A 115343-nucleotide genomic window follows, 5' to 3' on the forward strand; every position below is an offset into this window, starting at 1 on the left:
CCTGACGGATACGCTGACTGCACTTTTGGCTGTTGCCACTGCAGATGGGCTGATGCGGCCGGAAGAGGAGGCCATGATCCGAGAGGCAGCCCGAATATTCGGGCTTAGCGGTGTTTACGAAACGATCAGGGCAGAATTTTATGGCCGCAGTCCGGCTGAAGGGTCATCCGAAGATCTTGAATCGTGCTATCGTCTGCTGGGCTGCAAAGCATCGGATTCAGATGAAGAGATCAAAAGGCTTTACCGGGCGCTTATTAAGGAAAATCACCCGGACCGTTTAGTGAGTCACGGGGCTTCAGAAGATACGATCAGACAGGCAAATAAAAAAGTGGCGGAGATCAAGCACGCTTATGACCGGATTATGGCTGCTCGCGGCTGACTGGGGATATAAGAGATGAAGGATGATGAGAGAAATGGACTTAACTGAGGTTTGTGAGGGAATACTTAAGAAATGTCTCGGGCTGAAATCGGGGGAAACTTTTCTTGTTATAACGGATGACGTGGAAAAAAGTCTAGCTGAGCCGCTCTATCTGGCCGGACGGGCACTTGGCGCTGAATCCATGCTGATGCTGATGAAAGAACGGAAACGGTCAGGTGAGGAGCCACCGCGGGCGATTGCGGCAGCCCTTGCGGCAGCTGACGCGGCAATCTGCATCACCCAATTTTCACTGACGCACACTAAAGCGCGCAAAGAGGCAGTAGCTGGTGGTACACGGCTGGCAACGATGCCGGGCATCACGGAGGACATGTTTCTAAATGGCGCAATCACGGCCAACTATAATGAGGTCAAAACACTGACCGGGAGAGTAACCGACCTGCTTGATCACGGACGGCAAGTGTCGATTGAAAAAGAAGGGCACCGTTTGACTTTTTCAGTTGATGGAAGAAGTGGGATTCCAAGCACCGGAGTCTATACTCAGTCGGGAGAATCGGGCAATCTTCCTTCCGGTGAAGCTTTTATCGCGCCGATTGAAGGCACGGCCTCCGGTGAGATCCTTGTGGACGGATCGGTTGTCGGCGTCGGTCGTTTGGATGCGACACTTCTGCTGACTGTTGATCACGGGCGGCTTGTCGGTGCAAAAGGAGAAGGCGCAGACCGGTTGCTTCAGATACTGGGTGACGGGAAGGGCCGGTCTGTGGCAGAATTCGGAATCGGCACGAACCGCTGGGCGCGGATCACTGGCAATGTCCTGGAAGATGAAAAAGTGTATGGAACTGTTCACATCGCGTTCGGCAGCAACCTGACATTTGGTGGCACAGTCGAGGCCGGAGTTCATATAGACTGCGTGTTCAGGAACCCCGACGTTAGCATCGACGGGCGGACGGTCATGAAAAAGGGCGAAATCATTCTTGACGAGTGAGTATGGATACTGATGGCAGTATTGTTTGTCAAAATTAGAGCCGAGATCGTGAAGCGGGGCCAAGTTTTTTGATTAGAAAAAATTTTAATTAACAGCGGAGCCTGTACAGAGACGCCGTTTTTTCACAGCATCTTTTTGAGGGGTGTGAGGGAATCATGGAATTGAGCCATCTGCCGTTGCCGATTGAATTTTATCATCGGCCAACTTTGGATCTGGCAAAGTTATTGCTTGGCTGTCTGCTCGTAAACGAAACGGCGGAAGGAGTGGCCGCCGGATATATCGTTGAAACTGAGGCATATATGGGTGCCGGCGATCGTGCGGCCCACAGCTTTGGAAACCGCCGGACGAGACGGACGGAAGTGATGTTTGCAGAGCCGGGGCGCGTCTACACTTTTACCATGCATCGACATACTTTGATTAATGTGGTCAGCGGAGCTGCCGATGTGCCGGAGGCGATTCTGATCCGGGCGCTGGATCCCGTGGAAGGGCTGGACCTGATCGACGAACGCCGGGCCGGCAGGAAGCGCAGCGAATGGATGAATGGTCCCGGAAAATTAACTGAGGCACTCGGCATCACCATGAAGGATTATGGAAGAAAGTTTACGGAACGTCCACTTTACATTGCATCAGGTTATATGCCTGAGAAGATTTCCTGTGGACCGAGAATCGGGATCGAAAACACTGGAGAGGCACGTTTTCGCCCGTGGCGTTTCTGGGTCACCGGCAATACCAATGTGTCAAAAGGAAAAAAGCTTCTTCACATAGAAGAAAACAGGTTTAGTTAGATCAAGATGTAAGAATTTCTGACAATAAGAATATGCTTTGCGGCCAAAAAATCCCCGCTCTAAGGCAAAAATCATATAAGATGCATTTTACAGAAAATTTTAAAGAAAAATGAAAATAGCTATTTACAACTGAAACAAACTCTGTTAATATCAATGTCAACCACAAAAAACAAATTTTCTAGGAAGTGAGAATAATGGAACAGGCTGTAAACAGCATACGAGTCAAAGGCTTGATTCGAATTATTTTGCGTTTGCGCACATGAAGGACTAAACATAACCATTTAAGCGAATGGCATTGTTTGAGTCCGGCTTATCATCTTTAAGGAATAGGCGCTCAGGCAACCGCAAAATAGCGCCTATCCGAAAACGAACGGATAGGTTTTTTTATGGCCTGTTTCAACTGAATTTTGCATTATTTGTACTGGCAGGAAAAGAGGGGCAGTATAGATAAACTGTCAAGAACAATAATTTAGGCTGAATATTTTAAAAATATAAAATTATTAAGGGGAGAAACAAGATGAAGGATGCAAATAAACAGAAGGCGGAAATGCAAGAAACAAAAAAAGCAGAAAATCAGGGCAGGAAAACCAAGCAGAGTTTTAAAGACTATTTCATGGATCGAATGTATGCTGTTTCCGGCGGTATTGCCTATGCTATTCTGGTAACCCTGGGCGTTGGGCTACTCTTTGAAACACTTGCCAAGTTTACCGGATTCATGCCTTTTGAAACAATCGGCGGCGCGGCAAAAGTGCTGCTTGCTCCCGCTCTCGGAGCCGGTGTTGCCTACGCACTGAAGAGCAACACACTGACGATGTTCGCAGCTATGGCCTGTTCCTCTGTCGGTGCCAATGCGATCAAGCTGACCATGGTTGGTCAGGTTCAGGACTTTCACATCACGACCGGCCAGCCGGTCAGCGGTGTGCTTGCAGCTGTAATCGCTGTATACGTTGGCAAGAAAATTACCGGAAGAACGAAATTTGATATCATGGCCATCCCTTTCTTTTCAGTACTTATCGGCGGCATCTGCGGTTATGGTCTTGCACTTGTCGTTACGCCATCGCTTAACTGGATCAGCGGGCAGATCACAAATTCTGTTCAGGGGTCCCCGCTGATCGCCTCAATGGTTATTGCACTTGTCTGGAGCGTTTTCCTGATGTCGCCTGCGTCTTCAGCAGCGCTTGCCATTGCTCTTCATCTTGATCCGACATCGGCCGCTGCCGCGCTGATCGGCTGTACCGTTCAGTTTGTTGGGTTCACAGTGATGTCATACAAAGAAAATGACTTCGGCGGCTTTTTCGCTCAAGCTCTTGTGACTCCGAAAGTGCAGTTCCCGAATCTAGTCAAAAATCCGAAGCTGATCATTCCGCCGTTTGTCGCAGCAGTTGTCAGCGCGCCGATTGCTACCATGCTGCTCGGCCTTAAAGTGCCTTATGAACTCGGCGGACTTGGCCTTAGCTCGCTGATCGCACCGCTGAACATACTGGCTCTTCAGGGCGTCAGAGGTTTGCTCATCTTTGCTGTATCCGGTGTTATCATTCCTGCAGTTATTACACTTGTAATTTATCACATGATCAGAGTAGCCGGATGGGTGAAAGAAAACGACCTGCGCCTGGAAGTGCAGTAATTTTCAGGTGATGAAGTACCCGCAATATACGATCAATAGAGAAAAACAGCAGTCCGTCACAATATAAAGAGAAAGAAACAGAAACAGGATGGATGAAATGTGAACGGTTTTTTACCGGGCGGCTGTTTAATATATAGAGACATATAATAGAAGAAAATGATTTTAACGGGATGTCGCTTTAAAATGGACATCTTTTTTTGTTTTCCCTCCGTTCAAAATTTCACTATCGCTGTGCTATGATACAGATAGATGAATGGATTGAGAGGGAGAGAAAATGAAAGTCAGTATCCTTGGTGGAGGCAGTGAAATAGGCGCTTCCTGCCTGCACATACATATGGGAAGAACGAATCTGATAGTTGATGCAGGAATGCGTGTGCACGGTGATGATTTACTGCCGTCACTTGGGATGATGGATCATTTGGAACAACCTCAGGCAATTTTGGTCACTCATGCGCATGCTGACCATATCGGGGCGCTGCCGATCATGCACCATCTGTTTCCGGATGTCCCGATCTTTGCGACACCGCCGACAGCAGATCTGATGCAAATTATGATGCATGATTCCTTTAAAATCATCGAACAGCGTTGTAGAGAAACGCGCACTCTGCTTCCTTATACGAAGGAGCAGATGCAGGAGACGCTGAAATCAGTCAGACTGTTTCCTGCAAGTGGAAGTATGGTTATTGATGAAGTGAAAGTGATGTTGCATCGGGCGGGACATATTCTGGGCGCAGTCATGTTTGCTATCGAAGGCGGGGATGAAAAACTGCTGGTCAGCGGTGATCTAAGCTTTAAGGCCGGAAGAACAATTCCCGGGGCAGAAGTTCCAGTGGATATCCGTCCGGATGCTCTGATCCTGGAATCTACATATGGAAATCGTGAGCACTCGGATCGCAATACAGAAGAAAAAAGGCTTGCCGATAATGTCGCAGAAGTTATTGCTTCCGGGGGCTTTGCACTGATCCCTGCCTTTGCGCTCGGACGCGCGCAGGAGATTTTGTTGATTCTGCAGGATTACATGGATCGCGGCTTAATCCCGGAATTTCCAATTTTTGTTGATGGCCTGGTCACGCCAATCAGCAAAATTTATCGCCGTTATCCGCAATATCTCAAAGGGCCGGTTGCCCACCGTATCCGCGTCAGTGGCGATGCTTTTTTAACCGAAGGTCGTTGTACTGCAGTTCAACCTAAAGACCGTGACGCCGTTCTGAATGGAAAACCAGCATGCATTGTCGCTTCATCGGGTATGTTGATTGGCGGAGCAAGTGTCTGGTACGCCGAACGACTGGTCAAGGATGAGAAAAATGCGATTTTTATTACCGGGTATCAGGATGAGGAGAGCCCAGGACGCAAGCTGCTTAATCTGGCTAATGGAGAGAGCCGGGAACTTGAATTGAACGGTGCGGTACACTCGGTTAGATGCCGAGTTGATAAATACGGGCTTTCCGCCCACGCAGATGCCGGTGAACTGACACGCTTCATTGGTGGTATGGTGAAACCGGTGCACACACTGCTCGTCCATGGCGATGACGATGCACGTGCTGCACTGAGTGAACGGATTGAGCACCGGTATCAGCCGATGCTTTCAGAGAATGGTGAGACATACACTTTTTTGCCACGGTCGGCAGGCACGGGAAAAACTTCAGGTGATGCAAGCCGCCGCGATCAGGCACTTAATAGCAAAATTGGACACTTAATATTATATAAAACAGATGAAACAGGGGACTTTCACCTGGCACTGTGCACTGGCGTATATGGACGTACCCATTCGCTGGTCTGCCAGACAACCAAGGGAAAACAGGTTAAATTATCATTGGAACAGATTGCCGAAACGGTAGGGCCGTGGAACCGTTCTTTTGATGAACTGCAAAGCGAATCTGATGAGGTGTTTGACTTTTCTTTGCCGTTTCTTAAAAAAGTTGATTGGTCGACACTGCAAGAGGGGCAATGGACTTTTACAGAAATTGCTGCCAGCTGTCTGCCAGAGGATGAATTGAAACAGAGGCTTGCTGCTGCGCTGGCGCTGCAAAGCCTGCCTGATCCATTTAGGGTGTTAAAGGATGGAATCACGCGCTATCGGATCGGTGATGAAAGCCTTCGGATGCTCACGCATTTGGAATTGCCTGTCCAGGGATTAAAAATGAACGTGACAAAAGCGATGGATCAGATCAGAGAAATTTTAAAGGACAATCCTCATTTTATACGTTGCGGAGCGGATGATCTTGGAAAGGTCTCTGAACATATCACGCTCTATCTCGACTTTCCGGATATCGTCGGCACTGATGAACGTCATCGACTGACTGAATCCGTCTATAAATCGACCGGCTGGATGATTACTTTTTCTGATTCTGTCAGAACGGATTTGCTTCAGGCTAAAATAAATGACATGCTGGGGACAACGGGACCTTCATCGATCTATCTGGAAGACCGGAGTGTAGGTCTGGCTATTCCGCGCCCTGCAGATGGAGACCAACTTATTGAAAGTATAAAAAATGATACAGGTTTTACGTTGCGCTTTAAAAATGAAAGTTCTATCGGGTTACAAGTGTTAAACAAGCAGAGTACATCACCGGATTTTTTTCGGGCTGAAACACCGTCTCCACGCCTGGAAAATAATGAAGCGATGAAAGAAGCGAAAATCTGGGCTGAAGAGCGCGGCATTACACTTTATAAGGTCAGCATGAATCCTCCCGGTGACATGCCATATCTGGTTGTCCACTTTATTACTCCGGAGGTCGCCTGGCGGCATACCATCGACATGGAGGAGCTCTCTTATCGGACGGGAATGCCGGTCACTTATACGAAAAACCCGAAGCAAAATGAAGTGATACGGATTGCTTCTGAACTAATTCCAAATGGCTGGGGGATGAGTAAAAATCCCTCATTGCATATAAATGAAGCGATGATTTCAGTCAGGCTACCTATGCAGCCGCCTGAAAAAGAATTGTTACAGGTTAAGAATGAAATAGAGAGAATGACCGGATATAGATTATCCGGTCAGATTCGTTGAACTTACTGAAAGTGGATGTGAAACGAGATGGCAAAATCAAAAATTAAAACGAATGCCATGCGCATTCTGGATACGGAAAAAGTTCAATATAAGATGCAGACTTATGAGATCAGCGATGGGTTGATTGACGGTATATCCGTCGCTAAAAAGGTGGGTGAAGACCCGCAATATGTCTATAAAACACTCGTGACCCAGGGGCACAGCGGTGAATTTTACGTATATGTCGTTCCGGTGGCTGAGGAACTTGACCTGAAGAAAGCAGCGGCCAGTGTCGGTGAAAAAAAGGTTGAAATGATCCATGTCAAAGATATTCAAAAACACACAGGCTATGTGCGCGGCGGGTGTTCTCCAGTCGGCATGAAAAAAGCCTATCCGACTGTGATCGATACTTCAGCAGAAAACCTCGATCATATCGTTGTCAGCGGTGGAAAAAAAGGTGTGCAGATCATTCTCTCAGTGATTGATCTGGCAAAAGCTGCACACGCCGAATTGCATGACATCATCAAATAAAGCGGACAGACTTTTTTTACTGTCGTGTGATCCTCCCGGTTGCTATAAGTGAAAGGGCGGTCAACTATGACGGAAAAAGTGTGGATTGGCAATACCGGATTATTTGTTAATCCGATCGGACTTGGAATAAATGCGGTTAGCGGACACACTCTTTCAGCTGATCTTATTGAAAAAACAGCGTCGGCAAGTAATCACGGGCAGAAATTGCTTTTTTTCGGACGGATCGAAGCGGTGTGTTCAGCGGAGATTTTGATCCATTATTAATGATAAAACCAGTTAGTAGGGATCAGATAAGTATATGGTGCAGTGACAATAGCAAATATCAATGCGATTCGCCTGGCCTGGCTAAGCGGAATTCTTTTTTTCAATACAACTAAGTCCATCCAGTAAATAATTAATGCGGCGACCAGGATGGCAATCGAAATCAGTATGACGGTCAACGGCGAAGAGTAAATGCTGTAATAGTCAATCAGGCTATTCATAAGGGGATTATGGATGGTCAAAGGAAAAACTAGAAACAGCGATCCTGTCATGTCTGCAACCAGACCAAGTGCCCAAAGGCCGAGAAGAACGCCAACCCGGTTCTTCATTTTCATGTTCAGAAAGCGCAGGGCAGCAAAAAACACAATCGCGTCGATAACCAGATTTGCGGCCGCGATAATACCCAGCAGCGGTGGAAAGAAGTACATCATAAAGACAGGAAAAATGAGATCGGCCAAAACGAAACCGGCACTTGTGATCATCGGAGCCCACCTCTTTGCGCTAGCAAAAAATTTACTCTAATCATAGCACAAATTTTGTTCTATAAACCGCATATGTAAAAGCATTTATGATAAAAGGTGCTGTGGCTGCGCCTATTCGTTCAACTGATGCCAGAGGAAAAAGAGGTTACGCGACACGGCCGAATATCAAATTGTCGCAGGGGCTTTTCATGATGGTGTTGTAAAAATTTGGAGATGCAACGGAGCGCGAAGCTGATGAAGAAATAGTAATCTGAATAAAATTAGGAAGAGCGTCAATGCACTGAAAAGACGATTAAAAATAAAGCCGGAAATCTAAGAACTTTTGTCTGCATTTTTTTTAATGAAATAGGAACGAAGGTGACAGGCTATGGAGCATAAATGTGATGTTCATGGGATTGACGTGGATTCCGAGACACGCTGCATGCATTATCATTCATCACAAGATATTATTGCAATCAAATTCAGGTGTTGCGGCGAATACTACTGCTGTTACGAGTGCCACGAAACGCTGGCAAATCATCCGGCACAATGCTGGCGGCACAGTGAATTTAACGAAAAAGCAGTTCTGTGCGGGGTATGCGGCCATGAACTGACAATTAATGAATATCTTTCTTCAAATTCTCGCTGTCCCAATTGTGGCGCACCATTTAACCCCGGCTGCGCCAGCCATTATCACTTGTATTTTGATACAGAAAATAACTGTAATATGCAAGTGACACATCCCCGCTTACGCCGAAGCTAAGAAAGAAAAAGTGGGAAAAATCCCACGAACAACCAGTCAAGAAAAAAGATTTGTAGTGGTCGATTCTTTTGAGTAGGCAGGACCTGTTGTCCCAACGGTTTTCATTCCTTCATGTGCCGGTCCCGTGTGAATCCAAAACCTCGGAGGGGAACTGTCTAAGCTGACCAGCGATGGTGCACGGGAATGGAACTGCAGATTTACCACCTTGGGAGTGAGCTGAAGTCCAAACGAAGCGTGCTAAACGGGTAAACGGCTTCGCCTTATGAATCAATTACTGTTCGAAAGAGAGGCCTTATTTGAAAAAAAAAGAAAAGGCCGCCTGCGCTGGCAGGTCGCCTTTAATAAAACACATCACTTATGGCAGAAAGTTTCAGCCGATCCCAAACGGAATACTGAACATGTCCGCTTAAACGAGTTTTTTCATATTAAAAATCCCTTTGATCTCTTCCGGCGTTTTGCCACGGACGAGCAGGCAGAAGTTCTCATAGCCGATCTCCTTATGGGCGTTCATCAACTTTTCGAGTGCCTCCAGACCATTGGGATGCTTGTGAATCTTTTCAATTTCACTTTTATACAGGTCGATGATCGACCGTTGGACAAAATGAGGAGCGAAATGGCTGGCGTACTGATCATCATCGAGCATCAGGCCACATAAATACTCATATTTAAACTGCAGCTGACGAGTAAAATTCACGAGATGAAGCAGACGGTAATACGTATTGGGATAATCAGCCTTGAATTTTTCAACATCTGCCTGAGTTTTTCTGAGATCCTGAATACTGCTGATCGTCTTCATTTTGGCACGCCCCTTTCTGTCGGTCGGACACTTGTCCTTGAGAAACATCTGTAGTTCTATTATATGCGTAAATTAAATGGTCCGCATCAAAGACCGTCATTTTTTGATAAATTGTGAAAATATTCCAGATAAAAATGCATCATGAGGCTTTGCGATGCGATTTTTATGCCTTGCTTAATCAGGATGAGAAACCGCTTGCTTTTGATTTCAGCAACTTACAGCCAAATGAATGAGCAAAAAACAATGTATTTGACTTCTCATTATCAAGAAAGTGTATAGGATAAGATTAGCCTGTCTGAAGCGATCTGTAAAATGAATCTTTATTATAACAACGATACCTGCAGAACATAACTGGGAACACACCGGTGCGGAAATACCAACAGGAAATATGGGCTGCAGAGTCTGTCCGGTTCCGGGCACCTGAATATTGAAGTTTCGATTCAATCGTGATATAGTTAAAACTCAATAGAGACAGAATAATTATATATAAAACAACAATTAAACATATCATAAAAAATGATATTTGTCAATGGAAAATTAAAAGTCAGATCATATAGTCAGTGAAAACATTCTGAAGCGAACAAGAGGTGCAGGCAAGTATGGGGCAGGATGAACGCAAAAATGAACAGAACAGGGTCAATGAAATTCTGGACGTTATCGGCGGGAAGATATCGGGACTCACCGGTGGCAAAGAGGCTGTCACTAAGGGAATTGTCGACTTGCGGAAAAATTTCTGGGAAGACGTAACCGTCAACCTTGACGAAACAGATGACGTTTATGAAACACAGGCGAGCATCAAGCAGCAGGCCGAACTTTTGTCCGAACGTGAGCGACGTCACGGGCAAATGACCCGACAACTGAAAACTTTGTACCGCCTGTTAGACGCACCCTATTTCGGTCGGATTGATTTTCATGAAGAGGGCGAAAAGAAGACCGAACCGCTTTATATTGGCATTGGTTCGCTGATGGATGCCCGCAATGAAGATTTTCTCGTCTATGACTGGCGTGCACCGATTTCCAGTATGTACTATGATTATGCGCCGGGTCCAGCAAGGTATGATTCAATTGACGGTGAAATTAAGGGGATCATCGAACTGAAACGGCAGTTCATCATTCATAATGGTAAAATAGACGGCATGTTCGACACAGGGTTGACGATCGGCGATTCTCTGCTGCAGGCGATGCTTGGCGGCCGGGCTTCGTCGCATATGAAGAGTATTGTGGCAACCATTCAGAAGGAACAAAATCAGATTATCCGCAACGAGACGGATCGGTATCTGATCGTTCAGGGGGCAGCCGGAAGCGGAAAAACATCGGCAGCTCTACAGCGTGTGGCTTTTTTTCTTTATCGTTTCAGAAAAACTCTCAGATCAGACAACATGCTCTTATTCTCACCCAATCCGCTTTTCTCAAGTTTCATTTCGACAGTTCTGCCTGAACTTGGAGAAGAAAATGTGATTCAGACTACATTCAAGGATTTTATCGAAGAGCGGATCGGCCGCGATCTGCAGATGGAAAATCCTTTTGATCAGACGGAAGACTGTCTGACGATGGAGGACCGTGAAGCCTATCGGATCCGGACGGAAGGCATACGTTTCAAGGCATCCCTGGCATTTAAAGGTCTGATTGATCTCTGGCTGGAACAATTGAAGGACAGTGGTATGATGTTCCGAAGTCTGACGTTCCGTGATCAGACGATCGTTTCCGGAAATGAGATTAGGCGGTATTTCTACGCGCTGCCGCATGACACCGCGATCCTCGTCCGGCTTGAAGAAGTGCGCGACTGGCTGCTTCGCCGAATTAATGCTTTTGTAAAGAAAGAGCGCAGAAAGGACTGGGTGCTCGAAGAAGCCGAGTTGCTCGACCGTTCGGAATATGCGGCTATTTTTGAAAAACTGCAGCAAAAAAAACAGTTCAGTGAAGATACATTTGATGATTATGATCGCGAAGAACTGATGCTCCGTAAAATGATTATGAATCGCCGGATCAAGCCGATCCGCCGCAGCGTTAAACAGCTGGAATTTGTCAACAGCCAGAAAATGTATGGTGAACTATTTTACAAAGATCACGGAGATGTAGCGGTTCCGGATACTTGGCAGGAAATTTGCAAGGCGACACGGATGCGCTTTGAGGAAGGTGACTGCCCCTGGGAGGATGCCGTCCCGTATCTTTATCTGAAGGAAAAAGTTCAGGGGAGAAAAGGGAATCAGGAAATCCGCCATCTGATTATTGATGAAGCACAGGATTACTCACCTGTGCAACTCGCATACTTGCAGGCAGCGTTTCCCCGCTGCCGGATGACGATACTTGGAGACATGAACCAGGCCATTTATGCGCAGAGCTTTGCTAGCGAAACAATGCTATCGGAAAAGCTCTACAATCCGGATGAAGTAAGGAAGCTGACCTTGATGCGCAGCTACCGCTCAACCAAAGAGATTATGGATTTTGCCCGCCATCTTGTCCCGGGCGGCGATCAGATTGAACCGTTTGACCGGAGCGGGCGGCTGCCCGAATGGATTGATGTAACAGAAGAACAGAAAGCGGAAGCAGTACTTGAGAAAATCGAAGCCTTCCGGGCATCCGGATTTGAAACATTCGCCGTGATTGGCAAAACAATGAAGGAGTGCCGGGATGCCTATAATCGTTTGAGCGATAAGACGGAAGTCAAGTTGATCACGCAGGCAACTTACCAGTTCGGCAAGGGCTTCATCGTTATTCCAGCTTATCTGGCTAAAGGCATCGAATTCGACGCAGCGATCATTTACGATGCATCAGCGGAGAATTATCATCGTGAAAATGAGCGAACCATTTTCTATACGTCCTGCACGCGTGCCATGCATGAATTGGTGCTGCTGAATACCGGTGATGCCACGCCTTTCTTGGAAGACGTTCCAGATGAAAAGTACGTGCGTGTCTCAATGGAAAAGCAATAATTCGCTGGAGTTTGGGCGATACATAATGCTTTAAAAAAATTGGGCATCGGAACTGACGATAGAAAAAAACTGTAATTGGGACAAAAACAGTCCCTGTTCTTATGGAAACAGATGGGATGAGAGGGTTTGGGGAGCATGCAGAAATATAAAGTGCTGAGTTTTCTTGTCTTTGCCAACCTCTTTTGGGCGGGAAATTACGTTTTCGGCAAATATGTTGTTGCCGAAATGACACCGGTCCAGATGACGTTTATTCGCTGGCTGATCGCCATTATTTTTTTATTTCCGCTGGCGCAATGGATTGAAAAGCCGGACTGGAAATCGGTTTGGAAAGAGTGGAAGGTGCTGCTGGCACTTTCCTTGCTTGGAATCCTCGGGTATAACATTTTACTTTATGAGGCACTGAGATTCACAAGCTCGCTGAATGCTGCACTTGTTAATTCAATCAATCCGGCAATGATCGCAGTTTTTGCGGTCTGGCTGCTGAAAGAAAAACTCACGCGGATAAACGTGCTTGGTCTTGTTGTATCACTGGTCGGAGTTCTGCTTGTGTTGACACATGGACACCTGCTCCAGGTTTTTACGGTCCAATATAACCAGGGCGATTTGCTGATGCTGCTTGCGATCGCCGTCTGGACTTTCTACACGCTGATCGGAAAGAAGATGAAGCAGATTCCGCCAATCGCCGCCACTGCTGTATCGGCGGCACTCGGATTGATTGTGCTGTTTCCATTTTTCCTGGCATCAGGATTTACCTTTCGTCTCAGTCCCTCGGCAACAGCTGGAATACTTTATATCGCGTTGTTTCCGTCGGTCTGCTCATTCATTTTCTGGAATAGTGCCGTCCGTGATGTAGGCGCAAGCCGCGCCGGAATTTTTCTCAATCTGTTGACCGTTTTTACGGCAGTAATCAGTCTGCTGCTCGGTAAAACGATCACATTGCCGCAAATCATCGGCGGCCTGTTCGTCATCCTTGGCGTTTACTTGACCAATCGAAAAGCTGCAGCTGTCAAAAACCTTCCCGCTGAATGAACGGCGGGAAGGTTTTTGTGGCTACAAACAGCTGAGTTCTGATATATTCCTCTGAGTTCTGATAAAATTCAAAAGTCCGCGATTTTCTTACTCAGCTTCAGCGGGTATCCGCATCGAGAACGTGGTTCCTTTGCCTTCCACACTTTCAATCCGCAATTTTGTTCCGTAAAAATGTTTCAGCCGGCTGTTGATGTTCTTCAGGCCGACACTGCGCCCTTTTTTCCCTATCAAGAGCTCGCTGACCTGATCTGCAGACATTCCGATCCCATTGTCCGATACGCTGATCAGATAAAAATTTTGCTTCCGATGCGCGGCGAGCGTAAGCCTGCCGCCGGATTTTCGTTTGCCAATGCCATGCAGTACGGCGTTTTCCACGAGGGGCTGGATCATCAGTGGTGGCAGTGGAAAATCGAGACCTTCTTCAATATCATAAACAACCTGAATCCGCTCCTGAAAACGCATTTTCTCAATCGCCAGATAGGACCTGACTAGCGACAGCTCCTTTCCAAACGAGCTGATCGTCGAAGTGTTCTGGAAATCAAAGCTGCCGCGAAGATAGGCGGCAAATTGAGCAGTCATCTCACGCGACTGCTCGATGTCGTCATAGCTTAGCGCGATAATTGAATTCAGCACATTATACAGGAAGTGCGGACGGATCTGGGACTGGAGGAAAGCCACTTCCATATTGGCCGCCTGGCTTGCCGCATTCTTCATCAGGATCAGTCCTCTAATGCGCGCCGACAATTCCGAGAAATTGTAGGGCTTCTGTAAAATGTCATTCGCGCCTGCGCGGAAAGCATAATGTTTATCATCATTGATGATCGCTGCCGTCAACATAAGCACGGGAAGATCGGTCAGGCTATATTGCTCACGAATTTTGCCGCAGACATCATAACCCGACATGCCGGGCATCATCAGATCGAGAATGATCAGATCCAGCTGGGAGTGGGAAATTTCGTCGAGAGCCTCCTGACCGTTTTTCACAGCAATTACATTATATGGGATTCCTTCAAGCATATCGATCAGAATTTTAAGGTTTTCCAGATTATCGTCAACCACCAGAATCGTCGGCGCATGAAGCAAACGTGAATAATATGGAGTTGTAAGGGTTAGCTCGGACTGGTCTGCCTCGTGGCCCGGTTTGACAGTTGTACTTGGAATACGGACTGATGAACCAGTAGAGATCCCCATCTTTTCATCGAAGAGAGGAATGGTAAAGTGGAAAACCGAGCCTAATCCGATCTCGGACTCCAGCCAGATCCTTCCTTTCTGAAGCGTAACAAGCTGTTTGACAATGCTCAGTCCCAGTCCGGCGCCTTCACTTTGATTCAATTCGTTCCTGTGCTCAAATGCCTGAAAGACTGTCTCATGCTCTGAGGCGGGAATCCCTGACCCCGTATCGGCTACCGTGATCTCAATATCGCAATCCAATTTCTTCGCACTTAGCGTAATCTGTCCCTGTTGTGTATATTTGACCGCGTTGTCTACCAGATTATTAATGATTTGCCGGATCCGGTTTTCATCGGCGAAGACAAGCGGAAGATTGGCTGGAATATGATCAACAATGCATAGTCCTTTTTTATCCGCCAGTAGTTTATAGTATGCCAGCTCAGTTTTTACTGTTGTAAAAATATCCAGCGGGACAAGCTTGATCTGAAGCCGCCCCTGCTTCATTTTTTCCATGTCAAGAATGTCATTCACCAGATCAGAAAGCCGATAACCAATCCTCGTGATCAGATAAAGCTTGTCCTTCTCATCGGCGATTGTCCGGCTTTTATTCCCGGCCAGCAGCGTCTGCGCAACATTAATAATTCCATTCAGAGGTGTCCGGAATTCATGCGAGGTTTTGGCGATGAATTCATCCTTCTGCTTGTCATTGCGGACAAGCTCTTCTGCCAGCATTTCGCTGCGCCGGAACGCATTTGAAAAGCGCTGGGACATCATTAATGAGATCATAAGCAGAAAAAGAATAGATGAAATGGAGTAAAACGGAGACAACATTTTGGCACTGAATGCGCTGATTGCCGTGATGATGACAAATATACTGATTGACAGCGTTCCGATCGTCAGATAGATGCTGCCTTCGACTTTCTTAATAATCGCAAGAACAAAGATGTAAGAAGTATAGGCAAGCGCCGAAACTGCCAGAAACAAGTGTAGAATCAGATCAATAGACGTCAGTAAAACTAAAGGTATAAAATCTGTGATCAAAGTAACAAGTGAAAAGGCGATTCCGACATAAACGAACTTTTTTGAAACAAGTTCCGGATATGCGAAGAACAGGTAAAGGAGCACGGCGGCGCATGCCGCAAGCGAGGTCACCGATTCCAGAACGGTCATTGCGCTAAAAGAGAATCCCGGAAGTAAAAGGTAAATGACTCTGGCCGTGCCAACCCAGGAAATAATCGTGGAAAAAAGCAGGCAGATAATTGAAAAGAACAGAAGATGAAGATCCTTCCGGCGCTGGATGAAATAGCCAAAGAAATATAGCCCCATAATAAAGAAAGAAACAATCATAAACAAATCGTTAAATAAGGCCAAATCGTGGCTCCGTGAAATCTGCTGCTGCGTGCCGAAGGTAATGGGCTTGGAAATACCCCATCCTGAATTTCCAATTGAATGCGATACTTGGATGATCAATTCATTAGTTCCGCGATGAAGTGGAGAGTAACTGACAGAAGGTTTGAGAGACGCCTGTTGATCGCCACCCATTGAAGGGTTGCCGCTGCTTCCAACCAGTTCTCCGTTCATAAAAATCCGGTTCGCACTGTAAATGACCGATGTTTGCAGACCGAAGATCTCCCCGTCACGGTCGGAACGGATCATAAGCTTGTATGTACCGCTATTCAAATCGTACATTTTCCTATTATCCATACTTTGCCCATTATCAGGCACTGTCATAAACTGTTCGCTTTTTCCTGCACCCGCTTTGATAGCGTCTGGAGAAAGAAGCTGATTCGGATAAAATCCCCACTGGCCATTCAACTCCACACTTCCGCTCCGCTCAAAATTCCAGTGGGTGAGATCAAGTACTCCTTGCCTGGCGACAGGGCCATTGTGTCCTGAAAAGTGCGCCCATGACAGAAAAATTAGAAACAAACCGATATAACATAAAATAACAGTAATCATTGCTGGCAGGCGGTGCTGATGCATGATGGTTCACTCCTGGAAACTTTAAACGCAGGCATTTGGAAAAACTCAAGTATATCATCTATTTCTCACAGATGCTTCTGCCCATCATTTTACCAGCTAGCGTGCATAAAATGAATACCCGCGGGCAGAGAATCGAGCTTTATGACTATATTACCGGTCTGTTTCCCGTGTTATAATAATTTGTAATGATAGTGTAATAGAAAAAAGAGATTGGGGATCCTTGCCTTGCAGCTGAAGGAGGATATCTAATGAAAGCGATTGTTGTTGATGATGAGAAATTAGCCTGCAAACAACTCAGCAAAATGCTGCAGGAAACGGGCGTATTTGAGATGATCAGAACCTATACGGATCCGGAAGAGGCATGCACTGAAGTTACGGATACAAAACCTGATGCCGCATTTCTTGATATTGAAATGCCGGAAATGAGTGGTATGGATCTGGCTGAATTGCTTCAAATGGCTAATAAAAATATTCAGATTATTTTCACAACAGCATATGATGATTTTGCGATCAAAGCGTTTGAATTAAACGCGATCGACTATTTGCTTAAGCCGATCATGAAAGATCGCCTCAGGAGAACGATCGGACGCTTGGTCAAAAATATAGAAAGCAACTCTTCTGAACTCGCATTACCTAAAGAGTCATTCGGCATCGAATGTTTCGGCGGTTTGAAATTTTATCGCATCAATGGCCATTCAAAAAAATACATATCGGTTAAATGGCGGACGTCCAAAGCGCGTGAATTATACGCTTATTTACTGAGTGAGCATGATCGCTTCATCAGCAAAGACACACTGATCGACCTGCTCTGGCCGGAGGCGGATCCGGTAAAGGGATCGACTCAGCTCTATACGACGATTTACCAGATCCGAAAGCTGATGGAAAAACTACCTTTTCATCATCGCATTGTCAAAAATGATATCGGCTATTCACTGAGCCTTGCTGGCACGCCGGTTGACGCTGAGGAATGGGAAAAGGCGCTGGCGCAATTGTCGATGATTGATGCGTCTAATTATAAGGAACATATCCGGATGTTCAAGATTTACAGAAACCATTACTTTGAAGAATACGGCTATCTCTGGGCTGAATCCAAACGCGCGCGGCTCTGTCAACTTTGGCTTGAACACGCCTACCGCCTGATTGACTTTTTAATCAGGGACAAGAATTATGCGGAAGCCCTGGACGTTTGCCAACAAGTTGACCAGATCGAACCGGATGATGAACGCAACATGAAATATGAGATGACTCTGTATAATCGAACTGGAAATGTCGAGGGCGCCATACGTGTTTATGAAAAGTATAAAGGAAGCAAAAACGTTATGAACTGAAAAGTAATAATAGAAGAGAAAATCAAAAGACTGCCACACCTAATACAATGGGTGCGGCAGCCTTTTTGTCTGTGATGAATAACACATAATGCGACGACATTCTTCACTTGTAAAAAAATGTTCAGAAATTGTATAGATCGGATATCTATAATTAGATTTGCCAAAAGTAAAAGTGCCTTTTCTGCACTTTCCCACCTGAATCGACAAATGGCATCCAGTAAAGCAATTTCCTGTCTGAATTCGTCATTTGCCGCAAGTCTATCAAGTTATCATTTGATATCGTCCGGTAGGATACCGGATTCAAATAAATAGGATCGGAGCGCATGGCTCTTAATAACCGAGTGCTTCATCCACAACTTCAAAACCAAAGCAGGAAGAATGAAGGAGGAAAAGTCCAGTGAGATCGAAAAGACTTCCATTGGGGCTCAAAAATACCAAGCATAACAAACGCGTCAAACAGTTGCTGATTATTGGCCTGTCACTGTTCGTCATCTTCAGCCAGCTGTCAATGTCACCGCTGAGCAGTGCATTAGCTGACAGCAGTTCGACGGCGCCGAATACGGACAATCAGTTCTTGGATTCCGTAAAACTGACAACTGGGGATCCAAGCAATTCGACGGATGTCAGCACGGATAATCCGCTTAAAAAGGGCGAACCAGTCAATCTGGAATATGCATGGACGCAAAAAAATGGCCAGACACTCAGTGCTGATAAAGATGTGACCGTACAGATTCCGACTAATTTCAATTTTGACAAGGACGCAACGGGCAATGTAACACTATCCGACAACAAGACCGTGATCGGTACATACACAGTCAAAGCGAGCAGCAGCACGACAAATGCGAATCAGCTCACTGTACACTTTAATGATCAGGCAGCTGGTCTGACTAACGCCGGCGGAAAAATTGTCATTCCGGCTACGTTCAATACGGATCCGAACTCCGGGCCAAACCCGGTATCAATCGTCTTTGACTTGGGCAATAGTAAGACACAAATTATTTCTGTTCCCGTTGATCAGAGTGCACCAGGCACGAACTCATCTGTGACACCAAGTGTAAGCAGCAGTTCAGCTTCGAGTTCAGGTCCGACGCCGAGTGCGGGCACTGCTTCACCAAGCGTAAGCAGTGGAGTAAGTTCCGGCATATCAGTGAAAACAAAATCATTTGTTAAAAGCTTAGCGGTGGCAGCGCCACAGGAAATCACTCAAAATATATTGACAGGTGTCACACTGACGGATGCAAATGGCAATCCCTATGACGCTTCCAATAAAGCGACAACCAGCTCGCCGGCAAATATCTCTTTCACATACACCATTCCGAATGGCCTTAAAGTGAACGATGGGGATTTCTACACATTTAAATTGCCGAATGACTTTGCCATCTATAATACAATCAATGGAAATCTGGATGACGGATCCGGGAATCAGATAGGGACGTTCACTGTCACGACTGATGGAATGGTGACAATGACGTTCATAAATAACGCAAGCAACGGCAATTATTTTGATAACCACTCAAATGTGGACGGCTCACTTGAGGTGCACACACAATTTAATTCTCAGACGATTACCGGGACTACGCAGCAGCAGATTACTTTTCCAATCAACTCACCGGTAACGCTGACGATTCCGTTTAAGCCATCGAAAACGATGGATTCGATCGATAAACAAGGAACACCGGATAAATCAATTAATCCTGGCAACATCAATTGGACGGTCAATATCAATGAAGCGGAAAATACATTGACAAATGCGAAAGTCACGGATCCGACACTAACGGGGCTCTCACTTAATACCAGTTCCATTCAGGTCTATCCGCTGACTGTCAATGTGGACGGATCGACGACGTTAGGCACGACTCCGGTTCCCGCCAGTGACTACACAGTGCAAGACTCTGACGGTAATCTCGAAATTGATTTTAATAACCCGATAAGCAGTGCCTATCAAATTCAGTATTCAACGGCGATTACAGATGCGGGAAAGAATATATCCAGTTTTGATAATAAGGCGACATTAACAAGCGACGGGGTTTCGTCGGTTACTGCCGACGCAACGGTAACCAATAAACGTGGTGATCATCTTACGAAGACAGCTACTGGTTACAATGCGTCGACACAGACGATTACCTGGACGATTAACTATAACGGTGATGATAAAAGCATACCGGATGGGACTGTATTGCACGACCTGTTTGACAACACCCAAGATCTAGTGAACAATTCAGTCAAAGTTTACCAAGCTACGGTCAATAATGATGGAAGTTTTTCACAAGGTACAGCGGTAAGCAGTGGCTACAGTGTGACACCGACATTCCAAACGGGGAAAAACGGTTTTGATCTTACATTTAACGGGAACGGCAACAGTGGCGCTTATCAGATTGTCTATCAGACAATAGCTAACGGATTAGTCACTGCCAATGGGACCGTTAATAATTCAGTTACCGAAAATTCGGGAACACCGGTTAATGTGTCGCAAGGCATTGCTCAGCAAGGTATCCAAAAATATAGTACGGGTTCCAATTTTGCAAATAAGACGGATACATGGCATATTACAGTTAATGGCAACCATTATCAGCTAAATAACGCTAAAATTATTGATACTTTTGATAATGCCGGACTTAGCTTACAGAATGCTACTTTTAAGATCCATGATGATACAACAAATAATGATCTAACTGAGGGAACAGATTATACATTAAACACCGATTCAAACGGTTTTACCGTTGTCTTTCAAGGTGCCTATACCTCGACAAGCGACGCGTTCACAATCGATTACACAACAGACTTTAATTTTGCAAATCTGACTCCCGGGAAAACAAACTTTTCAAATACGTCGGTACTGTCCTGGACGGATGCAGGTGGAAAGAGTCAGTCGAGCACGTCAACGGCGACATTTACTCCGGACAGCAATACACAGTCTAATGGATTTAAAAACGGATCCTACGACGCAACAACCAAGCAAATCACATGGAATGTCGGCGTGAACTATAATCTGGCAACAATCACTGATCCGGTGATCAGCGATCCGATTACGGGTGATCAGCAGTATGTCGACGGATCTTTTGAACTTCACTATATGACTTTAACCGGTGGCGCGAATGGTGTTACGGTTGGAGCTGAGGTACCAACAAGTGATTATACAGTTGATTATCCGTCCAGCAGCAATAGCAACACGCTGACCGTTCATTTCCTGAGCCCGATCACAACACCTTATTACATCACCTATAAAACATCTCTAGGTGGACAGATTGTAAACGCGTCTTACACGAACACCGCAACCGTCAAAGACGGCAGCAGTACGGTAACCACATTGAATGCCTCTGTCAATCCTGCGCATGGTGGTTCTTTCGCTTCAAAAAATGGTACGCAGGATGGTAATTATGTGGACTGGACAGTGAATATCAATTCGAGCCAGTCGACGGTATCCAATGCGGAGCTGGACGATACACCGACGAACAATCAGATTATTGATCCAAATTCATTTCACTTGTACCCGCAAACGGTCGATACAAGCGGCAATCTGACCACGGATACGGGTAATGAGCTGCAGCAGGGCAAGGATTATACGTTGACCATCAACACAGATAACAACACAGGCGCGCAGACATTTACCATTAAATTCGTCAATCCAATTGACAGTGCCTATCAGCTGACGTACAGCACGTTAATTAATGCAAATAACGGTGATACACTAGGCAACACGGCAAACTTTTCCGGAAACAATATTCAGACCGTTACGCAGCAGACAAGCCAGAATGTCACGGTTCACATCTCATCAGGATCAGGTACCGGCAGTGGTGTGAATGGAAGCTTAACTATATTTAAGGACGACGCAGTCAGTCATGCAGCCTTGCCGGGGGCGACATTTACGCTTTACGATAGTACCGGGACAACTCCGCTGCGAACATTAACAACGGGCACTAATGGTGAAGTCGCTTTTAACAACTTTAAATATGGCACCTACATCCTGAAAGAAATACAGGCCCCGGTCGGTTATACGATTAGTAATGCTCTGGTAAATGGGACTCCTGTAACCATTGATGCCACTTCGTCAGCGGCCGGAGCGCTGACAACCATCGACGATAACCAAAACAAAGTAATCCTCACAAAGCAGGATGTGAATGGAAATGGTTTAACGGGAGCGACGTTCAGTTTGTTAAAAGACGGACAGCCCTATCCTATCGGGCATGCGATCCAAAGCGTTGCTGGACAGGTTGAAATTGACGGCTTAGTCCCGGGAAGCTATGAATTAACGGAAACAGTCGCACCAACCGGTTATTTGATCAATTCTACGCCAATCAATTTTACTGTCACAGAAAACGCAAATAATCAGATCCCGGATGTAAATCTGGGAACACTGACTGATTATCAGGGCTCTGCCACACTAACAAAAGATGATAACGCAAATCATCCTCTGGCTGGAGCCGTCTATGAGCTGCAAATGCAAAGTGGCGATGGATCATGGAACACCATAGAAACAAATTTGGTAACCGGAAGCGATGGTACGGTCAGTGCTTCCGGGCTTGCTCCGGGTACTTATCAGTTTGTTGAAACGCAGGCCCCTGCCGGATATACAGTAAATGGTTCTCCAGTCGGATTCACGATTGCATCAACTTCTTCGGGTGATCCTGGTACTCAGCAGCTGTCACAATCCGATTCTCAGGACAGTGTGGTTCTGACAAAAGTCGATGCCAATGACAGTAATGCCAAACTTTCAGGTGCGGAATTCCAGCTTGAAGACAGCAGTGGCAATGTGGTTGCAAAAGATGCTTATGGCAATTCATTGAAATCGGTCTGGACGACGGATAGCAGCGGCCAGTTCACGATAAATGGACTGGCACCGGGCAGCTACCAGTTCGTTGAAACAGCAGCTCCGAGCGGCTATCAGCTGGATAGCACACCGGTACCATTTACGGTTTCAAATAAAGACACAAAAGCCGTTTCGATTACGGCATCAGATAAACCTAGTGCTGTCACACTGACGAAAACGGATGCCAGTGACAGTAATGCTGAACTTTCAGGCGCAGAATTCCAGCTTGAAGACAGCAACGGTCAAGCAGTAACAGCGGACGCGACCGGGAAAACCTTGCCTGCTACATGGACGACGGACAGCAGCGGCCAGTTCACGGTCAACGGACTGGCTCCAGGCAGCTATCAGTTTATCGAAACGAAAGCGCCCAACGGTTATCAGCTTGATCAGACACCGATACCGTTCAAGATTACAAATACAGATGTACAGGCTGTTCCGATCACAGCGACAGATAAGCTGAATAGTGTGACACTGACGAAAGTTGACGCAAATGACAGTAACGCCAAACTTCCGGGAGCAGAATTTGAACTTCAGGACAGCAAAGGAAACGTGGTAACGACAGATGTAACCGGAAAGGCCTTGCCGACAATCTGGACCACGGATAGCAATGGCCAGTTTACAGTGAATGGACTGAGCGCCGGTAATTATCAATTCGTGGAAACGAAGGCGCCTAACGGCTATCAGCTTGATCAGACGCCAACACCGTTTACAGTGACAAACACAGATGTACAGGCTGTTCCGATCACGGCAACAAATAAACTGAATGCAGTAACATTGACAAAAGTAGATGTTAATGACAAGAACGCCGTTCTTCAGGGGGCAGAGTTCAAACTCTATGACAACAACAACAATGTTGTCCAAAAAGATGTGAACGGCAAAGCACTTCCTTCTATTTGGACGACCAATAGCAAGGGTCAGTTCACGGTTAATGGATTGGTACCGGGCAATTATCATTTCATTGAGACAAAGGCACCGCTGAATTACAATTTGGATACCACACCGATACCGTTCCAGGTAACAAATGCGGATATCAAAGCGATTCTGGTCACAGCAACAGATAAACTGACTCCTGGTGATGTTCAGTTGACCAAAGTCGATAGTAATGATAAAAATGCGGTGCTCAAGGGTGCGGTGTTCAAACTGGAAGACAGCAGCGGCAAGACCTTAGAAACCGGGCTGACGACAAATGACAGCGGTCAGTTCATCGTCAGGGGGCTTGCTCCGGGCAAGTATTTCTTCGTTGAAACAAAAGCGCCAAATGGCTATCAACTGGATGCCACGCCGATACCATTTACAATCGCGAAGGGCCAGGCAAAGGCTGTTGAAATTACAGCAACAGATAAACCGCTCGTAATTACCAAGCAATTGACTGGTAAACCTGGCGCGACCTACAATGTGGTTGATCAGAACGGTCATGTCCTTGTACGCGGAGTTATGGCCGATTCGGAAGGTCACGTGCATTTCAAGGGACTGGCATCAGGAAAATATCATCTGGTGTTGGTTAGAGGAGTAAAAGGCGAAGCACAGACAAACTCGGTTAAGAAGACAAGGAATAGCGGACTTCCTACCACTGGAGATACTAATGACATCTTTGCTATGATGACTGGAACCGTGCTTCTTCTCGGCGGTGGAGCCGTGGCATTCTTCACAAGAAGACGGAGAAAGAATTGATTTAAAAAAGCAGATGCTATTGATATTCTGACCAAGGTGGCGGGAGCCGCAGATATAATGAATCAACGAACACTTGAATGAAAATATAACATTCTGCATCTGATCATGGTAAGATTTGATCAGATGCTTTTTTGTAGGGCGTGATCGCTATGTGGAAGAAAAGTATAATGATCGTTCTGATTCTGTCAGGACTCATTCTGATTGTCTCCCCTTTCTTAAAAGAATATATTATTGGTTTTCTTAGTTACCGTTATAACTCGGAGAAGATCACGGTGAATCAGATAGACCAGAACAATCGGCGTAAGGCATCTTTTGATTTCAGTACGATTCAACCGCCTTCCTTTTATGAAACGCTGACAGCGGGTACGAGTGTTGATCCGAAAGCGATTGTTGGCCGGATCAGAGTGGACAGCGTCGGCATCCGGCTTCCTATATTAAAGGGCACAACCAGTGCCAATTTGCTGGTTGGTGCGACGACGATGAGGGCTGACCAGCAGATGGGGCAGGGTAACTATCCGCTTGCCGGACACCATATGCGGGAGCAGAACCTCCTCTTCGGACCACTTATGAAGGTAAAAATCGGAGCGGATGTTGAGATTACCAATTTAAAGTATGATTATATCTATCAGGTAGTTTCGAGAAAAATCGTACCGGAAACCGATGGCAGCGTGATTGCGCAAACGAGCGACAAACAAATTACACTTGTCACCTGCGACAAACCGACGCGTACGCCCAACCGTTTGATTGTGACTGGAAAACTGGTACGCGTCGTGAATCATCAAGGAAAATAGCAGTGTTTTTAATAGATTGAGGATATATCTCTTTTGTTTGTCGAATATCAATCGTTACGTGCCGGATATCAACCGCCCACAAAAACCCGGGCTGGCCAAAAGTATTTTTCAGGATAGGATGATTCAAGTGAGTATTCTTGATACGGAAGATTTAGTTAAAACATATGGTGACCAGATTTTGTTCGATCATATCTCTTTTTCGGTTTCGGAAGGAGAGCGGATCGGTCTGATCGGTGTGAATGGCACCGGAAAATCAACGCTGCTGAATGTCATTGCCGGGAGAGATTCTGTAGAAAGCGGCACACTGCGCCACGCCAATGCGTTCCGCTTTGCGTATCTGCCACAGACACCGGTGTTTGATCCTGGTGTTACTGCGCTGGACTATATCTACGGCGGTGCGTCACCGATCATGGCTGCGCTTCGGAGTTACGAACGGGCGCTTGAGGATCTGGAAAACGATCCGTCCAATCAGGCATTTCAGGAAAAGTTGTTGGACAGGCAGCAGAAAATGGATCAGGCGGGTGCATGGGAAGCAGAGGCTGCCGCAAAAAATATTTTAACGCGCCTTGGGATTCATGATTTTCATACACCTGTCCAGGAATTCTCAGGTGGCCAGAAAAAAAGAGTTGCGCTGGCGCGTGCTCTGATTCAGCCTGAGGATCTGCTAATTCTGGACGAGCCGACTAACCATCTGGACAACGACACCATAGACTGGCTTGAAGAAGCGCTGGGCCAGTACCCGGGTGCACTCCTGATGGTGACACATGACCGGTATTTTCTAAATCGGGTCACGAAAAAGATTTTTGAACTCGATCATGGGCATCTCTACATTTATGATGGAAATTACGAACTCTACCTGGAAAAAAAGGCGGAGCGCGAAGAACAGGCATCCGCGGATGAGGCAAAACATCAGAATCAGCTGCGCCGCGAATTAGCCTGGCTGCGCCGCGGAGCCAAAGCGCGCTCAACGAAACAGAAAGCCAGAGTCGAACGCGTTCATGAGATGCAGGAACAGAAAGGGCCGGAAGCAAAGCAGTCGGTTGACATCGCGATCGGGTCAAAGCGTCTTGGCAAAAAGGTCATCGAAGCGAAAAATATTTCCAAGTCATTTGACGGCAGAAAACTGTTCGGGGGTCTCGATCTGCTTGTCACGCCCGGAGCAAGGCTCGGCATCATCGGTGGCAATGGCAGCGGCAAAACAACGCTGCTGAATCTGCTGGCCGGGCGGCTCAAACCGGACGCCGGTACGGTCGATATTGGGGAAACAGTAAAAATCGGCTACTATACACAGGAACATGCGGAAATGAATGAAGAGCTGACTGTCATTGATTATATCAAAGAAACCGCACAGGTGATGAGGACGGATGATGGGCAGCAGGTGACGGCGGAGCAGATGCTGGAACGCTTTTTGTTTTCGCGTCCGCGCCAGCACACCTTAATCCGAAAATTATCGGGCGGCGAACGCAAACGGCTCTACTTGCTCCATATTTTGATGCAGGAACCCAATGTTCTGTTCCTTGACGAACCGACGAATGATCTTGATACCGAAACACTGACCATTCTCGAAGATTATCTGCTCCAGTTTCCGGGAACGATTCTTGCCGTCTCCCACGACCGTTATTTTCTCGACCGGGTCGCGGGAAGCTTAATTGCTTTTGAGGGGAACGGTATCATTCGCCGTTTTGAGGGAGATTACAGCGAATATGTTGCCTTGAAAAAGACTGTCGAGACAACAATTAAAAAAGGGCTGTCCGCACCTGCTCAGCCTGCACCAAAGAAGAAAAAGCTGACTTACAAAGAGCAACAGGAATGGAACGGTATCGAGGATCGTATTGCGGCACTTGAAGAACACGTTGATGAGTTGAAAAAGGCGATTGCCGGAGCGGGCAGTGATGCAGGGAAAGCGCAGGAACTGTACACACAGCAGCAGACCGCGGAAGCCGAACTGGATCGGGCGATGGACCGCTGGACTGAATTGTCGCTCAAGCTAGAGGAGATTGAGAAGGGTTAAGTGGTGAGCAATGGTCTAAATAATAAATCCGGTAATGGTTGCTTGGAAATGTAAAGGCTTTTTCAATTCCGGGAGGTCGTTATGTTAACGAACAGAGAGAAAGTTTTGCGCTCGCTATCAGAAAAAAGCCGGACTCTTGATGGTGCAAATACGCTGGGAGTCACGGCTAATGAAATTGCCAGCGCTATTGGCATACAAAGAAGCACGGTCAGCCTGTATTTAAATGAGCTGGCGAAGAGCCATGACGCAATAAAAATCAATACAAGGCCTGTTTATTTTATTGATGGACATGTGTACGCTCAGGACAAAGAAAAATATCGGCGGATTAACCAGCATCTGGCGCAAAGCTCGAGTGAAAAAAATGCGGGCGATCCTTTCGCCGGCCTGATCGGCATTGATGGGAGCTTAAGAAATGTTGTCGAACAGGTTAAATCATCGGTTATTTATCCGCCGAACGGATTACCGAGCCTTCTTGTCGGCGATTCCGGAGTCGGAAAAAGCATGGTTGCCCATTTGGCTTATTTATATGCGAAGAAAAAGGGCTTCTGCAGCGGCAATTGGGTCGTTCTGAACTGCGCCGAGTACGCGAACAATCCGGAACTGCTTTCCAGCATGCTGTTCGGACACGTAAAAGGAGCTTTTACCGGAGCGGACAACGAGAAGTCCGGTTTATTGGAGGCAGCGCGTGACGGTTATTTGTTCCTGGATGAGGTTCATCGATTAACCCCTGAAAACCAGGAAAAATTATTTCAATTTATGGACAAAGGGATTTATCGGAAAGTGGGAGAGACAGAGCTTAATCACACATCGAACGCACGACTTATTTTTGCGACAACGGAAAGAGAGAATGCCGATTTTCTCCAGACTTTTTTAAGAAGAATTCCATTAGTCATCCAGATCCCTAATTTTCAGGAACGGTCAAGGAAAGAAAAGATGGCGCTGATTTCCGTGTTATTTCTTAAAGAAGCGAAAATCATTAGAAAAAACCTGAACGTTAATTCTCAGGTCATTCAGCTATTGCTGAATAATGTCAATAAGGGAAACATCGGGAAACTCAGTAACATCGTCAAGCTAAGCTGCGCCAAAGTATTATTGAACGGTCAGTCCGGCTTTCAGAATACTATGGAAATCAAAATTGAAGACCTACCAGAAGATTTTATTAAACAGAAAGACGCCGTGATTAATTTTCCGGAAAAAGATGTTTCGATTCAGATTGATTATGAAAATGACAAAATCAACAGCAAAAACACAAGTGAAAGCGATAAGCTGTATGATTTTGCAGGCAGTATCACCCGGATCGTTATGTCTCTGGAGACCGATGATGATAAAAATGAAAGGGCTTCAGACCAATTATCCAAACTGTCCAATCAGATTATTGACTACATTTCGTTTGAATTAAACGACAGCAGGCAGACGGTGCTTACCGAATATATTGAAAGCGCTCTGAAGAGTGTATTATCCAATATGTATCTGAATTTCGGGTTGAACCAATTTAACAGCGGTACCAATTTACTGACCAAGCTGGTCACTTATATCAATAACTATGAAGATGTGCGGATGGTCGACAATCTGATTGAGGCCAACATGGTGATCAAGAAGAATTATAACAATCAGTACAAGCTTTGCCTGATGCTGGTGGAATCGCTGAAGCATCAATTCACAATTAAAAATGAAATGCTGTATTGCTTATTTTTGTTTAACTTCCTGTTTTCGCAGGAAAATCAGCTGATCAGCCGCGAAATAAATGCAGTCATCATTTCCCATGGTTATTCCACGGCATCAAGTATCGCAACAACGGTTAACCGGTTGCTTGGAAACTACGTTTATGAAGGATTCGATATGCCGCTGGAAGCAACCGTCAGTGATATTCTGAGAAAGCTTAAGGAATATTTTAAGACGATCGACAACGAAAAAAATCTGGTCATTTTAGTGGACATGGGCTCTTTGACTAAAATACAAGATGAACTTAAATTAATATACGCTGGAAACATAGGCATCATCACCAATGTCACGACACAAATTGCTTTGATCGTCGGCAATAAAATAATGAACAATGAAGCATTTGAAAAATTAGTCAGAGCAGCTGCGGAAGGTGTGGTGCCTGAGTATGCGTTTATTCACCAGGAGAAAAAGAAAAGTGTCATTCTCACGACCTGCATTGCCGGTATCGGCGCTACCAAATATCTTCAGGAGCTGGTTAAAAAAAATACAAACGGCGAGATTCCGATCATTGCCGAAGACTATTATCGGTTGAAGGAGAAGGGGATTAGCGACGATATTTTTAAAAAATATCAGGTCAAAATGATTATTGGAATGGATGACGATCCGGAAATCGAAGGAATACCTTATTTATCCGTTGAAGGATTAATTAACCGCAGCGTGGGGGACAAAATATTTTTAAAGGCGTTTCCCAGAATCTTTAACGATGAAAATCTGGAAAAAATGAATAAAAACATGATCCGGGCATTTACGGTTGACAGCATCGCCAGCAATCTGTCGATTCTAAACCCCGAACAGACCGTCGACCAGGTCGAACATTGCGTGAAAAAAATGGAGCGGAGTCTGGGCGTTAAACTGGACGTATATTTAAAAGTCAGCCTGTACATGCATCTCTGCTTTATGATGGAACGCATTATCCTTAAAGAACCTAATATGGATTATCCTGATCTGGACAACCTGCGACAGTGTTATGGACACTTCATAAAAATCGTCAAAGATGCGTTCAGCGATATACAACACTATTACAGTATAGAAATTCCGGATTCAGAAATCGGTTTTATCTACGATATTTTGAAAAACAGAATGTCGATTAATGGCTGAAAATGTCGGCAGCTCCCTGCCTTTCAAAGAAACGGGGTGCTGTTTTATTTTTTCGGAGGAAAGGAAAGATAACGTTTACACTAGTTGGCACAAAAATTGCTTGATAGAAAGGTGGAGCCAAAAAATGGAGAAAAAATTAGCAGAAAATTTAATTGTACACATTGATAATCGTTTAGTTCATGGACAAATCGCTGTGAATTGGAAACAAGGCTTTCAATTTGACACGATTGTGATTCCGGATGATGCATTAGCTCATGATCCACTGAACCAAACATTAATGAAGATGACGATTCAGGCTGCTGGTCTCAATGGGCATTTTGTAACCGTTGCCAACGCTCCGCAGTTAATTCAGACACTCGCAGCACCAAGGCCATCATTATTGTTAGGGAGGCGAATCAGTCCAGTATTATTTATCATTTGCCGAACACCAGAAACCGTTAAACAGTTAGTCAAAGGTGGGGTATCCATTGCAGAAGTTACGATTTGGAACATGTTTAAGCGGGAAGGAAAACGGAAAATAGTTGGAACAGTCTATATGGATGATGCTGATTTGGCCGATATTTCTGCGATTAAGGCGCACGGAACTAAGGTTGCTATTCAGGAGTCGGCTTTTTCAAAAAAAAGATATTTATAAAGACATGGGGTGATTGAAATGACTGTTGTATTAGCTAGAGTGGATCAGCGTTTAATTCACGGATTGATCGTGAACCAGTGGGCACAATCTTTACAAATTAAACGGTTTATGGTGATTGATGACGAAGTGAGCCAGAACGAGGATATCAAAGCCAGCATGCGGATGTCAAAGCCTGCGGGTACAGGAATGTCAATTATTAACACTGAAAAAGCAATTCAGAATTTTAAAAGTGGAAATTATGACGCGCAACGAGTCATTGTACTTGTCAAAGAACCGAGTAAGTTACTTGAATTATTAGACGCGGGCATCGCGATACCAAAAGTTAATCTGGGGATTATATTTGCTCAGGATGGCCGGACCCCGCTGACTAAATTTATTGCTTTAAATGATCAGGAAAAAGAGGCTATCAAAACGATTCAGTCAAAGGGTGTGCCGGTGACCATTCAGTATATTCCAACAGATCCGGAAGAAGACGTCAGTAAGTATCTAAATTAAAAAAGGGGCGTAAAGATTATGGGCACGATTCAAAGCATTTTGATTATACTTTTAGTCGCGTGGATGATTATCGATCAGAACGGTTTAGTCATTGTTTCATATTTTCCTGTTATCGTAGGGTTTATTACCGGACTGATCATGGGCGATGTTACGACTGCGATGATCATCGCAGGGACATTCCAATTGATGCAGTTAGGTGTGGCCAACCTGGGCGGTTCATCAATGCCCAATTACGGACTGGCTACAATTATCGGAGCTTATCTGGCCATCCGCACAGGGACTGGGATCAAGACCGGAATTGCTGTGGGACTGCCTGTCGGAATGCTCGCCATTCAATTGGATGTCCTCGTGAAGATTATCAATAACTTTATTGCTCATCGCATGGCAAAATTGAATGCCGAACACAAATGGCGGGCCATGCGGCGGCAGCCATGGTATGGAGTGGCCCTATTTGGACTTGAGGGCGCTATACCGACTGCTCTGTTAGTTTTCTTCGGGCCGTCGGCTGTTCAGGCCATTTTAACATGGCTGCCAAAATGGTTTACGAATGGTTTAACCATTGCCGGCGGTTTATTACCGGTCGTTGGTGTTGGTATGCTGCTGCATTACATGCCGACTAAAAAATTTGCAACTTTTCTCATTATTGGATTTGTATTTACCGCTTACCTGAATCTACCTATTCTCGGTATTGCTCTGATTGGCTTTGCATGTGCCTATTACTACTTCAACGCTGCTATGAAGCGCGCAGAAGAAAAGAAAACCAATGTGACCAATAGCCCACTAATGGCAAATAGTCAGGGGGACGATTACGATGAGTGATGAACTGAAACAGGATGCAGTACAAACGAATGAAGATAATAAAGTGCTTTCGAAACACGATTTGCATCGGGCAGCAGTCAGGTGGGCTTTCATGGCATGCAACGCCTTTAACTATGAAACGCAGGAAGCACCGGGCCTGACGTGGGCGCTGGCGCCGGCATTAAGAAAAATTTATCCCAATGATGACGACTATGAAAAAGCAATTGCTAATCATTTAAAATATTTTAATACGACAACAGCAATGGCTAATGTCGTTATGGGCGCAACGACGGCGATGGAGGAGAAAGAGGGGACAAAATCAATCGGGGCTGTCCAGTCGTTAAAAACTAGCTTAATGGGACCTTTAGCAGGTATTGGCGATACCTTAATCTGGGTACTGTGGCCAACGATTATGGGGTCTATTTCAGGGTATATGGCTGTTAAAGGTAACCCGCTGGGCGCAATGATCTGGTTCTTATGCAATCTTGCCTTCTTCTTTGTGAAAATTAAATTAACTGATGTGGGCTATTTTTCAGGAACAAAACTTATCACATCTTTAGGCGATCGAATTTCAATTTTTACAGAATCCGCTTCAATTATGGGCTTAACTGTGGTAGGTGCATTAATTGCAAGCGTCGTCAGAATACAGTCGCCGATTTCTTTCCGTTTTGGTGCCGTTAGCATGGCTTTGCAGTCAGGCATTTTGGATAAAATTATGCCGAGCTTGCTTTCAGTACTTCTGACCTGGCTAGTTTACAAGTTAATCGGAAGCAAGAGATGGACGATGAACCGGATCATTCTATTCTTAATTGCTATCTCAATGATAGGCGCGTTCTTTGGCATTCTGAAATAAAAAATCTAAAATGGATCGTCGGGAGAAAGTTCCCGTGATGATCCATTTTCATATAAGTAAGGAGTAAAAAAACATGAGAAAAATCATTATCGCATCGCACAATAAATTAGCTGATGGCATGAAAAAAACGCTTGAATTTATTTCCGGGCCGAAAAAAAACTGCATCGCGCTGAGTGCCTATGTCAATAACAAACCAATTGAAGATGAAATCGCTGAAATCATTAAGAAGGTACCGGCTGAGGATGAACTGATCATTTTTACCGATATGTTAGCAGGCAGTGTCAATCAGAAGTTCTTCCCTTATCAGGAGAGGCCCCATACGCACATTATTTCCGGCATGAATCTGCCGATTATTCTTGCAATCGTACTATCACCGGAGAACGACTATTTGACTGAAGACCGTGTTCGTCAGCTTATTACTGAGGCCAGAGATCAGCTTGTTTATGTGAATGACATTAAAGCGGAAGTGAGTGACGATGATGAGTGACGACAAAGAAAAAGACTGGTGGAAAAAAAGCGTAGTTTATCAGGTGTATCCTAAGAGCTTCAACGACTCAAACGGCGACGGTATCGGCGATATCCCGGGCATCACAGAAAAGCTTCCCTATTTCAAAGAACTGGGGGTCGATGTGATCTGGCTCAATCCGATCTATAAATCACCGTATGTCGATAATGGCTACGACATTTCCGATTACAAGGCGATTCATCAAGACTTTGGAACGATGGAAGATTTTAATCAGTTATTGTCAAAAGCACATAAGCTGGATCTCAAAATAATTATGGATCTGGTCGTCAATCATACGTCTAGCGAGCACCCCTGGTTTAAAAAAAGCAGGGAAAAAACGCCGAATCAGTACAGAGACTACTATATCTGGAAGAACGCGAAGGATGGCGGGGTGCCTACCAACTGGGGCTCCAGCTTCGGTGGCTCAACATGGGAATATAACGAGGACGTTGGCAAATATTATTTGCATCTGTTCGCCAAGCAGCAGCCGGATCTGAACTGGGAGAATTCTAAAGTCCGGGAAGAAGTCTATGATATTATGCGCTTCTGGCTGGATAAAGGCATTGACGGCTTTCGTATGGATGTCATTAGCTTAATTTCCAAAAAACCGGATTATCCGGATGGTCAGGTCATCAATCATAAAAAATACGGCAGTTATTACGATGGTGCCGCAAATGGGCCGAGAGTCCATGAATTTTTACATGAAATGAATCAGAAAGTGCTCTCCAAATACAATGTGATGACTGTCGGCGAAGCACCGCATACGAATGCGGATGAAGCCTTAATATATTGTAATGCTGACAGCGAAGAACTGGATATGGTGTTCCATTTTGACCACATGCATCTTGATTATGGGCCTTACGGCAAATTTACTGACAAAAAGGCGAAAATGGCTGACTTGAGAGAGGTATTGACACATTGGCAATATAAAATGGCTGACAAGGGCTGGAACAGTCTCTATTGGAGTAATCATGATCAGGCAAGACCCGTTTCCCGCTTTGGCAATGATACAAAATACCGAAAGGAATCGGCAAAAATGCTGGGAACCCTCCTTCACATGATGAAGGGCACGCCCTACATTTTTGAAGGCGAAGAGCTGGGAATGACCAATGTTCATTTCAATTCGATCAACGATTACAATGACATTGAAACGCACAATACCTATAGAGAATTTAACGGCTTGCATCTGGATCCTGAATTTATTAGACGTGCGATCCATGCCAAGTCCAGGGATAATGCTAGAACACCGATGCAGTGGGATGATTCAGTGCATGCCGGCTTTTCGGATGGATCGCCGTGGCTGAAAGTCAACCCGAATTATAAAGAAATCAATGTGCGTGAAGCACTGAACGACAAGGATTCTGTTTTTTACTATTACAAAAAACTGATTGCACTGCGGAAGGAGTACGATGTCATTGTTAACGGGGAGTATCAGCTGATTTGCGATGATGACCCTGACATTTTTTCTTATATCAGAAAAGGCGACGGAGAAATATTACTGGTGATTTGCAGCTTCTCTGACCAAAGCACCAAATTTCAATTTCCAGGCAATTTATCAGAGAAAAAAGCTCAGCTGCTCATCGGCAATTATGATGAAAGAGACAATGATGATATCCGTGAAGTATCGCTTAAACCCTATGAGGCGAGAGTTTATTTGTTGAAGTAATTGATCCGTTTCAAGGTGCCTTATCAGCACATGCGGGCATAGCTGATAAATATAGAGGACACGTGATCGATAAAGCCATGCGACCGGCTGGTAAACTCCGGAATCTGACAGCTAAATTTCATGATCTGTGCTATCTTGGCATATTTCTGGTACTTAACAAAACAGCACTAAAATCAGCCCCCCGCACCATTCAAATAATGAAAATGAGCGTCCAAGTTCGTCAACTCGCAAACTTGGACTTTCATTTTCTCCTGAATCGCCAGACGTAACTTTTAAAGTCTCCTTTTTCATCGGGGACATTGACACCGGCGTTCATCAGTTCATCGCCACCGAAAACTTCACCAGTCGCGACATTTTCGTACAGGGTGTCAGGATCCAGACCTTTGAACTTCAGAGTCCGGAGCAGGGGCGATGAATCGGCTAAGATTCTGAAGAAAAAACCGGCCGCTTCCGACTGATCCGGAGCGACAAAGCACCAGGAGGCATCTTGACCTTCAAACGGGCTGCTAATCCGATAAAAATCACCGAACTGGATCAGCGGACGAATTTCTTTGTAGAAAGAGACTTGTCTTTCGATCATTTTTTTATCCCCTTTATTAAGCCTGGTCGGGTCCAGTTCATAGCCAAAATTGCCGGACATGGCGACGTGCCCGCGTGTCGTAAGTGACGTAATCCGCCCAACCTGGTGATTCGGCACGGTCGAGACATGTGCGCCGATCGCGGCCGGTGGGTAGACGATGCTTGTGCCATATTGGATCTTAAGTCTGGAAACGGCATCGGTGTTGTCGCTTGCCCACGTCTGCGGCATGTAATAAAGCATGCCTGGATCGAACCGGCCGCCGCCGCTGGAACAGCTTTCGAATAAAATATCCGGAAACTGCGCGGTCAACTTTTCAAGAATTTCGTATAGTCCAAGCATGTAACGATGTGCGGTTTCCCGTTGGCATTCGTCAGGAAGAAGAGCGGATCCGATCTCCGTCATATGCCGATTCATATCCCACTTGACGTAGTTGATATCGGTATCGGTGAGTACTGCAGAAACTGATTGTACAAGATAATCGCGTACATCTGCCCGCGACAGGTCAAGGACGAGCTGAAAACGGCTTAGCGATGTAGGCCGGCCGGGCACATGCAAACACCAGTCGGAATGCGCCCGGTACAGGTTGCTGTCCGGTGAGACCATTTCCGGTTCGAACCACAGCCCGAATTTAAGTCCCATTTCGTGAATGCGCGTCGAGAGCCAGCCAAGCCCGTGTGGCAGTTTCTGCCGGTTGACTATCCAGTCGCCGAGTGAGCTCCGGTCGTTGTCACGGTGGCCGAACCAACCATCATCCAGAACAAAAAGTTCAATTCCGGCCTTTTGAGCTTCCTTGGCGATGGCAAGCAATTTTTTCTCATTCAGTTTAAAATAAGTAGCTTCCCAGTTGTTGATCAAAATCGGTCGAAGCCGATCGCGGTATTTCCCGCGGGCAAGCCGCGATCGGTAAAGCCTATGGTAAGTCAGTGACAGGCCGCCAAGCCCATGGTCGGAATAAACAAGCACGACCTCAGGTGCCTGGAATGATTCACCGGATTTCATCCGCCAGGAAAAATCGAACGGGTTGATACCGATCGATGCGCGCACCGTCCGATATTGGTCAACTTCGATCTGTATAGCAAAATTTCCGCTGTAAACCAGGCTGCAGCCGAATGCTTCTCCATGATCTTCATCGGTGTTTTGGCGAAGAAGGGCGAAAAAAGGGTCATGCTGCGGACTGCTGGCACCGCGCGCACTGTCGATGACCAGCATTTCCTCGGACAGGGGATGGCGGTTAATGTTCCGTTCATTATTGTGAGATCCATAAAAAGTCAGGCTGTCCAAGCCATCGTCGCGAAAATCGAGGCTGGCGCTCAAGGCGCGTTGTAAACGGAACGATGCCGCACCATCATTTTCAAATCGGACGGAACGAGTGATTGCATCAAAATCCCGAAAAACAGAATAAGTCAGCACGACGGAAAGCCCGGATATGCGATCCTGAAGAAGAATATCCAGTGACTGTGCCTCCTGATTATTCTCAACATAAGTTGCAGGGAGCCCTGCCAGCTTTTTCTTCCCGTGATAAATGTTGTGCCCTGCATAGCGCAGGTCCGTGACTGTCGATCCGTCTTTTAGCTGTACCTGATATGCAGGATGCCGGTAGTCGCCGTTTCCATAGGCCGGGTACTCAAGCGGAAGCGTACTCAGCGTAAACCCGGGTTGCGCCGGGTCGGCATAAGGCGCGAAAGATCTTGGCGCCAAAACAACGGGACTGCTTCCCCGATATGTTCCAATTTTCTTCCCCCAGTAAAGATGAAGCAGATAGCCGCGCAACACTTGCATCACATAACTGCTATCCTTGGTTTGCAGATGAAACTGCATCGACTCCGATTCAAATTGAATCAACGATTTTAGCCTCCAAGTTGAAAATAGCTTCGACTGAGATCGTCAGCTATTGTTTTTAACTCTTTTACTTGTGTAAATCTCGGGGAACGCATTCAGGATATTTATTTCTTGATTGGATTATTGGATATTACTATGTTAAATAGTAGGAAAATATTTCTTAGTCGGTTTTTTAGGAGAGGTGAATTCTCGTGTCTTTGTTCAAAAAAATGTTTGGAAATAAATCGGCCACTCAATCAGATTGTGACACGTTATCCAGGAAGGAGGTTGCGGCCGCCGGGGATAGGCGTTTTTATAAAGAAAACTTGGCAAAGCCAAGCTTCTGGCGCGCGCTGAGATTTAGTTGCGACGGCCATGGAAAGCGCTTAATACCGAATATGCCACAGGATGGACGTATTTCACAGGATGCGGTGACTTCGACGTTGTGTACAGGACGTGCACGTTCTTAGTCGAAAATACGATGTCCGTTCAGTTACTTATAATTCGCTAAAATTTTATGTTTTCTTCATAGTACAAAAAAATCCACCAGATTCTGGCGGATTTTTTACTCAATTAAAACGGTTATATACGATCGATCGTCATGAAGCAACCGGCCGTGACGCACGAATAGCGAAGATGTTGATCACAATAAAGACAAGTGAAAAAGCGATCAGAGCCAGTCCGTCCAGCCACCAGCCGGCAAAGCCGGTGCCGCGGATCATAATGTTTCGCAGCGCTTCTGTCGAATAATGAATCGGCATCAGGTTGCCGATCACCTGTACCCAGCGCGGCAGCGTGTCGATCGGGAACAGCCCGGACAGGAACACTTGCGGGACAATGACGAGCGGAATGAACTGGAACATCTGCAGCTCGTTCTTCGCGGCTGTTGAAAGCAGGATGCTGAGCGAGAGCGCGCTGAAGGAAAGAATAAAGACGATAATCAGCACATCCACCAGACTGCCGATGTCATAGATTTTAAGAACATAGACGAGATAACAGGTCAGGATGAACGATTGGACAATGACGAACAGACCAAAGCCGATCATGTAGCCCCAGATGATCTGATAGTTTTTTATCGGCGAAGCCATCAGGCGGTCGAGTGTGCCGGTTGTTCGCTCACGCAGGAAGGATACCCCGCCGATCATGAAAATAAACAAGAAGACAAAGATACCGACCATTGCCGGTCCGAATGCATCGAAGGTGTTCAGGTTGCTGTTACCGTGCAAATAGGAGACATCAAGTGACACTTTTTCCGGTGCCTGCATTTTTGTGGGTTGCCCGTGTTTAGGCACCTGCTGTTGTATGGTTGCCAATGCAGAAGGCGCATAGCGCTGTATCGCGATCATCATCTGTTTCATGGTTTTCTGCTGCGACTGAATAGCACTCTGCTGGTTCTGAATTACATTTTTTAGCTGAGTCTGGACTTTTGCTATACTGATTTGTTGTACTTTTTGCATTGATTTCTGGATTTTGTTCATTGCGAGTCCGTTGCGGGACGGATCGCTGCCCTCAAGATGCACTTTGACCGGATTTTTCAGATCGACATAAGCATCAAGTGTTTTATCGGACAGCGCCTGATGCGCTTCGAGAGGGCTCATCCGCTGATAGTCCGCCGCTTTGAACGCCGGCAGCAGGTCGGAGTTCTCATAATTAATGACTGCGAGGTGCGGTTCGGAAGTTTTGGCTCCAAAAATATACCAAACGAGTGTCAAAATCAGAAGTGGTGCCACGATCAGTAGTGCAAGCGTTCGTTTGTCCCGCAAAATCTGGCGGATGATCCGCCGGGCCATGGCAAATAAATTGCTCATCGCTTCCCACTCTCCTTCACCAGAAAAACGTCTTCTACGGTTTCTACACCGTACTGCTCAGTCAGATCTTTCGGCGCACCTTCGGCAATCAGGTGCCCGTCGCTCAGCAGCCCGACCCGGTCGCACTGGGCCACTTCATCCATCACATGGGTGGTGACAATAATGGTGGCGCCCTTGCTTCTTAGAAAATGGAAAAGTGTCCAGATGTCGCGGCGGATCAAAGGATCGAGCCCGACAGTCGGTTCGTCAAGCAGATAAAGCCGCGGTTCGTGGACGAGCGCCGTGGCCAGCGACAAACGCCGCTTCATGCCGCCGGAAAACTGAGCGACTCCTTTTTTCAGATCTTTATCCAGCCCGACGTTTTTTGCAACCTCCAGAATGCGCTGTTTCTTGGCTCTGCCGCGAAGGCCCTGGATTGATGCGAAAAACTCCAGGTTCTGATAGGCGCTCAGCTCATTGTAGAGCGCGTCGGACTGGGCCATATAGCCGAGCGAGCGGAAGGCGTTCAGCGTCGGAGTCTGTTCGAACAGTTCAACGGTTCCGCCGTCCGCTTTTTCAAGTCCAAGCAGTATTTTAACTAAAGTGGTTTTTCCGGCGCCGGACGGCCCGATTAATCCGTAGATTTCCCCTTCACCCAGTGTCAGAGACACGTCGTCAAGCACAACCTGCTTTTTAAAATGTTTGTAAAGGTGTTCCCCTTTGATTGGGTAGGTCACGGTCATCACATCCTTAAAGGATAGTTATTGGACACTGTGTTCATCAATTATGATAGAATGATCATAATAAATGTGCAATATCCAATCATGCACAAAGTGATCATTTATAGACATTTATGCTGATTCTGTCATTTATTATTTCAGCCTGATCCCTTTTTTGGATCAGGGGGAGGGTATTTATATGAATTCCAATACGATGGATCTTCGTGTGGTGAAGACCCGGGCTGCCATCCAGTCCCATTTTCTAGATTTGCTGCTCCGGAAAAATTTTAATGAAATTACGGTTAAAGATATCGCCAAAGCCGCAAATATCGGTCGCGGCACCTTTTATCTGCACTATGTAGACAAGTTCGATTTGCTGGATAAGGTTATGGAAGAAGGTCTGTCGGCGACAGTTGATCGCTTTCAACCTCAAAGTTGTTTTGAAGACGGGAAATTAGTCCCCAGCAGACTTATCGGCCTTGTCCTGACTATATTTGAACATTTCAGGAAAAATGAACGATTCTTCCGGGCGATGCTGTTTAATGAAGGAATTCCGAATTTTCGCAGACGGATGCAGCAGCGTTTTTTGAGAAGGTTCTACATAGAAATTGGTAATATGACGCCGGTAGCTGTCGGTGCCGATCCGATCACCATGGAAATTCTGCCGATCTTCATCACATCGGGTATGCTCGGTCTGGTTGGCTGGTGGTTTCAGAACAACATGCGCATCTCGGAAAAAGATATGGCACGCAAAGTTTTTCAGGTGATGGCCAAAGGTCCGATCCAAACCCTGGGGTTTAATGTAGAAAATAAAAAGTGAATGAAGTATACCCTTTTTTTGTATAACTCTGTGATTTCGGTTCGACTTTCTCGTAACTCGGTCCGATTTTAACCGGATTCGGTTCGAGAAAGATACATCAGTCTAACATTAGAAATTCGAGCGGATATTTTTTCCGTTTCGATTCAAGTCGCATCATTGGACAATTGAAGAATCACCCGCTTCGGATGATTTTTCCCGCGGTTAGGTTGAAATTTTGATTTTTGGTTGAGCTTTTTCACGGATTAGGCTGAAATAATTTGCTATTTGCTAATTCCTATCTTTAGCTCAATTTTCCCGAGCCGTGAGCGATGCAGTAAACGATCCCATGATTTCTGATCCCCACTTCAGCGTGAATGCATCGCCTTCAGATACACTTCCGACACCAGCGGGGGTTCCCGTGAATAAAATGTCGCCTTTATCCAGGCCGTAATGCGTACCGCAGAAGTCTAACAGCGCCTGCGTATCGAAAATCATCTGGTCAATGTTGCCGTTCTGGACTTGGACCCCGTTAATTTCCAGTGAAAAATTAGTTTGGTTGCAAGTTTTAATTCCCTGAAAACCGGTAAACGGTGTCAGCACAGCCGAATTCAGGAAACCCTTGGCGGCAAGCCACGGGTACCCTTTTTCCTTTAGCACACTCTGTACATCGCGCAGCGTAAAATCAACGCCGAGCGCCATCCCGTCAATCAGCTCGTCGGCACTGAGGCCACGCGCGTATCTGCGGCCAATGTGAATCACCCATTCTGTTTCGTAGTGCACAGCCCCCTGATCACCTGGAAGGACAACCGTACGTCCGTCTGCCGGAGCAACGGCATGAGTTGGTTTGAAAAAAAACATCGGCGATTCCGGGACAACGTTATTCAGTTCCTTTGCATGAAGCGCGTAATTCCTTCCGACGCAAAAAATATTCCGGATTTCTGTCAAAGCAAAGCACGTCCTCTCTGAAATTAAAGAACCCCGGGTAACTTTTTCGCTCGGGGATTAAAGAGTTTATTTCGGTTGCTTATCCATGGATCAGCTGTCTCTTATAAGCACTATGATCGGTTGGGCCGGTATACTCATTCAGTGAGAATGATTCGCGGATTCCGGCGGTCACGAAAGCCTTGGCCACTTTGACTGCTTCGAGGACCGATTTACCCTTGGCAAGGCCGGCTGTGACGGCTGCTGCATACGTACAACCGGCGCCATGGATATTTGGTGTATTAACTTTTTCACTGGCGATGATTTCAAAATTTTTCCCATCATACAGGACATCAATCGCTTTGTCGGTGTCAGGAAGGCGGCTGCCACCCTTAATGAGCGCGTGCTTCGCGCCAAGCGCCACAATTTTTACGGCTGCTTCTTTCATTTGATCAATAGTTGTGATCCTGGACGTTCCGGCAAGCTTTGCTGCTTCGTATAGATTCGGTGTGGTCACGAGCGCCTTGGGAAGCAGCAGTTCGCGGATTGCCGCCGTATTTTCCGGCTGCAATTCCGGCTGCAGTTCTTCCTCCGCCCCCTTGCAGACCATGACCGGATCAATGACCGCAGCTTTCAGGTTATTTTTCTCAATGGTTTCCGCCGCGATGCGGATAATTTCGGGAGATCCGAGCATGCCTGTTTTCATGGCATCGATGCCGATCCCGGCCACGATCGTATCCAGCTGTTTCCTCAGAAGGTCCGGATCAAGCATTGTAACCGAGTGGGACCAGTTGTGGAATGGGTCCATGGTGACGATGCAGGTCAGTGCAGTCATTCCATACACACCGAGTTCCTGAAATGTTTTCAGATCTGCCTGCATACCCGCGCCGCCACTCGCGTCGGATCCAGCAATAGTCATTGCTTTATAATGTCCGGTCATATAAATGCCTCCATAATAGAGCCTGTTCGAGAAAAAGTGACGCATGAGAAACGCCAACGGAGAGAATCACCGCTGATCATTCGGCGACTTTTCGAACGCCCTCTAAAATAAATAACTTTCTTTTCACTCATTATAGTGAGAATACTGTAAAAAAGCTATTCAGAGCATGATGCTCGCTTTTTTTAGGCACAATAGAGTAACTTGGAAATAGGGAGGGATTGACATGACACATAAGACGGAAAAAGCGACATTTGCCGGCGGCTGTTTCTGGTGTATGGTGCATCCTTTTGATGAAGAGCCGGGCATTCTCGGTGTGGTGTCCGGTTATACAGGCGGAACTACTGTAAATCCGACTTATGAGCAGGTTTGTTCCGGAAAGACCGGACATGTGGAAGCCGTGGAAATCACTTTTGATCCGGAGATCTTTTCCTATCAGAAACTGCTTGGTCTCTATTGGCAGCAGATTGATCCGACCGACTCGGGCGGGCAGTTTCATGATCGCGGTTCCTCATACCGGACAGCCATTTTCTATCACGGGGAGCAGCAAAGAAAGCAGGCGCAGGAATCCAAAGAGGCACTTGAAAGCAGCGGTCGATTTAACAAACCTGTCGTGACGGAAATTGTGCCTGCGGGAACCTTTTATCCTGCGGAAAAGGATCATCAGGATTATTATCGAAAAAATCCGCTCCATTACCGTCTGTATCGTCAAGGATCCGGGCGGGATGATTATATCCGTAAGCACTGGCAGGTGAAGAAGGATGAAAACGAACTGCGCCGGAAACTGACTCCTCTCCAATATCACGTTACTCAGGAAAAAGGCACAGAGTCCCCGTTTGAAAATGCATACTGGAATAACCGGGAAAAAGGCATCTACGTGGACATCGTTTCCGGAGAACCTCTGTTTTCGACCAATGACCAGTATGACGCAGGCTGCGGTTGGCCGAGTTTTACCCGGCCTCTAAGTGAAGGACGTCTGACAGCTGCAGCAGACGGCAGCCATGGAATGGTCCGGACAGAAGTACACAGCCAATTCGGCGACTCTCACCTGGGCCATGTTTTTGAAGACGGTCCGGATCCCGATGGTCTGCGCTACTGCATTAATTCGGCTGCACTTCGCTTCATCCCGGAAAAAAATCTCGAAACGGAGGGGTATGGTGAATACAAAGGTCTTTTTATTTGAAGATTCAAGGTGCCCCGCATGAGCGCGGTTTTTTTTATCGGTATCTGCAGGGCTGTAGTTCCCCGGGAATTTATTTGTAATTTTTATAAATTTATTATAAATGGTAAAAAAAATTGAGGAACAAACCGATAAATATAATGAACTATGGACATATAATTTTTATTATTTTTTGCTGCAGAGAGATGGTGCACAATGATGTTTCTGACTCCTGAGACACTCCCGATAATTGCGGCAGCTGCGGCAGCAATTCTTTGCATTGTATCGCTGTGGATTTTTCTTTATATCAGAGCCTGGCGCTCCAAAGAAGACAGGCAGGAGATGATCCGACAGCTGGCAGATGAATTGTCTGAAGGAGCATTTATACTAAAAAATGATAGATTTATATACGTGAATTCCAGTTTATGTACTTTGATGGGATACACGCCCAGCCTGTTCAGAAAAATGAAATGGCAGGATATTGCTTCAATTCAAAATTCTGAAAAAACAGCGGATACGCTGAGACAGATCGGGGAAGGGCAAGAGAAAGACTTTTCCGGCAAATTAATTGGTGTTAAAAGCGATGGTTCAAAAATTCTTTTAGATGTAGCGTTACACAGGCTGAAAAGCAGTCCTGTGAGCGACGGCATTTTATACGCGGGAACGGTAAGCGTCGGTGTTAAGCCGGTCAGTCATACGGCTATAACGGACAATGGGGAAGAGCAGACTGCTGATGCACTGACCCAGCTTCCTGGAAACATTGCTCTGCGCAACCAGATGCTTCATGAGATACTGGATGGAGGGGCCCTCTCTTTCGCTTTGGTATTTGTCGATGTGGACAGTCTAAACCGGGTGAATGATACGATTGGGCGCGAAGCGGGAGACCAGCTCCTGATTGCGGCTGCAAAACGGCTGCGGGCCTGCGAAGGCGACCGTGTTTATCGTTATAAAGGTGACGAATACGCCATTCTCCTGAGAGATGTGTCGCGTGAGGAGGTTGTTCAGCATATTGAGCGGATCATCCGGGAATTTGCGGAACCATTGCAGCTGTATGGCATGCCCTGGTATGAATCAGTGACAATGGGTGCCAGCTTTTACCCGGATGATGCAGATAACGGGAATCAGATCATTGAGTGTACGAAAGCGGCGATCCATTATGCCAAAAAAGTCAGCAAAGGCAAATATCAGATCTTCAACCCGAGCATTGGCCGGAGGCTCAAGAGCCAACTCGAACTTGAAATGGATTTGCGCCATGCGCTGAGCCGCGGGGAGATCACGATGTATTATCAGCCGCAAGTGGACTTGAGTACGGGTACGCTGGTTGGGACGGAAGCTCTGATGCGCTGGATACATCCACAGCGCGGTGTGATCTCGCCCGGGGTGTTTATTCCTCTGGCAGAAGAAATTGGCGTGATTAAAGAAATCGGAGAATGGGCGCTGAAAACAGCGTGCAGGCAGACCAAACAATGGAACGAGAGAGGCTGTTCATTTCGAGTATCAGTGAATCTGTCTCCCAAGCAGCTGTTTCAAGATAACTTGATTGAAATGGTTCGGTCGATTCTTCAGAAAAGCGGGCTTGCAGCAGAATACCTGCAGTTGGAAATTACCGAGACTGCGAATGCCGATCTGGTCATGATGGCAAAGAAATTAAGCGAAATTCGAAAACTCGGAATCGGCATCAGTATCGACGACTTCGGGACCGGATATAACTCAATGAACTATCTTAAGGAACTCCCGCTGACTCAGCTGAAGATTGACCAGTCTTTTATCCGTAAAGACTATGATAATCGTCACAACATGGCGCTAATCCGCACTATTGTGGCACTTGCCGATGAACTGAAGCTTCAGGTTGTTGCCGAAGGCGTGGAAACCCATGAACATATCCGTTTTCTGAAAACGGTACGCTGCGATCTGGCACAAGGTTACCTGTTCGGGCGCCCGATGTCTGCCGCGAACTTACTGGGACAGTTGCCGGCTATTAATGAACAAATTAACCAGATGGTACTCAGCGGCGTATAACTGTATAAAAAAACAAATTTTTTAAAAAGTTTGTCTGCTCAAAAACACAAAATGGTGTTAGGATAAAAGAAACAGGGAAAAACGCGAATTTAGTACATAGATGATTGGTAGATGAAATGATGAGCGCGATTCAGGAGGCGGTTTTTATGAAGAAAATAATTCCGGCAGCACTTGCCGGAGGATTCTTTCTTTCGGTGACCGGTCAGGAAGCTCTTGCGGCAACTGGCCAGGAGGTTGTTAACCAGGCCGATAAGTTCCAGGGTGCCCAATATGTTTATGGAGCCCCCGCGTTTTCAACGACTGAATTTGACTGTTCTTCTTTTACACAGATGATTTATCAGGAAGCGGCGGGAATAACACTTCCAAGGACTGCGGCGGAGCAGGCAACGAAGGGTGTTGAAGTCAGCAGAAGCGGTTTGCAGCCCGGGGATCTGTTGTTTTTTGATACGAACCTCGATGGAAGCATTAATCATGTCGGCATTTACATCGGCAACGGTCAGATGATCAGTTCTGAGCTGACTTATGGTGTGCACATTACGAATGTTTTCAGTGGCGGAGGGGCACAAAGTTACTGGGAACCGCGATTCGTTACAGCCCGGCGGGTGATTAACCAATCGTCAGCCGCCGTCCAGCCGGTCCAGGTAAGCAACCAGCCGGTTTCTCAGTCGCTGGCATCGGTTTATACGGTGAAGAGCGGTGACAGCCTGTGGGCAATTGCTCAGAGCCACGGTGTGTCAGTCGCCGCGATTAAGGCAGCCAACGGTCTCGGGTCCAACATGATTTATCCAGGGCAGAAACTGAAACTTTCTGCCGCAGCCCAGGGTACGGCGTCGGTAAGTGTGTCAGCTGCCGCTGTGCAGCCAGCAGCGACGGTCAGCAATTCGCCTTCTTCAGCGACGGGTACGGTTTATACGGTGAAGAGCGGCGACAACTTGTGGGCGATCGCCCAAAGCCACAATACATCGGTAAATGCGCTCAAAAATGTGAACAGTCTGAAGTCAGACATGATCTATCCGGGACAAAAACTGAAGTTATCCGGTTCGGCATCTGCCTCGATTCCTGTTGAAGCTAAGGCCGTTGTAAAAACAGGCGCTCCGCAATCATCGTCTGATGGCGGCAGCTATCATGTTGAAGGCGGCGACAGTCTGTGGGCGATTGCGACACTGCATGGTATTACCGTCAACAAGCTGATGCGGGCGAATCATCTTTCTTCTACATTGATTTATCCGGGTCAGAATTTGGTTATACCAGTATAAATGAATGTTTTGAATCAGCCATTAATCTATAAAAAATATGTGGAGAAGTCGTTTAAAAGCGGCTTCTTTTTCTTATTCATAAATATATTAAGCTTAGAGATTGTAATTTCGACTAATCCCCCAAATGTAAACGCTTCATATTTTAAACTGAATCCTCTATAATTAAAATGTGTTGAATATGTGAAACAAATGAGCCTTTTTTATGAATTATTGAGATTAAACATATTAATTAGGAAGTTTGTTAAATTAATCATAGCAAATACTTATAAACTAAGTTAATATATAAAGTTTATGCTATAATGTGAATGTTTATTGACAAAATTGATTCCAGCACTTGTATCTTCTTTAAAAGCCTGAAGGGGGGAGAGAGACAATGAAGAAAACCTTCAAAATGAAAAGAGCGGCACTGCTGCTGCCGTTACTTGCTTTGCTAGCCGGCTGCTCAGATAAGATTGTCGTGCTGAATCCGCAGGGACCGGTAGCCCGCGAACAATATCATCTGATTGTTTGGTCGTTGATTATGATGAGCCTGGTTTTAGCGATTGTCCTCATTATTTTTATCTATGTACTTGTAAGATTCGGCCGCAAAAGAAACGCGGGTTATGATCCGAATGACACAGGCAATCGCAAGCTCGAAGTAGTCTGGCTGATCGTGCCGGTTCTGATCTGTATTCTGCTTGCCGTGCCGACGGTCAGGACGCTGTTCGCGCTGAACCAGCCTCCGAAGGCGACGGCGGCTGCTCCGGCAGCATTGAATGGCAGTAAAACTTTGACCATTGATGTGACTTCAGTTCAGTGGAAGTGGCTGTTCCGTTACCCGGATCAGAAAATTGAAACTGTTAATTATGTCGTCATTCCGGCAGGTACGCCGGTCAAATTTCAACTACATGCTTATGACGCGATGAACGCTTTCTGGGTACCGCAACTTGGCGGTCAGCAGTATACGATGACCGATATGCCCATGAAACTCTGGCTGCAGGCTGATAAACCGGGAAATTACGAAGGCAGAAGTTCGAATTATTCGGGCCGTGATTTTGCTCAGATGACGTTTACTGTTAAGGCGCAGTCGGCAAGCGATTTTGACAGCTGGGTCAGCAGTGTGAAAAATTATAAACCTGCTCTGACGCACGTGAAATATATGCAGTTACTGGAACCAGGCACAGTGAAGCCTGAGACGTTTTCATCCTATGCAGATATTGTCGGGAGAGATCTGAATAAGGCACAGATGGATGCGCTGATGTCGGGCAAACCGGTGAATACAGATTCAATGCCCGGCATGAATATGGATAACGGCGGGAAGGGGGGCCAGAAATAATGATGAATTCGATAACAACTTTTCTCGGGCATTTCTTTGTCACGGGCGATCCGATGATTTATGGCGCGGATGCTTCGATCGCTCTGGCTTCAATTGCTATCGTGGCTGTCCTGACATATTTTAAAAAGTGGAAATGGCTGTGGAACGAATGGCTGACTACGGTCGATCACAAGAAAATTGGCATTATGTATATCCTTGCCGCCCTGTTAATGCTTTTCAGAGGCGGGGTTGATGCGCTAATGATGCGCACGCAGCTGGCACTGCCAAATATGCACTTTTTGGACGCGGAACACTATAATCAGGTTTTTACGACACACGGTACAATCATGATTATTTTTGCCGCTATGCCATTTATTTTCGGCCTGATGAATATTGCCGTGCCGCTACAGATCGGCGCGCGCGATGTCGCTTTTCCTTTTTTGAACGCGGTAAGTTTCTGGCTTTTCTTTGCCGGAGCGATGTTATTCAACCTGTCATTTGTCATCGGCGGTTCACCGGATGCCGGTTGGTCCGGCTATGCACCCTATGCGGGTATTGAACTTAATCCCGGGGTCGGACAGAATTATTACGTACTTGCCGTACAGATTTCAGGCATTGGGTCACTGGCCACAGGAATCAACTTCCTTGTGACCATCCTGAAAATGCGCGCACCAGGCATGAAGCTTTTTAAAATGCCGATGTTCAGCTGGTCGATTCTGATCACATCGGTCATTATCATCTTTGCCTTTCCGGCCTTTACAGTGGCGCTTGCCCTGATGACGATCGATCGCCTGTTCGGCGCCCACTTTTTCACGATTGCGAGCGGTGGTTCGCCGATGCTCTGGGCGAACCTGTTCTGGTTCTGGGGGCATCCGGAAGTTTATATTGTGCTGCTGCCGGTTTTCGGTATTTTCTCGGATGTTATTGCCACTTTTTCACATAAAACGCTGTTTGGGTATGCGGTGATGGTCTGGTCGATGATCGCTATCTCATTCCTGAGCTTCATCACCTGGCTGCATCACTTTTTTACAATGGGCAACACAGCGCCGGTCAATGCTTTCTTCTCAATATCGACGATGCTGATCGCGATTCCGACCGGTGTGAAAATATTCAACTGGCTGTTCACTCTGAACAAAGGGCGAATCGAGTTTACCACGCCGATGCTCTGGGCACTCGCGTTTATTCCTAATTTTACCATTGGCGGCGTTACCGGTGTCATGCTGGCGATGGCACCAGCTGATTACCAGTATCACAACAGTTATTTTCTTGTTGCGCACTTCCACAGTACATTGATTGCCGGTACAGTGTTTGGTATTTTCTGCGGGTTGCATTACTGGTGGCCGAAAATGTTCGGCTATCTGCTTGATGAAAAAAAGGGCAAATGGGCATTCTGGGTATTTATGATATCCTTTAACGTTTGCTTTATGCCAATGTACTTCCTTGGCCTGATGGGAATGACGCGTCGCATGTATACTTATCCAGCCGGGCTTGGCTGGGGGCCAATAAACTTCATTATGACGATCGGTGCATTCGGTATGGGCGCTGGCTTCCTGATCATGGCCTGGAACATCGTGTCCAGTGCAATTAAAGGGAAACGGGATACGACGGGCGATCCGTGGGACGGTCGCACACTTGAGTGGTCGATCGCTTCACCGGCACCAGAATACAATTTTGCTCATATTCCGACCGTTTCGACACGGGATGCTTTTGAAGCGAAGAAAGAAGAAAAACGGAAAGGTAAAGCGAAACCTCTGCCGCCGTTCAAACCGATCAAAATGCCGAATAACTCAGGCATTCCGGTTATCATGTCGGCCTTTATGTTTATTGCCGGATTTGGCTTTGTTTTCTGGTGGTTCTGGATGGCGATTCCTGGGCTGATTGGTGTCGCGGCCTGCCTGATCGCGCGTTCATTTGTCTACGATGATGAACACGACATACCTGTTGAAGAAATTGAGCGGACGGAACGCGCTGCGGGGAGGTTATCATAATGGCGGAATCACCGCTGAGTTTAGATGCAAAAAGCAGAAAAAATATGCCCTTGGAATATACAACCGAAGAAGGAGACCTCCGCATTGTCGGATTCTGGCTGTTCCTTGCAGCTGAGCTCGTGCTTTTCGGCACACTGTTCGGATCGTACCTTGTTTTGAAGAGCCATACTGGAGGAGGGCCGACTGCCAAAGATCTGTTTGAAGTCGGTCCTGTTATGGCGGAAACACTCGTTCTGCTGGTCAGCAGTTTTACGTGCGGACTCAGTACACTGGAACTTCGGCGTCATAACACTAAGGGGCTGATCTTCTGGCTGACTGTAACCATTATTCTCGGGCTTGTCTTTGTCGGGCTTGAAGCTAATGAATTTTATACGTATGCAGCCCACAGAGGCGCCACACTTCAGACGAGCGCGTTTCTCTCAGGATTTTTTGTCCTGTTGGGCACGCACGGTTGCCACGTATCATTGGGTATTATCTGGATCGCCGGTATATTGATTCAATTAGCCAGACGCGGCATTACGCCGGTAACGGCACGGAAAGCCTTTATCGTTGGGCTGTACTGGCATTTTCTTGATGTGGTCTGGATCTTCATCTTTACCGCAGTATATTTGACAGGGTGGGTGATGTAACATGCATGAAAATGAAAATCAAATTGGTGAACAGGAACACGCGGGTTTCCCATGGAAACAGGTCATCGGACTGCTGCTCTCCCTTGCATTGACTTTTCTGGCTCTGTGGATTGCAGTCGGCCACCTTTTGCCCGTACAGCCAACGATTGCGATCATTGTCGCTCTTGCCATTTTTCAGGCGTTCATTCAGCTGTTCATGTTTATGCACGTGACCGAAGGGACGGAGCCAATTCATCAGATTCTGGGTATCGTTTTCGGCATTTACGTCGCTTTTGCGGTTGTCGGTGGGACGCTGTGGATTCTGGCTTATCAGCTGTAATACAAGCAACCTGTTTAAAACGTTTGAAATAGATGACATGTAAAGTTCGGAGCCGCTAAATAAAAGGCGGCTCTTTTTTCTGCTCTACAAATTTTAGGCGTCACAGACTGTAATGCTTGATGCCTTTGCCCTCAGGGAGTTATATCAATGGATTTAGAAACATTATCAATGAAAAGAATTCAAATCGTTTATCAATGGAAATGAGGAGGATATCAATGAAGCTGAAACTTTTGCTCCCAATTAAAATGCGTACAGCACTTTATAAGAGCGAATTTAGATTAAAATTCGATGGAAATACAAAATAGATTGCTCAGTACTTTTATTAAGTTCGAAAACGATCGGTCATTTTTTTTAATAGACCGGTCCATTTTGCCAAACCAAAGTAGGCAGATGCTCCGGCAAGGACACAAATGACGATCACAATAACGGCGGAACTTCTGCTATGGGGAACGCGGCCCCCGGACAAGTAGAAGATGATGTTTATAATGAGCACCATGACTGCAGTATACACGATAATATGCATCAGCTGTTTTCCGAGGAGTGAAAACCGGTAACCGGTTGCTTTTTTTATTGCAATAATGTTAATGAGAATGCACAGAACGTAGCCAATATCTGTTGCCAAAATAGGGCCGATGATGCCGAAAGTCCTCATGAAAGTCGGATTAAGCAGTATTTTTACAACAATCCCGGCACCCAGGCTGATTAGAGTCACCTTTTGATGATTGATACCTTGAAGGATAGAAGCAGTAACCTGAAAGAGTGCAAATAGGACGGCGGAGGGCGCATACCAAGTGAGGATCTGTCCTCCAATTTGTAATTCCGCTGGCTTCAGAGTGAAAAAACTATGGATCATATATCCCAGAGAAGAAAGTCCGATTGAGGCAGGAATGGTTAAAAATAATACGAGCTCAAACGCCTGGGTAATTTTATGATGAACATCGTCAATGTCTCCTTTTGAATAAGAAGTAATGATTGCGGGTATAGCACTGGACGCAAGAGATATGGCTAGAACCACAGGTATCAAAACCATCTTCTGATCATTCATGGTTAAGTCTGCGTTAATTACTTTTATTATTTTTTGGCTGTATTCAAAGTAATGGTAGGCCATCAGCTGATCGGTCAGCTGATACAACTCCATCGCAAGGCCAACTGCTACAAAGGGAAAAGCATAAGTAACGAGTTCCTTGTACATCGTCCTATAAGGCATTTTGTAACGTCTGTCCACTGTATTTTGCTGTATTTTCTGCAGATAAGGGCGCCTGACAACCCAGTAATGCAGCATGACGTACAGGCCGGCAACTGAACCGACAAAAGCGGCAAAAGTGGCAATTGCCGCTGCCGTCAGAACGGTGCCGTTAAAGACTTTGATGGTCAGGAACGAGCCAATTAAAATAAAAGCAACTCTGAAAATCTGCTCTGCGACTTGTGAAACGGCCGACGGTCCCATCGACTGAAAACCCTGAAAATAACCGCGTATCAAACTCATCACTGGAACAACAAGGATAGCGATACTGACGACACGTATCATAAGCACAACCTGCGGATAAAAACTAGTGCTAAATCCATATAGAGAAGTGAGCGCCGGTGCGCCCAAAAACATTATTAGAAAGCCGATAAGCCCAGTCACAGTCATAATTACAATGCCTGATTTGAACAGGCGCTTCCCGGCCTGATAATCCCCCATCGCATTGTATTTAGATACAAATTTAGATACAGCAAGTGGAAGTCCCATCGTCGAAATGGTAAGCATGATCGCATAGGGAGTATAGGCATACTGATACAGGTTTACCCCGTCGTCACCCGTTAATGCGTGGTATGGAAACACAAATAAAATACCCAAAATTCTTGATACAAAGGCAGCAATGGTCAGGATCATTGTTCCTCTGATCATTTTTGATACAGTCATGTATGAACGCTCCTGAACAGATAGATAGTTTCACTAAAACCTTATTGTTTGCTGAGACGGTTCCGGCTCAAGGATCAAAACCGCTTTTTAAATTGTATGCTTTTTCCGACCATAAAGAAAGATAGGAAAAATAGGCGCTTGAGCTAATTCCTTTTATCATGGCCGCAAAGCGGCCCCGTGAAAAACCGATTGTGATAAGGGTGCTTTGTGGCAGATTTTGATGTATTATGATTGATAATGAAGGTTTATAACTATATAATTATAAAATTGAGAAGGTGTTTTTGCGGCAGGGACGTTAAATGGCCACAAAGACCGTATGAACCCGTATACCATGCAGACAATACGGGAAGATCGTCACTTTAATAAATGAATCCGTTCTCTTCAATTAAATATTGCAGTGAACAAATAATAAAAGGATTAGGGGTTGATCACTCATGATCTATACATGCACATTGAATCCGGCCATTGACTATTTTCTGCAGGTTGATCATTTTAAGGCCGGTGAACTGAACCACGTCAAGGCAGACAGGAAAATGCCGGGTGGAAAAGGAATCAACGTTTCAAGAGTTTTGAAACATCTCGGACTGACTTCAAAATGCTTGGGCTTTATCGGCGGTTTTACAGGTGAATTTATTACGGGCAAACTGGCTGAAGAAGGCATTGAAGCGGACTTCGTTCCGGTGGACGGCGATACACGCATCAACGTCAAGCTGAAAAGTGACACGGAAACGGAAATTAACGGTGTGGCTCCGCAAATTACCGATGCACAGCTCGATGCTCTGTTCGCGAAGCTGGCAAAGCTGACGGACAAAGACATTCTTGTCCTTTCCGGCAGTGTGCCGGCTACTCTGCCGGTCACCATTTATAAGGACATGATTGAAAAAGTAAGCGGCAGCGGAGTCAAGGTGATCGCGGATACAAGCGGTGAGGCTTTCAAAAAAGTTGTGACGGCAAAACCGTTCCTTGTGAAACCAAACCATCATGAACTGGGCGAATATTTCGGTGTGACAGTGGAATCTTTTGATGATGTGAAAAAATATGGAAAGAAACTTGTTGACGGCGGCATTGAACATGTCATCGTGTCCATGGGCGGAAAAGGCGCCATCTACATAGACAAAGATGAATACCTGTTTGCTCCGCCCGCAAAGGGTGAGTTGAAGAACTCGGTCGGTGCCGGGGATTCGCTGGTCGGCGGCTTTCTGTCAGAATATGCCGTCAACGGCAACTTCCGCCAGGCTTTCCGCAAGGGCGCAGCCTCCGGAAGCGCAACAGCTTTCTCGGTCGATCTGTGCACGAAGGAGAAAGTGGAAGAAGTGCTTCCTCAGATCACAGTAACGAATATCTGAAGATCTTTTAAAGCACCAGTCATGATCTACAGAAAAAGTCTAGCAAGACACCATAATAAAGTTTAAAAATCTTAACAGTATACAGTGTTAGTGAACCCAGGCTCCGCCGGTGTCAGCGACCCGGCTTCCGCCAGCTTTCTTTAACACCTTCTAAATGAAACAAGGGGGAGCACAAAGGCATGAAAGTCACTGACTTGTTAACAGCAGCGACTGTTAATCTGGACTTGAAGAGCACGACGAAAAGAGAGGTGCTTGATGAACTGGCGCAGACGCTGGAACGTGCGGGCAAACTAAATGACCTGGCAGCTTACCGCACGGCTATTGACAAACGTGAAAGCGAGAGCACAACAGGTATTGGAGACGGAGTCGCAATACCCCACTCGAAAACTGTCGCAGTAAAGGAAGCGGCTATCGCATTCGGGCGGTCCAAAGAAGGTGTGGATTTTCAGTCGCTGGACGGGAAACCGGCACACCTGTTTTTCATGATTGCGGCTGAGGAAGGCGCTAACGCGACTCATCTTGAGGCACTGTCGACGCTTTCCACTTTCCTGATCAAACCGGACTTCCGGGAAAAGCTGATGACTGCTACTACACCTGAAGAAATTGTTGGCCTTTTTGATGAGCAGGAAGCGGTCAGTAAAAATGTTGCTGCAGAAGAAACGCCTGCAGATAAAGAAAAAGGCTACGAGATCCTGGCTGTGACCGGCTGCCCGACAGGGATAGCCCATACGTATATGGCAGCCGACGCTCTGAAGCAAAAAGCTAAAGAAATGGGCGTCTCAATCAAGGTGCAGACGAACGGATCAACGGGGATCAAGAACAGGCTGCAGCCTGATGAAATTGAAAAAGCCAAGGGCATCATCGTTGCTGCCAGTATCAAGATCGATGTTGAGCCCTTCAGAGGGAAACCTCTGGTTCAGGCGCCTGTCACCGATGGTATTCGCAAGCCGGAGGAACTGATCCGCGAAGTGCTGGACGGCAAGGCACCGGTCTATGCCGGGGATGGCAGTGAGACGCATACCGCAGCGCAGTCCGAGGGAAAAAAGCTCGACATTTATAAAAACCTGATGAATGGTGTCACTTACATGCTGCCATTTGTTGTCGGCGGCGGGATTTTGATCGCCATCTCTTATATGATTGCTTCTTTTATGAAAATTGAACTGAAACCGGTCACTGCAGTGAGCGGCGTGCATAATTTTGCAACTTTATTGAGTTTCATCGGTCAGGGCAATGCGATGTATCTGATGATTCCGATTTTGGCCGGCTTTATCGCGATGAGCATTGCGGATCGTCCGGGGCTTGCTCCCGGGATGGTCGGCGGCCTGATGGCTCTGACAAGCAACGCCGGTTTCCTCGGCGGTCTGATTGCCGGTTTCCTTGCCGGCTATACTGTACAGCTGATCAAATGGCTGTTTAGAAAATGGCCGCAGTCTCTGGATGGATTAAAGCCAGTGCTGATTTTTCCCCTGCTCGGCATTTTTGTGACAGGCATACTGATGTTTTTAATCAATCAGCCGATCAGTCTGTTTGTTGAAGCGATGACCCACTGGCTCGGCAGCCTTGGCACCAGCAATCTTGTGCTGATCGGACTGATTCTGGGCGGCATGATGGGCATCGATCTGGGCGGCCCTTTTAATAAAATTGCCTTTACGTTCGGCATTGCGATGATCAGCGCCGGAAATTTTTACCCGCAGGCGGCCGTTATGGCCGGTGGCATGGTTCCTCCTCTTGGCATGGCTCTGGCAACGACACTGTTTGCTCATAAATTTGACCGTGCTCAGCGAGATGCCGGTAAAGTGGCTTACGTTCTCGGAGCGGCCTTTATCTCCGAGGGCGCGATTCCGTTTGGAGCCGCCGATCCGATCCGTGTCATTGTTTCGACAACGATTGGATCGGCGATTGCCGGCGGTCTGGCGCTACTGTTCCATATTGGCCTGCGTCCTCCGCATGGCGGCATTTTTGTTATTCCGCTCGTGAACGGCAATCCGCTCCTTTATGCGCTGGCCATCGTTATCGGTTCGCTGATAACCGCATTGACCTATGGAATATGGAAAAAACCTCTGGCTGAGAAACAGCCTGCTGAAGGTTGAGCCTTGTCCGGGCGTAGAATAGCCCGACAAATTGTGACAAAACCTGCAAAAAGCATTGTACTCGCTTTCAAAATGAGTGAACAGTTGCTATAATAGTTGGTGTTATGTATTCGGAGCGCATCAAAGAAGCTTGAATGACACTTTGAAAAAGCGCTTTAATAAGGTGCTGGGACTTGGAGCGCAATAAGATATCCGCATGATCTGATGAGAAAGCGATATGGAATCGTTGAAATTTTTATATTGAAGGGCTGGGTGACACAGAACAATGACGGAAAAGATTAAAGGTATTGCTGCTTCGGCAGGTATTGCTATTGCCAAAACATTTATTCTGAAGAATCCTGATCTGTCTTTTGAAAGAAAAACAGTCAGTGATAAGGAAGCAGAGAAGGCAAAACTGAATGATGCACTGGAAGTTTCAAAAAAAGAACTGACGGCGATTAAAGAGACAGCAGAGAGGGAACTTGGAAAAGACAAGGCTGAAGTCTTCGCTGCTCATCTGATGTTTCTGAGCGATCCTGAATTTGTCGGCGCGATCGGCAGCAAGATTGACGATGAAGGAATCAGTGCAGAATCCGCGCTGCAGGATGTCTCGACATTCTTTGTCCAGACATTTGAAAGCATGAAAGATAACGCCTACATGAGAGAAAGGGCTGCCGACGTCCGCGATGTTTCCAAACGCCTGCTTGCCCATCTGCTCGGCGTTTCATTTACAACACCGTCAAGTATTACTGAAGAAACAGTTGTTATTGCCGAAGACCTGACGCCTTCCGATACGGCTCAGCTGAACCGGAAATATGTCAAAGGCTTTGCAACGGACATCGGCGGCCGTACCTCCCATTCGGCGATCATGTCCCGGTCGATGGAAATTCCGGCGGTCGTGGGTACAAAAACCGTAATGGCATCGGCTAAGGAAGGCGAGATTGCCATTGTCGACGGTCTGAAGGGCGAAGTCATCCTTAATCCGACAGAAGCTGAAATTGAAGAATACAAAAGCAAGGCTGCTGCATTCAAAGAACAGCAGGAAGAATGGAAAAAGCTCGTTCATGAATCCACAAAAACTAAAGATGGCGCGCATGTTATTCTCGGCGCTAATATCGGCAATCCGGGCGACGTAACCGGTGTTGTAAACAATGGCGGCGAAGCCATTGGCCTTTACCGGACTGAATTCTTGTATATGGGGCGTGATCAACTGCCGACGGAAGACGAGCAGTTCGATGCCTATAAGGAAGTTCTTGAAAAGATGGACGGCAAGCCGGTTGTTATCCGCACGCTGGACATCGGTGGCGACAAGAAGCTGAAATATTTGCCGCTTCCTCATGAAATGAATCCCTTCCTTGGATTCCGTGCCATCCGTCTTTGTCTGGAACGCCAGGATATTTTCCGCACTCAGCTGCGCGCGCTGCTGCGGGCCAGCGTATTTGGCAAACTGCGCATCATGTTCCCGATGATTGCGACGATCAACGAACTGCGTGAAGCTAAGAAGATTCTTTTTGAAGAAAAAGATAAACTAGTTGCTGCAGGCACCGAAGTATCCGATGAGATTCAGGTCGGCATGATGATGGAAATTCCTGCTTCTGCTGTGTTGGCAGACCGTTTCGCCAAGGAAGCCGACTTCTTCAGCATCGGCACGAACGACCTGATCCAGTATACAATGGCAGCGGACCGGATGAACGAGCACGTTTCTTATCTCTATCAGCCGGTTAACCCGTCGATCCTTCGTCTCGTCAGCCGTGTCATTGATGCAGCTCACAAGGAAGGACACTGGGCCGGCATGTGCGGTGAAATGGCTGGAGATGCGACAGCCATTCCTGTACTGCTCGCACTTGGGCTCGATGAATTCAGCATGAGCGCCACTTCAATCCTGCCGGCTAGAAGCCAGCTGCTCAGACTTTCCAAAGAGGAATTGTCCAAACACAAAGAAGCTTTCCTGAATATGGATACAGCTGAAGAAGTACTTGAATATGTTAAAGAAAAAATGAACTGATTTTAAATAAAAACCGGGATGGAAATCTAACTGGATTTCCGTCCTGGTTTTTTTTGTCTAGAAAATTATTAATACCGACTTGTGGATAAAACTACCCGTTAAACGATCTATATAGCGCTTAAGGGATCGAACCATGGGCAAAAGAAACAGCGGCATTCAACAGATAGTACAAAAAAACTCCGGGAGGCCTAGCTTCCCGGAGTTTTTAACCTCAGTTCTTATTTGTGCAGTATTTGCTGAAAAACTGTTTTAACTTTCGGTGTGACGTAGTCGCTGCCGCCTAATTTCTGCGTGTTTTCGACCATCATGGTCACAAGTAATTGAGGGTTATTCGTATTGTAAGCGACGAACCAGCCGTTTTCCCGGCCGGTTGTACCTTGTGTTTGCTTGAATTCGGCTGTGCCGGTTTTCCCGGCGAGCGGAAGCCCGTTAATCCGGGCGTTGTAAGCTGTCCCGGCGGGATTGTCGACAACCTGGGCCAGATCATTGCTCAGCAGCTGAGCGGTCTCAGGAGACATCACATTCTTCTTCCACATGGTTGGGGCAGCATTTGTTTTGATTAGCCGCGGCATGATCATGCTGCCGTTATTGACAAATGCCGAATAGATCAGAGACAGATGCAGCGGATTTACAGTGACCTGTCCCTGCCCGTAACCGGAATTGGCCAGCAGCATCGCACTGTCGAGTTTTCCATTATTGGAAATGGTCGATGGCTGCATGGGATAAGGAATCGGCAGAGCCTCGCCAAACCCGAATTTTTTGCTGTCGTTGGCAAAAGTCGTACCGCCAATCTTAAGCGCAGTCTGTGCGAAATAAATATTGTCCGACCGATAGAGCGCGGATTCAAGATTGACACTGGGTGCATGATCCACTCGTGTGACATAATAATTGCCCCAGGACTTGTCCTGCTGCCATTGGGTGCCGCTGATGGCCACATTGGCATTCGGATTTATGGCCTGATGGCTCAGCGCGATGGCGGCTGTGACCGGCTTGAACGTCGATCCGGGCGCGGTTGCCTCGGTAAAGCGGTTCAGAAGCGGCTGTTTGGGATTGCTGCTCAGTTTGTTATAATCGCTGGACGACATGCCCAGCGCAAAAGCGTTCGGGTCGTACGAAGGGGCGCTGACCAGGCCGAGAATATCGCCGGTTTTCGGATCAATGGCTACGCCCGAACCGGCATCGTTTTTCAGCTGGTTGTACAAGGCATCCTGCACATTTTTGTCAATCGTCAGCTGAATGTTCTGCCCGTTTTTCGGTGCCTTTTGAGCAATCGTTTGGATTTCGTTTCCTGAAGCGTCAAGCAGATGAATCACCGCGCCGTCCTGGGCACGCAGCTGTTTTTCATAGAGCTGTTCCAGACCGGTTTTGCCAATGACAGAAGTCTCCGTGTAGCCTTGGTTTGGGTGGGCTTTAAGCAGATCTGCCGTGATCGGTCCGACGTAGCCCGTTAGATGCCCGCTGGCCTGACCGTCCGGGTAAACCCTGCTGGCGACAGTTGTTTTATAAACACCGGGCAGCTGGGTGGCCTGCTTGACCAGTCCGGGATTGGCCGCACTGATGGTTTTGATCGGGACGAGGGTGTCGGACTTAACCCAGGAAGCCTTCATGGCGGCTTCGATTTGCTGCCCGGTCACACCCAGCATTTTTGCCAGCTGGTTGATGATTTTTGTCCGGCCGGCTCCCGTGCCCAGCTGGCCGGGGACCACATCAATCTGCGCGGCAGTTCCGTCCATAGCCAGCGGGTTGCCATTGCGGTCAAGGATCTCGCCGCGTTTTGCGGGGATCGTATCGATCCGGACTTTATCTCCGGTTTTCATGCCCGGCAAAATCAGAGAAGGCTGCCAGTTAACATACCAATTTTCCTGATTCTTGGATTTCTGCTGCGTGAGCCGGATGGTCTGTGAGAAGGCGACAGGGCCGGCAGCCGTGTCCAGCGTCGCTTTGAATGGCACAGATGAAGGTTTGTTTTTATTTGGAGCGTGGACCGTTGCCGACATATTTCCAGCCTCAATCCCGCTATAAATCGTTTGATAGCGGGAAACAAAGTCGGTCTTGCTGATCGTTTTTTGCGAAGCCTGGGACAGGTAACTGTACATTTTTGAAAAGTCCTGCTTCTGCCAGGCTTTGACGTAGTCTTTGAGCCTGTCCTGCGCGGTCGGCTGCTTGCCGCCGCAGCCGGCAAGCAGGAACAGAGCAGATAAAAATAGGACAGTCAATACGGAATACTTTCGAAACTTCATTAGGACACCTCCAAAATTTCAGTGGTGAAACCTCACAATAATGCTGTGACAAGGTTGTATCACTAGATCACTTCTTTTAATTATAAGTGATTCTGGCGCATCATGTGGAAAGATGCGCTTTTTTATCGAAAAAAAGAAAAATGCCCGCAGGATATGAGTATTTTTAGAAGCAACGGTTGATTACTTGTCCACAGAATCAGCGCGAAATGATAGTATGTAATAAGGACGGAGGCAGCAATCATGGATACAATGAAACTAGTCATTCTTGAAACTAGCGATGTTCACGGAAGCATTTATCCGATCAATTACGCGGATAACAGTTATCGTGAGGTCGGTGTTGGAAAAGTCGCGACACTGATCCGCCGTGAAAGAGCTGCATGCCCGGACTGCCTTTTGGTTGATAACGGAGACATGATTCAGGGAACACCGCTGCTCTATTATTATGCACGTTTTGATCAGCGGCGGCCGAATCCGATGGCGGTGCTCGATAACCGGCTCGGCTACGATTGCGCCGTGTTCGGCAACCATGAATTTAACTTTGGGCGGGAGGCTACGGAACATGCGGTGCATGATTCCAAATTTCCGTGGCTCGCAGCCAATATACTCAACACAAAAACGGGTAAACCCTATTTCGGTAAACCCTATATCATTAAAACTTATGAACCGGGGTTTCGCGTCGCGGTGCTTGGGCTGATCACAAAATACATACCAATCTGGGAAAAGCCGGAAAATATTACAGGCATGTACTTTGCGGATCCCGTCGAAACGGCAAAAGAATGGGTTCCGTATCTGAAGGGCAAGGAGAGAGCAGACATCGTTGTGATTTCTTACCATGGCGGTTTCGAACGTGATCTTGAAACAGGTGAACCGACCGAAATGCTGACTGGAGAGAACCAGGGCTATCAGCTTTGCATGGAGGTGTCCGATCTGGATGTGCTTCTCTCCGGCCATCAGCATCGGAGAATCAGCGGAGCGGAAATCCACGGTGTGACGGTCGTCCAGCCGGGCTGCAATGGGGCCTATTTAGGAAAAGTGACGCTGGATCTGAAAAAAGACGGTGTTCACTGGACGGTGAGCGGGAAAAAATCAGAACTGCTGCCGGTCAACGGAATTGTCGAAGACAGGGAACTGCTCAAGCTGACGGATCACTATGAGAAAGATGCCCAGGACTGGCTTGATCGTCCGCTGGGCAGGATTGACGGTGATATGCTGGTGCGGGATCCGATGGAAGTGCGCATGCAGGAACATCCGCTGATCGAGTTCATCAATCGAATGCAAATGAAGGCTTCAGGGGTGGATATATCGTTAACGGCGCTGTTTAATAATGAATCACCGGGACTCCCGGTGAACGTATCAATGCGCGATATTGTGTCGAATTATATTTATCCGAACACGCTGAAAGTAATCCGCATCAGCGGTGGCGACATGCTTGAAGCGCTTGAACGGTCGGCGTCTTTCTTTAAGCGTTACACAGGTGGTCCCGTTGAAGTCAGCGACACCTTTACGACGCCGAAACCGCAGTACTACAATTATGATATGTGGGAAGGCATTAACTATATGATTGACCTATCGAAACCTGTCGGCAGCCGGATTATAAAACTCGAATACCATGGTGATCCGGTAGCGATGGACGGGCAGTATGATGTGGTAATGAACAACTACCGTTCGAGCGGCGGGGGTGATTACCTCATGTTCCGCAATAAGCCGGTGGTCAAAGATGTCCCGGTTGACGTTACCGAAATCATGGCGAATGAAATCATTGAGAAAAAAGTCATCAAGGCGGAAGTCAACAACAACTGGAAGCTGATCTGCTGATTCCGAGAAGTCCGCATCAAAAAATATGAATTTCAATAAAAATAGAGGTGCAGGAGTTTGAAGCATATTTTAACTAATGACTGGGAACCGTTGCTTGAGCCTGAATTTCATAAAGATTACTACCTGAAGTTGAGAGAATTTCTTAAGCAGGAATACACGACGAAGACCGTCTATCCGGATATGTATGATCTCTTCAATGCGCTGAAGTATACACCATACGAAAAGGTAAAAGTGGTTATTCTCGGCCAGGACCCTTATCACGAACCGGGACAGGCACATGGTCTTAGTTTCTCTGTCAAACCTGGTGTGCCGCAGCCGCCTTCACTCCAGAACATTTTCAAAGAACTGAATGATGACCTTGGCTGTCCAATCCCGCATCATGGCTGTCTGATCGAATGGGCGCAGCAAGGGGTGCTGCTGCTCAACACCGTTTTATCGGTGCGGCGCGGCGCAGCAAACTCGCATAAAGGCATGGGCTGGGAACAGTTTACTGATGCGGTAATCCGCGACCTGAATGAACGCGAAACGCCGATTGTCTTCATTCTCTGGGGGCGCAACGCTCAGGCGAAAGAAGAGCTGATTACTAATGAACGGCATTTTATCATTAAGTCTTCGCATCCGAGTCCTTTTTCAGCACGGTACGGTTTTTTCGGCAGCCATCCGTTTTCACGGGCCAACCGCTATCTGGAGTCAGCAGATGAGGAGCCGATTCATTGGCAGATTTCTGTAGAGGAGCCAAAAGTGCCGCTGAATGAGGGGGCAAACAACAATATCCCGCAGAAAGGGTAAACCCTTTTTACGGGATATTTCATTTATGATGAAAAATTAATGGGCGGCCGTGCGGATAAAAGGTTTGAAGCGCAGTAGAGCGACAGCCAGACCGAACATTCCGAACAGGATCAGAAGCAGGAGATTCACCCAGATGGCGCTCAGGCCAGTGCCCCGGATCATGACGTCCTGAAAGCCTTGCATTGCCCAGTATTGAGGTGTGAAATAGCCGATATTCTGAACGAATGAAGGGAGCAAATCGGACGGGAACCATAATCCTGCAACAATAGCTCCGCCCATCGTGATCAGCTGTGTGATCCCGATTCCCTGATTTTGGCTCCGGACGATCATGGCCAGTCCGAGCCCGAGCCCGGTGCCACAGAATGCCAGACAGACTACAATCAGAGATATAGCGATCGGATTGCCAAGATGAAGTCCATAGAAAAGGCGTCCGACAAGGAGGAGCACAGTACACTGGATCAGGACTGAAACAAAGGGTGGAATCCACATACCGGTCAGGTAGCCTGCTGAACGAAGAGGGGTTCCCTGCAGGCGGGCGATCATACCGGAATCGCGTTCTTTGAAAAATCGCTGGAGCATCGAGATCATAATGAAGAAAACAAACATAACGGTATAACCGGGTACAATCTGAGACATGAAATCAACATGTTTCCCGTTTTCCGTAATCGTCTGAATATGAATCGGCGCGGCTAGCGTTTGTTTGATCTGTGCCGGATTCAACCCGTGGGCACCAAGTGTCTGCGCCAGCTTCTGCTCGCGGTACTGGTTGGACATATTCTGTAAAATGGCCTGAATAGGCGCTGTGGAACTAGCCTGCGCGCCGTCCTGGTAGAAACGGACCGCCACGCCGCCTTTCTGAAGGCCTGTCTCAAAACCTTTGTCGATCACGACGAGAGAGGATAGGCTGCCGTCGCCGATCTTTTTTACCTGTGAGGCAACGGATTGACCGTTCTCCTTTTTAACTGTAAAGCCCTTCAGCCGGCCCATCTGTTTTACTAATGCCTGTGATGCGGCGGTATGGTCAAGATCATGCACATGAATGGTGATGGAAGTCGAACCCGCCTGACTGAAGATCGATCCGAACACGACGATAAAAAGGAGTGGTAAAATAAGCAGAAAAAAAACATTGCCTCTTTCTCTTAGCATCAGTTTGAATTCCTTGAGCATAACATTCTTCATTTTTTAACCCTCCTCAGTCTCTCAAACTTGTTCCGGTTAACGACAGGAATACATCTTCAAGTGACGGTTTCACCATTTCAAGAATTTTAAGTTTTTCTCCGGAATTAGGGCTGTCCAGCAGGCTGCGCATGACGTCAAGCGGTTGATCGGTTTCAAGCACCCAGCCATGGCCGCGCCGGTAACTTTTTTTGATTGCTGCGACGGATCTCGGCTGAAAATTCTCCTGGGTCTCCAGATAGACGGCCTTTTGCGTATGCCGATCAAACAGATCTTCAAGCGAGCCCTGCGCAATTACTTTTCCGTGGTCGATAATGGCAATGTCGTCGCAGAGGGCCTCCACTTCCTCCATATAGTGCGTGGAATAGATGACCGTGACACCGCTGTCCCTAAGATGGCGGATCATATCGAAAATATGATTGCGGGACTGCGGGTCAATGCCGACGGTCGGTTCATCCAAAATCAGCAGTTTAGGCTGATGGAGCAGGGCGCAGGCAATGTTGATCCGCCTTTTCATGCCGCCCGAAAAACTTTTTATCAGATCCTTGGCACGGTCCGATAGGCCGGTTTCCCGGAGCACCGCCTCGATCCGGGTTTTCAACAAAGCCCCTTTAATGCCATAGAGGCCGCCGAAAAAAATGAGATTGTCCATCGCACTCAGCTTGTCATAGAGCGTGATTTCCTGCGGCACGTAGCCGACCTGTTTTTGTACAGCCAGCCGGTTCGCCGCAGCCTCCAGTCCAAACATGCGGACACTGCCGCTGTCTGCGGAAAGAATACCGGTCAGAATTTTCATAGTTGTCGATTTCCCGGCGCCATTTGGCCCGAGTAGGCCGAAGCAGGTGCCTTTGCGAATGGAAAATGACACATGGTCAAGGGCTGTTTTCGAACTGAATGTCTTTGTAAGCTGATCGATTTCGAGAACGTTCTCCATAACTGCCTCCTGTTTTATCAGTGGTTTTCCACTGGATTTGCAAACTTTTTGTGCTGCCGCAAAAGGATAAAATAATAGATGGCGTAGTATGCAAACATGATCAGCAGAAGCCCCGCTGTCCAGGAGCTGCCAATCGCCTGGTTCATATGCTGCGCCGATTCTGACGAGGTGCCCTGTAAAACCCCATTAGAATATAAACCAAATAGTCTAAAAAACAGGCGCCCGATGAACAGCAGACTGACGATGCTGCCGATCAGGACATTCGGCATGTAGTACCAGTGCTCATCCCGCCGTTCAAAACGCGTGACCTTTGAACTGTAAAAGGCTAAAATGGCTCCGGCCGCAATGCCGGCAGCGTCCGAGATCAGACTGACGGGATGGCTGGCACTCACGGCCAGAAATAAGGTACCGACAATCAGAAAGATCACGATCCGTATCTTCATTTTTCGTTCTCGTAACATTTGCCAGCCGATATTCCGGCGGATACGGCGATAAATGCCGTAAAGGATCAGAGCGGCAATGAATACCCAGTAGATGTGAATCATATCGTTTCTCCTTAAAGGTCGATTTTTTGATTTAGAAGCCAGGTGGACAGTAGAAGCAGGAACCCGCTTACGATCCAAGCGCCAGCGATGCTGGCAATGACATCAAAAGTTGACGGAAAAGTTTGCTGAATTGAGCGCAACCAGCCCATTGAGCCTCCAATGCCCCAGCCGATGCCCCAGATCATCCAGAAGAGCGGGATCGCGGGCCGCCATTTCGTATGCTTAAGCGTTCCGTAAAGTATGCCTACGGAAGACGTAAACGGGAAGGCGCAAATATCGATGAGTAGCAGAATCAGCCCGAATTGAGCGAAGGCACCGAATTGGCTGAAAGACAGCTTCGGGCTGATCCATGTTGCATAGGCGCCGAAAGCGAGAATCAGTACATAAACAGCTGCCGCAATCACCGTACCTCGAATGACCACAGCCCAGAATTTAGTCATGATCAGAGTATGGCGCGGGTAGGGCAGTGTCAGCCACCAGCCGACTGTTTCATTGTTCCATTCGCGTGATATTTTTGAAATGCCAAAACCAAAAATGAAAAATGGAATCGACCAGTAGACATACCAGATGTACTTGAGCTGTATCTGATAATTCATACTGAAATAGGTGGCGACAGCGGCAGTGCTGATGACGAAACTTATCGCATAAATAAATCGCCATTGTTTGGTCAGCCGGTCTTTATTTCGCCTCCCTCTGCGAATTAATTCATGCTTGAGAAGAGGCAAAAAAACATGAGGGTTATTCAGTTCCATGATTTTTCCTCCTCCCGGTAGAGTTTTCGCGACAGGGCGTCAATGGAGCCGAACTCCTGACGGAGCGATTCAGCATCCCCGGATAACTTCACACGTCCCTCGTCAAAAAAGACAACATCGTCAAAAAGCCCTTCAGCTTCGTTGATTTCATGGGTGCTGATCAGCAAGGTCTGTTGTTTCTCACTGAGTGCGTCAATCAGGACTTCTATGATATGCTCTCTTGAGCTGCCGTCGATTCCTGAAAAAGGTTCATCGAGAACGATCAGCGGCACATTTCTGGCAACGCAGAGAATCAGCATCAGGCGTGCTTCCTGGCCTTTGGACATGCCGGAAATTTTGATGCCCGACGGGACTCTCATGATCTCAGAAAGCCGCTCCGCTTCCTCACGGTCGAAACCGGGCAGTAAGTGAACAGCCCAGTTGATACTTTGTTTCGCTGTGTAGTCGTTGTACCAGCGTGCACGGTCCGGCAAATAAGCGATCCGGCTGTTCGTGCGCCACCCGGGTTCTTCTCCGAGCACCATGAGCTTTCCGGTGTCAGGCTTTACGAGCCCGGTGATCATCCGGAAAAAAGTGGATTTACCCGCTCCGTTTGCCCCAAGAATGCCAGTCACACGACCTTTTCCGATAGTCAGTGACAGATTATCGATGGCGTGTTTATGGTCATAATTTTTGCTGATTTGTTCAGCGATGATGATCGGCTCCATCATTTTAGCGATGTCCTTTCTCTTGAATGATTTTTGTTAAAAAATTGTGAATATCATTCAGCTCAAGGCCGAGATTGCACATGTTTTCCAGAAAACTCTCGGTGTATTCGGCTGCCAGCCGGTCTTTGAAGTGCTTGATCTGCGTGACGGAACTCGTAACAAACGTCCCCTGACCGCGCCTCTTTTCAGTCAGCCCGTCACGCTCCAGTTCCTGATAGGCATGCATGACGGTATTCGGATTAATCCTGAGTTCGTGGGCCATTTCTCTTACGGAAGGAATTTTCTCTCCCAACCCGATCGCTCCCTTTGCTATTAAACTCCGCATTTGTGCAAGAACTTGTTCGTACAGAGGCTGGCCAAAATCAATTGAGAAGCTGAGCGTGCCAACCTGCCGTTTATCCATTGTGCAACCCTCCAATCGGGCTCCGTGTCCTATATGTTACAAGTGTATTATATCATATGATACACTAAACGCAATGGTGACTTTTTCTCAAAGTGCACAAAAAATGAACGAATCGAGCTTTTATTGATAAAACTTTGTTTTTGTTGATAGTTGAGTGCTTTTTGTCGATACTGATCCGAATTTCATTGATAAGTTCGGGGTCTTTTAATAAAAGAAGGAAGTTCTCTTCTTTTAGTGGGGGGGAACTTCCTTGTGCTTTTGATTAACTATGTTCGAAACCATTGAAAGAGTACCTCAGCATCTTTTTTCTCCAGCTGATGCACTTCATAAGATTGGGGGAGTGACGAGCGTACGGATACATTGCATGAGCAGAGCCCAAATCGCTGCTGGATACGGGAATTTTTCCAGGTAAAGGTTTGTACGTGCTTTTTCAGTGTGATCACGCTTGTTTTGGTGACTAAGCGGTGAGTAAATACAATCCGCTTCCCTTCAAGTCGGAAGCCAGACGAGCGGAATTGGTAATAATACCAGATAGCCGCAACAGGGAGAATCAGCCAGAGCCATTTCCCCCAGACGAAAAACCAGGAGAGGCCTGTGAAAACCGCCGACAAAAATAGCAAAGTTTTAATCAGAGCATAAATGCTGCCGCGCAGAGGTATCCGTCTGCAGGCAATGGGTCCGGCAAATCGCGGAATAATCGTTTCAAGAAAATGCTGAAGTTCTTTCTTGCGAATGACCGGAAAAACGAGGACCGAACCCCTGGCCCCTTTTTCGCTATCGACACTGCCGCTGCATTCTGCGTAAACGGTACACAGGCCAAAAAGCTGCTGCAGTAACTGCTCCTTAATTCGGATCGCCTGCACGCGGTCGGTTTTATAGGTTTCGTCGGAAGTTTCAAGAATGCCTTTGTGCACTTGCCACTGCCCTTCCGTGACCGTCAGTCTGAAATTTCCCCAGCGGATAAAAGTGATCGTGAGGGAGATCAGCCAGAGCACGGCAATTGCAGAGATAATGAACACAATGAGGCTGGCAGGTGGCAGCCGTCTGAAGGAACTGAACGAGCTTTGCAGAAAATTTTCAGGAACCAGATGATCAGCATGAGACCACAGAACCAAAAGCACACCGACAATACCGATGCTGGAAGAGGTCATCGCAGCGGCCAGCAGATCGCGCCCAGACAACCTGAATACCCTTCCCGGAGCACTTTTTGCAACCGGCGTATCTGTTTCATCTGCCGTCTGTGGTTCAGCTTCCGCGCTGTGACCAAGAAGCCTCTTGATCCGGTCTGCTTCCTGAAGTTTCAGCACCGACAGAACCAGATCGCCCTTGCCGGCGCGATCAGCGATATCGAGCTTCAGTTTCACAAGTCCAAACACCTGAAGCAGCACATTAGTCTGAATTTGCACGGACTGAATTCTGGATATCCGGATATAGCGGTCATTGCGAACGAGGACGCCCGACTGAAGATGAAAGTGTCCGCCCGTAATTTCATAGGTTAGGCGGAGCCACTTAAAACAGCCGAATGCAGCAATAACAAACGGGATGATCAGCCAATATCCAAACAGATCCGACAGATGCCTCCGCCCGGCAAATAGACCCATGCCGATGGGCAGAATGAAATAACGGATTGCGGCGATGCATTCAGAAAAAATGGCAAAGAAATGGAGGTGCCTCTTTTCAGATTTCATTGACGGTATTCTCCTTGATTAATTCGGAGATTTGATCACGTAGCGCGATGGCTTCGGTCTCGCTCAGCGCCGGAATTTTATGGGTATTGGCTGCCGTTGTGATTGAAACGGACGTCAGCTGATGTTTGCGCAACAGAGGGCCCTGTTCCGTTTCAACATTCTGAACCCGCGACAATGGAATCACGACCTGGCTAATGATAAAGACACCCTCCTGAATCAGAAGATCCTTCTGCCGTATCACGTAAAAAAAGGTCCGGTAACGGATCGGGGGGACGACAAAAACGGAGAGCACAAGGTGGAGCAGGACGAGTGCTGCCAGTATACCGGTAATCATATGCATGAAAGCAGGCCAGTCAAAGAAAATCGTACAAATAACAATGCCTGCAATAATGAACCAGAAAATCAGGTCCGTCATGATGGCACGCTGGCGCCAAACTGTAACAACTTCGCGGTCAAGATGCCTTTTTCCCAAGAGATCGCTCATTCCTTTGCAAAATAATAACCAAATTATACCATACCTCGGCCGAGCATAGGTTAGCGTGAAGTTGTACGTCTATCCATTGGAATTCATCGTGGACATCTCCTGTTTGAATCCTTTGTAAATCTTCTACTAATTTCCTAGCAAAAACAGGACTAGAACATTCTAATAAAATTGACTTCACTTTATCTGAGTAAGCACTTCTTCCTACGTTTGTTCGTTCTCTATTCAATGACGGGAGCAGTTTTTTCGTCAAAGAGGTGATATTATAAGAAAACAACAAGTTATCTTCTTCTGCTACGCATAATCCATTAACGTAAATTCTGGAACGTTTCCTTTTATTTTCAATAAGAGCTCCATACCTTGTTTCTTCAATTAGCCTTTCCCCTGAATACAATAAAAAGAAATCTTTTGCTGATGGCGGCCTGATTTCGCTGGTTTTACTTACTTTTTCGAGTGAAAGAGCGCCCTGAAGACTGATTTTTGAACCTTCACGCAAAAGATGGCTGTTTTGAAGCGGACTGCCCCCGTTGATCTGATGAAAGAGTTTTGATGGTGCAAAACCGAGTGCTTTTTCGCTAGGATCAGCAGGTTTCGTGCCGAAGAGGATGAAGATGAATAGTAAAAAGTGAAATGGGCGAAGCGCCCCCAGCTTCGAAGACGGTAAAATTCACATCGAAACCATTTCTTAATGGCCAGAAAATGGCTGAACTTGTATCCGTAAGGAATGGAGATCCAGAGATGAAGTGAGCAAGCTGCATCTGGCCTACTGGTGGGGATGCATCGGTGAAAACGATCATTAAGCCCCGATCGCAGCCAAGATGGTAATCATTCCAAAATCTGTGCTCAAGGAAATAGGTTGAATAGGGAAAAAAGATACCGCGCGCGGTATCTTTTTTCCATTATTTGAACCGTGCCCTTCTGAAAGCGAAGGCCGGTCGAGGATTCATCCGATGGAACAGCTTGAGTGGCTTTCCACTCCTCATCCTGTTGATGACCAGTAGGAACGTCAGATAGCTGACAGCGATGCCGACAATGTACCAGAGCGTAGGCGTCATGCCAGCACGATCGAGCGAGAATCCGGTGAAAGCCGGGAATATCGCCGCACCAAGTCCGGACAAGCCTGAGATGATCGGTGTCACAAGATGAGCGCTGTTCGGTATGGAATAGTTTGCGTACACGAGTGTGATTGAATAAAGGCCCGACATCATCAAACCGAGCATGGCAATGAAAAAGTACCCCATCAGCGCATTTTTCAGGACGATGAACAGAACAAGTGACAGAATCGCGCCGCAGATATTTATTAGCAGATATTTGCTATATGTCACCTTGCGGATGATCACACCTGTCAGCGCTCTGCCGATGACCATAGCTGCCCAGAAAATACCGACGCTGATCGATGCATAGTAGGCAATGATGTTCAGATAATGAATAAAAATGGAAGACATAAAATTGTTCAGGCTGCCCTCAAGCCCGCCGTACAAAAAGACGATCAGAGCGAACAAACCGAGAACCGTCCATTTGCGTCCGGGCGTCAACGGATTCTGCTCGGCTGTACCAGAGGCGTCGAGCGGCTCGGAAGCATCTGCAATTTTTTTTGAATAGGCGATCCGCGTCCAAAGACAGGCCAAGATGGCAGCCAGGAACGCGGTGATGATAAACAGATAACGCCAGATGTCCATAGCGATGAATACGCTGGCAAGCAAAGGCATCGTGAACGCACCGAGCCCGAATGATACTTCGAGATAGCTCATAGCGACGGCCTGCCTGCCGATAAAAACTTCAAGAAACATCGTTGCGACAACAATTCCGATCGATGCAGAGCCGACACTGTTAAGAAAATAAAGTGCCATGAACAGAGGAAGCGGCGGCAGCGTCAGAATGCTGAACTGTGCAATGGCAATAATCGTTGCGGAGATCGTCAGCAGCGGTTTTGGCGGGAAGCGGTTATTCAGCCAGGACGAGATGAGTACACCAGCCAGAAATCCCATCGCCCCGATAAAAATCAATTGTCCGCCCACTGTAAAGGAAACATGATAGTAATGCAGCAGCTGCGGCATTACCGAACCTATAGAAATGGAGGTCAGGCCTGTAAGAAAATAAAGTGCACATGATGCAAAAGTAAACTGGCGCGTAATCGGCGCCCCCCTTCCCGATTATTCCGGGGAAAAATAAAGAGGAAACGCCGATACTACGCCCCATGCGCACCTCTCCAATGCCAACTCAGATCATTGTAACAGGAATGATCGTGCGATGAAAGAGGGTTACTGCTCTTTTTTTGCGCTAAGTGGAGGGAATGTTAATTTCACAATTTTCGGCCCCGCTGTGGCTACTTCAGCTTCCCCCGAGAGATGTAGCAGTTTCTCACTTCGATTGTTATAATTAAGTAAAGATAAAAAATATAAGTAGCAGTCCGGAGCCCGCGCGAAGCGGAGTTTCGGACAGCCTTCTAGGAGGATTCTGTATATGGGACAGCCGATCGCATTCCATAAGGCCGAACAATTAAAAGCGAAACCCGATCCGGATCATCTCGGATTCGGTCAATTTTTTACAGATTATATGTTTGAAATGGATTATGCCGCTGACAGGGGCTGGCACGATGCACGGATTGTCCCTTACAGTCCGATCACCTTGGATCCAGCAGCGACCATTTTTCACTATGGACAGGAAGTCTTTGAAGGGCTAAAAGCTTACAAAACTGAAGAAGGGCGCATCCTTCTGTTCCGTCCTGATAAAAATATGAAACGGATGAACCATTCTTGCGCGCGGCTGAATATTCCGTTGATCGATGAGTCATTCGTCATCAAAGCTATTAAGAAACTGGTGGCAGTTGAAAAGGACTGGATTCCGGTGCAGCACGGCCAGTCGCTGTATATCCGTCCGTTTATTATTGGTACCGAACCGTTCCTCGGAGTTCATCCGTCAGGCAATTACAAATTGATCATCATTCTATCCCCGGTCGGATCTTATTTCGGGAAAACGGTCAAGCCAGTTAAAATTTATGTCGAAGATGAATACGTCCGCGCGGTACGGGGTGGTGTAGGGTTCGCCAAAACGAGCGGAAATTATGCGGCGAGCCTTAAAGCGCAGTCGAAGGCGGAAGAATTGGGCTTTGACCAGGTGCTCTGGCTGGATGGCATCGGGCATAAATATATTGAAGAAGTCGGCAGTATGAACATCTTTTTCAAAATTGAAGGAGAAGTCTGGACACCGGAACTGAATGGCAGCATCCTCCCGGGAGTGACACGTGACTCTGTAATCAAACTGCTGAAGGAATGGGGCGTTCCGGTCAAAGAAAAAAAGATTTCAGTCAAAAAGCTGTTCAAAAAAGCGGAAAAACAAAAACTGGAAGAAGTATTCGGCACTGGAACGGCGGCCGTCATTTCGCCGGTCGGATTTTTGAAGTGGGAAGACCGTGTCATCAAAGTAGCTAACGGTGAAACTGGACCGCTTTCCAAAAAACTGTATGAAACACTGACCGGGCTGCAGACCGGTCGGGTGAAAGACAAGCTGGGATGGACTCAGGAAGTGAAAATTGAGAAAGATCCGTCAGAAGAATCGTTTGAAGAACCGGTAGAGGTGTCGGCAGAAGGATCAGTAGAAACAGCACCGGAAGAACCGGTTAAAGAAGCCGTTGATAAGCAGATAACCGAGTAAGCCCGTTTTCAAAAAAACCTTTGCGCGAAAAGATGTGCGCAAAGGTTTTTTTCTTTTATAATGGAAAAAGCAGACGAAGTTTGAAAGGATGAGCAGCATGGAAGACAAAGTGAACGGTCGAGTGCGTTCGATACAGATCAGCGGTATCCGCCGTTTTTTTAATAAAGTGAAGGATTATCCCGGAGCCGTTTCACTGACAATCGGCCAACCTGATTTTCCAACGCCGCAGCACGTCAAAGATGCCGGCAAAGCAGCGATCGACCATAACCATACGGCCTATACGGCCAATGCCGGGCTACTGGAATTGCGGCAGGCGATAGCCGGTTATGTAGCAGAAAAATATGATCTCCATTATGACCCGGAGACCGAAGTAATTACGACGGTTGGTGCAAGCGAGGCGATTGATCTTGCATTCCGGACGATTCTGGAACCGGGCGATGAAGTGATTCTACCCGGCCCGGCATATCCCGGTTACGCCGCACCGATTGTTCTTGCAGGCGGCAAGCCTGTATACGTGGATACGCGGGAGACAGATTTTAAAATGACAGCTCAGCAGATCGCGGAACATCTGACTGAACGAACGAAGGCGGTGGTGATTCCTTATCCGTCCAATCCGACCGGATGCGTGCTTTCTGCCGACGAAGTGGCAGCTATTGCGGAATTGCTTCGGGGCAGGTCTGTTTTTGTGATTTCTGATGAGATATACAGCGAGCTTGTTTACGGGCAGAAACATATCTCCATTGCCTCCTATCCGGGTATGAAGGATAAAACGCTGGTCATCAACGGTCTGTCAAAGTCGCACGCCATGACCGGCTGGCGGATGGGCTATATCCTTGCTGACCGGCCGATCGCTGACCAGTTGATCAAAATCCATCAGTATGGCATTTCCTGCATCACCAGTATCACGCAGTATGCTGCGATTGAGGCGCTGACAGCAGGGAAAAATGATGCAGAACCGATGCGCCGGGAGTACAAAAAGCGTTTGGACTACGTTATCAGAAGGCTGGATGACATGGGCATCGACGTTGTCCGTCCGTCCGGAGCGTTTTACGTTTTCCCTTCGATCCGCAAGTTCGGCCTGACTTCGGAAGACTTCGCATTGAAACTGCTCGATCAGGAGCGGCTGGCGGCAGTTCCAGGCAGCGCATTTTCCTCTTATGGTGAAGGTTATCTAAGGCTTTCCTATGCCTACTCCATGGATGTGCTCAAGGAAGGGCTGGACCGGCTCGAACGTTTTGTCGGTAGTCTGGAAGTCTGACTTTCTGAAAAAAAGCATGAAAAAAGATCAGGGCATAAACTACCCCGATCTTTTTTCATGCCTGTATTTTGTTACTCGATGCTTAGCATATTGCCGTTATTCGGATATTTTGGACCGTGAACTTTGAGTACACCGTTCTGAAAGGAAGCCTGTGTTTTGGCTCGGTCGATTGTATACGGCAGCACAACGAAGCGCTCGGCATGGCCGAACTGCCGCTCATGCGAGTAAGTACCTTTTTCTTTATGTTCCGTTTCTATCTCGACGTCATTTTCAACCGCGATTCTGACTCGGTCCCCAAGTAGCTCGATGTGAATATTTTCGCGCTTCGCTCCGGGCAGATCGGCTTCCACCACCCACTCATCCTTCGTCTCGTAAAGGCGCACAGGGAATCCGCCTGGAAACATCGAATGATTTTCAAAAAAATCATCGATCGATTTCAGAATGCCGCGAAAGGGATCCTGCTGAAAAAAAGAATCGAGATCTTCCATCGGGCTGCGTCTTGCCGGATTGCGTTTCATCGGCTGGCGCGGTTCACGAGAGTCCTGCTCATCCATATTGATTCCTCCTTCTTAAAGCAATCTACTTTAGCATATGAAAAAATATGCAGCTGGTTCGGGCAAATAGACGAATCAGGGTAAAAAGGTACCCGAACAGCAACGCAACATGAAAAAAACAGAGAAGTGATCCGCAAATTTGAAGGACATAACGTGAGGGGACGAGCACTTTGAAGCATTAAAAACTGTCTGCCAGTCAGGCGGTATCGGCCATTATGGACCTGTATAGCTTCAGCATCGGATCACTTTTAATAAAATGCAGGAAAAAGCTGGCTCGCTTGCCGTGAAAGAAAGAAGGTAAAAAACGATATTCGACACGCAGCGGTTGCTATTCGACAAATAAAGTGAGATATCTTAGGCAGCTATCGGGTTTTGATTGAAAGCCGGTGTCAATGCTAAGCGCCGTTCCTGATTCGTGAAAAAGAAGGGATGTACTCTATCCTGTGTTAGAATAAAACTAGTAATCTCGTGAACGGATTTTTAGATGAAGGTGGTTTTAGATCATGCAGGATGCAGCGCTTAAAGTGCTGAAACGTTATTTTGGCTACGATCATTTTCGTAAGGGCCAGGATGAAATCATTGCCCGGTTAATGGCGGGCAGCGATACAGTCGGTATCATGCCGACCGGCGGCGGGAAATCGCTCTGTTACCAAATTCCTGCTCTGCTGCTTCCCGGGACGGTGCTCGTGATTTCACCGCTGATCTCTCTGATGAAGGATCAGGTCGATGCGCTTAAAGAAGCCGGTATTCCGGCAACGTTCATCAACAGCTCACTCTCCTTCAATGAAGGGAGAGAACGGCTCACCGCCGCGGCGTCCGGAAAATATAAGCTCGTTTACATCGCACCGGAACGCCTGGAACTGCCCGATTTTCTGCAGGCACTGCAACGGATGGAAGTTTCATTGGTCGCTGTTGACGAGGCGCATTGCATTTCGCAGTGGGGACATGATTTTCGGCCAAGTTACCGGAAAATAGAGACGATGCTGGCTTATTTTCCCGAACGGCCTGTCGTTGCCGCATTGACGGCGACCGCCACGCCGCGGGTTACAGCCGATATCTGCCGTTTGCTGCAGATTTCTCAAGACAGCGTCGTTGCGACCGGGTTCGCCCGCGACAATCTTTTTTTTCAGGTGATCCGCGGACAGAATCCGGATGCATTTTTAACAGATTATCTGAAAGAGAATAAGGATCAGCCCGGGATCATTTACGCAGCAACACGCAAGGAGGTCGACCGGCTGCACAGCCAGCTTGTCAAGGCAGGGTTTGAGGCGGCCAAATATCATGCCGGCCTTTCGGAAAAGGAGCGGGCGGACAGCCAGGAGCGCTTTCTCTATGATGATGTGTCGGTGCTCGTAGCAACGAACGCATTCGGCATGGGCATCAATAAATCCAATGTGCGTTTTGTCATCCATTACAGTATGCCGCGCAATATTGAAGCCTATTACCAGGAGGCCGGGCGTGCCGGACGCGATGGAGAGAAAAGCGACTGTATCCTGCTTTTTTCTCCTCAGGATATTCGTCTGCAGAAATTTTTCATTGACCAGTCTGACATGGACGAAATATTGAAAAAAGAAGAGTACCACAAACTCGATCAGATGATTGGCTATTGCCATACAGAATCCTGCCTGCAGGGCTACATTCTGCGTTATTTCGGGGAACAGGAACCGCAGCCATGCAACCATTGCGGTAACTGCCTGGATAAGCGGAAAAAGACGGATGTCACCGTGGCTGCTCAAAAAGTGCTGTCATGTGTTAAAAGGCTGCGCGAGCGTTATGGAAAAACGATGGTTGCCAAGGTACTTGCCGGTGCATCTGATCAGAAAATCATCAGTTTCAGGTTAGACCATCTGCCGACATACGGTATTATGAAGGATCAGACCCAGAAACAGATCGGCGATTTCATTGACTTTCTGACAGGCGAGCAGTATCTGGAACCAAGGGGTGGTGCCTATCCGACGCTGGCTCTCGCGCCGCGTGCATTGCCTGTATTAAAGGGAGAAGCGCAGGTTTTCAAGAAAGGAGCGGTGCAGGCGGTGCAGCTTGAGGTTCATAATGAGCTGTTCGAACAGCTGAAACAAGTACGTAAGGAACTCGCGCAAAAAGAATACGTACCGCCTTATATCATCTTTTCCGATCAGTCGCTCCGTGAGATGAGTGCGCGGCTCCCGGCAACCGACCGCGATTTTCTGATGATCAAAGGTGTCGGTCAACAGAAACTGGAAAAGTATGGACGCGCCTTTATGGAAGCTATTGCTGCTTATGAAGTTTCAGCTGTGGCAAAGGAAGGTTGATTTTGCCTTTTAGTTTTCAAAAAAGCTACTGCAATTTAAAATAATAAGAAAAAAGGATTTGAGTGAGATGACATCGGTCCTGATTCCAATACCTGCGCATGATTTTGATCCCACTGAAGTAGTGACACCGTGGCTCCGCCTGAGTGCGGAGGGATTCCGTACTGTTTTTGCGACACCGGAAGGAAAACGTGGCTCTGCCGATCCGTTTTTGCTGAAGGGTGTTATTTTTGGTCGGCTCGGTGCAAAAAAGGCAATCGTGGAGTATTATCACTCACAACTGGAGAAAGATCCGTCCTTTTTAAACCCGATCGCGTATGAAACGATAGCCGCCGCTGACTATGACGGCCTGCTGCTCCCCGGCGGTCACGCAAAGGGGATGAGGCCCTATCTGGAGAGCCGGGTTCTTCAGAAAAAAGTGCTCGATTTCTGGAACGCTGAAAAACCGGTTGCAGCAATCTGCCATGGCACCATTGTCCTGGCACGTACCATCAATTCTGAAACCGGGCATTCCGTTATCTACAAAAAGAAGATGACTAGCCTGACTAAACAGTTGGAGCGTACCGCTTATTACCTTACCGCATGGGCGCGCGGCAGCTATTACCGTACCTACCCGGAATATGTTCAAGATGAGGTTACCAGGCATTTGAAAAACAAGTCCAACTATCAGTCGGGACCTTTTCCGACCCGACCTTTTTATGTAAAAGACGGGCACCTGCTGACGGCGCGCTGGCCGGGCGATGCCGCACTTTTCGCCGATGAATTCGTAAAAATGCTCAATGAAGAACAACTTCTCAAAACGAGGATTTAATGCGGGTGCCAATTGCTGGGATAAGCGAAGTTTCATGGTAAAATAAAATAGAAACCGGCCTGAAAAAAGTGGCTCGCACGCTAGAACAGAGACAGGAGGAATCAGAAATGGGACATGTACTTTTACAAATTCACAGCGGAGTATGGGGAATCATGATTCTGCTGTTTATCCTCAGCCTCGTTTTTTATCGCCAGAAGGGTTGGAGCATGGCGCTGCGGCTTTCCTACCTGATTATGCTCATTACCGGGATATGGATGCTGATCCTGCATCATTTTCCAGCACTTTATGATGTTAAAGGGGTTCTGGCCATCCTGCTGATCGGACTGATGGAAATGGCACTCGGCAGACGCCAGAAACAAAAATCCACAACTCTGATTCTGGTGTTCTCAGCAATCGATCTGATTTTGATTTTGCTGATCGGCTATAAAGTTATTTAATGAAAAAGACCTTTCATCTTTAAAAATGAAAGGCCTTTTTCAGTTCATGCACAATTTTTTGCTTTTTACACACTCAGCTCCTGCAGCACTCCGGACGATTTAATCCGTTCCGCTGCTTCACGAAGACGATTTTCCGGTTCCAGCAATCCGGCGCGGACATACTGGTCGCCGTTCCGCCCGAATCCGATACCTGGTGCCATAGCGACATGTGCACGTTCGATCAGCACGCTGACAAACGTTTCGGATGTGTAGCCTTTTGGCACTTTGAACCAACAGAAGAACGAGCCCCTTGGTGCCTGGACATCCCAGCCGATCGCGCGCAGGCTTTCCACAAGCACATTCCGCCTTTTTTCGTAAAGTGCACACAAATTTCGCACGGATTCCTGCGACTCGAGCAGAGCAGCCGCGCCGGCGTCTTGAACGGCGCCGAAAACATCGCTGTGTGCGATGTCGTGGAATTTGCCGAGTGTCTGTATGATTGAAGCATTGCCGGCGGCGAAGCCCAGCCGCCAGCCTGCCATGTTGTAGGTTTTGGAAAAGGTATAGATTTCAATACCCTGTTCCTTTGCTCCGGGAGTCTGGAGGAAGCTGCGCGGCCGGACGCCGTCGAATCCGAAGGCTGCATAGGCAAAGTCATGTACAACAGGCAGCTGATTGGCGCGGGCAAAGCGGACAGTGTCTGCAAAGAATCTTTCAGTTGCTATGGCGCCTGTCGGGTTGTTTGGGTAGTTCAACATCAGCAACTTGGCCTGATCCAGAACTTCTCGCGGAATCTCGTGATAATCGGGCAGAAATCCATCTTCAGCACATACCGGCATGCCGTAAACTTTGGCGTAGGCCAGTGACGGACAAACAAAATACATCGGATAGCCAGGATCCGTCGTAATCATCACATCACCGGGATTGAGCAGCGCCTGCGGCAGAGCGGCAATCGCTACCGTGGCTCCGGCAAAAACAGTAATTTCCGTCTCCGGATCAAGTGTTACTCCGTACTCACGCCGGTAAAACATGGCGATCGCTTCTTTTAAATTTTGCTTGCCGCCGTAGGGTGGGTATCCCTGATTCTCGGGAAGGCGTGACGCATGATCAAGTGCGCGGACAATGGTATCCGGCGTCGGTTGGTCCGGACTTCCTTTTTCCAGATGGATCAAATCAATTCCGCTCTTGACAATTGCATCGATGCGCCGGTCAACATCGGCAAAGTAATTTCCAGGCATCGACTGAAGCAGCCTGGAAGAATTAAAGTCATTCACTATACGAACCTCCATTTCTTCAGTGCCGGGCGATGAACCTAAGTCGGGAACGCATCGCTTTTCCCCTTTTGGCCTCGCGCATACAATTTGATTTTAATCATTTTATGCCCACATGGCAAAAGCGCAACAAGACCGAATCAGTAATGATCAAATAAGTTGGATTCAACCCGCTCAGATCGATTTTTTTCATTTCTGTTCTGTTTTTTTCAGATTCGGTTCTACTCTTGAATTTCGGTAGAGTCTGGCACCCAACGCCCGCCCGGCGAATAGGATGGGATAAGAAGCCTATTTTTTAGAGTCGAAAAGCGTACGTCCGTAAAAAGAGGCGGGCGGGGGAGGGTGGGACTATGTTTGTCTATGTTGTAAAATCCGGGGATTCTTTGTTTGGCGTCAGCCAAAAATTTGATGTACCTGTAGATACATTACGATCTGTAAACGGCCTATCGGCGACTAACGTTGTGATTGGGCAGGCGCTGCTTGTACCGGGAAGCATCTATACCGTGCAGGCCGGAGACAGTTTCTGGACCATTTCACGGGCGGCTCATGTGCCGCTGAGAGCATTGATGCAGGCCAATCCGGGGATCAGTCCGGAGAACCTGAAACCAGGTATGAGGCTGAATCTGCCGTCGATCGAACGGCGTATAGCCTCTCACTTCAGTTATACCCAGCTAAGGACACCGGCGGTAGATCAAGCGGCCATCTCGGATAATGCCCCATACTTATCTTATATTGCTTTATTTGAAACGCATTTTAACTGGAACGGTGATCTGAGCCCACTCGATGACAGTGCGGGCGTACTTGCAGCCTGGCGCGGGCGTGTGACGCCAATTCTGGCGATAACGAATTTAACAGAATCGGGGTTCAATGCTGCTTTGGTGCAGCATGTGTTGAATACGCCAGATGTTCAGACACTGCTGATCGACAATATGATTAACCGGGCAACTTCACGGGGCTATGGTGGCATCAATATTGATTTTGAAGGGGTGCTCGCTTCTGACCGCGAGGCGTTCGTTGCATTTCTTCAGGCGATAAAGACGAGGGCTCAGGCTGCAAATCTCAATTTAAGTATTGCTGTGCCGGCAAAAACGGATGATACGGTACCGTGGGTTCGCGGCTATGATTATGAGTCGATTGGTGCCATCGTTGATCAATTTTTTATTATGGCTTATGACTGGCATCACGCTGGCAGTGAGCCGGGGGCGACAGCCCCGCTTGCCGATGTTATGGCAACGATGAACTATGCGACCAGCTTGATGGATCGAAATAAAATTATTATGGGGACGCCTTTTTATGGCTATGATTGGGTGATTCCATACTCCAGTGGGACGCCGGGCCGGGCGATCACAAACCAGGCGGCTGTGGATCTTGCAATGAGTGAGCAAGTGCCGATCAATTTCTCAGAAGCGGATCAGGCTGCTTATTTTTACTATACGGACGACGGCGGCCAAAATCATGTCGTCTGGTTTGAAGATACGCGCAGTTTGTTTGCCAAAACACGAATTGTGTATAATGAACGGTTAGGCGGCATCGGCACCTGGCAGCTGAACTTCGCAATGCCTCAATATCCGTGGGTATTCACCCATTACTTGCAGATTCGTAAAGTCTGATCTGCATCGTCGGGTTCGCATATTACGTGAATTTGCCTGTATTTCGTGCTATGTTTGTTAGGGAAAAGTAAACCGAACAGGCATGAAAGTGAGTGAAGTTCATGGAAGAAAAAGTAATCGGTTTTATCGGAACAGGTGTTATGGGCAAAGGCATGATCCGCAATTTAATGAAGGCGGGCTACGCTCTCCAGGTCTATAACCGGACCAAAAGCAAAGCAGGTGAGCTGGTGGCTGAAGGTGCGGCCTGGAAAGAAAGTCCGGCAGCCGCTGCGGAAGGCGCGGACGTGGTCATCACCATGGTCGGTTACCCGAAAGATGTCGAATCCGTTTACTTTGATAATGGGATTCTGGATCATGCACCGAAGGGAGCGTATCTCATTGATATGACCACCTCTTCACCTCAGCTTGCGGAGAAAATCAGTGCTGCTGCCGAAGAAAAGGGGCTCCATGCCCTCGACGCGCCAGTTTCCGGCGGTGACGTCGGCGCGGAGAACGGCACGCTGTCGATCATGATCGGTGGCAAGAAGGAAGATGCCGAGACGCTGGCCGCTGTCTTCCAGACAATAGGAAAAAAGATTGTCTATCAGGGCAAGGCGGGATCCGGTCAGCATACGAAAATGGCGAACCAGATTGCGATCGCTTCAAACATGATTGGCGTCGCTGAAGCGCTGGCTTATGCAAGACACGCGGGTCTTGACACGGACAAAGTGATGGAAAGTATTGAAACCGGTGCGGCCGGAAGCTGGTCGTTGACCAATCTTGGCCGGCGGATGCTGAAAGGTGATTTTGAGCCGGGTTTTTATATTAAGCATCTGATTAAGGATGAACGGATCGCACTTGAATCGGCCAGGACCATGGGGCTTGAAACGCCGGGACTGTCATTGTCCAAGAAAATATACGATGAATTGGCTGATGCGGGTGAAGAAAACAGCGGAACACAGGCTATTTATAAAAAATATCAGCAGGATTAACTGATCTTGTTGTTATTCCTGATCAAACAGAAAACCGTCGTCCGTTATTAGACTTGATAAAATAGCAGCAGCGGTTTTTTTATTTTTATGCCGCATCTGTCATCAGAAGCCATGCGTTCATTACATGCCCATGACAGGGAAAACGTTAATTGTTCGAAAAAAATCGTTCATTAAGAGATGCTGCAATAAATAATAAAGTTATGCCTGATCGTTGAGGAGGCTAATCAATGAAATTTTTTATTGCTGTAGGCGCTATTCTTGCTTTTCTTTCCGTCGCATTCGGTGCATTTGGCGCACACGCCCTCAAGGAACGTCTCGGTGAACATTATTTATCTATTTACCAGACAGGTGTCCAGTATCAGATGTTCCATAGCGTGGGGCTGATTTTGATCGGTCTTTTGGCGTTAACGGCTTTCCAGGGCTCAGTCGGACTCCTTCACTGGGCAGGCTGGCTGATGATTGCCGGCATCGTCTTTTTTTCCGGAAGCCTTTATGCACTAAGTATCAGCAGAATCGATTTTCTGGGAATCATTACACCATTCGGCGGGGTTGCCTTCCTGCTCAGTTGGATTCTTGTCGCAGCGGCAGTGATCAAAGGTTGACCAATCTGTGGTGAGATGAACGAGTTGCAGATCTGCGGAAATTTGAATAATGAAAGAGGACTTTTTGCTATTGGTGAAGGGTCCTTTTTTTACGATACACCGTTTCCGATCACTTGCTTCGCGATGGCAACAAACTGTTTCGCAGCGGGTGATGGATGGGTGGAGGTAGCAAGCCCGATCGTCCGATAACTGTCCTTTTCGAGGGGAATGGCTTTCAGCGGTGTGATGTTTCCTGGAATGACCAGCTCTGGTAGAATGCTGATGCCGAGGTGATGGGAGACCATTGCCAAAATAGCATTTTCCTCCATCAATTCAAAGCGGATTTTGGGATGAACGCCGTTCTCGGCCAGAATCCGCTTGACCTCATGGTAGCCGCCGAATGCCGGCATAATAAACGGCTCTTGCTCCATCTGGCTGAATGAGATGCAGGTCTGATTGTACAGCACACTTTTCGGAGATACAATGCAGAGAATCCGGTCTCTGATCAGCGGCGTCACCGTCAATTGATCAGAATGATATTTATTGACAAAGCCGCAGTCCAGTTTACCGCTGATGACCTGTTCTTCAATTTCCTCATAATTTCCTTCCGTCAGCCGGATTTGTAATTCCGGACACTTTTTATCCATCACCTGGATAATCTGCGGCAGCAGGTGCCGGGATACGCTGGTAAATACTCCAATGCAGAGCGACCCTCCAGTCACACCGAGAATCGATGCGGCTTCCTGATGAAGTTTTTCATCAGACCGCACGATGCGCTGGATGGATGGAAGAAGCTGCATACCTTCCCGGGTCAGACTGATCCCGGAACGATGCCTGCTAATCAACCGGAAACCAAATTCTTCTTCAAGGCCGGCTACTGCATGGCTGACTGCAGATTGCGTCAGACCGAGCTGATCGGCCGCCTTTGTAAAACTTTTCACTTCATCTACTTTGACAAGGACTTGATATTTTATCAGGCTCATAACCCGCCTCTTTCTTCATGAAAATATTTCATACTAATAATTATAAAGATTCATTTTATTAATGCAAAAATAAATAATATACTGATCTGTGGAATAATAATGGATTGGAAGAGATGTAACGATGGGCCATCAAAAGGCAGATTTAATGCTGATTGCAGTCACAGTATTCTGGGGTTCGTCTTATTTGTTTATGAAAACCGGACTTGAAACATTGGGGATTTTTAATTTGACTGCACTTCGATTTTTGGTTGCATTTGTGATCACTGCCGTTCTTTTTGGCCGGAGACTGCGTCACACAGACAAAAGGACCCTTTTTTATGCACTGATTCTGGGCGTGGTTCTTCTCGCAGTTTTTGCGTCAATCATGGCCGGCATGAAAACAACGCCCGCCTCAAAAGCCGGATTTCTCGTCAGCCTGACTGTCGTTTTTGTGCCGTTGTTGAATTCACTCTTATTTCGGTTTAAACCTGAACTGAAAATGATCGTCGGAGTGGCTCTTTCTTTGATCGGCATTGGTCTTCTCACCTGGAATGGCCGGTTGGCTCCCGAATCAGGAGATCTATACTGCGTGCTGGGTGCGCTGGCCAATGCTGTATATATTATTTTGGCGGACCGTTTCACGAAGCGGGTGAACTCGGTCGCGTTAAGCATCTGGCAGATGGGATTCACAGGCATTCTGGCTCTTCTTATTTCAATGATTATTGAAGTTCCCCGCATTCCGGACACGATGGGATCGTGGATTTCCGTTCTCGGACTGGGCATTCTTTGCAGTGCGGCCGGCTATATGATGCAGACCGTTGCTCAGAAGTATACTACATCGACCCATGCCGGATTGATCTTTACTCTTGAGCCCGTATTTGCAGCGCTTTTTGCTTATATTTTTACAGGAGAGACCCTTTCTATGCGTGGTTACGCAGGCGCGGGACTTGTTTTGATCAGCATTATCATCATGGAAATCAATTTCAGAAAAATATCTGTTTCTTATTTTTTTCCCTCAAAGTCGATACTCCGTTTTATGAAAATCACACATTTTTTAAAAAAATTCAGAGATAGAAAGATAGTTAGGTAACATAAAATTTTTTCAAAACAAAAAGCCGGACGAAAAGTGCCGGCTTGCCAAATATTGCTAAGGGATAGCCCCGCTAATTTTTCTAATGCATTATGGCCTTCCGCCCGGCTGCGGCGGCGCGAATGGGTAACTGTAATTCATCGGCCCTTCGAAAGTGACGTAATTGACGAATACCATCGGGATCAGAAAACGGGTGATCGAATTCTCGTCTTTAATAATCACATGGTCGCGCCCCGCAGCTTCGACGGTTCCGGTAAACACTTTGGCGTTCCATTCTTTGTTACCTTCAAATGTACAATACACTGAAGCTTTTTTCCCAAGATTGAGTCTTAAAATGTTTTCAATATAAGACTGTTCGACAAGAACCGGTGCGGTTGGGATCTGGGGCTGGCCAGGTGCTCCAGTGGGCGGCACGGGCATTGTCTGTGCCGGAAACGGAAAGGGAAGCGTTTGAGGCGGCGGAGCAGGCGTTCCGGCAGGCGTTGTGAACTGCCCCTGAAAAGGGAAAGACCCGGTACCTGTCTGCTGAGGTTGCGACATTTGTCGGAAAGCGTCGTTTTCCCCCTGGCCATTTTGCGAATTGAACGAAGCGCCATACGGCCAATTTTCTGGTGGAAATTGCGTACTCATCTGAATCACTCCTCGTAGATCATGCTATAAATTTCACGGATCCGCGGTCTTCTAATAAACATCGGGACATTCGGCCGCTGTTGGGGAAAAGAAGCAATGTGCCTTATAGCGGCCGGAGTTCCACTGGTTAAACCATTGGGGCGGACAGGCGCCCGGCGGCTGAAAAAACCAGAGCGAATTGGTCGCGGGATTGAAACGTGCACCGTTCAGCACACGCCGGGCGAGCCGTCTATCCTGAGACCGGGCCGCCTGATAGAAGTAACCTTTTTGCGTGGCTTCAAATCCACCCGGGCTTTGAAAGACCATCTGTTGAACATCTGTGATATTGCGAAAATCCAGGCAATTACCGAGTACACGGTTGACTCCGACATTGCCGACGAGCAACATGCCGAGCTGGCCATCGCCTTCAGCTTCAGCCCGCATCAGTCGGGCCAGCAGTGAAACATCGCTTGATGAAAACTGAATAGCAGGCATGGATGCGCAAGCCTCCTCTTTTGAATAATATGCAGGCTTATTTGATATCTGAATTAATTTTAACGGACGATACATGTATAAAGAATATGCTGTACCATGAAAATGATGACAGGAAAGGGATTCAGAGGCTCGGCCGTTTTTGGCCGTTTGGTGGTTTCCGGTGGCTCTGTTCCGATGGCCAATATATTGAAATTTTGTGACAAAAATTATAGCGCTGTCATTTAAATACGGCCCGATTTTTCAATTCCGGCTGTATGGAGGCAGCTTTTAGTTTATACTAAAAATAAATGCAGGCACAGGCACAATTGGGAGGCGAGTCGCGCTATGGCGGATTTATTTGACAAACTGGAGGCCGAAATAAAACAGAACAGGCCGATTATTGTTTTTCCGGAAAGCGGGGATGAACGCGTTATAGCCGCTGTGAAAAAGATGGCGGCAAATGGCACCGTTCTTCCAATCCTGATCGGAAAAGCTGAAGAAGCTGATGACGAAATAAAAAAGTTGGCAGGGGAACAGAAGATCCTGTTCAGACATCCTGATACAGAAAAAAATATGGATTACCTGATCCGTGAGCTCGTTGCACGCAGAAAAGGCAAAACGGATCAAACTCAGGCGACGGAGTGGCTTCGGGATCCTGGATATTATGGCACGATGCTCGTTTATGCTGGTGAAGCGGACGGCCTGGTCAGCGGTGCTGTCCATTCAACGGCATCAACCGTTCGCCCTGCTCTGCAGATTATCAAAGCCCAGCCTGGCAAGAAACGTATTTCCGGAGCATTTATCATGGTCCGCGGCGAAGAAGAATATGTGTTTGCAGACTGCGGCATTAATATCTCGCCTGACAGCGAAACGCTGGCAGAGATCGCGGTAGAGTCGGCTGAAACGGCCAAATTGTTTGGCATCAATCCAAGAATCGCAATGCTTAGTTTTTCCACTAAGGGATCGGCAAAAGATCCGGCGATCGATAATGTAACTGAAGCAGTCAGGCTGGCTAAAGCCAGGGCTCCCCAATTGCTTATTGACGGTGAGCTGCAGTTCGACGCGGCTTTTGTCCCCGAAGTTGCAGAAAAGAAAGCGCCGGGTTCACCGCTAAAAGGGCGGGCCAACGTCTTTATTTTTCCGAATATCGATGCCGGCAATATCGGTTATAAAATGGTTCAGCGCCTCGGCGGATTTGTTGCGATCGGTCCCGTGCTTCAGGGACTGAACAAACCGGTCAACGACCTGTCACGCGGCTGCAATGCCGATGATGTATACAAGCTCGCACTAATCACAGCGAAGCAGGCTCTGACCGTGCGCAGCCATCAGAAAGTCTGATTGGGGCCTTTTGTAAATCAGAAATAAAAAAAGAGATCTCTGCAAATTGGGGGATCTCTTTTTGCTATCACTTTTAATGGAGCAGAAACAACTAACCGCTTGATCAGTGAATCCTCGGGAAAAGCCGCCCCGTCCGAATGAGTGCGGCAGCTCTTTATGATTCAGGATGGAATCCTTCTTCAATCAAGTATTCTTTTGCCTCTTTATATGTGCGGAATGTGCCGTCCAGCAAGTCGCCGGCATACACGTTCCAGAGTTCATTGTCATAAATCACTTCAAGTTTCTGCCTGTCGCTGTTTGCCCAGATCTCGTGATCGTTGCCATCGGCGGTATTCGCTTCATAGATGCCTTCAGGCGACAGCACGTGGATCGCTTTTTGAAGAATTGTTCGCAGTTCTTCTTCAGAGAAATCACGAATATTGACCAAGCCTTTATCATCCGGTTCATATCCGCCAACTCCTCGGATATACACATAACCATTACCGTTCGGATGCAAATGATAAACGACATTTTTCTTGTCTGCGGCACTTTCCGCATATTGAAAATTAACCCGGCCGAGTGAAACCTCTTTTTTCTCCAGCTCGGGAAAAGATTCAATGATCGACAGTTTTTGCTGATAATCAAGCATAAATGAACCATCAACTCCGTTTTCATATTTCTTCGGTTCATTATAGCATACAGGCTGCGGCTGATAACAGGCCAGGTCACCGTTGTCCATTTAAACCCTTCAAATCGGTTTTGGTAACACCCAATGACTGAGCTCTCTATAGGGTCTAATGTGATTGGTTCCGAGACAAGGAAACAGCACTTTGCACGTTAAAATAAAGTGAATTTCTGGTATTAAATAGTATTGACATCTTTTTACACCTAGTGTACTATACAACTAGTACGTTAGTGCATTAACTTTTATTGTGGGGGATAGATGATGACAGCGTGGATTGCTTTATTGAAAAAAGAACTGCGTTTGGGAAGTCTGGCGTTTATTGTTTTCCTCGCTTTTCAGCTACTGATTATGGCGCTGGGAATTTTTCTGGCGATTCGCTTTGAACAGGGACTAACAAATAAATGGTCATTAATCACGGCATTTGGTGCTCTGTTGCTCCTCTGCCATATTTTGTACCTGGTCAGTTACATGCTAGTCAATGTTTTTTCGGAGAGAAAAACGTTTCATTTATGGATGCACAATCCGCTTCCGGCCTGGTCGATGCTTGCCGCAAAACTGCTGAGCGGGCTCATTTACATGACCGTTTCGTTGCTCATCGCCGCTATCTATGCGTGGATCGGATTTCTGATTTACAGCCGTTATACATCGATTCCTAAGAGTGTGCATGTCTACCGGTACGCGACATTCATATCGGCTCAAATGTACTGGATCGCCATTTTCAGCGGTATCGTCTTTATCTTTTTATGGCTCGTCCTTCGCTACTTCCAATCAAGAGTAGGGAAATGGTCGTGGCTCGTGATGATTATCGGCATTTCAGCAGTAATTTACGCCTTAGTCAAACTGACGCAGCTTGGTGTTCTAACGTTTCTTACGCACTGGGGCAGGATTCCTGAATCATTCATGCGTTATTGGATTTCCACTTCCGGGATCTCCCGCACAGGAGGAGTTTCAGTGGATTACATCGGAAATTATGTCGCAGGACTGCTTGTTATGCTCATTCTCTACACGCTGTCCTCCTGGCTGATGGATCACAAACTCGAGGCGTCCTGAGCAAGATGAATCGGGCACCGTATAAGGAGGTTTACCTAGATGGCTGAGTCATTCAACACGTCAGCTCCGATCTATCTACAGCTTTGTGAACGCATCAAGAACAAAATCATACGCGGAGAGATCAGTTCCGGTGAGCGCCTGCCTTCAGTGCGCGATCTGGCGATTGATTCAGGTGTAAACCCCAACACGGTGCAGAGGACTTATCGTGAACTGGAGGATACGGGGGTTGTGGAAAAACGGAGAGGGCAAGGCACATTTGTCACAGACGATCAGGAAATTCTTCAGCAGATGAGGGATGAACTGAAAGAAAAGCATATATCCGGTTTTGTCCGTGAAATGAACGAGATGGGCTACACAAAAGCAGAGATGCTGGAAGGTCTTCAAGCTTATTTTGTGAAAAAGGAGGAAAAACAATGATTCAACTCGAAGATGTTTCTAAGCGCTATTTGACAAAAAAAGCTCTTAAAGGTATTAGTTTCCAGATTGAGCCCGGGCATATCATCGGATTAATCGGATCGAACGGCAGCGGGAAATCGACAACACTGAAACTAATTTCCGGCCTGATCTGCCCCACTAGGGGAACAGTACTCGTCGACGGACAGATGGCAAACCGCCGGATCTGCAGCAAAGTCGCCTATCTTTCGGAACTGGACAGCTATTATTCTTTTTTTACCGTGAAGCAGACTGTCGACTTTTACAATCAGACCTTCAGTGACTTCAACCGGGAAAAAGCGGAAGAAATGCTCGATTTTATGAAGCTCGACCGCAGCCAGAAAGTGAAACATCTGTCCAAAGGGAACCGCGGCCGGTTGAAAATTGTGGTCACGCTGGCCCGTGATGCGCCGTTCATCCTGATGGACGAACCGCTCTCCGGTCTGGATCCGATGGTGCGCCAATCCATTGTCAAAAGCCTGATTTCGTTTATTGACCTGGAAAAGCAGACTGTGATTCTGACTACTCACGAGCTGCAGGAAATTGAACCGCTGCTTGATACGGTAATTTTAATTAAGGATGGCGCGATTCTGGATGTGAAGCGTGTCGAGGACATCCGCAGCAAGGAAAATCTTAATCTGGTGGATTGGATGGTGAAAAAATATGGCCAGTAATACTGAACTGCAGAAAAAACCTGCGGTGAAGCTGGAACATGTTACGAAGAAATTCGGCAGCAAGACTGTGATTGACGATCTGAGCTTCGAAATCTACGGTGGTGAAGTTTTTGGCTTTCTCGGACCGAATGGTGCCGGCAAGACGACGACAATCCGAATGATTGTCGGCCTGATGCGAATGACGCATGGCAATATTTTTATTCAAGGGCACAGCATCAAAAATGAATTCAAACAGGCGATGCGTCAGGTCGGTGCAATCGTCGAGAATCCGGAAATGTACAAATTCCTGACCGGCTATCAGAATCTGGTGCATTACGCGCGGATGATCCCCGGAATCGGCAGGGAGCGGATCATGGAGGTCGTCAAACTTGTTGATCTGGAAGATAGAATCAATGAAAAGGTGAAAAAATATTCTTTGGGTATGCGGCAGAGGCTCGGCGTCGCCCAGGCTTTGCTCCACCGCCCTTCCGTACTGATTCTTGACGAACCAACGAACGGGCTCGATCCGCAGGGCATCCATGATCTGCGCAATTATCTGCATGAACTTTCCCGCACGGAAGGCGTCGCGGTGATCGTTTCCAGCCACCTGTTGTCGGAAATGCAGCAAATGTGCGACCGCATCGGTATTATCAAAAAAGGCAAAATGATTGGCGTTGAAACAGTCAGCGATTTTATGGAAGAAGGTAGCGGGAAAGTCCGTTTCAGCGTTGACAACGGGCAGGCGGCCGCGCAGGCTATTAAAGAAAACCTGTCGCTTGACGCTGTATCCGTTGAGGCAGAAGCTATCGAACTTGCTATTGGCCATGAACAAATTCCGGAAGTTGTCGGGACGCTGGTGACTGGAAATGTGAAAATCTATGGTGTCGTTCCGGTTACTCAATCGCTGGAAGACAGATTTCTAGAAGTGACTGGAGGGAAGGGCATTGGCTAATTTTCTCGGACTTGTACAAAATGAAAATATGAAAATTTATCGCAGAGGTTCGGCAAAAGTTTTTGCAATTATTCTGATCGGTTTGCTTCTTCTGGGCGCGCTGGTGGTCAAATTGAATGAACCGAGTCACCCGGCGAAAGATACCCACTGGCAGCAAAGCCTGCGTCAGCAAAACACGCAGTATCAGCAGGCGCTGACGCAGATGAAGAAAAATGATTCTTATCAAAACTATTATAAAAGCCAGATCGCGATCAATCAGTACCGGATCGATCACAATCTTCAACCCGCTCAGCGAATGACCTTATGGAGTTTTGTAGCAAATTCAACATCGATGATGGTTCTTGTCATCAGTATTTTCACGATTATTGTTGTATCCAATTCAATTGCGAGCGAATTTAATACCGGGACAATTAAGCTTTTGATGATACGCCCGATATCCAGAACGGAAATTCTGCTCTCCAAATATATTTCATCACTTCTGTTTTCCATTATGTGCCTCGTGGTACTGTTTATTTTTTCCTGGCTGATCGGCGGCCTGTTCTTCGGGTTCAGCGGGGCAAATGAAGTTCATCTCAGTTACACGAATGGGGTGGTGCACGAAAGCAGCTGGATTCTTGCCACTTGGGGAAATTATTTGCTGGATGGTGTTCAGCTCATCATGATGGTGACACTGGCGGGTGTGATTTCGGCCATATTCCGCAACGGTGGACTTGCCATTGGCCTGACGATTTTTCTGATGATGGGTTCAAATACAATCTTAGCTTTTATTAGCCAGTATGACTGGGTTAAATACGTGCTGTTTACGAATTTGGATCTGAACCAGTATTATAACGGCCAGCAAATGCGCAATGATATGTCGCTCGGTTTTTCGCTGATCGTTCTTGCCGCCTATTATCTAATTTTTGCGGTTGCCGGCTGGCTGTTCTATACGAAACGGGATATTAAAGCATAAACAGGAGATAAAATGCTTGAAAAAGAAGGGGAGTCGTATTCGTTGCGGCTTCTTCTTTGTATTTTTTTCCATAGATATTGGAATTTTATCGTAATATCATTCATCGTTCAGGGAAAGTTCATAATAGACTTGTAAGATAAAAACATCCAATAGATAAATCCCGGGAAGCAATAATGAATTCCGAGGAGGAGAAAACGATGAAAAGTATTTTTTCTTTTAAAGTTTACGCGGCGGCCTTTCATGTTAGACAAATGATTCACTTCTACCTGTACTGCGAGAAGATGCAGCAAACTGTTTATGTTTACGGAAAAAGTAAGGTGGAACAGATTCACAAACTTCCGGAACTTCTGTCCGTTTTGATCGCCAATCTGTCCAGCAGCGAGGAATGCCTGGTTGTGGTTGAAGGAAACCGGGCGAATCAATTAAAAAGAGTTCTCGCTATGATTGGCCAAGGGATGCCGCTGAAAAAAGAACGACCAAGCCTAGCTTATTGAAAAAATATCGAGCCACTGAAAAAAATGAACCGGAGAGAAAATTTTTCTCTCCGGTTCTGTTTGTGCGCCCCCGTTTTTGATTTACTTGTGGATGACCACTTTCGTATTGAAAGGAATATTTTCGTAGATCCACTTGGCGTCAGGAATGGTCAGGTGGATGCATCCATGAGAGTCTTCCTCTCGCCCCAGTTTTTCAGCGTCTGCTTTGAGCACATGTTTATTTTTATCCATCGGCACACTGTGAAACAGGAATTCCCCATGGTTCTTCCATGAGACCCAATATTCGGCGCCTTCTTTATATTGCGGCGCGTAAAACCATGTTCCCCGCTCGGCCTGAATATGATACGTACCTAAGGGAGTTGTTGTGTCCGGCCCATTATCGAGGCCGGTGGAAGCAACCATTGTATAGAGCGTCTGATTGCCGTTTTTGACATAGACCCTTTGCTTGCTGACCGAGACATCGAGCCAGATATTTTCACCCTTCTTCAGCACGGGATACGCGCCCCCGGAAGGCGCATTCCAGTTCACCGGAACAGATTTTGGTGCTTCTGCTTTTTTAGATGCTGTCTTCTTTCCGGCAGAAGACGGTGTCTTTTTCTCCTGTTGCGGATGAGAGACGGCTTTTCCGCCTCCAACACCGGAAGGCGAGCATGCTGTCATACCCATAATTAAAAAAAGGGACAACAGGATACAGCTGCTCTTTTTACTAAAATTCATTGATTTTTTCCTCTCTTTGAATACTTTACTATGCTATATATAGTTTCGTCACTTTTTTGGCCAAACCGTCTTGCCAAATTTAGCCAAAATTTCCGAATGCTTTTTCATTCCGGTGAATCATCCGTTCATAATAATTGCCGAACAGGCGGCTTTCCCGGTCGGAAAGGGACGATCCGATGACTTTGCCGGACATCTGCAGGGTTTTTAGAACTGCAGAGGCGATCTGAGGCACGTTCAGCTTTAATCCGCTCATCTCTTGCAGGGAGGCCATGACGTGCGGGTCAATATCCGGATAGTTGAAACGAGTGGCTTCACCCTGAAGCCCTTTTTTGTAAAAGGTGCGGATCAGTTCTGCGCGCGCCGGCCCGCTCCCGCTGACGCACAGATAAATTTGAACGGCAACCCCGCCGCGGACCCGGCGCTGCGAGATTCCGGCAAACTTACGCCCGCCTGCACTCAAATCGTAGCGCCCGGGGCAATATGAGTGGGCAATTTCACCTGTTTCAAAAGTAATTCCGAATGGATTCAACACTCTTTCAATAAAACCGGCCATTGCCTGAAAGGGCTCGTCAATCGACAGAGGTTTGTCCCGTTCTGAAAAAATCAATGAAAGATTCAGCACACCGTCATCGAGAACCACGGCCAGGCCGCCTGAATTCCTTGCGACATAGCTGAATCCTGCCTGTTTCAGCGCATCAAGTGCGTCGTGAAGATAAGGCAGACGTGTATCCTGAATGCCAAGCATCACGGTTTGCTGATGGACCCACAGCCTTGCCGCACAGGCTGATGCACCGGAGCCGACGGATTCGCAAAGCGTATCATCCAGCGCAAACGACTGCCTGCCGTCAAAATGACTGCCTAGCGAGGACTGATCAAACACACGCCAGACCGGCTGATCAAGCAGAGACATGCGCACCGCACCTTTCACAAGAAACTAATTTTATTATAGCAGGACATGTGCACTTTTGACATTTTACGGATCCTGATACCGGCATGTGACAATCCATTGACATTCGGCCTTTTCATTTGAAGCCTAATTTAGTGAAAGATATACTGAAAACCGTAGATTGAACGCACTGAATGCTGACGGAAGGGGTGTCTTTACAATGGTTACATCAATTAATGACACAGTGAAGCTCAATAATGGCGTAGAGATGCCGCAGCATGGCTTCGGTGTCTATCTGATTACAGATCAGAATCAAGCGAGGGCAGCGATTGACAAGGCGCTGGACTCGGGATACCGTGCGTTTGACACAGCGGAGTTTTACAAAAATGAAGCATTGCTGGGCAAACTGCTGCGCGAGTCCGGTTTTCAGCGAAGCGATCTGTTCATTACGACAAAAATTGCCAATTCTTTGCAGGGTTATGACAGCACACTGAAAGCGATCGACCAGTCACTGAGAGATTTGCAGATCGAACAGATCGAACAGATCGACCTGCTCCTTATCCACTGGCCGAGCAAGAAACACTTTTTTGAGACATGGAAGGCATTTGAGAAACTGTATGATGAAAAACTTGTCCGTGCCATCGGTGTCAGTAATTTCGAAATTCATCACCTTGAAAGACTGGCAACGAAGGCCAACGTTAAGCCTGCTGTTAATCAGATGGAAATCCACCCTTATTTCACTCAGGCGACATTGCGTAATTATCTGAAAAAGCAGGATATTGCCGCTGAAGCATGGAGCCCGCTCGGACGCGGTGCAGTGCTTGGCGATGAAACAATCGGGAAGATTGCTGAGAAATACGGCCAATCACCGGCGCAGGTGATCATCCGTTGGCATCTTCAAAGCGGCACGATTGTTATTCCCAAATCGCAGACACCGAAACGGATTGCCCAGAATGCCAATGTCTATGGCTTCTCGCTGACCGACGATGAGATGCGGATGATCGATGCACTCGACCGCAAAGATGGGCGCAATGGCCCGGTTCCGGACGAAAAATATGAGGAGATCTAATTGACAATGCTATTTTTAAGCGGCCTTTAAAGACCGCCTTTTTTACACTTTAAGAAAGTATAAAAATTTCAAGGATTAAAGTGTAAGTACAACTAGGCCTCTGGCATCGCCTAAAGGCTTGCCAATCGGCATGTTTTTTTAAACTGTCTAGAAAATTATAAAATATCGACTTGTGGATGACTGCCCGTTAAACGATCTGTAGAACGCTTAAAAGGCTCGAACCGTGGCACAGCGGTGTCATTAAACAAGTGTTTAAAGAACATTTTGATGGATTCTGGAACCTTCATTCTAGAAAATGAACCAAGCAAAAACGAACCGAAAGCGCAGCGAATTCAAACTGAAATCAGCTGATATATCTACCTCACTTAGCAGCTGGAACAAAACGTAAAGCAGTGATAAACTGCTTTGAAGTGTCTGCCGTTCAGACTAACCTAATCTAAGTCGTAACATAAGAAAATGAGTCGAATCAAGTAAAATTCGGGCGAAGGCACAAATAAGAACCGAAATTTTTTGGATATAAAATGATTGTGCCATCTCTTTATAATGACGGGGGAACACTGATGAATCTTGTCGAAGCAACGAAGATATTTATCAGGGAAAAATTTTATGGAGAGGGGAGCGGCCATGACTGGGGGCATATCCAGCGCGTTTATCACACAAGCCTGCAGCTGCTGGAACGGGAACCCAACCCGGGTGCAAATAGAAGAGTGATTGAACTGGCGGCTTTGCTGCACGACATTGCTGACTGGAAGTTCAGCAACGGCGATGACGAGGCCGGCTCGAGAGCAGCGGAAATCTGGCTTAAATCCCAAGATACGGATCAGAAGACCATGGATCATGTCTGCCGGATTATCAGCCATCTATCATTCAAAGGGGCTGGCATTCCAACACCTATGCAAACCCGGGAAGGTAAGATTGTTCAGGACGCGGATCGGCTGGATGCCATCGGGGCGATTGGCATCGCGAGGGCATTCGCCTATGGCGGTTTCAAAAAAAGAGCGATGTTTGATCCGGAAATAATTCCGAAAGAACATCACACGGCGGAAGGCTATAAGCGGGAACAATCCACAACAGTGAATCATTTTTTTGAGAAATTGCTTCTGCTGAAAGACCGGATGAACACTGAGGCAGGGAAAGCACTGGCCGAAGAGCGTCATCAATTTATGATCCTGTTTCTGAATCAGTTTTTTAAAGAAAGCGATGCAGCATTGTCCTGGCATGCAAAGGCACTTCTGATGTTCAAAAATGAATAAAGCCCCGCGTATCTTTGCAAGCAATCTGATCACTTGAGAACAAGAAGATGAAACAGAATTGGAAAACTGGCTGGTTTTATTAAGAAAATCAGCTGCGGGACGCCATTTTGATAGTCTTTCCCTGATGAACCGTCCGAAGGCATCACAAGATCTAGCAAAACCAGAAAAAATGAAAACAGTGATTTGTCACCCGATTGAGAAGTGCCATAAGCTGGGCGAAACAGACTGTGCTTTCTGTCACTTCCCATTGAAAATATTTTTCCTAAAATAGATGAATGAATAATTAACTTTAAATTATTTTAAAGAAAAAAGAGAAAATTAATTCCGGTTCTGGAGCCGAAGCAATGAGTGGCAGAACAAGTAAGAGAACTTCGACAAAAAACGCCACGTCCTGAGTGCGGCGTTGGCAACGTCGAAGTCGCGGTGCTCTGTGGCTTGTTCGCTAGGCCATCCAGACCGTTACAATTATAGAGTATGGGGGAGAACAGGGGAGGGATTTTCAATATGATCCGGCAATTAACGGAAAAAGACAGAGAAGCGGTGCTGGCTTTTGTAGGCGACCGCTCGGCAGAAAATCTATTCATTATTGGCGACATTGAAGCATTCGGATTTGAAAGTGACACAGTTACGGTCTGGGGAGATTTCGACGAGGTAGGGTCTCTGACAAGTATTTTACTCCGCTATCGTGAAAATTTTATCCCCTATGCAAGAGACATAGAGAAACTGGACGGCAAGGCATGGGGGGATGTTATCAGCCAGGCCGGGCAGCTGAAGATGATTTCCGGACTGAAAAGAATGGTCGGCAAAGTTCTTCCGTTCGTTCATGCATCGCAGAGAGAAAAAAAGCTTTGCTTCTATGCGAAACGTGAAGATGGTCTGCCGCTCAACAGAGACGTTGCCCGACGGGATGTAAAAATGGCTTTTCCGGAAGAAGCAGACAAAATAGTGCAGCTTACATCAGGTATTGATGAATTCTCTTCTGTAGAGAAGGATCCCGCCGTTCTACAGAAAAATATGGAAAAAGGAATCTCGCGGACTTATTATATCGAACAAAAAGACGAGCCGGTCAGCGTCGTTTCAACCACGGCCGAAACACACGGAGCGGCAATGATTGTCGGTGTGTGCACCCAAAAGGATTATCGGCATCAGGGCCTGGCAACGGCCTGTATGATTAAAATGATTGCCGCACTCAAAGCGGAACATAAGCAGCCATGTCTTTTTTATGACAATCCCGCCGCTGGGAAAATATACAAAAGGCTGGGTTTTGTCGATATTGGAGAATGGGTCATGGTGAACTACTGATTGATAGAAAAACAGAGAAACATTTTTTATAAAAGGGACGCATACTGTCCCTTTTATGTTGCCGTTTTTTAGCCATGAACAAATTTGATATGTGAAAATATATTTGACAAAGAAGAGCACGTTATCCTAAAATTATTTTTGTTGCCCGCAAAGATCTTTTAAGTGTTTGAACGTGATCGGCACTGAAATTGGGCAGAATATCTCGAAGACGATAGAAATATTTTTTGAAAATAGAGTTCTGAAGTTGTAAAATGTTTTTTGTAAACGTTTTATAGGAGGATTTGTAAAAATGGCCAAAAAGGATTACACCCAGCTTGCACACGACATCGTAGCTAATGTTGGGGGTAAGAAAAACGTTAATTCATTAATTCATTGCGCCACAAGATTGCGCTTCCGATTAAAGGACCACAGTAAAGCCAACAAAGCGGCGCTTGAAGATCTGCCGAAAGTTCTTACCGCAGTCAGTGCGGGCGGACAATATCAGGTGGTCATCGGCGATGAAGTTGTTCCGGTCTACGAAGCGATTATGGACCAATATCATTTCAGCGCGGCGGACAGTGATACAAGCTCGGGACTGGGTGCAAACGGCAGCGATCCGGAGGCTTCTGAGCCGGCGGAAAAAGAAAACTGGTTTGAAAAGTTCGTTGCTGTGATTTCAGGTATTTTTACACCATTTATTTCAGTCCTTGCCGGAGCGGGCGTACTGAAGGGTCTGGCCATTCTCATTTCGACGTTCCATTGGCTGCCAGTTCATTCACCCGTTTATATCAGTATTAATGCGCTGGCAAGCGGTGTGTTTACGCTGCTCCCCATTTTTATTGCAATTACTGCGGCCGACAAGTTTAATACCAATCGATTTATTGCAGTGGCGTTGGCATGCGCCATGATTTATCCGTTGACAGACAGTACGATTCCGAAGCTCGCACACCTTGGAAGCTACGCTGTTGATTTTAAAACATATAGCGGAGCTGTTATTCCGACGATTCTCGCTATTTGGGTGGAAAGTTATATTGAAAAATGGTTCAAAAAGCGGCTACCGGCTGTCACTCAATTGGTGTTTGTGCCATTCCTCACACTCGTTGTTGCCGGATTGCTGACCTTCTTCATCATCGGGCCATTTGGAACTCAGCTTGGTACGTGGCTCGCGTACGGCTATAAATTTCTTTATGGATTGAGCCCGCTCGTTGCCGGTGTGATCCTAGGTGGCACCTTCCAGATCTTTGTTATTTTCGGCTTGCACTGGGGCATTTTGCCGATATCATTCATTAATATTCATACGTATGGTTATGACACGTTGCTGGCTGTCATGTTTTGCGCTGTTGCCGGACAATTCGGCGCTGTTACGGCAGCAATTTTCAGATCAAAAAAGGAAAAAAACAGAGAGATCGCATTTTCTGCGGCTATCAGTGGATTCTTTGGAATTACCGAACCGGCGATTTACGGTATTAACTTAAAATACAAAAAAGGATTTATTTTCGGCCTGATCGGCGGTGCAATCGGCGGTGCAATTATTGGCGCTGCAGGTGTAAAATGTTTTCAATATACACCAATCATGAACGTGTTTGAAATGCCGCTGTTTATTGGGAAAAATTCAAGTATTGTCATGGCTGCGATTGCCGGATTGGCAGCTTGGCTCTGTTCTTTTCTACTGGTCATCCTGCTTGGATTCAACGAAAGCAACACTGAAAAGCTGTTCGCCAAGGTCACTTCCGGGAAAAAAAGCCTGACGGAGAAGAAAACAGCCGCTTTGAAGGAAAACCTGGGTGACACGGCTGAGGATGAAGCAGCGGCAGCAGCTGTCGAGGAACCTGCCGTTGATACTTCTGGCCTGAATCTCACCGAAACGATTCAGAGTCCGCTTGAAGGGAAAGCAGTTCCGTTGAAGACGGTCAGCGATCCGGTCTTTAGTTCAGAAGCGATGGGGAAGGGTGTCGGCATTGAGCCAGCTGCAGGCAAAGTTGTTGCTCCGGTCGATGGAGAAGTCACTGTCGCTTTTCCGACCGGACATGCTTACGGAATTAAATCTGATAACGGCGCAGAAATTCTGATCCATATTGGCATTAATACCGTACAGCTCAACGGTAAGTACTTTGAGCCCAAGGTTGAAAAGGGAACTAAAGTTCACAAGGGCGACCTGATTGCCACGTTTGATGTGGACAAGATCAAGGAAGCAGGCTACGATACAACCACAATGGTTCTTGTCACGAATACGGGCGACTATGAAGCGGTCGTTCCATCGACCGGAAACACAGCCTCCGGCGACGAAGTGATCCAAATTTACGCAAAATCGGATGAATCTAAATAAAATCAGTTTTAAAGGGCGTTCATACCTATGGAGGGTATGAACGCCTTTTTCTCATCAGTATTTGTTATTTTCCGCGATGCTTCTGCCTTGCTTTTTCTTTTCTAAGCAAATAGCGTTCTCTGATCAGGTTTTCACGCCTGATTTTTGCGCTGCGCTTTGTATCTGCCTTGTGCGCACTGATCGCCAGCTTCATTGCATTCTGCGCTCATGTTCCGATACCTTTCTTTTTCATTTCTTTTGCGGCCATGCGTTGGGCACGTTTCGGGTGCGCCGGATACTTGTTGTCAGTTGCTCCATCAACTGATTCTGCCAGCCTCCTGTTTGCCAGCAGTCGAGGGAGCTGATGCCTGACAAACGACAGGATGGCCGGATTGCTGGGTTCCGCGCCAAAAACATAGCGGAACACTTTCAAATATCCGGCTTCCGATACTTCAATAATACCCAACCAAAACTGTCCGTCAAAATAAACCGTGAGTCTCATAATGGTTCCTCCTCTGAAATCGTTGAATGAAATGACGGACATCCCGAGGAGGGAAGGATACTGGTACCGCTGTAAGCGGTGCATCCGGACTACCGACCGGATTGTGTTTTTTCATTTCACAGGATCATTGAATCATGGATCAGGCCGGCGTGTCAATCGGCATTGAGCGGCAGTTGATCTGCACTTCTCAGCCATAGAAAGACATATCGCTTGAAACTAATTGGACATCAAAGTATTATTAATTTATGAAAACTGACAATACGATCCACCTGATCAGCAGAATACACGAAAAGGCGAATGCATTTCTGGTTGAACAACTGCGCGGGCAGGGAATGAACGATCTGGCCCCCTCACATGGCGATATCCTGGCTGCTTTATTTAAACGAGATGAGGTGACGATGACAGAAATAGCCACGCTGATTCACAGGGACAGATCGACAGTCACCCAGCTTGTACGCAAACTTGAACGAAAAGGTTATATTTTCTCCAGAGAGAATGCTGCAGACCGCCGTTCAAGTGTTGTTTGTCTGACAGAAAAGGGGAGAAGTCTTGAACCTTTTTTCAAGCAAGTTTCGGAAGATTTGTACGCCATGGCATATTTTGGAATGACGGTCGAGGAAATCAGCAGGTTTCAACAGCTTGTCCGAAAAATTTATCATAATATGGAATAAAAAAAGTAGATAACAAGCAGATGAAAAATGAATAAAGCTGCACTGAATGGAGTAAAAGCCGTATCGAATCCAGCAGTGCTCGCCTTAATAATTGCCAATATATGTCGCGACAATAATAGAGATGTTTTTTGCACAGTTACTTTGACATCAAAATATTAATAGGAGGGTTATCGATTGAAAATTCAGCGGACAATCATCAAACTGAAGACGGCAGATATACCAGCCATTGTTTTGACACCACTGGAGGAAATGGGGACGGCGCTGGTTATTCATGGTTACGGCGGCTCAAAAGAGGAACAGCTAGGGCTTGCCTTTCGAGTAGCGGAAACAGGACTGAAAACATTTGCCATTGATCTTCGCGGGCATGGGGAACAGCCTTTGGATTTTGATGAATCAGTTTTGTCCGATATCCAGGAGACAGTCAACTATTGCCGATCATTCGGTGGGAAGGTAATCGCCATCGGCCATTCACTTGGGGGGCGGCTTGCACTAATCAGTGATGCGGATGCTGCGATTGGCATTTCTCCGGCAATCTGCCGGGCTTTTGGCGAAAATACAAGAAAAAAATTGAAAGAATTGAGACATTACCGGGTCAATGAGCGCGCCCCCCTTATTCTTGAAAAAATGATTTCCGCTTTTCCGCAACCGGTTTTTAAACAGGACAGCCAAAAATTTGTCCTGTTTGGTTCACGGGATATTCCTGAAATCGTTGATGCATGCAGACAATGGGATGAGCATACCTCGTTTGAGATTAAGAGTGCGTTGCACAGTGACATTTTTACACTCAATACGACTGCTTCTATCATTGTTAGACTGATCACGAGCATTTATAGTTAACTATACGAGACTTGGGGGAACTGAACTCTTGAAATTAATCATAATGTTGTCCAAATTGTTTCTTGGCTTATTTCTATTTGCACTTGGCGCTGTTTTTACCATCAACGCCCATCTGGGACTTCAGCCATGGGATGTGCTGCATCAGGGACTGGCAAAAACACTTCATATCACAATAGGAATGGGCAATATTCTTGTAGCTCTGCTGATTCTGATCATCAACCGGCTGCTGGGTGAGAAAATAGGATTCGGCACCGTCTGCAATATGCTGTTTATCGGTATTTTTATGGATGTGCTGATGCTGAATCATTTAGTTCCGGTTTATCACTTGTTTGTGCTGCGTCTGCTGATGGTGCTGGCAGGACTGGCAATTCTGAGCTTTGGTACCTTTTTGTATCTTAGCGCGGGTCTTGGAACCGGGCCAAGGGACGGACTGATGGTTGTTATCGCACGGAAAACAAAGCGCTCGGTACGCTTAATCAGAACAATGAATGAAGCGGTGGCACTATTCATCGGATATTTTCTTGGTGGCTCGGTTGGCATCGGCACACTGATCATGGTCTCGCTGGTCGGTATTTTCGTCCAGTTCACCTTCAGGCTGTGCAGGTTTGATGTGAAAAACGTGCACCATGCCTATCTCGACCGGAAAAGGACGAAACATGTGCTGTCCATGCTGTTTGCTCACCGGACTTAACGCAAAATAGGCACAGAGTATTCGTAAACGTCACTAAAAAAATGGTTGACTGGGTTGTAAAAATGTTACAATGGTGAAAAAAGATGCCGGGGAGATAATCACTATGCCTTTTGACACGCATAATCACACTCAGTTTTCATTTGATGCCGAAATGCAGCTCGATGACGCACTTGAAAAAGCTAAAGAATGCCATCTGAACCTGATTATCACGGAGCATTACGATCTGAATGAACAGAAAGATGATGGATCGCCGGTCGAGTTTCAGATTGAGGATTATTTTAAAAAATATGCACCTTACCGAAACAACCAGCTGCTTCTTGGCATCGAGCTCGGGCTGGACAACCGGGAGGCCTATACAGCGCGGAACCGCAAAATTATTGAAGATTCTCCCTTTGATTTTGTCATTGGCTCTGTCCACAATATTCAGGATTATGACATCTGCAGCGATCAGGAGAAAAATTTTCTGTCAAAGCAGGATTTTTTTTCACACTATCTGATTTATGCTGAAAACACAATCAACAAGAACCCATACATTGATACCTTTGCCCATATCGACTATCCGTGCCGTTATCTCCAGTATGCGGATAACGTGCTTCGTTACAGCGATTTCTCGATGTTAATCGATAACTTTTTATTGGCACTGATTCACAATAATATTTGCCTGGAAATCAATCTGCGCCTGATCGACCTGAAAAGTTTTCGGGACGGCCTCGACAGTATCGTCCGCCGTTACCGTGAACTGGGCGGTGAATATGTGACCATTGGCGGGGACAACCATACGCCGGAAACGATTGGGGAAAAATATCATCTGGGTGTCGAGATGGCGCGTAATAACCATTTGATTCCAGTTTACTTTAAAAACAGAAGAAGAATCATCGACGATCTGTGAGCGTATGCCTATGGAAAGTTCAGAAAAAAAATGAGAATATCGCAGGCCGGGCGTTGTATGTGTGCTTGCCCACGACTTCCATGCCTGCACAAAACAGGCTATAATGAGTCTCAGAATCCTTGGATGGACATAGACGGCAGATACGTTTTCAGGGAGCGGGAGTGTGTTTTTTATGGATCAATTTGAAAAACTGAACGAAGAAAAAGTGTTTAAAGATCCAGTACATCGTTACATACACGTCCATGACCGGCTGATCTGGGAGCTGATCGGCACGCCTGAATTTCAACGATTGCGCCGGATTCGCCAGCTGGGTACGACTTTCCTGACTTTTCATGGAGCGGAGCACAGCCGCTTCGGTCATTCGCTTGGCGTTTATGAAATTGCCCGGCGCGTGATTGATATTTTCAAAAGCAGAGGAGACTGGGACGATTCAGAAACAATATTGTCACTGTGTGCGGCACTGCTGCATGATGTCGGACATGGCCCGTTTTCCCATTCTTTTGAAAAAGTGTTTGGCACAAATCATGAACAGTTTACGCAGAACATCATTCTCGGGGATACGGAGATTCATCGCGTGCTTGCGCAGGTTTCTGATGATTTTCCGAAAAAGGTGGCGGATGTCATCGGCAAAACTTATGAGAACAGGCTGGTGATCAGCTTGATTTCAAGCCAGATCGACGCCGACCGGATGGATTACCTGCTGCGCGATGCTTATTATACCGGCGTCAGCTATGGACACTTTGACATGGAGAGGATTTGGCGTGTGATGAGGCCGCATGGAGATCAGATTGTTTTCAAACTCAGCGGCATGCACGCGGTCGAGGATTACATCATGAGCCGTTATCAAATGTACTGGCAGGTTTATTTTCATCCGGTTACGCGCAGTGCGGAAGTGATCTTGACGCAGATTCTTCATCGTGCGAAGAGGCTTTATAACGAAGGATTTCACTTCAAAAATGTGCCGCTGCAGCTAGTCAGTCTGTTTGAAGGAAAGATGAAACTTCAAGACTACCTCAGGCTGGACGAATCGGTAATCATGTACTATTTTCAGGTGTGGCAGGATGAACAGGACGAAATTCTGCGCGATCTTTGCAGCCGTTTTATGAACCGGCGGCTGTTCAAATATGTGCAGCTTTCAAAGGATCAGCTCTATGTCGATGAGGAGCTATCCCAGGCATTTCGTGAAGCGGGTATTGACCCGGATTATTATCTGGAGGTCGATTCATCCTCTGACTGTCCATACGATTTTTACAGGCCGGGTGACGAAGAGGAGCGGCGGCCGATCCAGCTGAAAATGCCTGACGGCAGTCTGCACGAACTTTCGCAGGAATCAGAGGTTGTCGGCGCGATCACAGGAAAAAGGCGAACAGATCATAAATTGTATTATCCGAAAGATAGGGTGCTCAGTCTACCGGATCGTTCGTCCGCAAAAAAGAAGATATTTGAGCTTTTGCATATTTAATAAATGTTTGAATGTTTTACGGGGGGCAGACAGATATGCTGGAAGATCATGCAAAAATTGCGACGGTCATTGGTCAGGCCGGTGTGATTGCAGGTAGAAAAAAGCTGCAGAAAATGATCTATATTTTACAAAAGATAGGTTTTCCGTTTTATGAAAGGTTTCAATTCAACTTCTTCGGACCATACTCAGATGAATTGACGATGCAGCTGGAAGAACTTTGCAATTTCGGTTTTCTGCTGGAGGGTCAGGCCGAACAGGATAACGGAATGGGTTGCCGTTACCGGCTCTCGGAAGCCGGTGAGAGCTTTATCGGCCATTACAAAGAGCTTCTCCCGGATGTGCAGGTGATAACAGAGAAATTATTGCAGGAGAGTACATCATTTCTTGAACTGGTAGCGACAATCCTCTACTTTGACCAAATTCCTGCCGACTCCATGAATGAAAAGGTGCAGGCTTTGGACAAACCGTTCAGCGATGAGGAAATCAAAAGAGCACGCAGATACATATCTGAACTGCAGGCGGACCAAATGCTCCATCTTCCGGTTTCAAAGTAATTGAGCAGTTCTGATCAAACGTTTGTTTAAAGTAATGAACAAACAAATTAAATACAACGGCCGCTCGCAGTTTTCGTGTAGAAATTTTTCATCTGATTTGCCCAGAAAACTCCGGCGCCGTTTTTTTTATCCAGTGAACCGGCGGCAATCTGTTCCGCGTATCTCAGATGCGGATTCAGCCATCTGCTCTGTGCATGATTAAGCGTCTGTCCATAGATTTCGGGCAGACAATTTTGGACGACGAAAGCGTGTAACCGATCAAACATCCGGTTCATTGCATCCGTGAGCGGTTCCGAGATGACCATTAGCGCTGCTTGGTCGGACAGATCTTCAGCCTCTTTTTGTGCTGCCATATCCAAGATCCCGTTCTTTTCAACCGCTGCCCACATAATGTAAAGGTGCATCAAGTAGAGATCATCCGGATTAATACCTGCGTGGAAAAAAGGATTGAGATCGGGAATACGCAGCTCAATTCGGCGGGCGTCCGGTTTGGAAGAAAGATCCTCGAATCCAGGACCCTTGACGCGGACGAGTTGGTAGAGCTCGCGCGGGCTTTCAATCCAGTCTCTGTCCACATAAGACTGGATTGAGGACAAATAGGCTTCCGGGCTGGAATAATCGGGATATACCGGTCGGGTATTTTTATAGCCGTTGGCGCCGAGGCGTGCGGAACGGTAGTGCGTGCCGCCTGACTGTTCGGGGCTGGCTGCCAGCAGGTGCACAAGGAAAAAGCGTTCGCGCAGCGCGTTCGCTGCAAGATTCAGATAGAACCGGCTGCGGTCGGCTGAACTTTTCAGGGCAAGCCCGATCTCATTTGAAGAAAAAGAAAAATTAAAATGGATACCGCAATAGAGCTGCTTGTGCCGCCCGTATTTTTTCGACAGATAAGCGCGATAGTCATTTTTATCTTTTCCATCCGCACCAAAATCGGCAATTGGAATCTGCTGTTCTGCTGGCAGTCCGGAAGGGGGATTACTGAGCGGCCACAACATTTCCGGGCTGATGCCTTGAAAAATCCTCCGCGTCAGGCGTTCCTCATGTGCGAGCATTTCAGGGATTGAACAGGAGACTGGTGTGATCAGTTCAATCTGGCTTTCGGAAAAATCGGTCGTGATTTCCGGGTTCGTCAATTTATCACCAAAAACATTCGGATGAGGGGTCAGCGCCAATGATCCGTCCGCATCAATTCTCAGATTTTCCCGCTCAAGTCCGAAACGGCCGTGCGATGTAATGGGTGAACAGGGACCATTATCTTCAGTCATCCGGCAATCCTCCACAATATGATTTCAAAGTGCAACTTGATAACTGCTGATCAACGAATTCAACATCTTTGAGTCTATCGGATTACGCACAAGAATTCAATCAATTGAATTCGCGGGACCGGAGAAGCAAAAAGATGAACTTTTCCATCATCCATCCATGGTAAAAGTCCATCCTTTCCATTTCAGCAAGCGATCATTTCTGCTGCCGGTATCTGATTCAGTTATTCAGCTCCTCCATGTGGTTCAACAACCGCTTCAGCGACTTCAATTCCTCAAGCGTCAGCGTGATGCCCTTGCCCATTTTTTCACCGCCCGGTGCCCAGTCCCTGAGATCATACTTTGGCGCGCGGCCGTTCCAGCTGATCACATTCAGCTGCTTCTCCCAGCCCTTTGGGGACTGGGACACAGTGCCGATATTTTTCACGATGTCATAGTCGATGCCAGCCATACCTTTTACCTCCCTCAATGCTGCAGATGTCCCGGTCATGCCAGAACAAAATGCTCGTGAAACCAGGAATCTTTCGATAAAATATCCCGGCCGTCCGCAATGATGTGCGGTTCCCCTTCCTCATCCTGCGTTAGTAAATGCCCGTCATCATCTGTTTCAGCCATATAAAAATTGTTTAATTTAAAAAGCAACCGTTCTTCGAGCAAATCAAGCGCCGTATCGCCCGTTTCCCCATAGACGTTTTTAATACATCGAATCAAGATCATTCTCAGAAAATCCTCCAGACAAAATGCATGCTACTACAAGAATAATAGTTGCGGAGACGTTTGGCAATGGCCAGGGACAACCCCGAAAACACGAGAAGTCTGGGCCGCCTGCAAAATTGTATCAAGATTCAGCGGACGAGGGAACGAAGATTCACAAATTTAAACGAACAAGGAAAAAACTTAAAATAAAATGATCGGGATATAACTACAAAACTACAACTACAAAAATCGGCCCGGATTAGCTTAAAGGTGGGCTGAGTCAGCGAAAGGTCGGTACGAAGTTTAAGAGGGAGCCGAATCAAAGAAAAATGAAGCCAGACGAGTTCCAAGTAAAGTGGAAATTCCAACCTGGTCCAAATTCGCCTGAAATCTGCTGCCAATCCACCAAGTTTTTCCACATAGCTTCTCTTCATTTGTCTGCTTAATGTTTTACAGAACATGCTTTTTTTAGTGTGAAATAAACTCCAGTGAAGCATTCCACATTCTGTTTTCTGTCAATAGAAAATCAGAGCATGAATAGCTTTGCTTATGATAAAATGGTACTAGCTTGAAATGTGAGATGAATCACTTTTCTGAAGGGATGATCGCTTTGGATATTTTTCATCAGGATGGGAAAAAATCGGGATTTAATATTATAAAAGGTGATGCAACGAAGGGGCACGGTGGTTTTGGCGCGGGGTTGGTCAATCTGGACAACATGTCTCCGGTAATTATTGATGTAGGGACGGGCACGGCTGAAGTCGATATGGGGGCGCTCCATGCGCGCAGCGACATCGAGCGACGCATCCGCTTTTCAAAAGATAAAGCCGATCTTCAGGGTGGCGGGAAAAAATATTGGATCGTCTGGGTAAATACGGAAATCACGAAGGAGGGACCGTACTATGCCGGAGCGGGAGCTGCTGAAATGATCATAAATCGTGATATCCGCCGAGGCTACAAGATACTCGCCGATCATGTCACTAAAATGGAGAAAGCACTGAAAGGCCAAGTTGTTCTGGATGAAATGGATGCATCTTCGAAAAAAGTACTTCGGGATTTTCTTGCACAGGCCGCTCCGGGGCAATGGGAACGAGCCAATCCTCAACTGAAGGAAGAGTTGGAAGTAAACTGAGCGTGCGCAAAAGGCAGGTTTTTGGGACCAATAATGGCTCACCACCTGCCTTTTGCAAGTTCTTTAAAAATGCTGGATCAGAACAATGCCGGTAATCATCAGTGCAAAACCGACAATCCGCTGCCAGTTGATTTTGTGCTGCGTGACACCGAACCAGCCGAAATGGTCGATAATAAGTGCAATCATCATCTGACCGCATAAAATAGCGGTAACGGTCAGTTCGGCGCCAAGTATCGGCAGCAGCAGAATATTCGATGTTACGAAAATGACACCAAGTGGTCCGCCGATCCAGATCCACCAGCGTGATTTCGGAATAATCCGCAGGTCAAATTTCAGCCTATGCTCCATGATCAGTATAATCAGAACGAGAAGTAGAGTTCCTATCGCGAATGAAATAAGCGAGGCGAGAAACGGTGAATCGACGGCAACCCGAAGCTTCGCGTTGATCGATGTCTGGGCCGGGGACACCATGCCGGCAGCGACGCCCCATAAAAGAAAAACAGATGTGAGCATAAAACTTTTTTTACTCATGAAAATCCTCCGTTCAAAATCTTTTCATCAGAATCACGCCGGCAAGCATACAGACGACACCGATCAGTTTCGGTAGATTGAACTCATGGATGGGGACGCCAAACCATCCAAACTCGTCAATGCAGATAGCCATGATCATCTGGCCGCACAGAGTCGTGACCACAGTGAGAGCGGCACCCAGCTTGGGCAGCAGCAGAATATTGCTTGTTAAATAGCAGACACCGAGAATCCCGCCGCCGATCCATACCCACCACGGATTAACACGAAAAGCCGCGGCTGCAAAGGTCAGACGGTGATCGATTGACAAAGTAAGCACAAGCAGTGTCAGCGTTCCGATAAAAAAAGAGATCAGAGAGGAAAGGAAGGGCGAACCCACTTTTCGCCCTAACTTTGAGTTGATCGAGGTCTGAACCGGGATGCTCGTGCCGGCAATCAGACCGCTAATCAGAAAAAGCAGAATCATAATAAAACCCCTCAAATAATGAATTAACGTCTTTAGTATAAGAGAACTTCAGCAAAAAGTGTAAGAAAATGGCTTCCAGCCATGAAAATAATTTTCTGAACATGGCCGGTTGTCAGCAAAAATAATTTTAAGTCTTCCGGATTGGTATGAGAAAATATCTTCAATCTCTCTAAATGCGGGCTGCCGGCCATAAATCATGGTCTGTACGTTTGATTCACTTGTTCTGCACCCGCCTCAAGCGGCAGCAAATAAAAAGATCCGGCTGATCAATCACCTAGCCCCCGGTCATTAAAATTTCGAATCCGCAGGTACGTGAAGATCCAGCCGGTAAACTGCAAGGCTCGGCTGTTAAATATCCAAATTGTCTGGCGAGTCCTAAGAAATTTATGAATCAGACTGGAGCCCGGATTGAATGAGGGACCGCAGGAGGAGAATACGATCAAGGATGCGGCAGGTGGACTTCCCCTTTTCAGGATCATATTCAGATCTGGGCATGGCCGGGCTTATTGCCACCAATGGAACAGGCGGTAAAAAAAGCCTTTATTGTCTTTTTTCTTCGAACTACCGGCTTTCTTCTCCGTCCCTTTGCAATAGTCCGTAGGTTGCGTGCCCTTTACAAAATAGGTTGGGCGTCCGGGACAGCCGTTGCCCGCCAGCAGGCCGGTTTTCGGATCAACGCTGACGCTGATCACGCCATCGGGCGGGCGAAATTGATTTTCCGGCGCGCCGTCAAGTGCGGATTCCATGAAATGGGACCAGATGTCTTTGGCATATCCGGAATCAGGATAAGTACTGATCGTCTCCCCTTTATCATACCCGACCCAGACTGCGGTGACGAGGTCGGGGGTGAATCCGGCCATCCAGCTATCGGTTGGCGTCGAGCCGGTTTTGGCAGCAATTTTATGAGTCAGCTGGTTGGCAATCGGAGCACCTGTGACCTGGGTGTAACCGTCGAGCCTTTTGTCAAAAATGCCAGTCATCATTTGGGAAAGGACGAAAGAGGTTCCGCGGCTCAGGACCTGCTTTTTAACGGGTTTCCAGTCATAAAGCACATGCCCTGCCCGGTCCGTGATCTTAGTAATAAAATCGGGCTGGATCCTTTCTCCTTCATTAGCCAGAGTAGCATATCCCCGCGCCATTTCAAGGACGCTGACCGGTTCCGATCCGAGTGCAAGTGAAGGAATCGGAGAAAGCGGGCTTGTGATGCCGGCTGCCCTCGCCGCATTTACAAGCTTGTCCATGCCAATCGCCAGATGTGTTTTGACGGCGAAAATATTGTCAGAAAGCGCGAGCGCCTGCTCCATCGTGATCGGTCCATTAGCATAATAGCCGCCGAAATTATTCGGTGCATAGGTTTTTTTACCGTCATCGAACGTGAAAACGGTCGGTATACTTTTGAGCCGCGTGGCTGGTGTAAAACCGTTGCTCAGAGCGGCATAGTAAAGAAAGGGTTTGAATGCGGAACCTGGCGCACGCTTTGCTGAAATAGCACGGTTATACGCGCTGCTCTGGTAATCACGCCCGCCGACCATCGCGACTACGCCACCGTTTTTCGGGTCCAGTGCGACTAAAGCGGTCTGGATTTTCGAGTTTCCGGGAATGGTTTTCTTTACCCAGTATTCAGCGGCTTGCTGTGACTTCACGTTTAGCGTTGTGTAGACTCTCAACCCGCCTGACTCCAGTTCTTTTGTGCTGAAATGCAGGCTGCCGGACAGCTCTTGCCGGACAGCATCCTGAAAATAAGGCGCGGTCTGCTGTGGTACGTTTTCCTGATGTGAAAATTCAAGCGGTTCCCGATAGGCCGCTTCGGCCCGGCTTTTTGTCAAGAAACCGCTCGCGACCATTGTATCCAGCACTATACGCTGCCTTTTTTTTGCCTGATCGTAGTGCAGAAGCGGTGAATAGAGGCTCGGACCGTTTGGAATACCGGCAAGCATGCTGGATTCTGCCAATGACAGATCAGCCGCATTTTTATTAAAATAAGTCTTTGCCGCGGCTTCAATGCCGTATGCGCCGTGACCATAGTAAATGGTATTCAGGTAACCTTCAAGGATGTCTTTCTTTGACTCGTTCATTTCAAGACGGATCGTGTAGAACACTTCGGTAGCCTTGCGCAGCCAGGTTTTGTTATTGGTCAGAAACAAATTTTTCGCATACTGCATCGTAATCGTGCTCGCGCCCTGCGCCTTGGACATACTGTGCAAATCGGTAATCGCCGAACCTGCAATGCGGCGGAGATCAAAACCATGATGCTGGAAAAAGTGCCGGTCTTCAATCGCAAGTGTAGCCAGTTTAATTGACGGGGCCATCCGGTTGATCGCAACCCACTGCTTGTTGTTTGTATCCCATTTACCAATCTGTTTTCCGGTACTATCATAGAAAATTGCCGGCTGTGTATCTGGTATATCCATCGGCCCGGCGAGTTTGGCCGCAAGGAAAATCATGACCAGGGAAAGGAGAAGTGCGGCGGGAATGAATGAACCCAGCCGCACGGACCAGAACGCAAATCCTTTTCTTCTTTCTCGGAATGGCTTGCCTAAGCGCATGATCAAAGCCCCCCAAATTTTTAAAGAACGAACCTGAGTGTCCGGACATTTTCTAGTGCAAGACAAGTCTGTAACGGAAAAATAGGATAGCTGACACATAATGCTGATAGTTGTCACTGAATTCCGATATATGACAAACAAGTTCTAATAAATTTATAAATCCATCGGTGCCGGATGCTGACATCGCGACAAGAGGATCGCTGAAAGATAACTCTTTCTCACATTATGTTTCAATAGAAAGGGATCTAAACATGAACGTGGAGGCTAATCTTCGCTTTTTCAGTCAATGATAGAAATAAATCAATAGAAAAATCGAATTTTGAAGAAAAAAGGCTTTTGAGCCTTGCCCGATGCCGGACATTATTTTATAGTATTATAAGTATGGAAAATTGCGCCGAATCGGACGGTGGACTGGAGGCGGATCCGTGAAAACACGTGAAATTTGTCTTGTTTTTACGAGTCGAACTGTAGATGACGGTCTGCCGGAAGCGGGCAGCCAGACACGGTCTGTGCTTCAGGGCCGGCTGGCCGAGGGTGCCGGCGGGCTTTATCTATTTTTTACAGATAAGATCGAGGGGACAGGGGAAGCCGATTATATTGTGAAAATCGGGAGCGATGAGGCTCTGCTCCGACGCTCCGGTACGTTGCCATTGAGACAGCCGCTGTTTCTTGGAAAGCCTGCTTCCGGGAGCTGCGAATTGCCGCTTGGTGCTGTTCCGACCGAAGCAAGGGCAAAAAAAATCGAGGCCGTCTGGGACAGCGACAATGGGACAGGGGCGGCAAATCTTGTTTACGAGTTAAAACTTCAGGGCCAGTATGCCGGAACATTCGATCTGAATTTCCGTTATTCGGACCTGAAGCATGGGAAAAACTGAGAAACTAAGCCTGTTTTCAATAGACAGCTCCACGTGATAAAAAAGCAGTTTTGAAGGTATTTTTGGAGGTTAAAAGATGACGATTGTCGAACAAGTTAAGCAGCAGTTGAAGGAAGAAATTAAGGCAGCTGTAATCCGGGCGGGTCTGGCGGAACCGGAACAGGTCCCGGATGTCGTGCTTGAAGCACCTAAGGAAAAAACACACGGCGATTTCGCAGCGAATATGGCGATGCAGCTGGCGCGAATTGCGAAAAAAGCACCACGTAAAATTGCCGAAGAACTGGTCGCCCATTTTGATAAGAAAAAAGGACACATTCGCGAAATCGAAATTGCAGGACCGGGTTTCATCAACTTTTTTCTGGATAATCAGTATCTGACGGATCTAATCCCGGCAATTCTCGAAGCCGGCGGCACTTATGGTTCTTCGGAAAGTGGCGCGGGGAAAAAAGTCCTGGTTGAATTCGTTTCCGCTAATCCTACGGGCAGTCTGCATCTCGGCCATGCACGTGGCGCGGCAGTCGGTGACACGCTCTGCAAATTGCTGAATAAGGCAGGCTATCAGGCGAGTGCGGAATATTATATTAATGATGGTGGCAATCAAATCACTAATCTGGCGATTTCGCTGGAAGCCCGCTACCGTCAGGAGCTGGGAGAAGAAGCGGAAATTCCGGAAGACGGCTATCACGGTAAAGACATCATCGAGCTTGCCCGACAGATTGTAGCGCAGTATGGTGACAAGCTTGTCAGCAAGCCGAAAGAAGAGCGGCTGCGCTTCTTTCGCAACTTTGGAGTTGAGCACCTGATGCGCGGCATCAAGAGGGATCTTGCCGATTTCCATGTCACGTTTGATCGATGGTATTCGGAACTTTCTCTTTATGAAACCCACAAGGTCACGGAGGTGCTGGATCTTTTAAAAGGGAAAGGCGAAACCTTCGAAAAGGATAGCGCCCTTTGGCTGAAAACGTCGCAATACGGCGATGATAAGGATCGCGTACTTGTCAAAACGGACGGATCGTACACCTACTTCACACCGGATATTTCTTACCATAAAGATAAATTTGACCGTGGCTTCGACCAGCTGATCGATGTGCTCGGGGCTGATCACCACGGTTACGTGCCAAGAATGAAGGCGGCGATGCAGGCACTCGGCTATAATCCCGATCACCTGACTGTGCAGATTATCCAGCTGGTGAATCTGATTAAGGACGGGGAGAAAGTCAAAATGAGCAAACGGACCGGGAAGGCGGTCACGATGCGGGAACTGATGGAAGACGTTGGTGTCGATGCAGCCCGTTACTTCTTCGCAATGCGCAGTTCCGACAGCCATCTGGACTTTGACCTTGATCTGGCCATTTCCCATTCAAACGAGAATCCGGTTTTCTATGTTCAGTATGCGTACGCGCGTATTACGAGCATGTTGAAAAAAGCGGAAGATTTTGATCCGGATAAAACAGCTGTACCGGACTTGGACCTGCTTTCCGGTGAGAAAGAGAT

General features: G+C 47.0%; 98 protein-coding genes and 1 pseudogene (2 of these 99 cut by a window edge). 64 read left to right on the forward strand and 35 right to left on the reverse strand.

The features are described from left to right. From COP04_RS03460 to COP04_RS20035, 7 genes are all read left to right on the forward strand, one after another. A protein-coding gene (locus tag COP04_RS03460; RefSeq protein ID WP_100486708.1) for a TerB family tellurite resistance protein crosses the window boundary here: on the forward strand, positions 1-379 show its final stretch. Its footprint begins 593 nt before the window's first position; the window shows 379 of its 972 coding nt (coding positions 594-972); its start codon lies beyond the left edge, outside the window; the stop codon is at positions 377-379. Positions 380-413: 34 nt separating this feature from the next. Continuing rightward, the gene (locus tag COP04_RS03465) at positions 414-1361 is read left to right on the forward strand and encodes an aminopeptidase (RefSeq protein ID WP_100489505.1); all 948 of its coding nucleotides are present in this window, start codon (positions 414-416) and stop codon (positions 1359-1361) included. A gap of 155 nt (positions 1362-1516) precedes the next feature. After that, entirely contained in the window at positions 1517-2146 is a 630-nt protein-coding gene (locus tag COP04_RS03470; protein WP_100486709.1) for a DNA-3-methyladenine glycosylase, read from the forward strand. 547 nt (positions 2147-2693) lie between these two features. Further along, positions 2694-3770, forward strand: a complete 1077-nt coding sequence (locus COP04_RS03475; protein ID WP_239984946.1) for a PTS sugar transporter subunit IIC — start codon at positions 2694-2696, stop codon at positions 3768-3770. A 274-nt stretch (positions 3771-4044) separates the two neighbouring features. After that, a complete protein-coding gene (locus tag COP04_RS03480; RefSeq protein ID WP_100486711.1) occupies positions 4045-6780 on the forward strand; it encodes an MBL fold metallo-hydrolase in 2736 nt (911 codons plus the stop codon). 27 nt (positions 6781-6807) lie between these two features. Beyond that, positions 6808-7290: a Cys-tRNA(Pro) deacylase gene (ybaK, locus tag COP04_RS03485; RefSeq protein ID WP_100486712.1), complete on the forward strand. Its 483-nt coding sequence runs from the start codon at positions 6808-6810 to the stop codon at positions 7288-7290. A 66-nt stretch (positions 7291-7356) separates the two neighbouring features. Beyond that, complete coding sequence (locus COP04_RS20035; RefSeq protein ID WP_193437384.1) at positions 7357-7554, forward strand: hypothetical protein; 198 nt, start codon at positions 7357-7359, stop codon at positions 7552-7554. Here COP04_RS20035 and COP04_RS03495 read toward each other — a convergent pair. After that, a complete protein-coding gene (locus COP04_RS03495; RefSeq protein WP_100486713.1) occupies positions 7551-8033 on the reverse strand; it encodes a hypothetical protein in 483 nt (160 codons plus the stop codon). The genes COP04_RS20035 and COP04_RS03495 overlap by 4 nt on opposite strands. Before the next feature lie 367 nt (positions 8034-8400). On the opposite strand from COP04_RS03495, the gene COP04_RS03500 reads away from it, so the two are divergent. Then, entirely contained in the window at positions 8401-8775 is a 375-nt protein-coding gene (locus COP04_RS03500) for a CHY zinc finger protein (RefSeq protein WP_100486714.1), read from the forward strand. 406 nt (positions 8776-9181) lie between these two features. On the opposite strand, the gene COP04_RS03505 is transcribed toward COP04_RS03500, so the two are convergent. Continuing rightward, on the reverse strand, positions 9182-9571 hold the full coding sequence (locus tag COP04_RS03505; protein ID WP_100486715.1) for a hypothetical protein: 390 nt from the start codon (positions 9569-9571) through the stop codon (positions 9182-9184). Between the two features lie 599 nt (positions 9572-10170). On the opposite strand from COP04_RS03505, the gene helD reads away from it, so the two are divergent. Both helD and COP04_RS03515 read left to right on the forward strand, forming a co-directional pair. Next, positions 10171-12504: an RNA polymerase recycling motor HelD gene (gene helD / locus COP04_RS03510; protein ID WP_100486716.1), complete on the forward strand. Its 2334-nt coding sequence runs from the start codon at positions 10171-10173 to the stop codon at positions 12502-12504. Between the two features lie 135 nt (positions 12505-12639). Beyond that, positions 12640-13533, forward strand: a complete 894-nt coding sequence (locus tag COP04_RS03515; RefSeq protein WP_100486717.1) for a DMT family transporter — start codon at positions 12640-12642, stop codon at positions 13531-13533. Between the two features lie 87 nt (positions 13534-13620). On the opposite strand, the gene COP04_RS03520 is transcribed toward COP04_RS03515, so the two are convergent. Beyond that, positions 13621-16686, reverse strand: coding sequence for a hybrid sensor histidine kinase/response regulator (locus COP04_RS03520; RefSeq protein WP_100486718.1), 3066 nt, complete (start codon positions 16684-16686; stop codon positions 13621-13623). 248 nt (positions 16687-16934) lie between these two features. On the opposite strand from COP04_RS03520, the gene COP04_RS03525 reads away from it, so the two are divergent. From COP04_RS03525 to COP04_RS03575, 11 genes are all read left to right on the forward strand, one after another. Further along, positions 16935-18014 (forward strand): response regulator, encoded by a 1080-nt coding sequence (locus tag COP04_RS03525; RefSeq protein ID WP_100486719.1) that lies wholly within the window; start codon positions 16935-16937, stop codon positions 18012-18014. A 397-nt stretch (positions 18015-18411) separates the two neighbouring features. After that, positions 18412-24492: a SpaA isopeptide-forming pilin-related protein gene (locus tag COP04_RS03530; RefSeq protein ID WP_100486720.1), complete on the forward strand. Its 6081-nt coding sequence runs from the start codon at positions 18412-18414 to the stop codon at positions 24490-24492. A gap of 149 nt (positions 24493-24641) precedes the next feature. Further along, entirely contained in the window at positions 24642-25283 is a 642-nt protein-coding gene (locus tag COP04_RS03535; RefSeq protein ID WP_100486721.1) for a class A sortase, read from the forward strand. Between the two features lie 127 nt (positions 25284-25410). Next, on the forward strand, positions 25411-27294 hold the full coding sequence (locus tag COP04_RS03540) for an ABC-F family ATP-binding cassette domain-containing protein (RefSeq protein ID WP_100489506.1): 1884 nt from the start codon (positions 25411-25413) through the stop codon (positions 27292-27294). 81 nt (positions 27295-27375) lie between these two features. After that, on the forward strand, positions 27376-30114 hold the full coding sequence (locus tag COP04_RS03545) for a sigma 54-interacting transcriptional regulator (RefSeq protein WP_100486722.1): 2739 nt from the start codon (positions 27376-27378) through the stop codon (positions 30112-30114). Beyond that, positions 30107-30748, forward strand: a complete 642-nt coding sequence (locus COP04_RS03550; RefSeq protein WP_239984749.1) for a PTS sugar transporter subunit IIB — start codon at positions 30107-30109, stop codon at positions 30746-30748. Before COP04_RS03545 ends, COP04_RS03550 begins: the two co-directional genes overlap by 8 nt. A gap of 18 nt (positions 30749-30766) precedes the next feature. Beyond that, complete coding sequence (locus tag COP04_RS03555) at positions 30767-31243, forward strand: PTS sugar transporter subunit IIB (RefSeq protein ID WP_100486723.1); 477 nt, start codon at positions 30767-30769, stop codon at positions 31241-31243. Positions 31244-31261: 18 nt separating this feature from the next. After that, a complete protein-coding gene (locus COP04_RS03560) occupies positions 31262-32062 on the forward strand; it encodes a PTS mannose/fructose/sorbose/N-acetylgalactosamine transporter subunit IIC (protein WP_100486724.1) in 801 nt (266 codons plus the stop codon). Continuing rightward, positions 32055-32894, forward strand: a complete 840-nt coding sequence (locus tag COP04_RS03565; protein WP_100486725.1) for a PTS system mannose/fructose/sorbose family transporter subunit IID — start codon at positions 32055-32057, stop codon at positions 32892-32894. The genes COP04_RS03560 and COP04_RS03565 overlap by 8 nt, the downstream gene beginning before the upstream one ends. 73 nt (positions 32895-32967) lie before the next feature. Then, positions 32968-33381 carry a PTS sugar transporter subunit IIA gene (locus COP04_RS03570; protein WP_100486726.1) on the forward strand — a complete coding sequence of 138 codons (414 nt, stop codon included), beginning with the start codon at positions 32968-32970 and terminating at the stop codon, positions 33379-33381. Further along, positions 33371-35065, forward strand: a complete 1695-nt coding sequence (locus COP04_RS03575) for a glycoside hydrolase family 13 protein (RefSeq protein ID WP_100486727.1) — start codon at positions 33371-33373, stop codon at positions 35063-35065. Before COP04_RS03570 ends, COP04_RS03575 begins: the two co-directional genes overlap by 11 nt. A 241-nt stretch (positions 35066-35306) precedes the next feature. On the opposite strand, the gene COP04_RS03580 is transcribed toward COP04_RS03575, so the two are convergent. From COP04_RS03580 to COP04_RS03590, 3 genes are all read right to left on the reverse strand, one after another. Then, positions 35307-37463 (reverse strand): alpha-galactosidase, encoded by a 2157-nt coding sequence (locus COP04_RS03580; protein WP_193437445.1) that lies wholly within the window; start codon positions 37461-37463, stop codon positions 35307-35309. Positions 37464-38062: 599 nt separating this feature from the next. Continuing rightward, positions 38063-39271, reverse strand: a complete 1209-nt coding sequence (locus tag COP04_RS03585) for an ABC transporter permease (RefSeq protein WP_100486729.1) — start codon at positions 39269-39271, stop codon at positions 38063-38065. Next, entirely contained in the window at positions 39268-39993 is a 726-nt protein-coding gene (locus COP04_RS03590; RefSeq protein WP_420852733.1) for an ABC transporter ATP-binding protein, read from the reverse strand. The genes COP04_RS03585 and COP04_RS03590 overlap by 4 nt, the downstream gene beginning before the upstream one ends. 175 nt (positions 39994-40168) lie before the next feature. On the opposite strand from COP04_RS03590, the gene COP04_RS03595 reads away from it, so the two are divergent. After that, positions 40169-40789, forward strand: a complete 621-nt coding sequence (locus COP04_RS03595; protein ID WP_100486731.1) for a TetR/AcrR family transcriptional regulator — start codon at positions 40169-40171, stop codon at positions 40787-40789. A gap of 285 nt (positions 40790-41074) precedes the next feature. On the opposite strand, the gene COP04_RS03600 is transcribed toward COP04_RS03595, so the two are convergent. Together COP04_RS03600 and pdxK are read right to left on the reverse strand one after the other, a co-directional pair. Next, on the reverse strand, positions 41075-41713 hold the full coding sequence (locus COP04_RS03600) for a fumarylacetoacetate hydrolase family protein (RefSeq protein WP_100486732.1): 639 nt from the start codon (positions 41711-41713) through the stop codon (positions 41075-41077). Between the two features lie 79 nt (positions 41714-41792). Then, a complete protein-coding gene (gene pdxK / locus COP04_RS03605; protein ID WP_100486733.1) occupies positions 41793-42629 on the reverse strand; it encodes a pyridoxine/pyridoxal/pyridoxamine kinase in 837 nt (278 codons plus the stop codon). 223 nt (positions 42630-42852) lie between these two features. Here pdxK and msrA point away from each other — a divergent pair, with 223 nt between their 5' ends. From msrA to qoxD, 7 genes are all read left to right on the forward strand, one after another. After that, positions 42853-43809 carry a peptide-methionine (S)-S-oxide reductase MsrA gene (gene msrA / locus COP04_RS03610; protein ID WP_100486734.1) on the forward strand — a complete coding sequence of 319 codons (957 nt, stop codon included), beginning with the start codon at positions 42853-42855 and terminating at the stop codon, positions 43807-43809. Positions 43810-44001: 192 nt separating this feature from the next. Next, positions 44002-45804: a sensor domain-containing protein gene (locus tag COP04_RS03615; RefSeq protein WP_239984750.1), complete on the forward strand. Its 1803-nt coding sequence runs from the start codon at positions 44002-44004 to the stop codon at positions 45802-45804. 146 nt (positions 45805-45950) lie between these two features. Next, on the forward strand, positions 45951-47060 hold the full coding sequence (locus tag COP04_RS03620) for a LysM peptidoglycan-binding domain-containing protein (protein WP_100486735.1): 1110 nt from the start codon (positions 45951-45953) through the stop codon (positions 47058-47060). A 373-nt stretch (positions 47061-47433) separates the two neighbouring features. After that, positions 47434-48375 carry a cytochrome aa3 quinol oxidase subunit II gene (gene qoxA / locus COP04_RS03625; RefSeq protein WP_100486736.1) on the forward strand — a complete coding sequence of 314 codons (942 nt, stop codon included), beginning with the start codon at positions 47434-47436 and terminating at the stop codon, positions 48373-48375. A gap of 2 nt (positions 48376-48377) precedes the next feature. Next, entirely contained in the window at positions 48378-50342 is a 1965-nt protein-coding gene (gene qoxB / locus COP04_RS03630; RefSeq protein ID WP_100489509.1) for a cytochrome aa3 quinol oxidase subunit I, read from the forward strand. Further along, on the forward strand, positions 50342-50971 hold the full coding sequence (gene qoxC, locus COP04_RS03635; protein ID WP_100486737.1) for a cytochrome aa3 quinol oxidase subunit III: 630 nt from the start codon (positions 50342-50344) through the stop codon (positions 50969-50971). The genes qoxB and qoxC overlap by 1 nt, the downstream gene beginning before the upstream one ends. 1 nt (position 50972) lies before the next feature. Then, a complete protein-coding gene (gene qoxD / locus COP04_RS03640) occupies positions 50973-51290 on the forward strand; it encodes a cytochrome aa3 quinol oxidase subunit IV (RefSeq protein WP_100486738.1) in 318 nt (105 codons plus the stop codon). Between the two features lie 322 nt (positions 51291-51612). Here qoxD and COP04_RS03645 read toward each other — a convergent pair whose 3' ends face one another. After that, entirely contained in the window at positions 51613-53196 is a 1584-nt protein-coding gene (locus COP04_RS03645; RefSeq protein WP_100486739.1) for a putative polysaccharide biosynthesis protein, read from the reverse strand. Positions 53197-53630: 434 nt separating this feature from the next. On the opposite strand from COP04_RS03645, the gene pfkB reads away from it, so the two are divergent. The 3 genes from pfkB (at position 53631) to ptsP (ending at position 58616) form a co-directional block, all read left to right on the forward strand. Beyond that, positions 53631-54542, forward strand: a complete 912-nt coding sequence (gene pfkB, locus COP04_RS03650; protein ID WP_100486740.1) for a 1-phosphofructokinase — start codon at positions 53631-53633, stop codon at positions 54540-54542. A 179-nt stretch (positions 54543-54721) separates the two neighbouring features. Continuing rightward, positions 54722-56632, forward strand: coding sequence for a PTS fructose transporter subunit IIABC (locus COP04_RS03655; protein WP_100486741.1), 1911 nt, complete (start codon positions 54722-54724; stop codon positions 56630-56632). Between the two features lie 265 nt (positions 56633-56897). Continuing rightward, positions 56898-58616 (forward strand): phosphoenolpyruvate--protein phosphotransferase, encoded by a 1719-nt coding sequence (gene ptsP / locus COP04_RS03660; RefSeq protein ID WP_100486742.1) that lies wholly within the window; start codon positions 56898-56900, stop codon positions 58614-58616. Between the two features lie 218 nt (positions 58617-58834). Here ptsP and COP04_RS03665 read toward each other — a convergent pair whose 3' ends face one another. Beyond that, complete coding sequence (locus tag COP04_RS03665) at positions 58835-60856, reverse strand: penicillin-binding transpeptidase domain-containing protein (RefSeq protein WP_100486743.1); 2022 nt, start codon at positions 60854-60856, stop codon at positions 58835-58837. Positions 60857-61096: 240 nt separating this feature from the next. Here COP04_RS03665 and COP04_RS03670 point away from each other — a divergent pair, with 240 nt between their 5' ends. Both COP04_RS03670 and COP04_RS03675 read left to right on the forward strand, forming a co-directional pair. Further along, positions 61097-62671, forward strand: a complete 1575-nt coding sequence (locus COP04_RS03670) for a bifunctional metallophosphatase/5'-nucleotidase (RefSeq protein ID WP_100486744.1) — start codon at positions 61097-61099, stop codon at positions 62669-62671. 57 nt (positions 62672-62728) lie between these two features. Then, positions 62729-63460, forward strand: coding sequence for a uracil-DNA glycosylase (locus tag COP04_RS03675; RefSeq protein ID WP_100486745.1), 732 nt, complete (start codon positions 62729-62731; stop codon positions 63458-63460). Between the two features lie 36 nt (positions 63461-63496). On the opposite strand, the gene COP04_RS03680 is transcribed toward COP04_RS03675, so the two are convergent. The 10 genes from COP04_RS03680 to COP04_RS03725 form a co-directional block, all read right to left on the reverse strand. Then, positions 63497-64639 (reverse strand): ABC transporter permease, encoded by a 1143-nt coding sequence (locus COP04_RS03680; protein ID WP_100486746.1) that lies wholly within the window; start codon positions 64637-64639, stop codon positions 63497-63499. A gap of 13 nt (positions 64640-64652) precedes the next feature. Further along, positions 64653-65570 carry an ABC transporter ATP-binding protein gene (locus COP04_RS03685; protein ID WP_100486747.1) on the reverse strand — a complete coding sequence of 306 codons (918 nt, stop codon included), beginning with the start codon at positions 65568-65570 and terminating at the stop codon, positions 64653-64655. 17 nt (positions 65571-65587) lie between these two features. Further along, positions 65588-66115 carry a CcdC protein domain-containing protein gene (locus COP04_RS03690; protein ID WP_100486748.1) on the reverse strand — a complete coding sequence of 176 codons (528 nt, stop codon included), beginning with the start codon at positions 66113-66115 and terminating at the stop codon, positions 65588-65590. An 11-nt stretch (positions 66116-66126) separates the two neighbouring features. Continuing rightward, positions 66127-66867: an ABC transporter permease subunit gene (locus COP04_RS03695; RefSeq protein ID WP_100486749.1), complete on the reverse strand. Its 741-nt coding sequence runs from the start codon at positions 66865-66867 to the stop codon at positions 66127-66129. Beyond that, positions 66858-67577: an ABC transporter ATP-binding protein gene (locus COP04_RS03700; protein ID WP_100486750.1), complete on the reverse strand. Its 720-nt coding sequence runs from the start codon at positions 67575-67577 to the stop codon at positions 66858-66860. Before COP04_RS03700 ends, COP04_RS03695 begins: the two co-directional genes overlap by 10 nt. 1 nt (position 67578) lies before the next feature. Further along, positions 67579-67977 (reverse strand): GntR family transcriptional regulator, encoded by a 399-nt coding sequence (locus COP04_RS03705; RefSeq protein ID WP_100486751.1) that lies wholly within the window; start codon positions 67975-67977, stop codon positions 67579-67581. 266 nt (positions 67978-68243) lie between these two features. Then, the gene (locus tag COP04_RS03710) at positions 68244-69665 is read right to left on the reverse strand and encodes a PH domain-containing protein (RefSeq protein ID WP_100486752.1); all 1422 of its coding nucleotides are present in this window, start codon (positions 69663-69665) and stop codon (positions 68244-68246) included. Then, positions 69655-70137 carry a PH domain-containing protein gene (locus COP04_RS03715; protein WP_100486753.1) on the reverse strand — a complete coding sequence of 161 codons (483 nt, stop codon included), beginning with the start codon at positions 70135-70137 and terminating at the stop codon, positions 69655-69657. The genes COP04_RS03710 and COP04_RS03715 overlap by 11 nt, the downstream gene beginning before the upstream one ends. Continuing rightward, complete coding sequence (locus COP04_RS03720; RefSeq protein ID WP_239984751.1) at positions 70118-70642, reverse strand: hypothetical protein; 525 nt, start codon at positions 70640-70642, stop codon at positions 70118-70120. Before COP04_RS03720 ends, COP04_RS03715 begins: the two co-directional genes overlap by 20 nt. A 403-nt stretch (positions 70643-71045) precedes the next feature. Further along, entirely contained in the window at positions 71046-72281 is a 1236-nt protein-coding gene (locus COP04_RS03725; protein WP_275656873.1) for an MFS transporter, read from the reverse strand. A 328-nt stretch (positions 72282-72609) separates the two neighbouring features. Here COP04_RS03725 and COP04_RS03730 point away from each other — a divergent pair, with 328 nt between their 5' ends. Together COP04_RS03730 and COP04_RS03735 are read left to right on the forward strand one after the other, a co-directional pair. Further along, positions 72610-73800 (forward strand): branched-chain amino acid aminotransferase, encoded by a 1191-nt coding sequence (locus COP04_RS03730; protein WP_100486755.1) that lies wholly within the window; start codon positions 72610-72612, stop codon positions 73798-73800. A 97-nt stretch (positions 73801-73897) separates the two neighbouring features. Continuing rightward, positions 73898-75058: an aminotransferase A gene (locus COP04_RS03735; protein WP_100486756.1), complete on the forward strand. Its 1161-nt coding sequence runs from the start codon at positions 73898-73900 to the stop codon at positions 75056-75058. A gap of 71 nt (positions 75059-75129) precedes the next feature. Here the strand turns inward: COP04_RS03735 and COP04_RS03740 are convergent, their stop codons facing one another. Continuing rightward, complete coding sequence (locus COP04_RS03740; RefSeq protein ID WP_100486757.1) at positions 75130-75612, reverse strand: Hsp20/alpha crystallin family protein; 483 nt, start codon at positions 75610-75612, stop codon at positions 75130-75132. 503 nt (positions 75613-76115) lie between these two features. Between COP04_RS03740 and recQ the strand changes: the two genes are divergently transcribed. The 3 genes from recQ to COP04_RS03755 all read left to right on the forward strand — a co-directional run bounded on the left by recQ (position 76116) and on the right by COP04_RS03755 (position 79148). Continuing rightward, a complete protein-coding gene (recQ, locus tag COP04_RS03745) occupies positions 76116-77903 on the forward strand; it encodes a DNA helicase RecQ (RefSeq protein WP_100486758.1) in 1788 nt (595 codons plus the stop codon). A 67-nt stretch (positions 77904-77970) separates the two neighbouring features. Continuing rightward, positions 77971-78711 (forward strand): type 1 glutamine amidotransferase domain-containing protein, encoded by a 741-nt coding sequence (locus COP04_RS03750; protein WP_100486759.1) that lies wholly within the window; start codon positions 77971-77973, stop codon positions 78709-78711. A 107-nt stretch (positions 78712-78818) separates the two neighbouring features. Further along, the gene (locus tag COP04_RS03755; RefSeq protein ID WP_100486760.1) at positions 78819-79148 is read left to right on the forward strand and encodes a DUF1516 family protein; all 330 of its coding nucleotides are present in this window, start codon (positions 78819-78821) and stop codon (positions 79146-79148) included. A 65-nt stretch (positions 79149-79213) separates the two neighbouring features. On the opposite strand, the gene COP04_RS03760 is transcribed toward COP04_RS03755, so the two are convergent. Beyond that, positions 79214-80401: an aminotransferase class I/II-fold pyridoxal phosphate-dependent enzyme gene (locus tag COP04_RS03760; RefSeq protein ID WP_100486761.1), complete on the reverse strand. Its 1188-nt coding sequence runs from the start codon at positions 80399-80401 to the stop codon at positions 79214-79216. Between the two features lie 347 nt (positions 80402-80748). Here COP04_RS03760 and COP04_RS03765 point away from each other — a divergent pair, with 347 nt between their 5' ends. From COP04_RS03765 to COP04_RS03775, 3 genes are all read left to right on the forward strand, one after another. Beyond that, on the forward strand, positions 80749-82008 hold the full coding sequence (locus tag COP04_RS03765; RefSeq protein ID WP_100486762.1) for a glycosyl hydrolase family 18 protein: 1260 nt from the start codon (positions 80749-80751) through the stop codon (positions 82006-82008). Positions 82009-82109: 101 nt separating this feature from the next. Then, positions 82110-82979: an NAD(P)-dependent oxidoreductase gene (locus COP04_RS03770; RefSeq protein ID WP_100486763.1), complete on the forward strand. Its 870-nt coding sequence runs from the start codon at positions 82110-82112 to the stop codon at positions 82977-82979. Between the two features lie 227 nt (positions 82980-83206). Then, a complete protein-coding gene (locus COP04_RS03775; RefSeq protein ID WP_100486764.1) occupies positions 83207-83581 on the forward strand; it encodes a DUF423 domain-containing protein in 375 nt (124 codons plus the stop codon). Positions 83582-83670: 89 nt separating this feature from the next. Here COP04_RS03775 and COP04_RS03780 read toward each other — a convergent pair whose 3' ends face one another. Beyond that, positions 83671-84543 carry a LysR family transcriptional regulator gene (locus COP04_RS03780; RefSeq protein ID WP_100486765.1) on the reverse strand — a complete coding sequence of 291 codons (873 nt, stop codon included), beginning with the start codon at positions 84541-84543 and terminating at the stop codon, positions 83671-83673. A 121-nt stretch (positions 84544-84664) separates the two neighbouring features. On the opposite strand from COP04_RS03780, the gene COP04_RS03785 reads away from it, so the two are divergent. Continuing rightward, complete coding sequence (locus tag COP04_RS03785; RefSeq protein ID WP_100486766.1) at positions 84665-85612, forward strand: DMT family transporter; 948 nt, start codon at positions 84665-84667, stop codon at positions 85610-85612. Positions 85613-85702: 90 nt separating this feature from the next. On the opposite strand, the gene gerQ is transcribed toward COP04_RS03785, so the two are convergent. Beyond that, complete coding sequence (gerQ, locus tag COP04_RS03790) at positions 85703-86242, reverse strand: spore coat protein GerQ (protein ID WP_100486767.1); 540 nt, start codon at positions 86240-86242, stop codon at positions 85703-85705. Positions 86243-86293: 51 nt separating this feature from the next. Further along, positions 86294-86716 (reverse strand): cell wall hydrolase, encoded by a 423-nt coding sequence (locus tag COP04_RS03795; RefSeq protein ID WP_100486768.1) that lies wholly within the window; start codon positions 86714-86716, stop codon positions 86294-86296. 324 nt (positions 86717-87040) lie between these two features. On the opposite strand from COP04_RS03795, the gene pta reads away from it, so the two are divergent. After that, entirely contained in the window at positions 87041-88033 is a 993-nt protein-coding gene (pta, locus tag COP04_RS03805) for a phosphate acetyltransferase (RefSeq protein ID WP_100486770.1), read from the forward strand. A 154-nt stretch (positions 88034-88187) separates the two neighbouring features. Here the strand turns inward: pta and COP04_RS03810 are convergent, their stop codons facing one another. Beyond that, complete coding sequence (locus tag COP04_RS03810) at positions 88188-88661, reverse strand: hypothetical protein (protein ID WP_100489510.1); 474 nt, start codon at positions 88659-88661, stop codon at positions 88188-88190. A gap of 297 nt (positions 88662-88958) precedes the next feature. Between COP04_RS03810 and COP04_RS03815 the strand changes: the two genes are divergently transcribed. The 6 genes from COP04_RS03815 to COP04_RS03840 all read left to right on the forward strand — a co-directional run bounded on the left by COP04_RS03815 (position 88959) and on the right by COP04_RS03840 (position 93230). Further along, positions 88959-89747: a hypothetical protein gene (locus COP04_RS03815; protein ID WP_100486771.1), complete on the forward strand. Its 789-nt coding sequence runs from the start codon at positions 88959-88961 to the stop codon at positions 89745-89747. 39 nt (positions 89748-89786) lie between these two features. After that, on the forward strand, positions 89787-90164 hold the full coding sequence (locus COP04_RS03820) for a GntR family transcriptional regulator (protein WP_100486772.1): 378 nt from the start codon (positions 89787-89789) through the stop codon (positions 90162-90164). Continuing rightward, positions 90161-90853 (forward strand): ABC transporter ATP-binding protein, encoded by a 693-nt coding sequence (locus COP04_RS03825; protein ID WP_100486773.1) that lies wholly within the window; start codon positions 90161-90163, stop codon positions 90851-90853. Before COP04_RS03820 ends, COP04_RS03825 begins: the two co-directional genes overlap by 4 nt. Further along, positions 90843-91784: an ABC transporter ATP-binding protein gene (locus tag COP04_RS03830; protein ID WP_100486774.1), complete on the forward strand. Its 942-nt coding sequence runs from the start codon at positions 90843-90845 to the stop codon at positions 91782-91784. The genes COP04_RS03825 and COP04_RS03830 overlap by 11 nt, the downstream gene beginning before the upstream one ends. After that, the gene (locus COP04_RS03835) at positions 91777-92736 is read left to right on the forward strand and encodes an ABC transporter permease (protein WP_239984752.1); all 960 of its coding nucleotides are present in this window, start codon (positions 91777-91779) and stop codon (positions 92734-92736) included. Before COP04_RS03830 ends, COP04_RS03835 begins: the two co-directional genes overlap by 8 nt. Before the next feature lie 197 nt (positions 92737-92933). Next, on the forward strand, positions 92934-93230 hold the full coding sequence (locus COP04_RS03840) for a hypothetical protein (RefSeq protein ID WP_100486775.1): 297 nt from the start codon (positions 92934-92936) through the stop codon (positions 93228-93230). A gap of 81 nt (positions 93231-93311) precedes the next feature. Here the strand turns inward: COP04_RS03840 and COP04_RS03845 are convergent, their stop codons facing one another. Together COP04_RS03845 and COP04_RS03850 are read right to left on the reverse strand one after the other, a co-directional pair. Next, positions 93312-93947, reverse strand: a complete 636-nt coding sequence (locus COP04_RS03845) for a L,D-transpeptidase (RefSeq protein WP_239984753.1) — start codon at positions 93945-93947, stop codon at positions 93312-93314. 79 nt (positions 93948-94026) lie between these two features. After that, positions 94027-94857, reverse strand: coding sequence for a lipoate--protein ligase family protein (locus COP04_RS03850; protein ID WP_100486776.1), 831 nt, complete (start codon positions 94855-94857; stop codon positions 94027-94029). A gap of 196 nt (positions 94858-95053) precedes the next feature. Between COP04_RS03850 and COP04_RS03855 the strand changes: the two genes are divergently transcribed. The 5 genes from COP04_RS03855 to COP04_RS03875 all read left to right on the forward strand — a co-directional run bounded on the left by COP04_RS03855 (position 95054) and on the right by COP04_RS03875 (position 100762). Continuing rightward, positions 95054-95902, forward strand: a complete 849-nt coding sequence (locus tag COP04_RS03855) for an aldo/keto reductase (RefSeq protein ID WP_100486777.1) — start codon at positions 95054-95056, stop codon at positions 95900-95902. 560 nt (positions 95903-96462) lie between these two features. After that, positions 96463-97155, forward strand: a complete 693-nt coding sequence (locus tag COP04_RS03860) for an HD domain-containing protein (protein WP_100486778.1) — start codon at positions 96463-96465, stop codon at positions 97153-97155. Between the two features lie 58 nt (positions 97156-97213). After that, complete coding sequence (locus COP04_RS19385; RefSeq protein ID WP_157800158.1) at positions 97214-97426, forward strand: hypothetical protein; 213 nt, start codon at positions 97214-97216, stop codon at positions 97424-97426. Between the two features lie 233 nt (positions 97427-97659). Beyond that, complete coding sequence (locus COP04_RS03870) at positions 97660-98457, forward strand: GNAT family N-acetyltransferase (RefSeq protein WP_100486780.1); 798 nt, start codon at positions 97660-97662, stop codon at positions 98455-98457. Positions 98458-98746: 289 nt separating this feature from the next. Beyond that, the gene (locus COP04_RS03875; RefSeq protein WP_100486781.1) at positions 98747-100762 is read left to right on the forward strand and encodes a beta-glucoside-specific PTS transporter subunit IIABC; all 2016 of its coding nucleotides are present in this window, start codon (positions 98747-98749) and stop codon (positions 100760-100762) included. 64 nt (positions 100763-100826) lie between these two features. On the opposite strand, the pseudogene COP04_RS03880 reads toward COP04_RS03875, so the two are convergent. Continuing rightward, a pseudogene (locus COP04_RS03880) lies at positions 100827-101327 on the reverse strand (YjdF family protein). Between the two features lie 161 nt (positions 101328-101488). Here COP04_RS03880 and COP04_RS03885 point away from each other — a divergent pair. From COP04_RS03885 to COP04_RS03910, 6 genes are all read left to right on the forward strand, one after another. Next, positions 101489-101914, forward strand: coding sequence for a MarR family winged helix-turn-helix transcriptional regulator (locus tag COP04_RS03885; protein ID WP_100486783.1), 426 nt, complete (start codon positions 101489-101491; stop codon positions 101912-101914). A gap of 174 nt (positions 101915-102088) precedes the next feature. Further along, the gene (locus COP04_RS03890) at positions 102089-102751 is read left to right on the forward strand and encodes an alpha/beta hydrolase (RefSeq protein WP_204988015.1); all 663 of its coding nucleotides are present in this window, start codon (positions 102089-102091) and stop codon (positions 102749-102751) included. A gap of 28 nt (positions 102752-102779) precedes the next feature. Continuing rightward, positions 102780-103442, forward strand: coding sequence for a YczE/YyaS/YitT family protein (locus COP04_RS03895; protein WP_204988016.1), 663 nt, complete (start codon positions 102780-102782; stop codon positions 103440-103442). Positions 103443-103545: 103 nt separating this feature from the next. Beyond that, positions 103546-104331: a PHP domain-containing protein gene (locus COP04_RS03900; protein WP_100486784.1), complete on the forward strand. Its 786-nt coding sequence runs from the start codon at positions 103546-103548 to the stop codon at positions 104329-104331. A 172-nt stretch (positions 104332-104503) separates the two neighbouring features. Then, the gene (locus COP04_RS03905; protein ID WP_100486785.1) at positions 104504-105793 is read left to right on the forward strand and encodes an HD domain-containing protein; all 1290 of its coding nucleotides are present in this window, start codon (positions 104504-104506) and stop codon (positions 105791-105793) included. Between the two features lie 35 nt (positions 105794-105828). Further along, a complete protein-coding gene (locus COP04_RS03910; protein WP_100486786.1) occupies positions 105829-106347 on the forward strand; it encodes a YwgA family protein in 519 nt (172 codons plus the stop codon). A gap of 47 nt (positions 106348-106394) precedes the next feature. Here the strand turns inward: COP04_RS03910 and COP04_RS03915 are convergent, their stop codons facing one another. From COP04_RS03915 to COP04_RS03925, 3 genes are all read right to left on the reverse strand, one after another. Continuing rightward, on the reverse strand, positions 106395-107609 hold the full coding sequence (locus COP04_RS03915) for a glutathione synthase (protein WP_100486787.1): 1215 nt from the start codon (positions 107607-107609) through the stop codon (positions 106395-106397). Positions 107610-107826: 217 nt separating this feature from the next. Then, the gene (locus COP04_RS03920) at positions 107827-108057 is read right to left on the reverse strand and encodes a YdbC family protein (RefSeq protein WP_100486788.1); all 231 of its coding nucleotides are present in this window, start codon (positions 108055-108057) and stop codon (positions 107827-107829) included. 35 nt (positions 108058-108092) lie between these two features. Continuing rightward, positions 108093-108323 carry a hypothetical protein gene (locus tag COP04_RS03925; protein WP_100486789.1) on the reverse strand — a complete coding sequence of 77 codons (231 nt, stop codon included), beginning with the start codon at positions 108321-108323 and terminating at the stop codon, positions 108093-108095. A gap of 580 nt (positions 108324-108903) precedes the next feature. Here COP04_RS03925 and COP04_RS03930 point away from each other — a divergent pair. After that, entirely contained in the window at positions 108904-109434 is a 531-nt protein-coding gene (locus COP04_RS03930; protein ID WP_100489515.1) for a YwhD family protein, read from the forward strand. 63 nt (positions 109435-109497) lie between these two features. Here COP04_RS03930 and COP04_RS03935 read toward each other — a convergent pair whose 3' ends face one another. The 3 genes from COP04_RS03935 to COP04_RS03945 all read right to left on the reverse strand — a co-directional run bounded on the left by COP04_RS03935 (position 109498) and on the right by COP04_RS03945 (position 112974). Continuing rightward, positions 109498-109965, reverse strand: a complete 468-nt coding sequence (locus COP04_RS03935; RefSeq protein WP_100486790.1) for a DMT family transporter — start codon at positions 109963-109965, stop codon at positions 109498-109500. Positions 109966-109978: 13 nt separating this feature from the next. After that, positions 109979-110428: a DMT family transporter gene (locus COP04_RS03940; RefSeq protein ID WP_100486791.1), complete on the reverse strand. Its 450-nt coding sequence runs from the start codon at positions 110426-110428 to the stop codon at positions 109979-109981. A gap of 503 nt (positions 110429-110931) precedes the next feature. Beyond that, positions 110932-112974, reverse strand: a complete 2043-nt coding sequence (locus tag COP04_RS03945) for a transglycosylase domain-containing protein (protein WP_100486792.1) — start codon at positions 112972-112974, stop codon at positions 110932-110934. Positions 112975-113399: 425 nt separating this feature from the next. Between COP04_RS03945 and COP04_RS03950 the strand changes: the two genes are divergently transcribed. Continuing rightward, the gene (locus tag COP04_RS03950; RefSeq protein ID WP_100486793.1) at positions 113400-113849 is read left to right on the forward strand and encodes a YwiB family protein; all 450 of its coding nucleotides are present in this window, start codon (positions 113400-113402) and stop codon (positions 113847-113849) included. A gap of 76 nt (positions 113850-113925) precedes the next feature. Next, positions 113926-115343, forward strand: partial view of an arginine--tRNA ligase gene (gene argS / locus COP04_RS03955; RefSeq protein ID WP_100486794.1) — the 5' portion only. It continues 253 nt past the right edge of the window; 1418 of the gene's 1671 nt are visible here — the first part of the coding sequence; it begins with the start codon at positions 113926-113928; its stop codon lies beyond the right edge, outside the window.

The organism is Sporolactobacillus pectinivorans (assembly GCF_002802965.1).
Classification (GTDB): Bacteria; Bacillota; Bacilli; order Bacillales; family Sporolactobacillaceae; genus Sporolactobacillus; species Sporolactobacillus pectinivorans.

Bases quoted from the DNA above. Each gene is read 5' to 3' on its own strand.
- COP04_RS03875 (WP_100486781.1), top strand. From the start codon at position 98,747: ATGGCCAAAAAGGATTACACCCAGCTTGCACACGACATCGTAGCTAAT.
- COP04_RS03585 (WP_100486729.1), bottom strand. From the start codon at position 39,271: ATGAGCAATTTATTTGCCATGGCCCGGCGGATCATCCGCCAGATTTTG.
- recQ (WP_100486758.1), top strand. From the start codon at position 76,116: ATGCAGGATGCAGCGCTTAAAGTGCTGAAACGTTATTTTGGCTACGAT.
- COP04_RS20035 (WP_193437384.1), top strand. From the start codon at position 7,357: ATGACGGAAAAAGTGTGGATTGGCAATACCGGATTATTTGTTAATCCG.
- COP04_RS03705 (WP_100486751.1), bottom strand. From the start codon at position 67,977: ATGGATAAACGGCAGGTTGGCACGCTCAGCTTCTCAATTGATTTTGGC.
- COP04_RS03620 (WP_100486735.1), top strand. From the start codon at position 45,951: ATGAAGAAAATAATTCCGGCAGCACTTGCCGGAGGATTCTTTCTTTCG.
- COP04_RS03755 (WP_100486760.1), top strand. From the start codon at position 78,819: ATGGGACATGTACTTTTACAAATTCACAGCGGAGTATGGGGAATCATG.
- COP04_RS03685 (WP_100486747.1), bottom strand. From the start codon at position 65,570: ATGGAGAACGTTCTCGAAATCGATCAGCTTACAAAGACATTCAGTTCG.
- qoxD (WP_100486738.1), top strand. From the start codon at position 50,973: ATGCATGAAAATGAAAATCAAATTGGTGAACAGGAACACGCGGGTTTC.
- COP04_RS03520 (WP_100486718.1), bottom strand. From the start codon at position 16,686: ATGCATCAGCACCGCCTGCCAGCAATGATTACTGTTATTTTATGTTAT.
- COP04_RS03590 (WP_420852733.1), bottom strand. From the start codon at position 39,993: ATGACCGTGACCTACCCAATCAAAGGGGAACACCTTTACAAACATTTT.
- COP04_RS03560 (WP_100486724.1), top strand. From the start codon at position 31,262: ATGGGCACGATTCAAAGCATTTTGATTATACTTTTAGTCGCGTGGATG.
- COP04_RS03870 (WP_100486780.1), top strand. From the start codon at position 97,660: ATGATCCGGCAATTAACGGAAAAAGACAGAGAAGCGGTGCTGGCTTTT.
- COP04_RS03945 (WP_100486792.1), bottom strand. From the start codon at position 112,974: ATGCGCTTAGGCAAGCCATTCCGAGAAAGAAGAAAAGGATTTGCGTTC.
- COP04_RS03710 (WP_100486752.1), bottom strand. From the start codon at position 69,665: ATGAAATCTGAAAAGAGGCACCTCCATTTCTTTGCCATTTTTTCTGAA.
- COP04_RS03765 (WP_100486762.1), top strand. From the start codon at position 80,749: ATGTTTGTCTATGTTGTAAAATCCGGGGATTCTTTGTTTGGCGTCAGC.
- COP04_RS03780 (WP_100486765.1), bottom strand. From the start codon at position 84,543: ATGAGCCTGATAAAATATCAAGTCCTTGTCAAAGTAGATGAAGTGAAA.
- COP04_RS03595 (WP_100486731.1), top strand. From the start codon at position 40,169: ATGAATTCCAATACGATGGATCTTCGTGTGGTGAAGACCCGGGCTGCC.
- qoxA (WP_100486736.1), top strand. From the start codon at position 47,434: ATGAAGAAAACCTTCAAAATGAAAAGAGCGGCACTGCTGCTGCCGTTA.
- COP04_RS03845 (WP_239984753.1), bottom strand. From the start codon at position 93,947: ATGAATTTTAGTAAAAAGAGCAGCTGTATCCTGTTGTCCCTTTTTTTA.
- ybaK (WP_100486712.1), top strand. From the start codon at position 6,808: ATGGCAAAATCAAAAATTAAAACGAATGCCATGCGCATTCTGGATACG.
- COP04_RS03830 (WP_100486774.1), top strand. From the start codon at position 90,843: ATGGCCAGTAATACTGAACTGCAGAAAAAACCTGCGGTGAAGCTGGAA.
- COP04_RS03920 (WP_100486788.1), bottom strand. From the start codon at position 108,057: ATGGCTGGCATCGACTATGACATCGTGAAAAATATCGGCACTGTGTCC.
- COP04_RS03555 (WP_100486723.1), top strand. From the start codon at position 30,767: ATGACTGTTGTATTAGCTAGAGTGGATCAGCGTTTAATTCACGGATTG.
- COP04_RS03535 (WP_100486721.1), top strand. From the start codon at position 24,642: ATGTGGAAGAAAAGTATAATGATCGTTCTGATTCTGTCAGGACTCATT.
- pdxK (WP_100486733.1), bottom strand. From the start codon at position 42,629: ATGACCGGACATTATAAAGCAATGACTATTGCTGGATCCGACGCGAGT.
- pfkB (WP_100486740.1), top strand. From the start codon at position 53,631: ATGATCTATACATGCACATTGAATCCGGCCATTGACTATTTTCTGCAG.
- COP04_RS03695 (WP_100486749.1), bottom strand. From the start codon at position 66,867: ATGGAACTGAATAACCCTCATGTTTTTTTGCCTCTTCTCAAGCATGAA.
- COP04_RS03580 (WP_193437445.1), bottom strand. From the start codon at position 37,463: ATGCAGTTTCATCTGCAAACCAAGGATAGCAGTTATGTGATGCAAGTG.
- msrA (WP_100486734.1), top strand. From the start codon at position 42,853: ATGACACATAAGACGGAAAAAGCGACATTTGCCGGCGGCTGTTTCTGG.
- COP04_RS03900 (WP_100486784.1), top strand. From the start codon at position 103,546: ATGCCTTTTGACACGCATAATCACACTCAGTTTTCATTTGATGCCGAA.
- COP04_RS03935 (WP_100486790.1), bottom strand. From the start codon at position 109,965: ATGAGTAAAAAAAGTTTTATGCTCACATCTGTTTTTCTTTTATGGGGC.
- COP04_RS03730 (WP_100486755.1), top strand. From the start codon at position 72,610: ATGGGACAGCCGATCGCATTCCATAAGGCCGAACAATTAAAAGCGAAA.
- COP04_RS03750 (WP_100486759.1), top strand. From the start codon at position 77,971: ATGACATCGGTCCTGATTCCAATACCTGCGCATGATTTTGATCCCACT.
- COP04_RS03930 (WP_100489515.1), top strand. From the start codon at position 108,904: ATGATCGCTTTGGATATTTTTCATCAGGATGGGAAAAAATCGGGATTT.
- COP04_RS03545 (WP_100486722.1), top strand. From the start codon at position 27,376: ATGTTAACGAACAGAGAGAAAGTTTTGCGCTCGCTATCAGAAAAAAGC.
- gerQ (WP_100486767.1), bottom strand. From the start codon at position 86,242: ATGAGTACGCAATTTCCACCAGAAAATTGGCCGTATGGCGCTTCGTTC.
- ptsP (WP_100486742.1), top strand. From the start codon at position 56,898: ATGACGGAAAAGATTAAAGGTATTGCTGCTTCGGCAGGTATTGCTATT.
- COP04_RS03735 (WP_100486756.1), top strand. From the start codon at position 73,898: ATGGAAGACAAAGTGAACGGTCGAGTGCGTTCGATACAGATCAGCGGT.
- COP04_RS03815 (WP_100486771.1), top strand. From the start codon at position 88,959: ATGACAGCGTGGATTGCTTTATTGAAAAAAGAACTGCGTTTGGGAAGT.
- COP04_RS03860 (WP_100486778.1), top strand. From the start codon at position 96,463: ATGAATCTTGTCGAAGCAACGAAGATATTTATCAGGGAAAAATTTTAT.
- COP04_RS03500 (WP_100486714.1), top strand. From the start codon at position 8,401: ATGGAGCATAAATGTGATGTTCATGGGATTGACGTGGATTCCGAGACA.
- COP04_RS03470 (WP_100486709.1), top strand. From the start codon at position 1,517: ATGGAATTGAGCCATCTGCCGTTGCCGATTGAATTTTATCATCGGCCA.
- COP04_RS03550 (WP_239984749.1), top strand. From the start codon at position 30,107: ATGGCTGAAAATGTCGGCAGCTCCCTGCCTTTCAAAGAAACGGGGTGC.
- COP04_RS03925 (WP_100486789.1), bottom strand. From the start codon at position 108,323: ATGATCTTGATTCGATGTATTAAAAACGTCTATGGGGAAACGGGCGAT.
- COP04_RS03915 (WP_100486787.1), bottom strand. From the start codon at position 107,609: ATGACTGAAGATAATGGTCCCTGTTCACCCATTACATCGCACGGCCGT.
- COP04_RS03820 (WP_100486772.1), top strand. From the start codon at position 89,787: ATGGCTGAGTCATTCAACACGTCAGCTCCGATCTATCTACAGCTTTGT.
- COP04_RS03465 (WP_100489505.1), top strand. From the start codon at position 414: ATGGACTTAACTGAGGTTTGTGAGGGAATACTTAAGAAATGTCTCGGG.
- COP04_RS03495 (WP_100486713.1), bottom strand. From the start codon at position 8,033: ATGATCACAAGTGCCGGTTTCGTTTTGGCCGATCTCATTTTTCCTGTC.
- COP04_RS03785 (WP_100486766.1), top strand. From the start codon at position 84,665: ATGGGCCATCAAAAGGCAGATTTAATGCTGATTGCAGTCACAGTATTC.
- COP04_RS03680 (WP_100486746.1), bottom strand. From the start codon at position 64,639: ATGAAGAATGTTATGCTCAAGGAATTCAAACTGATGCTAAGAGAAAGA.
- COP04_RS03850 (WP_100486776.1), bottom strand. From the start codon at position 94,857: ATGTCTCTGCTTGATCAGCCGGTCTGGCGTGTGTTTGATCAGTCCTCG.
- COP04_RS03885 (WP_100486783.1), top strand. From the start codon at position 101,489: ATGAAAACTGACAATACGATCCACCTGATCAGCAGAATACACGAAAAG.
- COP04_RS03825 (WP_100486773.1), top strand. From the start codon at position 90,161: ATGATTCAACTCGAAGATGTTTCTAAGCGCTATTTGACAAAAAAAGCT.
- COP04_RS03940 (WP_100486791.1), bottom strand. From the start codon at position 110,428: ATGATTCTGCTTTTTCTGATTAGCGGTCTGATTGCCGGCACGAGCATC.
- COP04_RS03475 (WP_239984946.1), top strand. From the start codon at position 2,694: ATGCAAGAAACAAAAAAAGCAGAAAATCAGGGCAGGAAAACCAAGCAG.
- COP04_RS03670 (WP_100486744.1), top strand. From the start codon at position 61,097: ATGGATACAATGAAACTAGTCATTCTTGAAACTAGCGATGTTCACGGA.
- COP04_RS03525 (WP_100486719.1), top strand. From the start codon at position 16,935: ATGAAAGCGATTGTTGTTGATGATGAGAAATTAGCCTGCAAACAACTC.
- COP04_RS03795 (WP_100486768.1), bottom strand. From the start codon at position 86,716: ATGCCTGCTATTCAGTTTTCATCAAGCGATGTTTCACTGCTGGCCCGA.
- COP04_RS03740 (WP_100486757.1), bottom strand. From the start codon at position 75,612: ATGGATGAGCAGGACTCTCGTGAACCGCGCCAGCCGATGAAACGCAAT.
- COP04_RS03615 (WP_239984750.1), top strand. From the start codon at position 44,002: ATGATGTTTCTGACTCCTGAGACACTCCCGATAATTGCGGCAGCTGCG.
- qoxC (WP_100486737.1), top strand. From the start codon at position 50,342: ATGGCGGAATCACCGCTGAGTTTAGATGCAAAAAGCAGAAAAAATATG.
- COP04_RS03905 (WP_100486785.1), top strand. From the start codon at position 104,504: ATGGATCAATTTGAAAAACTGAACGAAGAAAAAGTGTTTAAAGATCCA.
- helD (WP_100486716.1), top strand. From the start codon at position 10,171: ATGGGGCAGGATGAACGCAAAAATGAACAGAACAGGGTCAATGAAATT.
- pta (WP_100486770.1), top strand. From the start codon at position 87,041: ATGGCGGATTTATTTGACAAACTGGAGGCCGAAATAAAACAGAACAGG.
- COP04_RS03645 (WP_100486739.1), bottom strand. From the start codon at position 53,196: ATGACTGTATCAAAAATGATCAGAGGAACAATGATCCTGACCATTGCT.
- COP04_RS03770 (WP_100486763.1), top strand. From the start codon at position 82,110: ATGGAAGAAAAAGTAATCGGTTTTATCGGAACAGGTGTTATGGGCAAA.
- COP04_RS03570 (WP_100486726.1), top strand. From the start codon at position 32,968: ATGAGAAAAATCATTATCGCATCGCACAATAAATTAGCTGATGGCATG.
- COP04_RS03700 (WP_100486750.1), bottom strand. From the start codon at position 67,577: ATGATGGAGCCGATCATCATCGCTGAACAAATCAGCAAAAATTATGAC.
- COP04_RS03775 (WP_100486764.1), top strand. From the start codon at position 83,207: ATGAAATTTTTTATTGCTGTAGGCGCTATTCTTGCTTTTCTTTCCGTC.
- COP04_RS03690 (WP_100486748.1), bottom strand. From the start codon at position 66,115: ATGATTCACATCTACTGGGTATTCATTGCCGCTCTGATCCTTTACGGC.
- COP04_RS03575 (WP_100486727.1), top strand. From the start codon at position 33,371: ATGATGAGTGACGACAAAGAAAAAGACTGGTGGAAAAAAAGCGTAGTT.
- COP04_RS03840 (WP_100486775.1), top strand. From the start codon at position 92,934: ATGAAAAGTATTTTTTCTTTTAAAGTTTACGCGGCGGCCTTTCATGTT.
- COP04_RS03855 (WP_100486777.1), top strand. From the start codon at position 95,054: ATGGTTACATCAATTAATGACACAGTGAAGCTCAATAATGGCGTAGAG.
- qoxB (WP_100489509.1), top strand. From the start codon at position 48,378: ATGAATTCGATAACAACTTTTCTCGGGCATTTCTTTGTCACGGGCGAT.
- COP04_RS03655 (WP_100486741.1), top strand. From the start codon at position 54,722: ATGAAAGTCACTGACTTGTTAACAGCAGCGACTGTTAATCTGGACTTG.
- COP04_RS03480 (WP_100486711.1), top strand. From the start codon at position 4,045: ATGAAAGTCAGTATCCTTGGTGGAGGCAGTGAAATAGGCGCTTCCTGC.
- COP04_RS03505 (WP_100486715.1), bottom strand. From the start codon at position 9,571: ATGAAGACGATCAGCAGTATTCAGGATCTCAGAAAAACTCAGGCAGAT.
- COP04_RS03665 (WP_100486743.1), bottom strand. From the start codon at position 60,856: ATGAAGTTTCGAAAGTATTCCGTATTGACTGTCCTATTTTTATCTGCT.
- COP04_RS03515 (WP_100486717.1), top strand. From the start codon at position 12,640: ATGCAGAAATATAAAGTGCTGAGTTTTCTTGTCTTTGCCAACCTCTTT.
- COP04_RS03810 (WP_100489510.1), bottom strand. From the start codon at position 88,661: ATGCTTGATTATCAGCAAAAACTGTCGATCATTGAATCTTTTCCCGAG.
- COP04_RS03910 (WP_100486786.1), top strand. From the start codon at position 105,829: ATGCTGGAAGATCATGCAAAAATTGCGACGGTCATTGGTCAGGCCGGT.
- COP04_RS03565 (WP_100486725.1), top strand. From the start codon at position 32,055: ATGAGTGATGAACTGAAACAGGATGCAGTACAAACGAATGAAGATAAT.